The organism is Paenibacillus sp. MDV22-iso6, assembly GCF_058408365.1.
The window spans coordinates 114,569-229,911 of record NZ_JBZVDZ010000005.1 but is presented as its reverse complement, the minus strand read 5'-3'; the positions used below and the strand labels follow the sequence as shown (position 1 = coordinate 229,911).

Genomic DNA, 115,343 nt, shown 5'->3' with positions numbered 1-115,343 from the left:
TGAGAACAAAGGTATGAGAGTACAGGATGCCATGTTGTATGCCATGAAAAACATGGGTACGGTCATCCTGTCTGCAGCCGTCATTCTGAGTGGTACCTTTGCCGCAATGTATCCATCGGGAGTTCTTTCGATGATGCAGATTGCGACGGTTGTACTCAGCGGACTGATCTTGTATTCTCTGTTGTTCCTGCCATTCTTCGTTCCTGTAATGGTGAAAATGTTTGGCCGTGCCAACTGGTGGCCATTCCCGAATAAGGAACAGGCAGATTCCGTTGATTCGGATCGTAACATAGGCATGTAATTAAATGATATATGAACAGCCCCGCTGGATTCCCGGCGGGGCTTTCTGTATGGTTTTGAACAATCCTTTATGAAACGGACAAATAAATGTGTATGCCTACGGACACCATCCCGCGCCTTGTCTCCGTTCCTCTCATACGATATATAGGAATTGTATATGGAGTAGTTTATAACACAGCAGAGAGGGGCGGCGGGATGGTATATCGATATGTGGCTATAGGAGATTCATTAACGGTAGGTACAGGAGCGCTGCTGGGCACCGGCTTTGTTCCTTTATATCGGAGAATGGCAGAAACGAATGTGCGTACGTTTGTATCCATGGATAATTTGGGAGTGAATGGACTTACGTCAGGGGAAATGCTGCAGATGATATCCAACAATCCAAGAGTGCGGCAATCGCTGCGTGAGGCGGATATTATTACGTTGTCGATTGGTGGGAACGATCTGATTCGTACATTCAAAGCGAGCGGCGGGATCCCGAATGCAAGTAAGATGACACAGGTGCTTGGGGATACTCGCAGTAACGTGTCCCAGATTATGAGGCATATCCGGCAGTTGAAAGGAAACAGTGTATATATGGTCCGTACGATTGGGTTGTACAACCCGTATCCGCAAGCGGCTGAAGCTGCATATTGGGTGCGGCAGTATAATTCCTTTCTGAATAGTGCAGGATCGGGGAACTATGCCTGTGCTCAGGTCTATGACCGGTTTGAAGGGCGTGAACGTGAACTGTTATTTTGGGACAGGGTTCATCCAAATGCAAAAGGATATCGCGTGATTGCAGAACAGTTGAATCGTACAGGATACTATCCATTTGCCTAATCAGCTGGCAGTGAAGCTTAGAATGACTATTACCTCGAAGCTGACTAGACCGAAAGAAATACTTCCGTTAAGATGAGGACATATAGAGGTTGTATTACGTGAGATAAAGGAGTTATTTTTGGTGCACATCATCGATTCAGGTTCCCTAAACGATTCAGAACAGCAGCTCATATCCACCGTTTTATCCTCATATGGCTTCACGTCCAACTGGAAAGCTCAGCGTGGAAAGGGAGGCATGAACAACTCTACCTTCATGGTAGAGATGGGCCAAGAATGTTACGTGCTGAGGCAGTATGAAACGCATAATGATCAAATGAAAATTGCTTTTGAACACGAGGTGCTGTCTGCCTTGTCACGTTCAGAGTTTGAGCTTGATGTGCCTGCGCCCGTTAGCCTTCCTGATGAGAAGCATGCAACATTTCTTGCTGTGCAGGATCATTCCTCGGGCCGGAGCAAAATCGTGACGTTGTTCCATTATCGTGAGGGTCATAATCCCGTGTGGAATACACCCGATCAGCTCAGTGGGCAGGGCAGGGCGGGTGGCATGCTGTCTTCCGTTATGGCGCGCCTTCCCATAACCCTGGCTCCCGTTTATCCGCCCTATTATCAGATTCAGGAGGCTTACCCGCTCTGTTCACCGGAGAAACTATTACAACTATGCACCTCACCCCCAGATACGCTGATGGCATGTGCAGATGACTTGCAGAAGCTGAAGGTTGTATTGCCAGACTTATTCAATACGCTGCGAGGCATGGAGCTTTTACCACATCAACTGGTACATGGGGATTTGAATGCATCCAATGTATTGGCAGACTCTCAGGATATCATATGTGCCATTTTGGATTTTGAATTCGTCACATGGGATCTGCGGGTAATGGAGCTTGCTGTGCCCATGTCTGACCTTCTGACGATGGACAAGGAGCAGGCATGGATGTGGGAGGCTTTGGAGGGATTGATTCAGGGATTCAGGCAACAGGTCAGCCTGGAACCAGAGGAGCTGAGCGTGATTCCAGCGCTTATTTTGCTTCGAAGTCTGGATGTCGTGATGCATTTTATCAGTCGATTGTTCGAAGGTACAGATGAGCCTGATGTGGCTGTGCAGCAAATCAGGAAGCTGAGAGAACGGATAGACTGGATGAAAGGTAATGAGGAACGACTGCGTGAGCTGCTGACCTAGCTCTGCAACATGGGATGTATGACAAAAGTGCACTGATTTCTGCCTTGAGGCAATTATCAGTGCACTTTTTATTTGGTGAAATTTTTTATCACGAATGAATGGAATGGATGCGTACATTTCAAATTCACGACGTCGAATCCATTGCTCAATCTGACGTAATCAAACAGCTTTACAGTCCACGCTTGCGGAACCAGCTGCGAACAGCCCAGCGACGTTCCTGGCGCTTCTTATATTTTGGCAGGGAGCGATACACGTTCAGTGATTGCTCGTAGGCTTGTTTTGCATCAGCAGTACGTCCAAGGGAGCGGTACACCGAGCCGAGCAGATAATATGCTTCACTGGATGAAGAATGAATCTCCTGGAATTGCTGAACGTATGCCAGCGCTTTGTCCCGGTGAGTATCCTTGAAAGCACCTGCAAGTGTTAGATAAGGACGTCCATATTTCACTCTTGGATTAATATCCAGTGCCTGCAAAATATGACGTTCGCCTTCTTCCGTTTGGCCCAGATGAAGTTCAGTTGTGCCCAGCGCCTCCCAATATTCGGCTGATTGCTCGTAAGGACGTTCCAGTTCCAGCAGCAAGGCATGAGCTTCGCTATAACGTTTGCGTTCAATCAACAGACGCGCCAAATCCAGCTTGGAAGAGACTTCATTCGGACTCATGGCAAGCTGCTGCCGGAGCCGTGAGATGTTACGCATACGTTTAAGTGGCTTCATGAAGCTTGGCATCACCCCAACATAGCGACGATCCAGGAAATACAGAATGATGAGGAAAATAATAACCGCCAAGAACGGATTGCCTACAATCCGCCACAGCAGGCCAAAGATTAGAAATTTAATCAGCACGACAAAGTCAACTCCAATTATGATGTAATCGCATTTCGAACACTTAAAATATATTTGGATTGGTCCAGCGGGTTAACTCCTCTGCGTTTCCGCGTATGGGTCTGATCCGAAGGACAATCCTGGTACCCGGCAAAAGAAGTCGTGAGCACCCCGCGTCCGCTCGTCTCTGAGCGGAGCTTCACCGGATAATCCATGGAGCTTGCCAGAGGCATACGTCCTTCAACGATGCATCGACCGCCTCCGATGATCGGCGCTTCAAAGGTTGCTCGCATATGTACCAGATCACTGAGCGCTTTACCGCCGTACTCCTCGGGGACCGTTAACCGGAAATTAAGAATGGGTTCCAGCAGGGTCGTGCCTATGCTTGCCAACCCGTCCATAATCCCCATCGGCGTGGCTACCACAAAATCCAGTGGATGGGTATGCCAGACATGATGCTCACCTTCGATTAGCGTAATGCGCAGGTCGGTAACCTCCCACCCCAATAACCCCTGAGATAGCGCTTCGGGAATGCGGCGCTCCACTTCATTCTGATAACGAAGCAGAAGATGATCCGTCCGGACGGTGGATGAGTAGATCAGACCGCTACCACGTGGCAAAGGCTCAATGCTGAATCGAAGAATGGCCCAGCAAGGCTTGGGCATCGTATACGCGATGAATCCTTCCCCTGAAGAACGAGGAGTTTCCTTATAGATGACGGACGGCGGGTCAAATACGACATCCAGTCCGAAACGACTCATCAGCAGGCTGGACAGAATTTCAAGCTGGATGGTTCCCATGACTTTAAGATGCAGTTCCCGTTCTTCAGGCAACCATTGCAAATCGAGCAGGGGATCTTCATCCGTCAGCTCTTGCAGTGCCGCTACAAGGTCAGGATAACGAGCCGTGTCTTTACCATGTACCTGCACGGTCAACAAGGGAACAGCCATCTGGGGTACAGGAGGCACACCTTCGGGGCTGCCAATAATATCACCAACATGGGTTTCGCTTAGTCCGTACAGTGCGGCGATCTGTCCAGCATGAACAGCACCCGTATCCGCCCATTTCCGACCATCCATTCGGCGAATCTGTGTCACTTTCTCTTCCAGCTCCCGAGTGGAGTTATAGATCGTATCCCGATTATGCACACTGCCACCATACATGCGAACATAGGCTGTACGGCCCATCGTTTTATCCCGTTCAATTTTGAATACAACCCCGGATACTGAAGGTTCTTGAGGCTGCGCAGGTGCAGGAAGAAATTCGATGATGGCATCCAGCAGCTCCGTTATGCCGATTCCTTTGCCCGAAGCACCATAACAAATGGGGAACACTTCGCCCTGATGCACCTTTTTGCAAAATGCTTCATCTAACTGGTCAGCTGGCAGCGTTTCACCATTAATGTAGGCTTCCATCAGATCTTCGTCGAGTTCGGCCAGTAATTCAAAAAGGCCGGGGATAGAAGAAGGGGAACCCTGCACTTGCGCTTGGCTCTCATTCCATAAGGAGTCAATGCCCTCGAACACCTCTTCATTCATCCGAAAGGATTGGATTTCGCATACGAAGGGAGAGAGACTGGAGCGGATCTGATCGATAACCGTCTCAGCAGAAGCGCCAACCCGATCCATTTTGTTAATATAAATCAGGGTAGGAATTCCAAGCGAGCGGAGAGCATGCCAGATGGTCTCGCTTTGGGATTGGACCCCTTCCACGGCGGACACAATCAGTACGGCTCCGTCCATAACGCGCAGGGATCGCTCTACCTCAGAGCTGAAATCGATATGACCCGGCGTATCAATCAGATCAATAATCGTATCTTTCCAGATCAAAGAGGTCATAGCCGCCTGTACGGAAATGCCTCGTTCCTTTTCAATATCCAGAGAGTCTGCGGCTGTTGTTCCATCATCTACGCGACCTGGACTACGTACGACACCACTTTGAAATAACATATGTTCTGTCGTTGTTGTTTTCCCTGCATCGACGTGTGCGAAGATGCCGATATTTCTGCGATTTAATTCGTTTAACATGGGATGTAAGGCTCCTCTGGCAGCAGAAACGCATCGTTTCCGACATTGTAATTCAGTATTATAACATATCACACGAATAGTATGGAAGAATATGTTACACACAGACAAATCTCTACATTTCAGGATGTTGTGACAATCACGTTTGATGCTGATTCTTCATGGTTTTACGGTAGGCAGCGGGTGTGGTACCCGTCAGTTTCTTGAATTGTCGATAAAAATGGGGCAGGCTCTCAAAGCCGCAGGCATCGGCAACAACGGTCATTGTCTCATCACTTCGAAGCAGGTGCTCTTTCGCCATAATGACCCGGCGGGCCAACGCATAGTCAGTTAGTGTCATACCAGTATACCTTTTGAACGCACGGCTGAAGTGCGCCGGGGATACGGCTGCCTGCCGTGCCAGTTCCGGCAAGGAAAGGCCACTGCGCAGCTCTTCATCCATATGAGTCAGCGTAGAGGAGAGCCAGCTTGGTCCAGGAACACTTCTGGCAGGACTTGCAGGACCAACTGCCTCCAATCGCTCCAGATAAATAAGTAAGAGTTGCAACCGCAGCAGAGCGGCGTGGGCACTCAGGTGATGTTCTAACTGGAATTCTGCATGAATGTCGTCAATTAATGCAGCAACCTGGGCTTGCTCCTTGGCATCCAGATGTCTCTTGTACACCCTGCGTTTGCGGCAGCGTTCAAATAGAGAGAGCATGGCTGACGCATTGCCTCCCGCTGTGGAAGCCAGTAATCCTGGACTGAAGAATAAGGCCGACGAAGTCACCAGATTCCCGGCATCAGGCAATGCGCGATGTACCGTGCTGCCAGGAATGATGAACAAATCACCCTCCTGCATGTCTTCAAGACCGGTATCAATGAAAATGGTGCCTTGACCCCGATATACATAAATAATTTCATGCCAGTCATGAAGATGATCCGGCAACTCGTTCTGGGGGGACTTGGTATCTGCATACACCAGACGAAAGGGAATCCCCGATTCCGCCTGAATGGTTGTACGAACGGGCGAACGTTCCATTCGATCTCCTTTCAAAACAGTGCTTACAAAAAAAGTGGTTATTTCTGATCATGAAAGAGTATATTTACCGCAATATAAGCAATTAAATTTCCTTTTATTGATGATACAATGAATTTAAAGCGTTTTCAATGGAAGTTAAGCGGCTGTGTGCCGTGCAGCGGGACATCTGATGTTGACAAATAAAACGATGAGGTGAGTGTTCATGTCGGCGAGCACGAAAAGACCAAGGCTAAAGCTGAATCTGCTTGGAAGTGATAGCCAGCGCAAGTGCAAAGAAGTGATGGAACGTCCCGTAAAGGTACTACAGATTGGGGAAGGCAACTTTCTGCGTGGGTTTGCAGATTGGATGCTTCATGAGAGTGCCAGACAAGGCAAATTCCATGGAAGTGTTGCGGTGACCCAGCCTCGGCCTGGGGGAAAGGCAAAGCTGGAACAAATTCGTGATCAGGACGGATTGTATACGATGATTACCCGGGGGCTGTCACAGGGAAAAGCAGTGGAACGGACGGAAATGATCTCGATTTTTTCACAGTGTATTAATCCATACGAAGAATGGCAGGATTTTCTGAAACTAGCGGAATTGCCCTCCCTGGAGTTTGTCATCTCCAATACAACCGAATCGGGATTGAAATATACGCATTCAGAGTACACGCAGGGTGAACCGATACTATCATTTCCGGGTAAGCTGACGGTCTTCTTGCATCAACGTTATCTGCGGTTTGATGGGGACCCATCCCGAGGGTTGATTCACCTGCCGTGTGAGTTGCTTGAGGGCAACGGGGATGTACTGCGCAGTTGTGTGCTGCAGCATAGTGAAGATTTCGGTTATTCTGAAGGCTTCCGTTCATGGATTGAGAACCATAACTTGTTCCTGAACAATCTGGTTGACCGGATTGTCACGGGTGCACCGACTTCGGAAGAAGCCGATTCCCTGACCAATCGCTGGGGATACGAGGATCAACTGGTCAATACGGCAGAGCCATATCATTTCTGGGCCATTCAGGCAGATGAAGCACTGGATAAGAAACTCCCCCTGAAACAGGCGGGACTCAACGTACATTGGGTGAAGGATTTGAAACCTTTTCAGCTGCGCAAGGTTCGTATTTTGAATGGTGCTCATACCCTCATGTCTTCGCTCGGCATTCTGCAAGGCAAGGAACATGTGAGAGAAACGATGGAAGACCCAGAGTTTGGCTCTTGGGTCAGAGAAGCGGTACATCAGGAGATCGTGCCTGCACTGGATATGCCGGATCATCATCTGGATCAGTACGCAGGGGAAGTGTTTGAACGTTTCCTCAATCCGTATATTAATCACAAGCTGCAGGATATTGCATTAAATACAGTAGGAAAGTTCAAGGTCCGTGTGCTGCCTACACTTTTGGCCTATGAGCAAAATCAGGGAACCTGGCCGGCTCGGCTCGTGAAAGGATTTGCGGGATTATTGTGTCTGTATCGTCCAGTGAACACGCCGGACGGTTATATGGCACAACGATTGAACGGTGAGTCTGTCCTGCTTCGGGATGATGCGGATGTACTGGCTGCACTCGCCATACATTGGGATCGTTATGATCCTCTGAAGAGGGATACGCAGCAATTAGACCAGAGTGTCGCTGCTGTATTATCTGATGTATCGATCTGGGGAGAGAATCTGGATGATCGACAGGGGCTTCGCGAAGCACTCGTTCACGAAATTGGTTTGCTGGAAGGTGAGAGTTAATGAACACAACACGTACAGTCAATGACTGGATTGCGATTCAACCGCAGGATGATGTCATTATAGCTCTTCGGGATTATGTAAAAGGGGAAAGTATTATACTGCCAGACAGCACTACTTTTACATTAAGGGAAGATGTGCCCAAAGGTCATAAAATTGCTGTGCATACCCTCGCACCGGGCGAGGATGTGATGAAATATGGTTTTTCCATTGGGATAGCCAAGGAACAGATCGAACAAGGGAGCTGGATTCACAGTCACAATCTGAAAACAGGACTTCACGGTTTACTTGAATACCAGTATCAGCCGGGACCATCTGTCCAGACGGACATGCCTCCGGAACATCTACGTTCATTTGATGGGTATCTGCGTCCTAACGGTGAAGCAGGTATCCGTAATGAAATCTGGATTGTAAATACGGTCGGCTGCATTAATAAAGTATGTGAGGCATTGGCTCGTATGGGCCTGTCGCAGTTCGGCAGCAGGGTGGATGGTGTATATCATTTCCCACACCCATTCGGATGCTCGCAGCTTGGAGATGACCTGAAATATACGCAGCAGGTATTGGCTTCCCTGGTGGAACACCCGAATGCTGGCGGCGTGCTGGTCATTGGTCTGGGTTGCGAAAATAATCAGGTAGACCAGTTCCGCGAATGTATCGCACCGGAATATCAGGGGAAAGTCCGTTTTCTCAAAGCGCAGGAAACAGATGACGAACTTGAGGAAGGACTGCGTCTGATGGAAGAACTCGTGGAGCTCGTCGAACATGAACAGCGTCAGCCGCTACCTTTGAGCAAGCTCAAAATTGGATTGAAGTGCGGCGGTTCGGACGGTCTGTCCGGGATTACGGCGAACCCGCTCGTTGGCTCCGTTGCGGATATGCTGGTTGCTGCCGGAGGTACGGCTATTTTGACCGAAGTTCCCGAGATGTTTGGTGCAGAGACCATTCTGATGAATCGGGCGGCCAATGAGCAGGTGTTTGATAATTTGGTAGACTTGGTGAACGGCTTCAAGCAATACTTTGTGAACCACGGTCAGAATATATATGAAAATCCTTCACCAGGGAATAAAGCAGGCGGGATTACCACGCTGGAAGAAAAGTCTTTGGGATGTACGCAAAAGGGAGGACGTTCTTCCGTAGTTGATGTACTTCGTTACGGCAAACGTGTCACTCAAACCGGCCTGAACATCGTGGAGGCTCCGGGGAATGATCTCGTGTCTGTTACAGCACTGTCAGCTGCGGGTGCGCACATTGTTCTTTTCACGACAGGTCGCGGAACGCCGTTTGGAGGCCCGGTACCTACTGTCAAGATTGCAACCCAATCTGACCTCGCAAATCGGAAAAAGCACTGGATCGATTTTAACGCAGGTCAACTGCTGGAAGGTAAGACGATGGAAGACGTGAAAGTGCAGCTGTTCAGTCAACTAATCGATATTGCTTCAGGACGGGCGCATACGCTCAGCGAGCAGCATGGATTTCGGGAAATTGCGATATTCAAGGATGGAGTTATCCTGTAATTGTACTCGTTCGTTGCTTTATATCTGTTGCATGTATGGCAAAGGTATATACAGCAAATCCCGGTGGCCCTCTTCGGCTTCCGGGATTTGTCGTTTATAAGTATTTCAATCAATGTATCGCAAAAGATTTTTTGATTTTGGTCAGTGCGGCAGCAGAAGTGTGTTTCTCCAATTGCTGTACCAGGAGTTCGCTCGCATCTGCAACGCTGCCCTCAAACGGTTCAATACCTTGACGCTTCATCCAGCAGCCTGAGGTCTCATAAGCAGAGCTGTTCCAAGCGACCTTACCTTCAGCGAGGCCTTCTTTTTCTTTGGTGCCGCAGATGACAATGGCGCTAATGCCTTGAAGGTCCAGCAGCCCCTGGTCAAATGCTTTTTTGTCCTCTTTGGCTCCAAAACCTGCTTGTGAACGCAGCGTCCGTCCATCAATCCCCTCATGCTTCTCGATTATCTCATATAGTTTGAATGCTTCTCGAGAGAGCAAACCCGCGTCATATTGTTCCTCCATGACTCTGGAGTCCGCTAGCAGACGGTGTACCCATGGGAAATATTCGCGTGAGACAAGAATGGCTTTCTTTTTGAGAAATTTGCCATAAGCAGCGATCCCTTCCTCCGCCAGACGTGAACGCCACAACCAGGGATCAAGCGCGTTATCTTTGTGCCAGTTTTCTTGAGGCGTTATGGAGGACAGTGAAGGGTATTCAGGAAATAAAGGGGCGAGTGGGAGCAGTCCCACAGCCTCTATTCGCTGCACAGCTTCTTCGTAAGTTACGATCGATTCATGCTCATTCATCATGATTTTGGCAAGCTCCTTTTTAGCGTGTGCTACAACGATTATTGTTGGAGGTAAGATACATCTGGTATACTTCCTCGGCATGTTTGCGAATCTCGCAGCGAAGGTTCTCGGGTTCAAGTACTTCTGCTTCACTTCCAAGTCGATAAAAGAATCGTACGGCCCAAGCCCACTCACCGGGAGGGCAGAGAAAGGACAGTTCCCATACATCCGGAGCAATCTCGGTCATCCGTTCGCCAATATGCTTGTCCTGTTCTGCCTCGATCATTCCGCTGTAACTCAGACGTGCGGTAACACGTGTCGGAGAAGGTTCGGGAGATTTCGGTTTGCTGCGCTGTCGCTTTGCCTGTTCTGCCAGCTGTTGTGATTCAAGCATCTCAACCGGTGTAATGTCCAGAATGCGGTCTGCCCTGAACAGGCGCTGTTCACCGTGCTCCTCTGAATACGCTTCACAATACCAGAAACCGGCTGAAGCATACACTCGAATGGGGCAGATCGTTAGCCAGCGTTGACGGGAAGCAGAGCGGTACAACATACGCAGCCACCCTTGTTCCGGGATACAAGCCATAAGCGGTTCCAGATGATGAAGGATGTAGTTTCGTTCGGGAACATCATGCTTCAGTTGTTTGAGCATGGGATCCATCCTTGCTTTGACATCATCCGGAATAATGCTTTTGATTTTGTCCATTAATGTCCAGCGTTTCTCTTGAAAAGGGGTATCTGCATAATGGCTTAGGCCTTCGAGAGCAAAGATGAGAGTAGCTGCTTCAACCGGGTCTAATTGCAGTGGGGGCAGTACATACCCCTCCATAAGTCTGAAGCCGCCTCCGGGACCGGAGATAGCAATGATCGGGACATTCATCTCTGAGAGAGATTGGATATCCCGCAGGATGGTACGGCGGGAAACTTCAAACTTTTCTGCAAGTGAATGTGCCGTTTCGTGACCGTGCTGCAATGCCATAACGATGGCGGCAAGCCGATTTGTTCTATTCATGTCAGCCACTCCGTTTCGAGGGTTGCGCCGCCGGAAAGGATGCTGGAGTGTTCCTCCCATTGTAGCAGTGTATAAGTGACATCATGATTGTCACCAATATTTCGCAGCATTATATTATTTATTCTATACAGTGCAGCGCCTACTTTCGGAGGGCCGCTTCCTTTTCCCGGCGGGGCGTCGTTAAATTGTGTGTCTCGTCCAATTCGCTTCGCTTCTCGGTATTTCCTTCTAACCGATAGCCTCACAAATAATGACAAAAAACCGTATCCGGTCTAAACGGATACGGGAAGTAGCAGATTGAAACAAGTTCAATCATATAATACTTTAAATTTTAACAATTGACACGCTTTTAAGCCACAAATAACGATCAGTGCGATCTCCATGTAACATGTTGTATCATCAATTTTCGAATATTATTTCATTTCAAGCAGTTGTACACCGCGTCCTTCAATCTCGATCGTACCTGAAAGGGACCGATCTGTGAGCAAATCATGAGCCTCTGCTTTACCCAAATCATAGGATTGAGCGGTAGCATTGTGATTCATGACAAACAGGTACTGTTGTCCATCCTTGGTACGAGCAGTCACTTCGACACCTTCCGGAGTATCCAGAAGAGAAGCAATATTTTTGGTTGCAGCCAGTTGTCCCAGCAAGCCGTCCAGGAATCGATCTTCCGGGTCGGAAGCTACGTACCAGGCTTCACCTTGACCAAATGTGTTACGGGTTACCACAGGCATGCCTTTGTAGAAGTCGTCTCCATACTCGGCAATGATCTCTGCACCTTCACTGTGCAGCAAGTCACACAACATGCCGCAACCATAGTCTCCTTGAAGATCGCCATAAGCCTCTTTCATGACCATACGGTTTCTTTGCTCAGGCAGCAGTGCATCAATTTCTTCAACCCAGATACCGAGCAGTTTGCGAAGTTCACCCGGATAACCCCCGGTTGTTACGATATCACTCTCATTGACGATACCACTGAAGAAGGTTGTCAGGAATGTACCACCTGCTTCAACGAACTTCTCCAGTTTGGACGCAAAGCCTGGTTTAACCATATAGAGCACCGGAGCGAGCACGATGTCGTATTTGCTGATATCGGTATCCACACTAACGATGTCCACCTGAATGTTGCGGCGGAAGAAGGCAGCGTAGTATTTGTGAATTTGATCTACATAGTTCAGTGCAACCGTAGGTCCGCTGGATTTCTCGATTGCCCACCAGTTATCCCAGTCAAACACAATCGCGACTTTGGCATCCACAGTAGCATCCAGCGTTTTGTCTCCCAGCAACTGTAACTCCTTGCCCAGCTCCGCGACTTCACGGAATACACGGGTATGCTCATGTCCTACATGTTCAATGACTGCACCGTGATATTTCTCGCAGGCGCCCACAGAGCGGCGGAGCTGGAAGAACATGATCGTATCCGCACCATGGGCAACGGACTGGTAGCTCCACAGACGCATGACGCCGGGGCGTTTCAATGAGTTATAAGGCTGCCAGTTCTGCTGGCTTGGTGTCTGCTCCATGAGCATGAACGGCTGTCCGTCCTTCAATCCACGCATCAGATCATGAGCCATAGCTGTGAAACTTACCGGAGTCGCAAGACCCGGATAGCTGTCCCAGGAGACGATATCCATATATTTGGCCCATTTGAAATAGTCCAGCTGTTTGAAGAATCCCATCAGATTGGTCGTAACGACCGAATCCGGGATATGTTTTTTGATCGCATCATATTCCAGACGGTAACAATCGAGCATACTGTCGGAGTTGAAGCGGGAGTAATCAAGTGAGATGCCCTGGAAGGTGGAATTGTTGTTTCCCCAGTGCTCGCTCAGGTTACTTGGCAGTACAATCTCATCCCAATCGTAGAATGTATGCCCCCAGAAATTGGAGTTCCATGCTTTGTTGAGCTGCTCCAGGGTCTGATAACGTTCTTTGAGATACACGCGGAACGCTTTCTCGCAGTTATCACAATAACAGTCGCCGCCATATTCGTTGGAGATATGCCATACAAGCACACCAGGGTGATCCTTATAACGTTCCGCCAGCTTGTCTGCAATTTTCTCGGAGTATTTGCGGTAGGTTGGGCTATTCGGACAGGAGTTATGCCGTCCACCGAATTTGCGTTTACGTCCATCTGCATCCACACGCAGTACATCCGGGTATTTCTTCGCCATCCATGCTGGATGAGCAGCAGTGCTTGTCGCTAGGCAAATGTAAACGCCGCTTTCATAGAGACTGTTAATTAACTGGTCGAGTCCTTCAAAATTATAAGTGACTTCATCAGGCTGAATCAGTGCCCATGAAAATACGTTGATGGTCGCAATATCAATACCTGCCAATTGGAACATGCGCAGATCTTCAAGATGAGTCTCATGATCCCATTGTTCAGGGTTATAGTCGCCGCCGTAGAACATTTTGGGTAACTTGCTGCTAATCAAATGTGTTCACCTCTTGTATAAGAATAAATCTATACTATATGATGGATATGACTTTTAAAATATAAGAAAAGTAATGAGACATATAAGAATACGGAACTGTAATTTTGCTTTTTGTTCAAAGGAGAGAATCCCTATGCTCATCACACCCGATCATCGGCGCTATTTTATGACCCCACGGGATCAGCCGCTTCCGCTCTACATCGAGAGTATAGGATATAACGGCAATCAGGAGAATGTGTACAGACCTGCTGGATATCCTTGTTATCACTGGCTCCAGACGGTAAAGGGAGCTGGAGAGTTCAGATTTGCAGGTTCAACTGTACAGCTAGGGGAGACATCCGGCATTTTGCTGCCGCCGAATGAGCCTCACGAGTATGTGCGCTCGCAAGGAGAATGGGAGACCCTCTACATTACATTTGGAGGCTCCCAGTGCCCGGCCATTACAGAGTCGCTTGGTTTGGGGGAGGCAGCCCTTCACCAGTGGGACTCAGAGAGCCCGCTTGAATATTATGGCAGGGAAGTGCTGGGTTCCATCAGCAGTGACCAGGATTTGTCCGGTTTGGAAGCGTCAGCGGACATGTACCGATTTCTGATTTTGCTCAAAAAACATGGCATGACGGGCAGTCGTTCTTCGATCTCCCATGCCGTGGAACGGCTGGCTCCGTTAATTTCATTTATGAATGAACACTATGCCGATCCCGAAATCGGTCTTGAACAGATGGCCGCCATACCAGGCATTACGCCTAGGCATTTGAATACCCTTTTCAAACAATCCTTTGGCATGACCGCCTACAGTTATTTCATTCTCCTTCGTATTCGCAAATCGAAAGAATGGATGACAGGGGACAGCAAACTGACCGTCAAGGAAACGGCAGCGAAGGTTGGTTTTCGGGATGCGAGTCATTTTGTGGCTACGTTTCGGCGGATTGAGGGCGTAACTCCTGAGCAGTATCGAACGTTATATTAATCATTCTGAGGTTTAAATGTGCTATAAAACACTGTTCAAGTATGAGGATTCCGTGTAACCTGTTACAAATTGAACAAAAAGTGATGCCAGGAAGGTATTGATGCGCAAGGGTGCTTCCCGTTATGATGATATCGATTCCTTAGATTGGAAAATGACTATACGGATCAACGTATCCGTTCAACTTAGAGAGGATGATAGAAGTGATAACAACTATACCATTGTGGGACCATGCAGCACCTTATGCGGCCAAGGGTCATGAGGATGAAATGCCCCATCTGATTCCATTTATTCAGCCGGGTTCCGAGAGCGCTGTCATTATATGTCCGGGTGGGGGTTATGGATTTTTGGCCGATCATGAAGGAGCCCCAATCGCTGAATTGCTGAACCGTGCTGGAATTAGCGCATTTGTGCTGAAGTACCGTGTGGCGCCCCACCAGCATCCGGCACCCATGACAGATGGTCAGCGTGCGATTCGTTATGTACGGGCTCATGCCGAGCAATATGGCATTCATCCTTCCAAAATTGCCGTACTTGGTTTCTCGGCGGGCGGTCATCTTACAGCCACGTTGGGAACCTTGTATGACGAGGGTCAACCAGATCACGAGGACCCTATTGAAAGGGAGAGTTCACGCCCGGATCGGGTTATTCTTTGTTATCCGGTAATAACGATGGACTCCTATGGACATGCCGGTTCTCGTGAAAATCTGCTTGGGTCAGATGTGTCTGCTGAACAGATCAAGGCTTTCAGTGCAGAGCAGCAGGTGAAAGCAGATGCTCCTGAAGCATTCATCTGGCATACGAGTGATGATCAAGCGGTCCCTGTAGAAAACAGTTTGCGTTACGCGCTTGCTCTGGGTGCACACGGCATTCCTTATGACTTGCATGTATTCGAAAAAGGTTCACATGGTCTGGGATTGGCAGAGGATGATCATGCCGTTCGGGCTTGGTCTGATCTGTGCCTGACCTGGCTTAAGAATCAAGGGTGGTAACCCGGCACTTGGCTGATCTATGTCTTTCCTGAATATGAAATGTGAATACGAGTGATCTCACATATTTTAACGCTTATGAGAGCGAAGGAGAAAACGACAATGAAATTGCAAAAGAATGATAAGCTGCTTTTTATCGGAGATTCAATCACAGATTGTGGCCGTGAACATCCTGTTGGTGAAGGGAGTTCTGGACTGGGGCACGGCTATGTGGCGCAAGTGTATGCCTTGCTGCGTTCCATATATCCGGAATTGATGCTGCGGATTCAGAATGTGGGTAATAGTGGGAATACAATCCGGGATTTGAAGCAGCGCTGGGACCGTGATGTGCTTGATCTCAAACCGGATTGGCTAACGATTATGATCGGGATCAATGATGTATGGCGTCAATTTGACAATCCGTTATCCACAGAATCGCAAGTTTTTCTGGAAGAGTATGAATCCACACTACGAGATCTGGTTGCTTCTGTTCGTCCTGGGTTGAAAGGACTTGTTCTGATGTCTCCTTATTATTTGGAAGCCAATCCGGAAGATCCGATGCGGGCTACGATGGATATATACGGTGAGGCTGTTCGTAGAGTAGCCGCTGAAAATGACGCCATTTTCGTGGATACACAGGCTGCATTTACTCCATTCTGGGATCATTTCTATACGTCTGTGCTGACTTACGATCGGGTTCATCCCGATGCAACAGGCCATATGGTGCTTTCCAAAGCGTTCTTGGATGCCATTGGTTTCGAATGGTCAGGCGGCGTCAAATCTTAAAAAGGACGTGATGGCATGAGCGATTTGAACATTGCAGTACATACCCCGGCACTGTTGGGCGAAGGTCCTAGCTGGGATGCTGAACACAATCGATTATTATGGGTGGATATTGAAAGCTACAAGATCCATGTATACGTTCCAGCTACAGGAGAAGATCGGACTTATGATGTTGGCGAGCATGTAGGTGCGGTTGTGCCATACCATGATGATGAGGTTGTCGTTGCTTTGCGCAGTGGCTTCCACAGCTATAACTTGCTCACGGGAGAGTTACAGCCGATTGAAGATCCGGAGAAAGGCAAGGACAACAACCGTTTCAATGACGGGAAGTGTGACGCTCTTGGACGCTTCTGGGCAGGGACGATGAGCATGAACAATGAAAGCAAGGCAGGGGCATTTTATTGCCTGGAGGAAGGACAGCCTGTTCGAACGTTGTTCAGGGATGTATCCACATCCAATGGTTTGGGCTGGAGCCCGGATCAACAGAAGATGTATTACATTGATACGCCGACACGATCCATTGACCGTTTTGATTTTGATCTGGCTGCTGGAGAGATAACGAACCGGACAAGTGTAATTGCTATACCGGAGGAATTTGGCTATCCGGATGGAATGACTGTAGACAGTGAGGGAATGCTGTGGGTTGCCCACTGGGGCGGAGGAAGAGTTACTCGCTGGAATCCGCATACAGCAGAGCTGATGCAACAGATTGAGGTACCTGCAGATCAGGTGACATCCTGCTGTTTCGGAGGGCCGGAGTTGGAGGACTTATATATTACGACTGCCCGAATCGGTATTCGAGAAGAGCGGCTGACGGAGACGCCGAATGCTGGATCTCTATTTGTAATTAAACCGGGTGTGAAAGGGCAGAAAACCTACGCTTTTGGCGGGGGAGCACAGTCGGATACCGAATAAATGAAGGACATAGTGTTACTAGAATTTTGTTCTTCGTCTATAAAATATTTATCAATGGAGAAGGGTGCTGTTTAAACAGCATCCTTTTTTTATGTTTTCAAAAGCGATATGCAGAAAAAAATACAAAAAATAGAATTTGGGCAGAAGGGGTTTTTTAATTGCCATCGAATGTTATTTATTGCAAGGTTAATCCAATGAATGGTAATCAAAATTGATTTATGAAAGCGTTTTATAAAAATAGAGAGGAGGTGGGGCTGATTGCCTGTTCCAATGCATTAAATGTCTGACACTGCACTCATCAACATGATGACACAGCGGGGTTTACCGGATGCGATGAACATATTGAAGAGGAGGCTAAGTAATTATGAAAACGTTTTTGGGAAAGCTGCGGGTGATGAGTTTGACGGTTGCTGTTGCAGCAGTTTCGTTGGGAGTACTCGTTGGAACAACAGATGCGGCACCGAATGATTCATACCAGTGGAAAAATGTCGTGACCGGGGCTGGTGGGGGTTTTGTGCCGGGGATTATTTTCAATGAGTCAGAGAAAGATTTGATCTATGCCCGGACGGATATTGGGGGAGCCTATCGCTGGAATCCTGCGAATGAGAGTTGGATTCCACTCACCGATTTTGTTGGCTGGGATGATTGGAACAAAAACGGTGTCGATGCGCTGGCAACAGACCCGGTTGATCCGAATCGAGTGTATATGGCTGTCGGCACGTACACGAATTCATGGGACAAAAACAACGGCTCCATCCTGCGCTCTACGGACCGCGGTGATACTTGGCAGACCACCACTCTTCCGTTCAAAGTCGGCGGTAACATGCCGGGACGTTCCATGGGGGAACGCCTGACCGTTGATCCGAATAAAAATAGCATTTTGTATTTTGGTGCACGTAGTGGCAACGGACTCTGGAAAAGTACGGATTACGGCGTAACCTGGAACAAAGTAACGAGCTTCCCGAATCCCGGTACGTATGTAGAAGACCCGTCTTATGAATATACCAGTGACATCGTGGGTCTTTCTTGGATCACGTTTGACAAATCAACAGGTTCTGCTGGACAGGCAACACAGACCATCTATGTCGGGGTAGCCGACAAAAATCAAAGCATATACCGCAGTACAAATGGAGGCGCAACGTGGACTGCTGTTGCTGGACAGCCTACAGGGTATTTACCTCATCACGGAGAACTGGATGCCAATGGAAATCTCTATATTTCATACAGCGATGGTGCAGGCCCTTATGATGGGGAAAAGGGAGACCTCTGGAAACTAAATACGACTACAGGGGTATGGACCAACATTAGTCCAGTGCCGAGCAGCAGCTCGGACAATTATTTTGGATACGGCGGACTGGCTGTAGATGCTCAGCATCCTGGTACACTGATGGTGGCGACCCTCAACTCTTGGTGGCCTGACGCGAATCTGTTCCGCAGTACGGACAGTGGAGCTACTTGGACCCGCATTTGGGAATTTGAAGGATATCCAAACCGTAAAATGCGCTATACACAGGATATTTCGGCCGCTCCTTGGTTGACCTTTGGGACGAATCCTGCACCGCCTGAAGTTTCTCCAAAGCTGGGCTGGATGATTGGCGATCTGGAGATTGACCCGTTTGACTCTGACCGCATGATGTATGGAACAGGTGCGACCATCTACGGCACGAAAAATCTGACAGACTGGGATGACGGCAACAAAATCAATATTTCAGTGATGGCCAAAGGGGTCGAGGAGATCGCGGTTCTGGATCTGATCAGCCCGCCAAGCGGTGCACATTTGTTAAGTGGGGTAGGGGATGTCTCGGGATTCCGTCATAACAATCTGGATCAGTCACCAGCTACGATGTTTACCAGCCCCAACTACTCTTCTACGGAAAGTCTGGATTTTGCAGAGTTAAGTCCGAATACCATGGTTCGCGTTGGTAAAGCAGACTATACTGCTGATCCGAATGCAAAATCCATTGGTTTATCCAGCGATGGTGGGACCACGTGGTATAAGGCAAACGCAGAGCCTGCCGGTACAACCGGAGGAGGAACCGTAGCTATCTCGGCAAATGGTAATCGACTTGTATGGAGCACGTCGGACAAGGGTGTGCATTATTCCACTGGCGGCAACTCATGGACAGCGAGTTCAGGTATTCCCGCACAGGCAAAAGTGATCTCCGACCGGGTGAATCCGAACAAATTCTATGGATTTGCTGCCGGTAAAGTCTATGTGAGCACCAATGGTGGTGCCTCCTTCACTGCATCTGCGGCAACTGGGCTTCCGGTAGAAGGTAATGCAGATCTGGATGCTGTTCCAGGAACGGAAGGCGAACTTTGGTTTGCAGGCGGCAGTGAAGAGGAAGGGCCATATGGTCTGTGGCATTCCACCGATTCAGGAGCGACCTTTACCAAGATTGCAAATGTGGAGGAAGCGGACAGCATCGGTTTTGGTAAAGCGGCACCTGGGCAGAACGTGGTCGCGCTGTACACGATTGCTAAGATTGATGGAACACGTGGATTTTTCCGTTCCGATGACGGCGGGGCGAATTGGGTACGGATTAACGATAATCAGCATCAATATGCACGTGTGACCACGATTACAGGTGATCCACGTTTGTATGGAAGAGTGTATCTGGGTACGAATGGACGAGGCATTTTATATGCTGACCGTATTGGTGGGAACAATGGCGGTGGAGAAGGTGGAGGCGAGACTCCGGTGAACAGTTCGGCCATCACACCAGTGAATGCGGAATTTGATAAAAATACAGGCAATCAGGTAGATATTCCTGTAACGTTGACACTGAACGGAAACACTTTTAGTGCAATACGTAATGGCAATACAACGCTGGTTTCAGGTACGGATTACACATTATCGGGCAATCAGGTCGTGTTGAGTAAAACCTATCTGGCTTCTTTGTCCAAGGGAAGCGCGGCGTTAACCTTTCATTTCAATGCAGGCAATGATGCGATCCTAAATCTGACGATCAAAGACACGACGGCTGTACCCGCAGGAGCCATTCGAATTGAGATGTTTAATGGAACGACTTCAGCAACGGGGAACTCCATTAATCCTAAGATCAAATTAACGAATACAGGTACTTCGGCCATTAATCTTTCCGACGTCAAAATTCGTTACTATTATACGATCAATGGCGCTCAAGCCCAAAACTTTTTCTGTGACTGGGCAACAGCTGGAAACGACAATGTTACAGGGGCGTTTAGCGCGCTGTCGACCCCAGTGACCGGAGCAGATTCCGTGCTGGAGATTGGCTTCAAAACTTCTGCGGGTTCATTGGCAGCGGGGCAAAGTACTGAAATTCAGGCACGGTTCTCCAAAACAGACTGGACCAACTACACTCAGACGGATGATTATTCGTTTGCTCCAAGTCAAACAGCCTATACTGACTGGAACAAAGTAACGGGATATATTGCCGGAAGTCTTCAATGGGGTATCGAACCTTAGACCTGAACTTGAAATGAAAGTATGACTTAATTTAAACGTATATCGATAAGAAGTCCTGGCTCGCCGAAAATGATTCATGGCGGGCCGGGGCTTCTTATTTTGTCGAAATATAGTGTACACTAAAGTGAGTTTCCGTTAGCATTTTGCATTATTCGAATCAACTCACTCCCGGGTACAAGATAAAAATCTTGCTGATTGAAAGTCGCTCTATGGATTTATGCAAAATGCCTACCATTGCTTAAACGTTCGTTTTGAGATATAAAAAGAAGTACAAAACTTTTAAATTAATGTAACCGCTAACACGGGGAAGCCATATCCGATATATGATGGTATATCTTGAACAGACATAGAAGAAAGATTAGACAAGGGGGTCAAGGGTCATGAACCGGTTGTGTAAGGTGCTGATTGTTGACGATGAGTTTCTTGTAAGGCAAGGCATTAAGCACCATATGAACTGGGAAGCTGAAGGTTTTCAGATTGTAGGTGAAGCTTCCAACGGGGAAGAAGGGCTTGAACAGGTACATTCATTACAGCCGGATATTGTCATTACGGACATCGTAATGCCTGTGATGGATGGGGAAACATTTGTCAGGACGTTAAAAGCCAGTCATCCGCAGATTGAGGTTATCGTACTTAGCAGCTTCAGTGAATTTGAATATGTACGTTCAACGCTCCAAAATGGAGCAGCAGACTATATATTGAAACCCAAACTGGATACCAATGAATTATTACAAGTACTTCAGCGTACGGCTGGCAAAATTCCCGAATTGCAGTTTGAGCCTTCTCATGATGGGTGGAGGCTCGGACAACTGATGGAGAAAATGCTGTCCGGTTTTACGTTGGATGAGGATAATGAGTTGCTTATGATTAGGGAGACGTTTCCTCACCGATGCTTCCGCTTACTCGTATATAAGCCGCAGGATACACAAGTACGTGTGCACAAGCTGGATAACGAGCAATTGGAGTCCAGGTTACGGGATCTGCTCCCCGACGTGGAGTGCGCAATCGTTCCGGCCGAAGGTACCTCGCCAGTGGTGCTCCTTAATGTTGAGCCTACGAAGGATGAATGGATGGTGCAGCGAATTAAGGAGTTGGCGAGCGAGAATAAGGACGGGCAGGACGGACCTTGCTGGGTGCTGAGCGACAGCTTCTCTTCATTTGAAGAGATGGGGGACGTATATCGAACACGTCTGATCAAGCTAATGGAGTATCGCTTTTATTATGAGGACCGATCTATTCTGGTGTATGGCGAACTTCCGCCTCTTCACCCTGCAGGATATCAGTTCAATGTGAACATGTTTTTGCAGCATGTGAAGCGAAATCGAACAGAAGCCGCAAGAGAATATTTGCAGGAGCATGCCCTTACGTTGGGGCGGGATTATATTGCGGATGTGTTTGAAATTAAGTCCTTTCTGGGCAATCTGATCTTTAACGTAACCATTACCTTGGCTGATATGGATGTGCAGTCCGCTGCACTGGAAGAGAGCAAGTATGCCTATTTCAAACATGTGGATGGCGCCTCTAGTCTAACAGAAGCGATGAATGTGCTGGATCAGTTCATGGCTGAGGTACAGGAGTGCACGACTGGAGAGGGCGCAAGACGAAGTGATCCGAATATGAAAATGCTGCTGGAATATATGCATCAGCACTTTGATCAGCCACTCGGACTTGCCGAAGTAGCCAAGCATTTTCATTTTAATCCATCGTACTTGTCCAGTTATTTCTCTTCACACAAAAAAGAAGGCTTTAACGAATATTTGAATAAGATTCGGATTGAAAAGGCAGAGGAACTGCTCCGCTCAGACGATGTTACCATTTCCGAAATTAGCAGCATGGTAGGGTATTCCGACCACAGTTACTTTTGCAAGGTGTTCAAAAAATTTACTGGACTGTCACCGAGCCGATACCGGCGAAAATTCTGGGCATAACGTCAGAAGGAAGAAATAAATGAAGAAATGGATGAAGAAATGGATGAATGCATTCTCAAGGCTTGGACTTTTCCCAAAACTGTTCCTCGTTATGTTCGTTAGCATCATTCTTGTCTCCGTGCTCATTCTATGGACATCGATTCATATGTCGACCAAGCTGTTTACCGAGACGTTCAGTATTACGAACTCCAAGGTACTTAGCCAGATCAAAACGAACTTTGAATCCTTCAACGATGCGATTGCTGCTGTATCCAATAATGTTAGCCAAAGCGGGGCAATTCGTGGTTATCTGTCTGAGGGGGAGGGTGACTCCCTCACGATGGCAAAATCCTATTATAATATGAGAGAAACGATGGACCGGATTCAATCAATTACGGAGTCCTATGAAGTTGGTATAACGATTAGCGGTATTAATGGGCGTACGTATTCCACCGATCGATCTCATCTTCGTTTATCAGCAGATGAATTGAAAGAGCAGCCGATTACGCTGGAAGCAGCGGCCAGTCCGAACCGGATCATTTTTGACGACTATCAGACGAATGATGAGACTGCCCAGCAGATGATCTCAGCGACCAAGGCATTGACGGATCGTGCTGAAAACCGACTCTATGGTACGTTGTATGTCACCATGAGAGAGAACGCATTTCGTCAGTTCTATAGCAGTTTCACGAGCAGGGGCAATGATGTGGTTATTCTGAATGATACGGGTGAGATTGTATCGTCCAATCGTGAAGAGTGGATCGGCACCACTCAACTCGAATTGCTGACCTATGCCAGAGAAATGAATAACGAAAGTGTAAAAGGTGTAAATGCACGGGTCATGGATCAGGACAGTGTGGTATTGTCCGAGTACTTACCATTTTATCGGTTTTATATTGTAAACGTCGTCGATAAGGATCTCGCGATGGGGCAGCTGATTGACATGAAGACAATTGCTCTGATCTGTGCAGCCATTGTAGCCGGAGCTCTCATACTCGTGTTCCTTATTACGAATCAGATCACGAAGTCGCTGCGCAGACTTGTGAAGCAGATGTCCAATATAACCAAAAGTGATCTGGACAACTATATTCCAGTCAGTGGGAGTTATGAGAGTCGACAGTTAGGTCACGCCTATAACTACATGCTGGACGAACTTCATGACTATGTGGATCAGCTGGTACTTACACAGCGGGAGCAACGAAATGCCGAGCTGGCGGCGCTGCAAAGCCAGATTAATCCTCATTTCCTGTACAATACCCTGGCTTCCGTGAAAGTTCTGGTTCAGCAAGGCAACAAGGATAGGGCTGCCGAAACCATCAATGCGTTAATCTCCTTATTGCAGAATACGATTAGTAACGTGAGTGAGACGATAACGGTGGAGCAAGAGGTCGAAAACCTGAAAAACTATGTATTCATTAATCATGTCCGATACGGAGGGCGCATTAAAGCAGCCTTCTACGTAGCTCCGGATTGTACACATTATCATGTACCCAAACTGGTGATTCAGCCCTTTATCGAGAATGCCTTCTTCCATGGATTCATTTCCAAGGAAACAGGCACTATTCATGTGATGGTCTCCAGAGCCGGAGAGTCATTGATTTGCGAGATTATGGATAACGGGGACGGGATAGAAGGATTCTCCATGGGTGAGTCGCTGCCCAATCCGAAGAATAATCGGCAATTGTTTAGTGGTATTGGTATCCGGAATGTACATGATCGCATAGAGCTATTGTACGGGGCACCTTATGGTGTAACCATAATGAGCAAACCGGGAGAGGGTACAAGGGTTACTGTTACACTTCCGTTGATTACGAGCTAATAATAGCTTTTGAGTGAATACAAGGTCGTTATTTTTATGAAAAGGTGGCTTTATAGAAGGTCTTCCTGGGTTGTCGTTGACAACACGGGAGGGCCTTTTTGGTGCTCAGAGCGTAAGAATTCAGCCAGACTTGTAAAATATTCAGATTAAAAAAGTACAAAATCAAAAGAAATTACAAAAAAACAAATTTAATGCAAGCGGTTTCTGTAAAGGTTTTCATTGTGGCAATAAGATGACAAATCAACACAAAATTATTACTAACGAATGAAGATTTGGGAATGATAAGATGAATTCATCGAGAGCAAACGCTTTCAGAAAACGCAAACAAATTACACACAAAGAGGTCGAAGGGGAGTTGAATCGTTTGAAAAAAATGTGGGTACTGATGCTCGTTACTGTCCTGCTGTTGTCTGCATGTTCTTCCGGTGGTGGAGGGAACAAGGCAAGTGAGGGTGAAAAAACCGCTAATGAAATTACGATCTGGGCTTGGGATAAAGCGTTTAACGTCGCTGCATTAGAAACAGCAAAAGAAGCCTATCAAAAACAAAATCCTGATCTGAAAATCAACATCATTGAATATGCTCAAGCTGATATTATCCAAAAGCTGAATACAGGTTTGAACTCGGGAACAAGCAGCGGCCTTCCGAACATTGTTCTGATTGAAGATTACCGTGCACAAAGTTTCCTGAACGCTTACCCTGATGCATTTAAAGATATGTCCTCTACAATCAAAGCTTCCGATTTCGCAGAGTACAAACTGGGACCAACCGCTTTTGATGGCAAACAGTTTGGTGTTCCGTTTGACTCTGGTGTAACAGGTCTCTACTACAGAACAGATTTGCTGGAGCAAGCAGGCTACAAAGCAGCTGACCTTCAGGACATCACATGGGATGATTACATCAAAATCGGTAAAGATGTGAAAGCCAAAACTGGCAAAGATCTGATCACACTTGATCCTAACGATTTGGGTCTGATCCGTATGATGATTCAATCCGCAGGTTCATGGTATTCCAAAGAAGATGGTAAAACACCTGATCTGGCTGGCAATGCAGCACTGAAAGAAGCATTTGTAACGTACAAAGCAATGATGGATGCAAATATCGTTAAGTTGAACTCCGACTGGAGCCAATTCGTGGCAGCATTCAACAATGGTGATGTTGCTACCATTCCTACAGGAAACTGGATTACACCATCCGTGCGTCAAGAAGCATCGCAATCTGGCAAATGGGCGGTAGCACCACTTCCTAAAATGGCTGGACAATCGAATTCTGTACACGCATCGAACTTGGGTGGCAGCTCTTGGTACGTTATGAATAATGTTGCTGGTGCAGACCAAGCGGCTGACTTCATGGGTAAAACATTCGGTTCTGATAAACAATTGTATCAAGATTTGCTGAACAACATTGGTGCAATCGGCACGTACAAACCGGCGGCAGAAGGCGAAGCATTTGATAAAGCCGACGAGTTCTTCGGTGGACAAAAAGTGTTTGCTGATTTTGCAAAATGGACACAAGAAATCCCTAGCGTAAACTACGGTATCAACACATATGCCATCGAGGACATTTTGGTTGTTGAAATGCAAAACTTCCTGAACGGCAAAGCGATTGATGACGTTCTGGCTGATGCACAGAAACAAGCTGAAGCACAATTAAACTAAGATGATCCACGGTAACTTATAGAACCCAAGGAAGCATCGGAGCCGTTCCACTGTCTGGCACAAGCAATAGCCGACCCGGACATGGTGGAGGCTCCCTGGGTTCTATCCATGTTACACGGAGAGAGAGGAGCCATACTGTGAAAGCCAAAGCCATGAATACAGGAGACAGTCTGCAAAAGAAAAATAATTTGACTGGATGGGCTTTTATATCGCTCGCTGTTATCGGGATCGTTGCATTTTACTTCTATCCGATGCTGCAAGCGCTGCTCTTATCGTTCAAGTCGGGTGTAGGAGCCAATCTTGAATTTACGGGCCTGGATAACTATAAAAGATTATTCATTGATAGAACGTTCCGAACTGCTGTATCCAATACATTTCTGTACTTGATCATTCAAGTGCCTGTCATGATTATTCTCGGTTTGTTTATTTCCGTTTTATTGAATGACAGTACGTTACGCTTCCGTAGCTTCTTCCGTACTGCTATCTTCCTGCCTTGCGTAACCTCATTGGTTGCCTACTCTGTCGTATTCAAATATCTGTTCTCTTCTGACGGTATGGTTAACCAATTCCTGATGAATCTGCACGTGATTGCTGAACCGATTCAATGGATCACTGACCCGTTCTGGGCTAAAATTACGATTATAATCGCCGTTACTTGGCGTTGGACCGGATATAACATGATTTTCTATCTGTCATCTCTTCAGAACATTGATCAGTCGATCTATGAAGCTGCACGGATTGATGGAGCAAATGCTTTCACGCAATTTTTCAAAATTACCGTTCCATTGCTCAAACCGATTATCCTGTTCACCTCCATTACATCGACGATTGGTACATTACAAATTTTCGATGAGATTATGAACATCACCAAAGGTGGTCCGGGTAATGCGACGATGTCCATCTCCCAGTACATTTATAACCTTTCGTTCAAATATTCACCGGACTTCGGATATGCGGCAACCGTTTCGTATTCCATCGTGCTGATGATTATCGTATTGTCCATTATCCAGTTCAAAGTGGCAGGTGAGAGAAATGGCTAAAGCAAAAGCAAAACGTATATTCACATATGTCTTCTTGTCCATCGTTGCATTTGTGTCCATCTTCCCATTCTTCTGGATGCTTGTTAGTTCGACCAATGCTTCTGTAGATGTCACCAAAGGCAGACTGCTTCCTGGATCGGCTTTCCTTGATAACTTCAACAAATTGCTGGATTCAACCAATCTCGTACAGGCTCTTGGAAATTCGGCGATCGTTTCCGTTATTTCCACGATTCTTGCTTTGCTGATTGGTTCCTTGGCCGGTTATGGATTCGAAGTATATCGGACGAAATCACGTGATATCGTATTTAACATTCTGTTGCTGTCGATGATGATTCCGTTCGCAGCGCTGATGGTTCCTTTATACCGGATGTTTGCTACGATCTCTGGTTTTGCACCGTTCATCGGTATCAACACCATGGCCGCAGTTATTCTGCCGACCATCACAACGGCGTTCCTAATCTTCTTCTTCCGTCAGAACACCAAAATGTTCCCGAAAGAGATGCTTGAAGCTGGCCGGATTGATGGTTTGAGCGAAATTGGGATCTTCCTGAAGATCTACATGCCAACGATGAAAACAACATATGCAGCCGCTGCGATCATCACATTCATGAGCAGCTGGAATAACTACCTGTGGCCTCTCGTGGTGCTGCAAACGCCAGACCAACAGACGATTCCGTTGTTAATCTCGAACCTCGGTTCCAGCTATTCACCGGATTATGGTGTCATCATGACCGCCATCGTCATCGCGACATTACCGACAGCCATTGTATTCTTCATTATGCAAAAACACTTTGTCGCAGGTATGGTTGGTTCCGTTAAGTAATGCATCATCATTAAACCGTCTGAATGGACGTCAATGTAGAAGAGAGAGAAGAGGACGCCAGACATGGCGTGCCTCTGTCTTTCTGTTTGTTTATGTTTGTTTCGTAAAAGGAAAATAAGAATCTGTACTGAATAAGTAATAAATATATTTGTTTCAAGAGGGAGAGAGAGCCGAATGAAAGCAACACAAGCAGATATTAACTGGCTGGGCGATGTAAGCGTTTTTGAAGTAAACCGCCTTAACGCTTACTCGGATCATCGCTATTACCGTACTATGGAAGAAGCAAAAGCATCCGGTGCAATGGCTATGCGCTACAACCTTAACGGAACGTGGAAATTTAATTATGCAATCCGTCCGGATTGCCGCCCCGAAGCTTTTTATAAGCAGGAGTTCTCCAATGCTGGTTGGGATGATATTGAAGTACCGGGGCATATTCAGCTCCAAGGCTACGGTCAGATCCAATACGTAAATACTCAATACCCTTGGGATGGCTTAAACGATCTGCGTCCACCTGCATTGCCGCAGGACCAAAACCCGGTAGGCAGTTATATTCGCACATTCCATTTGCCAACAGGCTGGCAGAACAGTCCGGTATATATTTCGTTTCAGGGTGTAGAATCTGCATTCTATGTATGGCTTAACGGACAGTTTGTCGGGTATGGGGAAGACAGCTTTACACCATCCGATTTTGATCTGACACCATTCCTCCAGGACGGAGAGAATAAACTGGCTGTGGAAGTGTATCAACGCAGCACAGGCAGTTGGTTGGAGGATCAGGATTTCTGGCGGTTCTCAGGCATTTTCAGAGATGTGTATCTGTATACTGTGCCGGCTGCGCATATTCGCGATGTGCGGGTTGTAACGGATTTGGACAAGTCTTATACCCATGGTACGTTAAACGTGGATCTGAAACTTGAAGGAAAAGCTGCTGCTGGAGCCAAAGTGAACGCTGAACTAAGGGATGCTGAAGGCAACACGGTGAAAACATTTGGCGGGATTGAAGTTACCAATGGTCTGGTGAGTCTTCGTGAGGAGATTGGCCAAGTAAACCTGTGGAGCGCGGAGATTCCTTACCTGTATCGTCTGTACATTCAAGTATATGATGCAGCGGGCGAACTGGTGGAAGTTCTACCTCAGGCCGTTGGCTTCCGTACATTTGAAATGATCGATAAAGTGATGCACATCAATGGTAAACGTATTGTCTTCAAAGGGGTAAACCGTCACGAATTCAATCCGCGTCGCGGACGCGCTGTAACCAAGGAAGATATGCTGTGGGATGTTCAGACGATCAAACAAAACAATATGAACGCTGTTCGTACATCTCACTATCCAAACCAAAGCCTATGGTATGAACTGTGTGATGAATATGGATTGTATGTGATTGATGAAATGAACCTGGAGACACACGGATCATGGCAAAAACTGGGTGCAGTTGAGCCTTCGTGGGTTATTCCTGGCGACCGTCCAGAGTGGCATGATATCGTTATGGATCGTGCGGTGTCGATGGTAGAGCGGGATAAAAATCATCCGTCCATTCTGATCTGGTCTTGTGGTAACGAGTCTCATGGTGGTGAAGTGATTTATAAAGTTTCGCAATATTTCAAATCGGCTGATCCTACACGTCTTGTTCATTATGAAGGTGTGTTCCACGATCGTCGCTTCAACGACACGAGCGATATGGAATCACGTATGTATGCCAAACCGGCCGACATTGAGGAATTCTTGAACGCGAATCCGGAAAAGCCATATATCAGCTGTGAGTATATGCATGCCATGGGTAACTCCATTGGCGGTATGCATAAGTATACGGAACTCGAAGACAAGTATCCGATGTATCAGGGCGGATTCATTTGGGATTACATTGATCAAGCCATATACAAAAAAGATCGTTACGGCAAAGAGTTCCTTGCTTATGGCGGAGATTTCGGTGATCGTCCTTCGGACTATTCGTTCTGTGGAGACGGCATTGTGTACGCAGACCGCAGAGTGTCTGCCAAGATGCAGGAAGTCAAATTCCTGTACCAGAACATCAAGCTGTTCCCGGATCGGGAAGGCGTGAAAATCGTTAACGATAATTTGTTTGCAGACACATCTGAATTCGAACTGGTATACAGTCTGGATCGGGAAGGTCACGAAGTGCTGCATGGAACGTTTGAGGTAAACGTGGGTCCACAAAGCGAGACCGTTGTGAAACTTCCACTTGATGTGGAATCTCTTGCTGGCGGGGAATACGCAGTGAATACCGCGTTTGTATTAAAAGCAGCAACATTGTGGGCAGAAAAAGGCGAGGAAGTTGCTTTTGGACAGTTTGTATTTGCTCAGGAAAAGTCGGAAATTGTAGAGTCCGATCTGAACCTGACAAATGAAATTCAGGTCGTTGAAGGGGACGTTAATATCGGGGTAAGGGTAGGTCAGACCCATGTCCTGTTCTCCAAGGCTTTCGGAACATTGGTATCCCTGAAGCTGTCAGGTCAAGAGACGATTGCACAGCCTCCAATGCCATTGTTCTGGCGTGCGACCACCGATAATGATAAGGGTACTGCTATGGGCTTCGAGCTTGGGGCTTGGTATGCTGCAAGTCTGCTGCCTAGATGTGTGAACTGGAAAGCGGAACAAAACACGGATCAATATCGGATCGAATTCACGTACAAACTTAATATTTCGGCAGATGTACAAGTGAAAGTGGCTTATACCGTCCGTGCAGATGGTAGTGTGCATGTGCATAATACGTATAAAGGAACGGCAGGTCTGCCAGATCTTCCGATTCATGCGCTTTCCTTCAAAACTTCACCGGAATTTGAAAATGTTGAATGGCTGGCGATGGGACCTGAAGAAAATTATGCGGACCGTGCATTTGGCGCTCGTCTGGGTATCCATGACAGCAAGGTAGCAGATACCGTTGCTCCATATCTTGTACCGCAGGAGTCGGGCAACCGTACGGGTGTACGTTGGGCCAAATTGACCGACAACGCGGGACGTGGCTTCAAAATTGAATCGGCTGGAGTTCCGGTCGAGCTGAATGTATCTCCATATACGGCATTTGAGCTGGAGAATGCACAACATGCATATGAGCTGCCTCCGGTGCATTATACGGTTGTAACGGTAGCCGGCAAACAAATGGGCGTAGGTGGTGACGATAGCTGGGGCGCACCGGTTCATCCGGAGTACCGCATCGCCTCGGACGGCGAACTGCAATTTGAATTTGTCATTCGTGCGCTGTAATAGCGCTATATAAAGATGTAGCTAAAGGACAGAGGTCTCCAAAACTGGGGGCCTCTGTTTGCTGTTATCAGATGATGAGCTGTGAAACCGCTACCGTACCTGTCTCGTACTGTACTGGACATGGATAAAGGAGGGGTTTATTTTGAGCAGAAAAGCAAAGACAGGTGTATGGGTAACGGTACTCGTTATACTAGGCATCATTGTGGGATGCTTCATCTGGTATTTTAATACGGCTTCAGGTGAACGTGCGCTGAAAACGATGCGATCCAACAACTCCGGGGGTCTGGAACGTGTGGTTAACGTATACAGTAATTCGGGAGAATTGATTCATACGTATGAGGGTAAGATTGATTTGCAAGATACGGAGTATGGAAATAAGGTACTTTTTGATCTGGATGGCAAACGCATTGTGATCTATAACGCGACAGTGATTAGTGAAGAGAAGTAAATGAGGGGCGGTGCAAGAGTTCAGGCAGGAGCATTCCTATGACACTCTTTCGCTCATATGGTAAAATTAATGAAATAAAGTGGAGAGGTGATGAGAGGCATGTTCATGGAGATGTTGTTGGCCCTGATTGCCATACTCGGAATGGTCGCATTCTATTGCTTAATCGCTTATTTCCTAATTCGTCTTATTTCCAGAAAAGCATTCAAGCGTACGTTAACCAAGTATGAAACAATTGAAATATTGGTATGGGCAGCAATGGTGTTCTTTGCTATTGTGATGATTAAGAATCAGTCATGGAATATGTTGCTGCCTGTAGTTCTCCTTATGGTTTCAATGATTAACCTGCACCGTTCAAATCGGAAATACAGAGAGATGAGCAAAGAGATGAACAAAGAGGGACTTTAATATGATACTGGATAAGTCGACAGACACCTCAGGGTTAACACAGGTTGCCGCACTTTCGGATGAGTTGCAGCCTGTGTTTGATAAAGTAGAACGTAAATATCAAGCGTGTGGCATTGAGCTGTTCTTTGTTTTCAGATGTCTGCCTGAAGAATATGAAAGAAAATCGACGGTCAGATATGCAAAGAGGGACAATACGATTTACTTTGATATGACGGTCAGTGAGGATCAGTATAAAACGTCTAGCAAAAGCAGACAGCGATATGAGCTGAGTCATTATTTCTATGCTTTTCTGAACGACAAACTAAAGAAATATAAGATCAAACACTTGGATCATACGGAATTTATGAATGACATGGAAGAATGGCTGAAAGATATTGGATGGTTACAATCGCAATTCGAGGCCAGTATGGATGAATATGGGCAATAGGTTGTCTGAAGGCGGTTTTATAATTAGTCAATGGGGTTATGGTACATAATAAAGATAACAAAAAGAAGCTCTCTTTCGAGAGCTTCTTTTTCATGGGAGAGGAGAAACCGGACGAAGAGCTTATGGGGAAACGTAAGTCTTCTCCGCGGTTGTCTACGACACTTGTGATGTCGATAATTACAGGATGGCCGGAAAGTTTCCTTTTTATACATATCCGTCAACAATTGCGTCAACAATTTTCTAGAGAGAAAGCAGACGCACTATTTTTCAAACTGAACCCGATTGTGGTACGATAGCTTTATCAATAAACTTACATAGAGAGAAAAGGTGACTCATCAGTGAGAGTGGTATCTGGGAGTGCGAAAGGCAGACCGCTGAAGGCTGTTCCTGGCACAGGGACGCGGCCGACCACCGACAAGGTGAAGGAAGCGTTGTTTAGTATGATTGGCCCTTATTTTGAGGGCGGTACAGCATTGGATCTGTTTGCAGGCAGTGGAGGTCTCGGTATTGAGGCGCTGAGCCGCGGCATGGACAAGGCTGTTTTTGTTGACTTGGAATCGAAAAGTATTGAAGTGATCCGTGCAAATCTGAAAGCAACCAAGCTGGAAGATCAGGCGGCCATATACCGGAATGATGCCAGTCGTGCATTGAAGGCGCTCGCCAAGCGAAACACACAATTTGATCTCGTATTTCTTGATCCACCCTACCGTATGAAAAATGGGGACGAGTTAATGCTTACGATGCACGAACTGGATCTGCTTGAACCGGAAGCGACCATTGTGCTTGAATATGAATCCAAATATAGTTACCCTGAGCAATTCGGCCCGTTTGAACAAACGCGCAAGGCATTGTATGGGGAGACAGCTGTATCCATCTATTATTATGCACCTGCTGCAACAACAGAAGATGGAGAACCTAGCGCAGCGGAAGGGGAGGCTCCTCATGAGTGAAATGATACATCGTCAGGAACGAATTGCCGTATATCCAGGCAGTTTTGATCCCGTAACTATGGGCCATCTGGACATTATTGCCCGGGCGTCGAAGCAGTTCGATCGCGTCATCGTGGCTGTGTTGAATAATATGAGCAAAAATCCATTATTTACGGTGGAAGAACGCAAGAGTCTTATTACGGAAGTCACGAGTCATCTGCCTAATGTGGAGGTGGACAGCTTCCGTGATCTGACGGCAAATTATGTACGGCAAAAAGATGCTCAGGTCATTGTCCGTGGTATCCGCTCGGTGACGGATTTTGAATATGAGCTTCAGCTGGCTTCGACGAACAGCAAGTTAAATCCGGATGCGGAAACCATTTTTATGATGACCAATCCGAAATATTCTTATCTGAGCTCCAGCATCGTCAAGGAAATTGCCCACTACCACGGAGATGTCACCGATCTGGTCTCACCTGAAGTGGAAGCTGCGCTGCGTCAGAAAATTAGCGAGAAAACCGGCGGTTAAACCAGAAGGTCAGCCCGGATAGGCAGATCATGACGGTGAGCAGCAATGCCAGACCGATACAGGCAGCAGGGAAACCATTCCAGACGGCATCGATGATGTCGGAGGTGTTCATGCCTACCAGGGACTGCTTGGTTAGGAAAGGTGCCAAACCATTGCCCGGATTGTTCTGAAACGTAGCCCAGACTTCGGAACTGTAACGGCTGAATGGCAGCCACAGCAGCAAGCTGATGAAAAATGCAACCAATGCATGAAGCAGGCGGATTCCGGCAAAATACAACATGGACGTTGTGGCAAGTCCCGCAGCTTTCAGCACGGCGGAGACTTGCAGATGAGAGCACAGACCACCCCAGCCGAGAACAGCTGCAAGCAAAGACATTAGCAGAACGGGTGTCAGTGGGCTCTGACTCAGATGATAAGTTCCGAGATGCAGTTCCAGCAGTGAGGGCCAAAAAGCAACTGAAGTACCGGGGGTGATATAGAGAGTGAGCAGCCGAACAAACACGGCAAACACAATCATATATCCTCCGGTCATCATTAAAGTTTGTACAGCTTGGGAGACCGTGTCTCCAAGCAATTTGCCGAACCCGCGTCCGTCACGTTTCTGGGCTTCGCGGGCTGCAAACATCATTTGTGACCATAGGCTCCGTCGTTTATACGAAGAAGGGTTTGCAGTTGGGAATTCTTCCTCTTTTGATTCCTTGGGTAGGAGTCGTACTCCGATCATGGCTGCAATCCATCCACTAACCCAGTGAACGATCAGAAGGAAATATCCAGCAGCAGGCTGATGAAGAAAAGCTGCACCGATGACAAGTATAATCATCAATGGATTGGCAAAATGAGATGCTGATGCGACAATACCCGCCTGTTTGGCGGTAATTTGTTGATCCTGCACTAGGCGGGAGGCGGTATCTGCTCCTGCCGGAAAGCCGCCACACATGCCGACAACAATGGCCAGTCCGGCTTTGCCCGGCAGACGGAACCAGCGCTGCATTAATGGCCCTAATAAGACGCCAAGTGCGTGGGTAAAGCCGAATGCAGTCAGCATTTGGGATAACATCAGAAATGGAAGCATGGCAGGAAAGATGATTTTCCACCAAATGTCTAAACCTTGAATAGAGGCATCGAATGCATCTTTCGGAGATACAACTACTGCAATTACCAGCAATAAAGCGCCTGTACTCATAAGTACCGTTCGTAACGGTCCAGAGCCCGTAACTTCGCTCTGCATTGTCATTGTTTCACCTCATATGGATCGTGCCGCATACACTCGGCCAGGATTAGTTGTGGACGGCCGAATGACGTCCGTGGACGCTTCGGCCTTGACCGGATAAGCTACTGTAAACAGCGGCCTATCCGGCCTGTACCATTGTATGCAAAAGCATGAGAGTGTTAGACTTATAATTATTGAAAGATACGCAAAGAACGGGGGCTCATGCAATGAATCGGATTCGGAAATCTGGCGGATTCAGAGCTTCGATCTTTGTGATCGTGGTGGCTCTGGTCGTCTATGTTGCGGTATATATGCCAACGCCATATATCATTTATATGCCTGGCAGTGCCGACGAAGTAAAACCCATGGTTACCGTGAAAGAGGGGGATAAGGAAGAACGCGGTGTGTTTATGATGACGACAGTGTCGGCAACATACGCCAATGTGTTTTTGCTAGGAACCTCCTTGTTTAATCGAAATGCTCAAGTGGATAAAAAAGAAGATCGGCTGCGTGGCAAAAGCGAAGCGGAATATTCTGCCGAACAGGTCTGGTTCATGAGTGATTCACAATCCTCGGCAATGGAGGCGGCTTATGAGCAGGCAGGAGTGAAATACTCCATTGTTCCTGAGCATATTTTTGTATTTGGGCTGTCCGAAGATCCAAAACCTAAGGGAGATATTGAGCCCGGAGATATTATTTTGGGTGTAAACGGAACGGCAACTCCGGACAATACAGTGCTGTCTGAGCAGTTAAAAAACAAAAAGGTCGGAGAAACGGTTGAGATGCAATTAGAGCGAGGCGGAGAGACCATCAGCCGCGACGTTCAACTGATTGAAGTGAAAGATAGCAAAACCGGTGAAGTTCGCCCGGCACTGGGTGTCATGATCGGAGCGGTTCAGAAAGTGAAAGCAGAAGATCCGGATAAACAGATATCCTTCACGGATACTCAGGTAGGTGGTCCATCTGCCGGACTGATGTTCACCCTGGAGATTTACAATCAGTTGACCCCTGGAGATTTGACGAAAGGTCACCGGATTGCTGGCACTGGAACTATTAACAAAGAAGGTGTGGTTGGCGCAATTGGTGGCGTTGTGCACAAAATTGTTGCGGCAGACCGGAAAGAAGCGGAGTTTTTCTTTGTGCCGAAGGATAATTATAAAGAAGCTGAAACTAAGGCTGAACAAATTGGCACCAAAATGAAACTCATTCCTGTTAGCACAGTGGATGATGCGCTGGCTTATCTGAAAACCTTGTCTGTCAAATCCTAAAACAATTATTGGCAACGAATAATGCTTGAACCAATATGAGAATGATGTGAAATCCCCCTATTGCAACGATGCCGAATCGGTGTGCGATAGGGGGATTTTGTTTGAGTAGTCGATATTAAACAACGCAAAAACTTGTGAGTCGATCCATTGAACTTGGGGCTTCGAAATCGTTTATGTTGAACCAGCTATGGATATGACTGAACGTAGAGTTAAAGTCTCACAGGTGGTTCATAGTAGTCGCTGTACATCATGCGTGTATTGATGTGTTCACAGGCGAGTGCATATGCTGCCTGAGCTTGTACATCCAGTTCCAACTGGTTATGGACAAAGGTTGATGGTTTCAGCAGAACGGGCAGAGAAGCCGTCTTTTTCATCTGTTTCAAAAGGCCCTGTCCTTGTGCATTAAACCCGAGCACTCGAAGATACGCTGGCCCTTCAGCCAGCTTCTCGGGCGAACATTCGGCCTTGGTATGATTCAGCAGGATATGGGTCAGCATGCGCTGTAGCTTTGTGCGTGTGTACCGTTTCGTTTTAAGTGCGTTCAGCAACGCCTCGACTGAAGGCTCCGGGAGCTGAGCAAGTGAACGGCTCAGCCTGTGTTCGAGTCCTTCCGTGACCTCGGCGATCTGCTCCAGCTCGGAGGCACGGCGTGTGGCCGCGATGTGCAGCAGCGGCTGTGCAAAACGCTCCCAGTGCACGGGAGCGCGCCCTTCCTGCCATTCGCGCCGCAGAATGGCAAGGGTTGCCGCCGGCACGTATGGCGCGGCGGCTTCGGGCCCGTCCGCCATCAGCAGGCGGCGGACGGCAGTTGCACTGGCGATCGCCCCCGGTCCGGGCGTCGCCTCATGATACGCGGCACCGGTACGCGCCGCCGTATAGGGCTTGATCGCGCTGCCCAGCCGTTGCAGCGCGATCAGGTAATGCAGCCCAAGCGAATTGTTGGGCTGCCCCAGCAGTGCAGCGGCGTCTTCCGCATCGACGCCGCCAGGCGCCAGTGCCGCCGCCGCACCTGCGTATGCGGCGGGATAGCTGGCGCCTTCCCGCAGGCGGCGCGCGATATCCTCGCGCAGCCCTGCGGGCTCCACAGCCAGCACGCGCGCAATGCGCTGCAGGCTGTCCAGGTCGCCGGACTCGCTGCCAAAGCAGAGCGAGTCCACCACGCCTGTGCGGTGCAGAAGTGACACCGCACCAAAGGCGAACCACTCGGCCGGTTGGACAGCATAGGCAACCGGCAGTTCAAGCACCAGATCGGCGCCAGCATGCAGCGCCATCTCAGTGCGTGCCCTTTTGCCCACGATGGCGGGTTCGCCGCGCTGGAGGAAAGGGCCGCTCATCACAGCCACAACAACGTCTGCTCCACTGAGCCGCCTTGCTTCACTCAGATGGTAGACATGTCCGTTATGTAAAGGGTTATATTCAACAATGACGCCAACGGCTTTCATATGAGAACGCGCTCCTTTCGGTAAATATTCAAATGGGGATCAATCTTTCTCTTCCTAGCCCGATAATATGTGAGCTCATCTTGTTCCATAATAGGACATGGATATACCTTTGTTCAAATCATATCGCAGTGTGTACAACGAAAAAGAAAAGAATCCTTCAGATCGATATAGCCCGAACCCGCCTTCAAAATGCATGACTTGTAGTTTAACTTACAGTAAGCCTATAATGTATCAGAGATCGAATGCGGATTAGGATCGTCAATTTTAAAAAGGGTGTAAAGTTAAAAGTGTTGACAAACGTCTTGAAAAATCGGTATAATGATTTTTGTTTGTTAAGTCAATTTCATAATACTTTTAACGATGAATCGTCAGATTACATACAGTCAGGAATTTGATGTGTTGCAAGAGTCAGGCTTGACCTGTATAACTGTCGTTAGGCGTTTAACTTTAATTATGAGATTGGTTTCGTTTGGAGTGATGGGAAATGTTAATGCCATTTCGCAAAGTGGCTACCAGTGATGGTCCCCTGCAGTTTAATGAACAGTGGGATATCAAGGAACTGGTTTCTAACCGACAAGATATCACAGCCGTTACCCCGCTGACTGCAGATTTATCTGCAGAGTTCAGAGAGGGAGACGTTGTGGATGTTCATGGCAAGCTGACAGTAGGAGTGGACATGTTGTGCTCCCGGTGTCTTAAGCCGATTAATGAACATTTTCATATTGATTTTCATGAGCAATTCAAGAAGGGAAAGCAGCCAGAGGAATTGCACGAAGACGACGATACTTTCTATGTGGATGGAGATAGCGTTGATCTGAAGGGTTATGCTGAGGAAGCTTTTCTGCTGAATCTTCCGTTTATACCGCTGTGTAGCGATACATGCAAAGGGTTATGCCCCAAGTGTGGCCATGAGCTGAACGAAGGTGACTGCGGTTGTGATAACCAAGTTATCGATCCGCGGCTTGCAGGGCTCAAGGATTTTTTTAAATGAGCATGATTGAAAATCGAACATTGTAACAACTACCTGCAAAGGTTTATTTTGATAAGGAGGTGGGAATAATGGCAGTACCTCAACGGAGAACATCCAAGACGCGTCGCGACAAACGTCGCACTCACTTTAAATTGGCAGTACCGGGTATGGTGAAATGTGAACAATGTGGCGAGCTGAAGCTTAGTCACCACGTATGCAAAGTGTGCGGAACGTACAAAGCAAGAGAGATCATCTCTCAATAATAGCTAGACATCAAGTAGCACTTCATTTCGATGAGGTGCTACTTTTTTTAGACTATAGCATCGCAAAAATAACTACCTTTACCTGTATTCTATCTTCGTGAATATAGTTCAATATACGTTTTTGATATTTTAGTAAGGCTCGTTACTGGTTGTGTTCGGGGCTGTGAAGCCAGGCTCCGCAAGGCAGGATTGTTTTTGTTCAGCCAGCCTTTCTTTTTGACACGGGATGAGATATACTATAGTTTAGTACCAGGTTCTAAGATTTGACGTTACATAAACATGAACCATGATTCGTGTGAGAACGACCCTGCTGAACAGGGATGCAACTATAGAAGCAACGTGAAAGAGTATTGAACTGACCGGATTGGGCGGTTCCTTAAACGATACAGCGGGGGGTGTCAGGCATCGAACGTGTACCGAAGAGACAGAGGCAGCAGCAGTTAACCAAAATGATCGAAGACAACCCGTTTGTGACGGATCAGGAACTTACACGCCAATTGAAGGTGAGTATTCAGACGATTCGTCTCGACAGACTGGAGCTTGGGATTCCCGAGCTTCGGGAGCGGATGAAACTGATGGCGGAGCGTTCCTATGATCAGGTGCGCTCGTTGCCCCTGCATGAGATTATCGGTGATATTGTGGACTTGCAACTGGACAAGAGCGGGATTTCCTTGTTTGAGATTAAGGAAGAACACGTATTTTCGAGAACGGGCATTGCTCGAGGACACTATGTTTTTGCACAGGCCAACTCGTTGGCTGTAGCCGTTATTAATGACGAGATTGCTTTGACGGCGTCCGCAGACATTCGTTTTGTTCGTTCGGTTCATTTGGCCGAGAAATGTATTGCGAAGGCCTATGTGAGATCGATTCCGGGTCAAAAGGGCAAAGCCAAAGTAGAAGTGTTCACTTATGTGGGTGAAGAAATGGTGTTTCAAGGCAACTTTGTAATCTACCATTCAGGTGGAGAAGACAGCGTAGAAGGAGGTCATTTGGGATGAAAATCGTCATTGATGCCATGGGAGGCGATAACGCACCTGCGTCAACAGTAGAAGGTGCGATCGCCGCGGCTACGGAATGGGCGGATACACAGATCGTCCTGGTCGGCGATGAAGCCAAGCTGGAACCTCTTCTGAGTCAGTCAGGTGCCAAACCTGCTAATCTGACGATTCGGCATGCTTCCGAAGTGATCGGTTCGGATGATGAACCAGTAAAGGCAGTCCGTCGTAAGAAGGATGCCTCCATGGTGGTTGCAGGTCGTATGCTTAAGGAAGGCGAAGCAGACGCCATGATCTCTGCGGGCAATACCGGAGCGCTGATGACAGCCGGCTTGCTTGTGGTAGGTCGTATGGAAGGTATTGAGCGCCCGGCGCTTGCACCCATGATTCCAACGATCGATGATGTGGGTGTACTTGCACTTGATCTTGGTGCGAATATGGATGCCAAACCGGAACACCTCGCACAGTATGGTCTGATGGGGAGCTTGTATCGGCAAAAAGTGCAGGGAATCGCGTCACCAAGAGTGGGCCTGCTCAATGTGGGAACGGAGCCCGGTAAGGGGAATGAGTTGACCAAACATGCCTATCCTTTGCTGGAGCAACTTCCGATTCGTTTTGTTGGTAACGTAGAGGCCCGTGATGTGCTTACAGGTGCGTGTGATGTGCTTGTATGTGATGGATTTGCCGGAAATATATTGCTGAAATCGCTCGAAGGCACAGCAGGTGCCATTTTCGCTCTGCTTAAGGAACAATTCTCATCATCGCTCAAAAGCAAACTGGCTGCTGCTGTGCTCATGCCTGAGCTGCGCGGTTTGAAACGGAAACTGGATTATACCGAGCATGGTGGTGCACCACTCCTCGGCTTGAGCAGACTTGTGGTGAAAAGTCATGGATCGGCTGATGGCAATGCCATCAAAAATGCTGTGCGCCAAGCACGGATTGCAGTACAGAACCAGCTGGTGGAGAGCATATCTAAGGAAATTAGCGGGAAGTGAGTGAAGACATGAATAATTTGCGCCCGGTAGGGGTTATCGGTACTGGTAAATATGTACCTGAGAAAATTTTGACAAACAGCGATTTGGAGAAAATGGTAGATACGAATGATGAGTGGATCGTCAGTCGTACAGGAATCAAGGAGCGTCACATCGCTGCACCGGATCAGGCGACTTCAGATCTGGCATACGAGGCAGCTATCAAAGCACTTGAGTCTGCTGGCATGACTGGCAGCGATCTTGATCTGATTATTGTGGCAACTATTACACCGGATTCTTCATTCCCTTCTACTGCTTGTATTTTGCAAGATAAGCTTGGTGCCAAGGGCGCTGCGGCATTTGACTTGTCTGCTGCCTGCTCCGGATTTGTATACGGTCTGGCAACAGCAACGAGCTTTATCCAAAGCGGCATGTACAACAATGCACTTGTTATTGGTGCAGATTGCTTGTCTCGCATTACTGACTATACCGACCGTAATACCTGTGTGCTGTTTGGCGATGGCGCCGGTGCGGTTATCGTTGGTGAAGTGCCGGAAGGCCGTGGATTTAAATCATTCGATCTCGGAGCTGAAGGTGCGGGCGGAAGCCTGCTTCAAATGGAGGGCGGAGGTTCCCGTCTGCCTGCATCCGTAGAAACGGTTGAGAACAAAAAACATTATATTTACATGAATGGCCGTGAAGTGTTTAAATTTGCAGTACGGGTGATGGGTACAGCGACGATCGAAGTTCTGCGCAAGGCTGGCCTGGAACGTACGGACGTGGATCTGTTTGTTCCTCACCAAGCCAATATCCGGATTATCCAATCTGCAATGCAGCGACTTGAGCTTCCTGAAGAGAAAGTTGTAGTCAACGTGGATAAATACGCCAACACATCTGCAGCCTCCATTCCGCTTGCTCTGGTAGAAGCTGCTGAAGAAGGCCGCATGAAAGCCGGAGATACTGTGCTCATGGTTGGTTTCGGTGGCGGATTGACGTGGGGCGCATCAGTACTCGTTTGGTAAACTAGACAGCTGGGAGAGATGAATTGGATGGGTAAAATAGCATTTGTATTTCCCGGACAGGGATCGCAGGCTGTGGGCATGGCCAAGGACGCGTATGAGTCTGTGCCTGCGGCAACAGAGATTTTTCGCACAGCCGATGAAACGCTAGGTTTCGCGCTGAGCAATCTTGTTTTTGAGGGACCAGAGACCGAGTTGAAACAGACATCGAATACACAACCGGCTCTGCTGACAGCAAGTATTGCATTGCTTGAGGCTTTTAAAGAAAAAGGAATTCAGCCTGATTATACGGCCGGACACAGTCTGGGTGAATACAGTGCACTGGTCGCGGCGGGCGTTCTTTCGTTCGCGGACGCGGTAAGCATTGTGCGGGCACGCGGTCAATATATGGAACAGGCTGTTCCTGGTGGACAGGGTGCAATGGCTGCGGTATTGGGTGCGGATCGGGAAGCGCTGGGGGTGCTTTGCCGGGACGTATCCGAAAGTGGTCATGTGGTTGAACTTGCCAACATCAACTGTCCGGGACAAATCGTGATTTCCGGTGTGAAGGAAGGGGTATCTGCTGTCGCTGAACGGGTCAAAGAAGCGGGCGGCAAACGTGCCATCACACTTGAAGTAAGCGGTCCGTTCCATTCTTCCTTAATGAAGGATGCAGCAGAGAAGCTGGCTGAGAAACTGAAAACTGTTTCGTTCTCACCTGGGGATGTCCCTGTAGTTGCAAATGTGACTGCAAGACCTGTGGAGGACGGTAAGGTTCAGGATTTATTGACAGCTCAGGTCTATTCTCCGGTTTTATGGGAAGACAGTGTGACATGGCTTATTGAGCAAGGTGTAGATACCTTTATCGAGATTGGTTCTGGCAGTGTGTTAACAGGTTTGATTAAAAAAACAGATAAAACCGTTAAACTGTACAATGTAAACAGTCTTGAGACGCTCGAAGCAACGGCAGCTGCACTAATTTGATTAACCATGATTAGATTTGGGGAAAGGAGGAATGATTATGTCTAAACCATTACAAGGCAAAAATGCGCTCGTTACCGGTGCATCCCGTGGTATTGGGCGCAGTATTGCACTCGCTTTGGCCGAGGCTGGCGCCAACGTGGCCGTGAATTATGCGGGCAGTCAAGCGGCAGCTGAGGAAGTAGCGGAAGCGATTCGTGCCAAAGGTGTCCAGGCAATTACGATTCAAGCGAATGTGGGCCAGATGGACGAAGCCGAACAAATGGTCAAAGCTACCATTGAGGCATGGGGCAACGTTGATATTCTTGTCAACAATGCTGGAATTACCCGTGATAATCTGATCATGCGTATGAAGGAAGAGGAATTTGATCAGGTGATCGAAACCAACCTCAAAGGGGTGTTTAACTGCCTTAAGGCGGTTACACGTCCAATGATGAAGCAACGGTCTGGTAGAATTATCAATATCTCCTCTGTTGTGGGTGTGCTCGGAAATGCTGGACAAGCAAACTATGTTGCTGCCAAGGCAGGGGTCATCGGTTTGACGAAGGCATCTGCTCGTGAGCTTGCCTCCCGCGGCATCACAGTTAACTGCGTTGCACCAGGATTTATTGAGACCGATATGACGAAGGAATTGTCCCAGGAGATCGTGGACAACATGTTGAACGGTATTCCGTTGTCCCGTCTGGGCCAACCGGATGAAATCGCCGGTGTTGTCACGTTCCTGGCTTCAGAAGCTTCATCTTATATGACAGGGCAGACACTGCATGTTGATGGTGGCATGTACATGTAATTCTTCCCGGACTTGAACAATAGTCGGGGAACAGGCGCTGGACGATCCGAAATGCCGGAAAAAGGCCGGGTTCCCCGGCCGGGAGCCGCATATGTCTTCTATGGCATTTTGCCTGCGATTCTCGTATAATACCAAGGAGGAGGTGAACCGGATGTCCGATGTATTGGAGCGTGTAAAACGCATCGTCGTCGACCGCTTGGGCGCAGACGAAGCTGAAGTTACACTTGAAGCATCTTTCAAAGAAGATTTGGGTGCTGATTCTTTGGATGTAGTGGAATTGGTCATGGAATTGGAAGATGAATTCGATTTGGAAATCTCTGATGAAGATGCAGAAAAAATCACGACCGTAGGTGAAGTTGTAAACTACATACAATCTCATACCTAAAGTCAATTCAGTCCCGCACCTGTTTTCGAACAGGCGGGACTTCTCATCATTCATTGGTTTTTCTCATTCCGCAAGCGGCGCTGGTCAAACGGATCTCCGGGTCCTGCTTGGCTAGACGTCTGCTTGCGGATATTCCCACAAAATAATTGCGTAATGCAGTCGATATAGAGGTGAGTCGGTTTGAAACAAAGAGTTGTAATTACCGGAATGGGCGTAATGACATCGCTCGGAAAAGATTTGGAAACGTTCTGGGGCAGTTTAATGGCAGGTAAGTCCGGAATCTCTCAGATTGAGGCGTTTGATGTAAGTGAATATACCACTCAAATTGCAGCCGAGATCAAGGATTTCAACCCGGAAGAATACATGGATCGCAAAGATGCACGTAAAATGGACCGTTTTGTTCAGTTCGCTGTAGCAGCTGGTTTCAAAGCCGTTGAAGACAGTGGTCTGAAAATTGACGAGAACATTGATGCAGAGCGTTTTGGTGTGTCGATCGGATCGGGTATCGGTGGATTGGGTACTTGGGAGGACCAACATAATGCATTGCTGCAAAAAGGTCCTAAACGCGTAAGCCCATTTTTCATTCCGATGATGATCTCCAACATGGCTTCTGGCCAGATGTCGATTTCTCTCGGGGCGAAAGGTCCTAACATCAACGTGGTAACGGCATGTGCTACAGGAACACACTCCATTGGAGATTCCTTCAAGCTGATTGCAAACGGTGATGCGGATGCAATGATTTGTGGCGGTGCGGAAGCAACCATTAGACCAACTGGTCTGGCTGGGTTCTGTGCAATGCGTGCCATGTCTACACGTAATGATGATCCGGCTAAGTCGAGCCGTCCTTTTGATACAGAACGTGACGGGTTTGTTATGGGTGAGGGCGCGGGAGTTCTGATCCTTGAATCCCTTGAACATGCTCAAAAACGTGGTGCTCGTATTTATGGCGAAGTAATTGGTTACGGTCTCACTGGCGATGCACATCACATGACGGAGCCTGATCCGGACGGAGCAGCTCGTTGCATGAAGATGGCTCTTCGTAATGCGGGTATCGAACCAGAAGAAGTGGACTATATCAATGCACATGGTACATCAACACCTGTAGGTGACAGATCCGAAACGCTTGCGATCAAAAAAGCGTTTGGCGATCATGCGTACAAGCTTGCTGTGAGTTCAACCAAATCGATGACAGGTCATATGCTTGGTGCTGCTGGTGGCGTAGAAGCTGTAATCTGCGGATTGTCGCTGACACATCAGACGCTTGCTCCAACAATCAACCTGGAAAATCAGGACCCGGAATGTGATCTGGATTATGTTCCAAACGTTCCACGTCAAACTAAAGTCAACATTGCCATGTCCAATTCATTTGGGTTCGGCGGTCACAATGCCACCATTATTCTCAAAAAATTTGAAGCATAAGGGGCTAGTTCGTTTGAGTGAAGATCTGAAGCAGTTACAACACAAACTTCAAATCAAATTTGACAACAGGCAGCTTTTAAAACAAGCGTTTACCCATGCTTCTTATGTAAACGAACACCGGTTCAGTCAGCATCAGGATAACGAGCGTCTGGAGTTTCTGGGCGATGCGGTACTGGAACTGACTGTGTCGGAATACTTGTATCACTTGTTTCCTAACCGGCCGGAAGGTGAATTAACTAAGCTGCGGGCATCCATTGTCTGCGAGCCTTCCCTCGTCAAATTTGCTGAAGCGTTGGGTTTTGGGCAGTATGTACTTCTTGGTAAAGGTGAGGAACTGACGGGAGGACGAACTAGACCGGCTTTGTTAGCGGATGTGTTTGAATCTTTCATCGGTGCATTATATCTGGATCAGGGATTGGCGCCTGTCCGGACATTTCTGGATCAGCATGTATTTCCGTTGATCGTTCTGGGCAGCAAATTGCAAATGAGCGATTACAAAACGGAATTGCAGGAACTCACTCAGCATCACAATATGGGAGCTCTGGAATACCGTATTGTTGAGGAACGGGGCCCTGCCCATGAACGGGAGTTTGTCTCCGAGGTCCATATGGGTCAAGAACGGCTTGGCAGAGGTACAGGACGTTCCAAAAAGGAAGCCGAACAACAGGCTGCATCCGCAGCACTGGATCGACTGAAGCTTCCGGAAGCCTGAGCTTTACCGTAAGCGCATAGACAAACGAAGAGCAAAGAGCAGCCCGCGGGTCCGCCTGGCGGAATTTATCGGCCGGACTGCTTTTTGCTCTTTTTTTGTAAGGAGGATCAGGATTTTCTTTTCCTGTTCGATAACTAGGCGCTGAATGCAACATTTGAAATTTGCAAGAGGAGGTGACGGGAAACCCTATGTTTTTGAAACGGATTGAACTGGGTGGATTCAAGTCATTCGCCGACAAAACGGAAATGGAATTCGTTCGTGGCATAACCGCTGTTGTGGGCCCGAACGGAAGTGGCAAAAGTAACATTTCAGACGGCATACGCTGGGTTCTTGGGGAACAAAGCGCCAAATCACTGCGTGGTGGCAAGATGGAAGATATCATTTTTGCCGGCAGTGATGCACGGAAGGCTGTTAATTTTGGTGAAGTTTCGTTAACGCTGGATAACGAAGATCATGCGCTTGCTTTGGATTTTGGCGAAGTAACGGTAACGCGTCGTGTACATCGCAGCGGAGACAGTGAATATTTTATCAACAAGCAGTCGTGTCGGTTGAAGGATATTACCGAATTGTTTATGGATACCGGGATCGGAAAGGAAGCTTACTCGATTATTGGACAGGGGCGAATCGAAGAGATTCTGAGTACCCGTTCAGAGGATCGCAGGGGGATCTTTGAAGAGGCATCAGGTATTGTTAAATATAAATCTCGCAAACGGGATGCTACTCGCAAACTGGATGAGACGGAACAGAATTTATTGCGTATTCATGACCTTGTCACCGAGTTGGAAGACCAGATTGGTCCGTTAAAGGAACAATCGGAGAAAGCAATCCATTATAAGGAATTACGTGGACAGCTGAAATCGCAGGAAATCTCTATGTATGTTTATCAGATTGAACAAATTCACGCTTCCTGGAGCAAAGCAAACCAACGACTTGAATCGTTGAAACAGGAAGAAGTCGGATTGGCGGCTATCGTCTCCACTCATGATGCCAAGCTGGAAAGTGACCGAAATGCACTGCGTACGCTGGAGACGGAGACGGAACAGCTGCAATCGGCCTTATTGCAATTCAGTGAAGCAACGGAGAAGAGCGAAGGGCTAGGAGAACTACTCAAGGAGCGTTCGCGTCATCTGCAGACGAACCAGGAACAGCTTAAAGTGACGCTTGCAGCGAGTGAAGAGAGACATCGGGAGCGTGAAGCCGAGTTACTTGCATTACGCGAAAAGTTTGCCAAGCTTGAACTGGAATTGAGTGACGTAAGAAACCGCCTATCCGAAGAAGAGGCCAAACTTATCGGTGTTACTGGCGGCATTAGCCAACAGCAGGAGGAAAGCCTTAAGGGCAACTTGCTGGAACTGATGAATCAGATGGCTCAGACACGAAATGAAATTCGTTACGCGGACCAACAGAAAGAAACGCTGGAACGGCGAATGAATCGCGCGACTGAGGAATCCGGCAAGTGGGAAGGCCAGAAGGAAACGCTGGAAGCCCGCAAAACGGAGATTGAGAAAAAAGTTGTTCGTTTGGGCAAGGAAATCAGTGATCTGCGCGGTGGATATATTACGGAAAGTGAACGTCTCCAATCGTTGCAGAAGCTGCTCGAAGAAAGCCGGGGAACTGTCCGTAAATGGGAGCAGAAGCGTGAAGCCCAGGTCTCCCGTCGCGATACAATGAAAGAGATGCAGGATGATTTTGACGGTTTCATGTTGGGTGTCAAAGAAGTTCTTAAGGCATCACGCAAAGGTACACTGAACGGGGTTCATGGAGCTGTTGCAGAGCTCGTTAAAGTGCCTGAAAAGATCGAACTTGCGGTAGAGACAGCGATGGGCGCTTCCCTGCAGCATGTCGTCATGGAGAATGAATCGGTTTCCAGACAGGCGATCGCTTTTCTGAAACAACGTCAATTGGGCAGAGCTACGTTCCTCCCGCTGGATGTTATTCGTGCACGTACCATTGGTGCGGGTGAACGTTCGATGATCGAAGGCATGGATGGTTTTGTGGGAATTGGTGCGGATCTCGTACAATACGAAGAACGTTATGCTGCGATCATTGGAAGCTTACTCGGAAATGTCATTATTGCGGAGAAGTTGGAGGATGCCAATAAGATCGCGGCTCGCTGCCAATATCGTTTCCGGGTCGTAACCCTGGAAGGCGATGTGGTTAACGCGGGTGGTTCGATGACTGGTGGTAGCCAGCACAAGAAAAATGTAAGTCTGCTCAGTCGCAAACGGCAGCTGGACCAGCTGGACCAGGATATTTTGGATACCGAAAATCAGATCGTAAAACTTCATCGCAGTGTGGATGATGTAAAAACTCAACTGGAGCAGTGCCAGGACAAGCTGGACGAGCTGCGTCAGTCTGGAGACGACACCCGGAATGCAGAACAGCAGGCTTCAATGGAAATGAAGCAGGTTGAGCATGAGCTGCGTCACGTGCTGGAACAGGTTGCTGTAGCCGGGCAGGAGAAGAGTGGCTTTACCGAAGAAATCAAAGAGATGGATACAGCTCGCGATGTCGCCGTGAAGAAGCTGGAGCAGCTTGAGGAAGAAGAGAAGGCAACTCATAGGGCCATTCATGCCGCAGAATTTGCGCGTAAAGCGAATGAATCGGCGAAGGAGGAATTGCAGACCCAACTCACTGATCTGAAAGTCCGAGAGGGGAAACTGGATCAGGAACGATTCTCCAACGAGGAGCAATTGCGTCGTCTGGAGCGCGAAGTGGATTCACTGGTGAAGGATCTTCGTCAAAATCGTACGTTGCTAGCCTCCATGGAAGCCGATCTGAAGAAAACAGAGACTGAGAGTGTTAAACAGATTGAAGATCTTAACCAATACAAGCTGAAAAAAGCGGAATCTGCACAGGAGCTGGACTTCAAGCGTGCTGCCCGAAGCGAGCTGTCGAAGAAGCTTGAGCTTGCCGAGAGTGAAACGAAGGAACAGCGCACACAGCTGAAAGCTGTGGAGGAACAGATGCGACAAACGGAAATTTCCGTGAACAGACTTGATGTTGAGTTGGAAAATATTCTGCGCAAACTGATGGATGAGTATGAGCTCGGTTATGAACTCGCCAAAGAGCGTTATCCAGTACCGGAAGATGTGGAGAGCACACAAGCTGAGGTTCAGAAACTGAAGCGCAGCATTGCAGCTCTTGGCGACGTCAATCTGGGAGCCATCGAGGAATTCCAGCGGGTTAACGAACGGTATGAGTTCCTCAGCACGCAGAAGAATGACCTGGTTGAAGCCAAAACAACGTTGTATCAGGTTATTCGAGAAATGGAAGACGAGATGGCCAAACGATTCAAGGCAACATTTGATGCGATTCGCCGGGAGTTTGGGGCTGTCTTCACCAAGCTGTTTGGCGGAGGTCGCGCGGATCTTGTATTGATGGACCCTGAGCGTTTGCTCGATACGGGCATTGATATCGTCGCACAGCCACCAGGCAAAAAGCTGCAAAACCTGCAGCTATTATCCGGTGGGGAACGAGCGTTGACCGCGATGGCTCTCTTATTCGCTATTCTGCATGTTAAGCCGGTACCGTTCTGCGTACTGGATGAAGTGGAAGCGGCACTGGATGAAGCCAACGTGGTGCGTTTTGCCCAGTATTTGCGTGAGTTCTCGGAACAAACACAATTCATCGTTGTTACACATCGCAAAGGCACAATGGAAGAAGCGGATGTGCTGTATGGTGTCACGATGGAAGAGGGCGGAGTATCCAAGCTCGTTTCGGTTAAACTGGAAGATGAGGAAGCTGTCATTGCCTAATCTTTGAGTTGGTTGTCACGCATGAACTCATCTAATATCATTTAAACTAAGAAATGTACACGATGGAGGGGCTTTATGAGTTTTTTTAAAAAGCTGAGAGACAGCATTGCAAGCAAAACGGAGTCGGTTACCAAACAGTTCAAGGACGGATTGGAAAAGACGCGTAAAGGCCTTGTAGAGAAAGTATCGGATCTCGTTATCCGTCGCAAAAAAATCGACGAGGAATTCTATGAAGAGTTGGAAGAGATTCTGATTGGAGCCGACGTAGGTGTCAATACGGTCATGAAACTGATTGAAGATCTGCGTGATGAGGTCAAAAAACGTAAAATTGAGGATGCGGCTGAACTACAGCCTGTATTGTCCGAAAAACTGACGGGTTTGCTTCGTGGCGAGCAGAATAATGAACTGAAAATGAATCCGGATGGCATTACGGTCATTTTGTTTGTTGGTGTTAATGGTGTTGGTAAAACAACAACGATTGGTAAGCTGGCCCATCGCTTCAAACAGCAGGGTAAAAAGGTCATCATGGCAGCAGGTGATACGTTCCGTGCCGGAGCGATTGAACAACTCGAAGTATGGGGACAACGTGCTGGTGTGGAAGTCATTAAGCAACAATCAGGTTCTGACCCTGCAGCTGTAATGTATGATGCGGTACAGGCTGCGAAGCAGCGGGGTGCTGATGTATTGCTCTGTGATACAGCAGGCCGTCTGCAAAATAAATCCAATCTGATGGACGAACTCAACAAAATCTATCGTGTCATTCAACGTGAAATTCCGGAAGCACCTCATGAAGTATTAATGGTGCTGGATGCAACTACAGGTCAGAATGCACTGAATCAGGCCAAACTCTTTGGAGAGAAGAGCGGGGTAACTGGACTTGTACTGACGAAGCTGGATGGTACCGCCAAAGGTGGTATTGTTGTTGCAATTCGTCAGGAGTTGGATCTGCCTGTGAAGCTGGTCGGACTGGGTGAGAAAATTGATGATCTGCAGCCATTCGACTCGGAGCAATTCGTACATGCGTTGTTTGCCGGATTGATTCAAGAACAGCCAGCTGAAAGTGCTGAAGAAGAGGAAGCTAATTCCTAGAATCATTAATAAATAGGATAGCGTTAACCGTATTGCCAGTGATATACGTGATAAGTGTCACGTGTAATGTCACTGGCAATACGTGTATAATGGGAATAAAGCAGGCAATGCTAAAGGGTTAGAAAGGACGGTTGAAAATGGCCAATACTCATACCTATTCTCGCCGTGAAGAAGTCGCCAATGCGGTGACACATGGAATCGGCGCTGCACTCAGTGTAGCTGCACTGGTGATATTGATTGTATTTGCAAGCATGAAAGGCACGGCTTGGCATGTGGTCAGTTTCACGATCTACGGGATCACCATGCTGCTGCTCTATACGAGCTCTACACTCGTGCATGCATGGAAAGATGGAAAAGTGAAAGACTTATTTGAGATTTTCGACCATTCTTCCATATATTTGTTTATTGCGGGATCGTACACTCCACTTTTGTTTATTGCTGTTCGCGGCACACTTGGATGGGCCCTGTTCGGTATAATCTGGGGAGTCGCATTATTCGGCGTAATCTTTAAGGCGTTTTTTACGAAAAGGTTTCTGTTCATGTCCACGATTTTCTATATTGCGATGGGCTGGCTCATCGTTATTGCCTGGCAACCGCTTATGACTGCCATCCCTACAGGCGGAATTGTGCTGCTGGTTGCTGGAGGTCTGATGTATACACTGGGGACGCTTTTTTATGTTTGGCGTGGATTTCCGTACCACCATGCGATTTGGCATCTCTTTGTGCTCGCAGGCAGTATTCTTCATTTCTTTATGGTACTTCTGTACCTGACACCACTTCGGTAGGCCACGGTAGATAGCGTAAAACGAATCGGCTCCATCTGTGGAGACCCATTCGTTTTTTTTGTTCTATATAAATGACACAGCAGGCTGAATTCTACTGTAGATGAATGGCTAAGATCAACCTTGTAGGCACGAAAAATGAGTGTAAAATGAACGTTTTTATTGTGACAAGTATTTTTGCTTGACAACCTGATTTGTTTTAGGTATTATTAGGAACGTTGCAAGAGTGTAAAGTGTTTTTCCTTGACGAAGGGAGTGCCCCGTTATGAGTCAAGAAAACCGGCTTGAGAAGACAAACCGGATTAACTTGCTGTTTGCTTTCTATGAACGGTTGCTTACCGAGAAACAGCAGACTTTTCTAAAGTATTACTTTCATGATGATTTCTCGCTGGGCGAGATTGCAGCCGAGTTCGAGATCAGCCGCCAGGCGGTATACGAGCATATCAAGCGTGCCGAACAAGTGCTGGAAAATTACGAAAGCAAGCTTGGCTTGCTGGAGAAGCACGAACGGCGTAACCGTAATCTTGAAGATTTGCAAAATGCATTGGAGCGCGCAGGCGTTTCCATTGATAACAACAAACAAATAAACGATATTATTCATCAACTCAGAGAGTAGTTCGTAAGAGTTGAATGAAACGTATCGGTCCTGAAAACAGTATTACAGCTTAAGGAGGTGGGATCATGGCATTTGAAGGATTAACGACCCGATTGCAGAATGTGTTCAGCAAGCTGCGTGGCAAAGGCAAGGTGTCTGATGAAGATGTTGCCGAAGCTATGCGCGAGGTACGTCTGGCATTGCTCGAAGCGGATGTAAACTTCAAAGTGGTCAAGGAATTCATCGCCAAGGTGAAAGAGAAGGCTGTTGGCAAAGAAGTGATGGAGAGCTTCACGCCAGGAATGGTCATTATCGACATCGTAAACAAGGAACTGACGGATTTGATGGGTGGAAGCCAGTCGAAGCTGGCTAAAGCGAACAAACCGCCTACGGTACTGATGATGGTTGGTTTGCAGGGTGCAGGTAAAACGACCACATCCGGTAAACTGGCTAAAATGCTGCAAAAGCAGAATAGTAGACCGTTGCTTGTTGCAGGAGATATTTATCGTCCAGCAGCGATCAAGCAGTTGCAAGTGCTCGGCGAGCAGATCAAAGCGCCAGTATTTACCCTGGGAGATCAGACAAGCCCTGTAGAAATTGCACGTCAGGGTCTGCAGCATGCCAAGGACAACGGCAATGACTATGTCATTATCGATACAGCTGGACGCCTGCATGTCGATGAAGAACTGATGGAAGAGCTTCGTCAGATTCACAGCGTAGTAAATCCCGATGAAGTGTTGCTTGTCGTAGACAGCATGACAGGTCAGGATGCAGTTAATGTGGCAGAACACTTTAACCAGCAGCTTAATCTGACGGGTGTCGTTCTGACAAAGCTTGACGGAGATACTCGTGGTGGTGCCGCGCTTTCCGTTAAAGCAGTCACCGGTTGCCCAATCAAGTTTGCTTCCCTTGGTGAGAAACTTGATGCACTGGAACCTTTCCATCCGGAGCGTATGGCTTCACGTATTCTTGGTATGGGTGATATGCTCTCTCTGATTGAGAAAGCACAGTCCAACATTGATACCGATAAAGCCAAGGAAATGGAACGGAAGATGCGTAATGCAGAATTCACGTTTGAAGATTTCCTGGAGCAAATGGATCAAGTGAAAAAGCTGGGGCCAATCGATCAGATCATGGATATGATTCCTGGTATGGGCAAGATGAAACAAGCCAAGGACCTGAAGGTTGATGATAAACAGATGGGCCGGATCGAAGCGATCGTGTACTCCATGACGACCGAGGAGAAACGTAACCCTGATATGATCAACCATAGCCGCCGGAAGCGGATTGCTACAGGTAGTGGAACATCCCTGGCCGAAGTAAACCGTCTGATCAAGCAGTTTGATGAGATGCGCCGCATGATGAAACAGTTCTCGGATATGATGGGACCTAAAGGCGGCAAGAACAAAGCGATGAAGCAGCTCAAAGGTTTGGGCAAAGGAATGAAGTTTCCTTTCCGTTGATTCTGGGAGCAGCTGAACGATATACAGATTTCATTGAAGGAGGTGAATTTTCAAATGGCAGTTCGTATTCGTCTGAAACGTATGGGTGCTCACAAAGCTCCTTTCTACCGCGTAGTGGTATCGGATTCCCGTTCCCCACGTGACGGTCGTTTTATCGAGGAGATCGGTTACTACAACCCGGTTGAACAACCGGCTGTTGTTAAGATCGATGAAGATAAAGCATTGCAATGGCTTCAAAACGGTGCACAAGCATCTGACACTGTCCGCAACTTGCTGAGCAAAGCGGGCGTGATGAAGAAGTTCCACGAGTCTAAATTGACTAAATAAGGTGCTGATTCGGAGGGTCCTCTATGGAAGAATTAGTAAGCATAATTGCTAAGGCTTTGGTCGATCATCCGGAAGATGTGGCGGTTCGGACGGTTGAGAAAGACCGGCTTGTCGTTTATGAGTTAACCGTTCATCCTGACGATGTTGGGAAAGTGATTGGTAAACAGGGGCGAATCGCAAAGTCTCTTCGTACAGTCGTCACATCAGCAGCAGTTAAGATGGATAAACGGGTAACCGTTGATATCATATCTTAAAGATATACGAAAGGGGGTTAGGATGCATGTCCTAGCCCCTTTTCGTGCATGCTGAAACTTAAATAATAGGATTGAAAAAGCTCGTCAAGTATGATTATCTGCGGAAGTAGTGAAGGGTACGGAATCGATCCCAAGAAGCGTTAGGATAACAGCGATACGAAGAACGATCCGTAACCAGAACGGCTGCGGGAGATCATCACATATACGTACCAATATGAATGGATTGTAGGAGGAAAGTATGGCAGAGTTTATGAATGTAGGTAAAATCGTCAATACGCATGGAATTCGTGGCGAGGTGAGAATCATGCCTTTAACTGATTTTCCGGAAGTGCGTTTTGCGAAAAATGCAGAGTTGTTTTTCTTTACACCAGATAATCATCCAGTTATGGTTAACGTGGAATCTGCACGTTTGCATAAGAATATGTATATTCTTCGTCTGAAAGAGTATGGCAACATTAATGAAGTAGAGAAGTTTAAAGGCGGCATGGCCAAAGTGTTAAAAGAGAATCTGGCAGAGCTGGAGGAAGGTGAATACTACTTCCATCAAATCGTTGGGTGTTCTGTCATCACCGAAGAGGGTGAAACACTTGGAACCATCTCTGAGATTTTGACTCCTGGAGCGAATGATGTATGGGTTGTCAAAACGCCTGCAGGTAAAGAAATTCTGCTTCCGGTTATTGATGATGTTGTTCTTGATGTGGATGTTACAGAGAAGCAAGTCAAGGTTCACCTGATGGAAGGGCTGCTATAACATGAAAGTGGATGTATTAACCCTATTCCCGGAAATGTTTGACGGTGTGTTCGGAACCAGCATTCTGGGCAAAGCCCAAACCAAAGGGCTTGTATCTCTGGGAGCAACAAACTTTCGGAATTTTGCGACCAATAAACATAATACAGTTGACGATGCACCTTATGGCGGAGGTGGAGGTATGGTATTGAAGCCAGATCCCATCTTTGCTGCTGTCGAGGATGTATTAGAACAACGAGGCGAAGCTGCGGCAACGATGAAACCGCCACGTATCATTCTAATGTGCCCGCAAGGTGAGACGTTCACACAGAAAAAAGCAGAAGAACTTGTACAAGAAGATCATCTGATTTTTATTTGCGGACATTACGAAGGCTATGATGAGCGTATCCGTGAGTTTCTCGTGACGGACGAATTGTCGATTGGTGATTACGTGCTGACGGGTGGCGAACTGCCTGCGATGGTGGCGATTGACAGTATTGTACGCCTTATTCCGGGTGTACTGGGTAATGAGACAAGTGCTGTAACGGATTCATTCAGTACCGGATTGCTCGAGTACCCGCACTACACACGTCCTCCGGAATTCAGAGGTATGAAGGTGCCCGATATGTTGCTATCTGGACATCATCTGAATATTGAGGCATGGCGCAGGGAGCAATCCTTGCTTCGCACGCTGGAACGTAGACCGGATATGTTGGAGACGGCAGACCTGACGGACAAAGAACGAGTTTGGTTAAACAAGCTTCGTTCCGATCGTGAAAAGAATGCAGAGTAATTTGATATTATCTCGTTTGAGCTCGTAAAATAATCTCATTCGAAATCTTGAAAGACCAACCTTGTGATATGAAGGTTGGTCTTTTTCTGTATTGAACACTTTTGCCGCTTTGAACATTTTTGCATGTTCCGAAATAGGGTTGTATAAACTGAAAAATTTCTTTATGGTGATCTCAGCTAGAAGCGTATGAAGACGACATGCTGAGGAGGAAGATTATGAATCATCAGCCTTATGAAGTTGGCAGAGTGGATATTAGCGAAGCTGGAGAGCGTTGCAAGATGCTTCTGGGAGATCTAAATGGAGATGGCAGGCTTGAGATGCTGTTGGTGCAGGCAGATGGGGGCATAGACGACCGTTACGTTCCGCATCAGGTATGCTGTTTGTCGGCATATGATCTGGATGGAACATTAATGTGGCAGGTCGGAACACCGGACCCGGATGCAGGTGGTCCAGGATCAGACTATCCCGCTCAGATTGTAGATTGGGATGGGGACGGAAATAATGAAGTGCTGTGTGTAATGAACAAACAATTTCTTATTCTGGACGGAAGAACCGGAGAGATAAAGAAACGTCATGATTTGCCTGGAGAGCAAGCGCATGACTGTCTTATTCTTGCAAACCTGACTGGTGACCAACACACGATGGATATCCTGCTGAAGGATCGGTATAAGACGTTATGGGCATTAGATCACGATTTCAATTTGCTATGGAAGCATGAAGGCAATATAGGTCATTTTCCGTGGGTCTACGATATTGATGGGGATGGCAAGGATGAAGTGATGGCCGGGTATGACATGCTGGATCATGATGGAACATTATTATGGTCCTGTCAGAATCTTAATGATCACGCAGACTGTATATGGTTTGGCGATGTGGACGAGGACGGGGAGGTTGAAATTGTTATCGGTGGCAGTGTCACGGTGATGATGGATCGGTACGGTAATGAAAAATGGCGTTATGAGGATTCGATTGAATCACAGCATATTGCACTGGGGAAATTTTATAGAGAAAGACAAGGATTACAGATTGCTGGCCTGGATCGGATTATTCGTGGAGATGAGAATGGCAAGGATGGAATGTTTATGCTGGATAGCGACGGAAAGGAACTTTGGAAAGAAGATCGTAAAACGCGTGGATGGTTAACCATTATTGAGCCTGTACGTAACTGGGATGACAGCGGGCTTGACTATATTATGGCTTATCGCCGAGGTGGGGGTGTCCTGCCATCTTTGATCAATGGTAATATGCAAACGGTTGCAACGTTCGGAAAAGATGGCTATGCCTTACATGCCGACTTGTGTCAGAGCGGAAGGGAGCAGGTCATCATCTATGATGCACATGAAGCCGTAATCTATTCCAGCTCAATGAGGGATGTAACCACTCCAACCTCTTTGGACATAAAAAGAGCCCAGCTTCAGCCGAAAAGGCTGTATAGCTCGACTCTTTATCCAGGCGGGGAAGTTTCAATCTAGCTTAATGACTGATCTCTACGACAGGAAGGATTTCCTGTTGGTCTGATTCAGGATGGAGCAATGCAGCCAAATCGGTTCCTGTCGTAACCGTTAATCGTGGGAGCTTCATAGGATTATCCCCAGGTCGAACAAAGCCTGAACGTACGGAAAAGGCCATACGATACCCATTTTGCTGCAGTTGATAGATCATCTGCGTGCTGGTATAACCGAAAGGGTAGGCAAGATACGGCGTATCAATACCAGTTTCTTTCATTAGCTTGACGTCATTATTCAGCAGTTTTGTGTCGAGTCCGACGGGCACGTTGTCGCCGCAACGCATATATCCCTTGTGATGCAGATTATAGGTATGGCTGTTGAACTCAAAGACGTCTTTAGCGGCCTGCATCTCCTGTTTGGAGATAAACGTTTTTTTGGCTGGATCAAAAGCCGAAGGCTGATCCTGAATTTTGCTGCCGATTACAAACAGGGAAGCATGGAAATTATATTTTTTGAGCACAGGGTAGGCTAAAGTATAATTGTTCTGATACCCATCATCAAAGGTGATGACAATAGATTTTTGGGGCAGGGAGATCTGTCCGTTCACGTATTGTTCAAGCTGCTCCAGTGTAATTGTGTTGTAGCCTTCTTCATGCAAATATTTCATGTTTTCTTCGAAGTCTTCCAGATTAATGATCGATTTGTTGTTTGTTTCATGATTATTAATTTTGGGCTGTATGTAATGATACATCAGTACAGGTACTTCAGTAGCTGAACCTTGTGCGATGTGAAAGGTAGCCAGATCAAGTGCAGGTTTGCTGGAATAATCGGAGTGAGACATTAGAAATGCCTTACGTTTGACCATATCCCAGGACGTGCATGCTTTGTGAGACATTGCATTGGTAGGATGAGTTACCGCATACGCATACATTGTAATGGTACAAGTGAGTAATGCGAGTGCAGCAAGAACAATTTTTTTGAAGTATTTCATAATTCGTTTGGTTCTCCTTTTGCCATTTCATTTCTGCATGGAATTACATTTAGATGCATCAGCACGTAATCCAACAAGCTATATCATAGACGATCTTTCTTGACAGAAAGTTACAGTATTTTTTCCGTCTAATGCTTGACTTATTCAAGAATACTAATTATGACAATCCAAGGGGCTGAAGCTTTTATGTGCATAAAGGAATTGTGTAGAAAAGCGCATGGACAGGTTATTTTAATGGAATTGTAATGTGACTATAATAAAATTCAGGACGTATTTAAGATGAACGTATAGTGGATAACGTCTAATTGGAGTAAAGGGAATTAATAAGGATTAAAGGGCATTGAAGAACCAAAGAGTTCTGTCAGCAATTTGTTTATTTTTCCTTGTGTTTTGTTATGGTGCGTGATACAATAAGTCTGTTATGTGGAATACGGCGGTCCTCTATGGATAATGAAGGAGACAAGGTGTTCTCTGGAAGAAGTATGAACGCCTGTACGGAAGGAGGGAGTCATAGATGAATATCGTTCAAGCGATTACACAAGAACAACTTCGTAAGGATATTCCGAGTTTTCGTCCTGGTGACACTTTGAAAGTGCACGTTAAGGTAATCGAGGGAACTCGTGAGCGTATCCAATTGTTCGAAGGTGTTGTGATTAAACGCCGTGGTGGTGGAATCAGTGAGACTTTTACAGTTCGTAAAATTTCTTACGGTGTAGGTGTGGAAAGAGCTTTCCCGCTTCATTCCCCTAAAATCGATAGAATCGAAGTGGCTCGCCGTGGTAAAGTGCGTCGTGCGAAGCTTTATTATCTTCGTGAACTACGCGGTAAAGCAGCGAGAATTAAAGAAATTCGTTAATATAACGGATACCGGGGAGGGCTTGGAGACAAGCCCTTTTCGTTTTTGTCCGGGAAAAGTTGAACCGGAGGTGCACTTCCGAGTAAAATGGTATGGCGGCACACGCGCGAATAGTCCGGGAGGCTTGTGAAATCAGTTATTGAGGGACATTTGAATTGTGGATTAAATGTACTGGTAATGCTTGCGTGTAAGATTACATAACTGACGATGTGTAAAAACTGCTATAACATGTACTGTGAAGAGAGGAAGATCATTAATGGAACAGGAAGTTCAACAGGACCAGGGCAATACTGCCGAAGAGAAAGGCAGTCGATCCAAAAAAGCCAAAAATGAAATTTTCGAATGGCTCAAAGCCATCGTGATCGCACTAGTACTTGTCATTTTGATTCGGTGGTTACTGTTCAAACCGTTTGTTGTGGACGGGCCTTCCATGCAGCCGAATTTTCATACAGGTGAACGTGTGATCGTCAATGAAATTTTATATGATATCAGAGAACCACAGCGCGGAGAAGTAATCGTATTCCACGTTCCAACCGAAGGCCGTGATTTCATTAAACGTGTCATTGCTGTCGCTGGTGATACCGTTGAGGTTCAGGACGATACAGTTCTCGTCAATGGTAAAAAAGTCGATGAGACTTACATTCAGGGAGCAATTGATGCTGCTGAAGCGAACGGTGGAACCTATAACGTGAAGGACTTCCCTAATGAGCAATTCCCGGATGGGAAAGTACCTGAAGGTCATGTTTTTGTAATGGGGGACAACCGTCCGAACAGTACAGATAGCCGTATGATCGGTTATGTGTCACTGACGGATATTGTAGGTCGTGCAGATGTGATTTTCTGGCCGATCGGCGATATCAAATGGATTAACCATTAATATGAATGCAGGATATATAAGCAAAATATAAAGTGTACACCAAAACGTAGAGGGCAGAACTAATCTGGGGATAATAGAAATCTAAGATTGTTTTGCCAGCGAAATGATGCGGTGTGCATGTCGTAGAAAAAGCTTGTATATCAACAAATAATGAGGTGAAGACAAGGTGACGATTCAATGGTTTCCAGGTCATATGACCCGAGCCAGACGCCAGATTCAGGATAAGTTAAAGCTGATTGACGTGGTCATCGAACTGCTGGATGCCCGTCTGCCTGTCTCCAGCCGCAACCCGATGATTGACGAGATTTTACAGGGCAAACCCCGGATGATTTTGTTGAATAAGTCCGATTTGGCGGATGCGAAAGTGACGCAAGAATGGATTGAATATTTCAAAAAAGAGGGAATCACTGCTTTCCCTGTAGATGCTTCAACAGGTACCAACGTGAAAGACATCCCAACGCAAGCGAAGCTTCTCCTTAAAGAAAAAATTGATCGTCAAATAGCTAAAGGGATTAACCCGAGAGCGGTTCGTGGACTGATTGTTGGTATTCCAAACGTGGGTAAATCCACGCTAATTAACCGACTAGCTGGACGGAACATTGCGGCAACGGGAGATCGTCCTGGTGTGACGAAGGGACAACAGTGGATCAAAGTTGGTAAAGAAATGGAACTGCTGGATACCCCGGGTATTCTTTGGCCGAAATTTGAAGATCAAAACGTGGGTTATCGTCTTGCAGTAACAGGTGCAATTAAGGAAGAGATTCTGAATGCAGAAGACATCGCCTTTTTTGGCATCAGTTATCTAATGCGTTATTACTGGGATTCTCTTGAAGAACGCTATGGACTTCAGGAGTTCTCCAAGGATGCGGATGATTCGGACAGCGTTGTTGCGATTATGGAACAGGTTGGTCGTATACGTGGTTGTGTGGTAAGTGGTGGGCGTATCGATTTGGAAAAGGCATCGCGAGCATTTCTGCGTGAATTGCGTGCGGGCAAAATGGGACGTTTCTCTATGGAAGCTCCTTATTAAATAAGAGACAACTGCCGAAAGAAGCGGCCGTTACCGGATTACCGGGAGCGGTCGCTTTTTGCCATACTGGAATTTAAAATAAAGGAACTTTGATTGATCTGGAAGGTGATTCTAGAAAATTGCACTTTATGGGATTGTATTGAACGTATATCTGGCTCTCTTAAAACATGCTATGATGAGGGATGAAGATTTAGCCTGCTCAATGCTGAATATCTTCAATTTAAGCCATCAGATACCGATAAAATAATAACTCACCATCGTATTATCATATGCTTTACAGAAGCTTATTTCTTTTAATAGGATCTGATACAACAAAAATCGGGAATCTACGTCTATATAATAAAATGATATAAAAGTGATGTGTTGAAGCAAGAGTGGGCAGAGGAGATGATACCGTAATGAATGAAATGAATGAGTTAATTGAATTGACGCAACTGGATGCCCTGGTTGAACCGAAAAAGAATAAAAAAGAAATGGTGGAGCCCAAAGATCTGCTGATCTATGAGCGTGAATATTGGGAAAGTGGATTTGAACGTATTGCCGGAATTGATGAAGTGGGACGCGGTTGTTTATTTGGAGATGTAGTAGCGGCAGCCGTTATTTTACCTCGTGATCTGATTTTGGAAGGGGTTAATGATTCCAAGAAATTAACGGAGAAAAAGCGCGATGCATTATATGACATTATAATGGAAAAGGCGTTGTCAGTGGGAATCGGTTATGCAGATGCGGAAACGATTGATCAATTGAATATTAAACAGGCTGCAAGGCTTGCCATGAAACGTGCGGTAGAAGCACTTGAGGGCGTGCCTGACTACCTGTTGGTAGATGCCGAAAAGGTAGATGTGAATATACCGCAGTTGTCCATTATAAAAGGCGATGCAAACAGTCAATCCATTGCGGCAGCATCCATTATTGCGAAGGTTACCCGGGATAGGTTTTGCAAGGAGGATTGGGATACGTTATATCCGGAATATGGTTTATCGATACATAAGGGATATGCAACGAAATTTCATCGTGAACAAATTATGGCTCGTGGTGCTACACCCATGCATCGTCGCAGTTTTCTCGGCAACTTGCTCGGAGAACAGCACACTTTATTTTAATTAAACCATTCACGGAGGGGGGGTAAGGGTATGAATATAAGTTCCGTGATTCGTGGGCTGCTGGGAGATAGTAAACCGGGAAATGCCAAGCCACTGGAGTTAAAGGAAGGTCAGGTTGTAAGGGGTTCTGTGGTTAGTGTATCCGATGATGGAGCAGATGCGGTTCTTCAGATTCAGGGTGTACAGGTGCGTGCAAAATTAGAAACTCCGCTTCGGCCAGGTGAAACAACACTGCTTCAGGTCCAGCCTCCAGGTGAAAATGGCGTAACGATAATGAAACCGCTGACGGGTACATTGGCAGAACTGCCACAGGCATCTTTGAACAATTTGCTTCAGGAGGTAGGTTTGCCGGATACCAAGGGGAATCGGGAACTGCTGTTAGCTATGCAGCGAAGCGGATTACCTTTGACCAAGGATAATGTAGCCATGGTTCAAAATATGATGACAACCAAACCTGCACAGGTGCCTGTTGAAGAATGGGTGCAGGCAACAGGTATTGCTTTTCAGCGTGGTCTTCCGGTTACAGCGGAAACGGTAAAGGGTCTACATCAAGCTGTTTTTGGCCCGCCACTACATCAGTTGTTGAAGGGCTTGGCTGAACAGCTGGAGTCCATGCTGACACAAACCGCGGGTAAAACGCTGCCGACTGGTGAACAGGCAGCTACGGTTAAGAATAACATTATGGCTGGAGCGCCTGTACCGTTAAACGGAGAGCTGGCGGGAGAAACGGTAGCTGCGTCAGGCAGTAACCGTCAGGTAGGAGGGGCAACCGGATTGTCCGCGCAACTTGTGCCTGGTGCAGTCGCTGGTGATGCTCAAATGGCAGATGGATCTGTGGATACTGCTGGTGGCGCGGTTAAAGGCAATGGACAGACTGGTGCAGGAAATGCAGAGAATGCTGGGCTTAAAGCAGGGGCCAGCCATGTTGGAACTGCTGGCATGGTGGGTACAGGTATTCCGGCAGGAACTGGAATACCTGGTGAGAGCCCGCGTGCAGCTGACGCGGGCGTTGCTGGGAGCCGCCCGGGCGCGACGGGGGCGGCTGTGGAGGTTGCTGCTGGCCGAGTGATAGCGGGCCAGTCTGAGGGTGGCGCGGCCGGGCGAACCGACGGCCGCGCTGAAACGCCTGCTGCTGCGGGGCCTACCGCTTCCGCAGCAGGGCAGGCGGCGCCAGCAGCTCCATCGGCAGCGCAGCTGGCACCCAAGCTGCTGGCGCTTCTGGACGCGCTGCGCAGCGCGTCCACAGCCGCACCGGCACAGCCAGGTGCGGCGACACAGGCCGCCCCTGCATCGCAGGGCGGCTCGGTGGCTGCGGCTGCCGGAGGCGTGCCGCAGCCTTTGCCAGCCGGCGCAGATGCGCTGCCGGCTAGCGGTAGTGCCGCAGCGCCTGCGGGAGCTGCGGCGGCGCCCGTCACCCACGAGGGGGACCCGTGGGTGGGGCGCGTGTTGAAGCTGCTCGGTGCGGAGCACGAGCAGCAGGCAGTGCACGGCGCGGCTGCGCAGGCGCGCGTGGGGGAAGTGGCGAGCCCGGGAACCGCGGACACGCTCAAGGGCTTGCTGCTGCAGCTTGCCAGCAGCGAGGGTGCACCTGCGGCGCTCAAAGATACCGCAGTACAGGCTGTGCAATTTCTAACAGGTCAGCAGTTATTGCTAACAACAGATCGCAGTGCTACCTTTGCCCAGATGCACTGGTTTATCCCCATTACCGGACCTGACGGAGAAGAGACGGCTTCCGTTCAGATTCAATCACGCCGTGGGCAACGCGGTGAATTGGATGCATCCAACTGCCGCCTTTGGTTTGATCTGGACATGAAAAGTCTTGGTCCAACGCTGGTGGATGTGCATGTTGTTAATAATATCGTCAGTCTGCGTGTACTTAATGACGGCGAAGGAATGGGACCGCTCTTGGAAAGTGGGCGCGAAGAGATCCATCGGGCGCTGGACAAGCTGGGTTATCAGTTGCTGACTTTCAAGGCGGAACCCTGGCCTGTTGGCCAGGAACCGGGTGCTGAACGGAAAATGACTGCCTCGGACTACAGTCCTGAACGATACAAAGGGGTGGACATGCGGGTATGAAAGAGGATTCGCAACCGGACCTGATATCCAAAAAGGCCGTTGCTTTAAAATATGTACCTGGTGAGAGCGAAGCGCCAGTGGTCGTAGCCAAAGGCCGTGGCAAAGTAGCAGAGGCCATTCTGGATAAAGCCAAGGAAAATGGTGTGCCGGTTCAGGAGGATGCCGCACTTGTTGAAGTGCTTTCCAAACTGGATTTGGATGAACAGATCCCGTCGGAACTGTATCAACTGGTGGCCGAAGTGTTGACCTACATTTATCGTGCTGACCGTCTGGCTTCTGGACGAGAGGAAGAGGAATCATGGTAGAGCACAGATCAGAACAGGGTCCAGCTTCAAAACTGACACGTCAGCAAAAAGGGCGATTGGGTGAAGAAGCTGCTTGCGACTGGCTTCGTGAGCATGATTATCGCATTTTGAAGCGCAATTGGCGCTGCCGAAGCGGAGAGATTGATATCGTTGCTTCTCATGAAGGCATGATTATTTTTATTGAAGTCCGCAGTAGAAGTGGAACTGGACTGTATGGAACACCCCAGGAGTCCGTAGATATTCGTAAAATGCAGCAGGTACGTGCAACTGCATCTGTATATTTGCAAATGACGGGAGAGACAAATCATCAAATCCGTTTCGATGTGATCGCTGTCATACTGGATAAAACAGGCGAAACCGTCTCGGTTGAACATATTATTAATGCATTTTGAGTTGCTACTATATGCACGATTATTTTGATGTGTTAACCCACAAGAAAGACACTTGAAAAAGTGATTCTCTTGTGGGTTGTTTTTATTTTGAGCAGGAAACGGTTAAAAGAAATTAAGAACATAACTACTGTATATATCACAATTTTGATACAATTCGTATCAATGTATAAGTAATCAGACCTATCCCCATTGTTATTATTCCAATTTCCGGTCGTTAATGGACTACATCTACTTAATAATTTGCTACATAAGATTTCAAACGATGTATTTTTAATTCAGTCTACTCTACTGAGTTATCTGTTATAAAGCACTCGGTTCGATGTGTTTTCTAAGTTGTTGCTAAACGACTAAAAAGATTGGAGTACTTAAAATAAATAGATACAAAATGTATCATTTATAATAAAATGAGAAAAGAAAATATAAAAAAGAGGTGTGAACTATGAAAGAAATTAAATCTGCTGCCGGAAAGAAAGAGAAACAGGTGTGGGAGACCCCACGAATGGAAGTGCTAGATATTAGTGAAACCATGAACGGTGGCGAGGGGATTTGGCAATATGTATGGGGCGGAGAATTTTGGAAGCTCGAAATGCTAGTCAGTTAGATAGATATAAGAATTTCATATTGTCAATCATATTTGCTACTATATTTGGATGAGGTGAACGATTGTCATGAGTAGTCAATGGAAATGGATGGTTCGTTTAAGTGTGTTTTTATTATTTTCTGGGGTGCTTGGTCTGCTGCATTCTGAAACGACATATGCAGCTTCCAAAGACGCTTCTGTTAGGGAAATGGGGAATCGTCCCGCTCAAACTGCGTATATTATTGGGAAAATTACTGATAACGATGGTTTTCCAGTAAAAGATGTGAACGTACATATTACGCAGGAAACGGGTGGGGCACAAAAACAAATAGTGAAAACCGATTCTAGGGGAGATTTTCGGTTTGAAACAGCGATAAGTGAAAGCACATATTTTTCCATTAAAGCGCTAGCCAAGGGATACTTGGATTCAGGAAAGAATTTTAGTTATATTATCTTGAATCCGGGGGGGACAGAAGTAGTGAATTTAGTAATCTTCGAGCCAGCCACCATTGTAGGCAAAGTTACTGATCAATCAGGAAAACCTGTTGTAGGTGCTGTCATTAAAGCAACAACAGTCAGCCAATCTGTAAAGACAGACAGGGAGGGCAACTATGCGATTTCAGGAATAGATAATTATGCCTACAATGAAATTACGATACAGGTTGATGCAAAAGGCTATGTGTTTTACACAAGATATTTGTCTGTAGGTACTGGGAGTACAATGACATTGAACATAGTACTGCAAGATGCGGCGGACGTTAGTGGATTGGTGCAAGATGAACAGGGGAGGCCGGTTGCAGGGGCAACCGTATCTCTTGATAATTTCAAGACGAAAACAGACAAACAAGGCAAGTATTCCATAAATCGACTGCGTCCGGAATCAAGCACAATCTCTGTTGAGGCGGATGGTTATATCAAGCAAACGATTAGGGTAACTTTGGTCAAAGGACCTAACAATACTTTTGATTTTATTCTCAAGAGTAATGTGGACAAAACCCCGCCTGTAACCAAATATGCTTTAGTTCCTTTAACAGAGGTATCCAACGGAAAACAATATATTAATGGATTTAATTTTAAGTTAAAGGCAACGGACGAAGTTGACGGATCTGGCTTGAAAATGACCCAGTACAGAATCAACGGTGGGGAATGGATCACGTTTACCGGACCAATAAAAATCTATGCTCCTGATGTCAAAACAGTGGAGTATTTCAGTACAGATGTCGCCGGCAACCAGGAAAAAATAAACAAAATGGATTTTGTGAATGGGAAATTTGAAGGAGCAGGATCATACTCGTTCTGAAGGAACAGGATCATACCCGTATTGATTAAAAGTTATCTATAATGAAGAAAGGCGACGTTGACTCTAAGAATCCCTCCGCGGGGCAAGAGTCGAAGTCGCCTTTTGCATCCGAAATAACCAGAACGAAATAATGTTATCCGGATTCCTTTGAATCCAATGAACCGATCAGTGTATAATCAAGAGGGTAATCCAGTTTTGCTGCACCGTTTGATTTTTCATAAATGAGTCGATTCACATCGCAGGCTCGAACTGCGGTCACGGATAATTTTTTATAACCTGGGAGGCATGGTCATGAGTAAATCTACCCAAACGGGTAACCTTGTAAGAGAAGCTATTCAAAATCGTCGTACCGTCAAAAAGTTTAAAAAAGAAGCTGTTCCCACTCAGCAGATTATTGATTTATTGGACACAGCCGTATGGGCACCCAATCATAAATTGCGTGAGCCGTGGCGGTTTTTATTGTTTAGCGGAAATGGACTGAATAAGCTTGCAGACGCTATTGATGCAGAGATGGGAGAAGATAACAAGTTTTCTGCCAATATCAAACAGGTCCCTGCCGTCATGCTTGTCGTTATGGAAGAAGATCCGCGCCAGAATATCTGGGATGAAGATTTTGCAGCAGTGAGTGCATTGGTACAGAACTTCCTACTCGCGGCATGGAGTGAAGACATTGGTACGTTCTGGGTAACCAAGCCTTTCCTCTATGGACCCAAATTCCGTAAGACACTTGGGATTCAGGCTGGGGAAAAAATTATCGGCATGGTTTACATGGGGTATCCAGAGGTTATTCCTTCTGCCAAAGAACGTACACCAGCAAAAGACAAGCTGACTATATTTGAATAATTGATATCTTGTTCGCTATTTATTCAAAAGAAGATGCTTTATGAAAAACCCCTGCACGTATGCCTCTCATACAGAGGAAATATATGCAGGGGTATTTGACTTGTTAATTTATATAAACTTAAGTTTGAAATCTATAGATGTCTGGCTTGAACGTATCATGATGCAAGATAATGAGGGCAATATATTTTTCCTTAAAGCTTCATTTATTACCTGAATGACCCTCGCTCAAAATAAATTCAAATCCAGTTGACGATACTGTATCGCCTCAGCCACATGAGCTGTCAAAATGACGCCTTCATGGTCCAAGTCTGCGATCGTCTGGGCCATCTTAATAATTCGATCATGTGCACGCATGCTCAGGTTCAGTGCTTGCAGTGTTTGCTGGAGCAGTTGGTCTGCTTCTTCAGGCAGACGGATCGTTCGGCGCAGAAGAGTTCCTGATAACTGACTATTCCAGCGAACTGAACTATTAGCATATCTTGCGGCCTGAATATGATGAGCATGAATGACTTTGGCCTGCATTTCCGCAGATGAAGGAGAAGCGCCAGCCTTGCGCCACTCGCTCGGGGGAGGAACTTCGACCTGAAGGTCGATGCGATCTAGCAGCGGTCCCGAGATTTTGGCACGGTAGGCGGCAACACGGGCAGGACTGCATATACATCTTTGATCCTCCGATTGGGCAGAGAGATAACCGCAAGGACAAGGATTCATAGAACAGGCGAGCATAAATTGTGCTGGAAATGTGAAAGCAGCTCTCGCCCGACTAATGGTGACTTTACGATCCTCCAATGGTTGTCTTAACACTTCTAGGACTTGCCGCTGAAACTCAGGCAGCTCATCCAGAAACAATATACCCCGGTGGGCAAGACTTACTTCACCCGGTTTGGGGATGCCGCCGCCTCCAATTAGACCTGAAGTGGAGATCGTATGATGTGGAGAGCGAAAGGGTCTGTCTGCGATGAGACCATTCGAGGTATCTTTAAGCTTGCCTGCGGCACTTAGCACTTTAGTTACTTCCAGCGCTTCGTCTTCGGACAATGGTGGGAGAATCGTAGGCAGCCGTTTAATTAACATCGTTTTCCCTGTTCCTGGTGGTCCGACGAGCAAAATATTGTGCATGCCTGCTGCGGCAATCATGAGTGCACGCTTTACATGATGCTGTCCCAGTACATCACTATAATCATCGTCCAACGATGGAGATCGCATTGGACGCTCATGGCGCTCAATATTACCGACATTGGGATTCAGAGCAGACAGATGGGCGTAATCTTTTAAAACAACAGGTCCGGTATTCTGCAGCAGTCCTTCCTTGTTCTTTGAATTTGTTTCCTGTTCAGGTACGATATCTTGCAAGTGACGAATACCATATATCTGGATACCCCGAATTAGCGAGGCCTCTTCCAGATTATCGGCGGGCAGAAGAACGGAGGTAAAGCCTAGCCGTTTTGCCAAATCTACCATGGACAAAATGCCAGGCACAGATCTCACTGAACCGTCCAATGCCAACTCACCCACCACCAATGTCCGTTCCTGTGCAGGAAGTACTAGCTGACCACTTGTCGTAAGTAAACCAATAGCAATGGCAAGATCAAAAGAAGATCCTTCCTTGCGCAGATCAGCGGGGGCCAGATTAATCGTAATACGCTGCAACGGATACTGGTAACCACAGTTTTTTATAGCGGCACGAACACGTTCAACCGCTTCACGAATAGCCGAATCCGGCAATCCGATAATAGACGTCTGGGGTAGCCCATTCGACAAATCTGTTTCCACTTCAATTAAAACGCCGTCAATTCCATATAAACAGGCACTATGCAGTTTTCCGTACATAATAAAAGAAACACCTCACTTCGTCCTTGGCGCGCATAATACAGGCCAGTCTACGAATTAAGGTGCTTCCTCAGCTTCTAACAAGCATTTTATATAAAAGAAATCAGGGCGTCAACCCGTCATTGTCATAGCTGCTGTATATCTATCCCTGACTCCTAAATTTTTTGCAGTTACCGCATGAAGTTTCTAGCAGAAGTATAGAATGTTCAGTTCTGAATCAATGTCGTACTGTTAGGAAAAAAGGATGTAGACGCTGGTTTAGTTGTTTCAACATATCAAGAGTTTTTTGTTACGTTGTCATATGATTTCGATCGTATATGCCCCAAATTATATTTTATACAATTAAATTTAACACTATTAAATTGAAAAGTAAAATCATTTGTGCTCAATTATTCTGTTTTTTTTCTAATTTATGATAAGATAGATGAAGGGCTCCTTATAATTCGCCGAATTATAGCGGATATAACAGTTGTAAGCCTCTATTATTAAGGTATATAGAATGCACAATAGGTAGGTGAGACAGTTATATGCAGAATGAAAGTTTGAAGCTGGATAACCAATTATGCTTTGCCATATACGCTTGTTCACGTGAAATTACGAAGATGTACCAGCCCTACCTTGAGGTGCTTGGTGTAACTTATTCTCAATACTTGGTCTTGATGGTATTGTGGGAACGTGAAGAATGTACGGTTAAGGAAATCGGAGAGGCACTTTACCTCGATTCAGGGACTTTGACGCCTCTTCTGAAACGTTTGCAGTCAGCAGGACTTATTCATCGTGAACGTTCAGCTCAGGACGAACGGAAAGTATTGATTACCCTTACAGACGCTGGGCGGGAACTTCGCCATAAAGCCTTGTCTATACCTGAAGCGATTCAGGAAGACGCATGTCTGAACAGTTCAGAGTTTGAATCTCTACTGGGACAGTTCAAAGGCCTTCTGGAGAAAGTCCATCAGACCAATACCAAAGTAGCCAGAAAATAAAATGCATCATTATTAATACTATTAAAAAAACCTTGGCTTATTAGCTGAGGTTTTTTCCATTAATATCCAAGCATTCACAATATGGGATCATACCCATATCAAAATACTGTCTATTAACCATTACTTTTTTAAGGAAAGCGTTTTAAAAACATGTTACAATGAATTGGGTTTAAGTGAAAATAGTCAACATTTGTCTTTTGTTAGTCTACCAACCCGCCTTGTTGCAGTCATGTTGATAGGAGGATTCGAGAATGAATATCCATGAATATCAAGGAAAAGAAGTACTGAAACAGTATGGAGTCACCGTTCCAAACGGAAAGGTTGCTTATACAGTCGATGAAGCGGTTGCGGCCGCAGAGGCACTGGGCAGTCCAGTGACTGTAGTCAAAGCGCAAATTCATGCAGGTGGCCGGGGGAAAGCCGGCGGTGTGAAAGTAGCGAAAAGTATCGACGAAGTTCGTGCTTACGCATCCGAAATTTTGGGAAAAGTATTGGTAACACACCAGACTGGACCTGAAGGTAAAGAAGTGAAGCGTCTTCTGATTGAAGAAGGATGCGATATCCGCAAAGAGTATTATGTGGGTGTTGTTGTGGACCGTGCCACAGGCCGCGTCGTAATGATGGCTTCCGAAGAAGGCGGTACAGAGATCGAAGAAGTAGCTGAAGCTACACCTGAGAAAATTTTCAAAGAAATTATTGACCCTGCAATTGGATTGCAAGTGTTCCAAGCACGTAAACTGGCGTACAGCATTCGTATTCCGAATGAGTTGGTGAACAAAGCAGTTAAGTTTATGCTTGCATTGTACAAAGCATTTGTCGAAAAAGATTGCTCCATTGCCGAGATCAATCCACTCGTTGTTACAGGAGATGGAAACGTTATCGCGCTGGATGCAAAATTGAATTTTGATTCCAACGCCTTGTTCCGTCACAAAGACATTTTGGAATTGCGTGATCTGGATGAAGAAGACGAAAAAGAAATCGAAGCTTCCAAATACGACCTGAGCTACATAGCACTTGATGGCAACATCGGCTGTATGGTCAATGGTGCGGGACTTGCGATGGCGACGATGGATATCATCAAATACTATGGCGGCGACCCGGCTAACTTCCTCGATGTTGGGGGCGGTGCTACAACAGAGAAAGTGACCGAAGCTTTCAAAATCATTTTGTCTGACGCCAAAGTGGCGGGTATCTTCGTTAACATTTTTGGCGGAATTATGCGTTGTGATGTCATTGCCAATGGTGTTGTTGAAGCCGCGAAGCAGCTTGGCCTGACTAAACCGCTGGTTGTTCGTCTTGAAGGAACTAACGTGGAGCTTGGTAAACGTATTTTGGGTGAATCCGGCCTGAATATCGTCCCTGCTGATTCCATGGCCGATGGTGCACAGAAAATTGTTGCCCTCGTAAAATAAGTTCATTCCTGGGCAAATTGCTGCCTTAGTTCCGGAGCTGTCCGGCACTTGAAAAATAACCGTAAGGATGTGAAGCAACGTGAGTATTTTGATTGATAAAAATACAAAAGTCATTACGCAAGGCATTACGGGTTCAACGGGAATGTTCCACACGAAGGGCGCATTGGACTACGGAACCCAGATGGTAGGTGGCGTTACACCGGGTAAAGGCGGAACCAATGTTGATATCACGCTGGAAGATGGCAAAGTAGTCAGTCTGCCGGTGTTTAATACAGTACAGGAAGCGAAGGAAGCTACTGGCGCAACAGCGAGCGTCATCTACGTTCCTCCGGCATTTGCAGCGGATTCCATCATGGAAGCTGTTGACGCAGAGCTGGATCTCGTGATCTGTATTACAGAAGGTATTCCGGTACTTGATATGGTCAAGGTTGACCGCTTCATGGAAGGAAAAGATACCGTTCTGATCGGACCAAACTGTCCGGGCGTTATTACACCAGGTGAATGCAAAATCGGCATCATGCCAGGTTATATTCATATGCCTGGTCACGTTGGCGTGGTTTCCCGTAGTGGAACACTCACCTATGAAGCCGTTCATCAATTGTCTGCGCGTGGAATTGGACAATCTTCTGCTGTGGGAATCGGTGGTGACCCGGTTAAAGGATCCGAGTTCATTGATATCCTGAAACGGTTCAATGAAGATCCGCAGACACGTGCTGTTATCATGATTGGTGAAATCGGTGGTACGGCTGAAGAAGATGCTGCAGAGTGGGTACGCGATAACATGACCAAACCGGTAGTTGGCTTCATCGGTGGTGTTACGGCGCCTCCAGGCAAACGTATGGGTCATGCGGGTGCTATTATCTCTGGCGGTAAAGGTACAGCCAAAGAAAAAATTGCAAAACTGGAATCTTGCGGAATCAAAGTTGCTCCGACGCCAGCTGAAATGGGCTCGACTCTTGTGAGCGTACTTGAAGAACGCGGAATTCTGGATTTGTGCACGACACATTAATTCTTTTTCGTTATAATAGAAGAAACGGTGCAGGGAAATTATTTTTCTGGTGAGCCGACTATTGATAATACGGAAAAGGTAAGCAACCTTTTGTCCTGAACAGGGCGAAGGGTTGCTTTTTTGCGTTTTTTTACGGGGTGTAAAAGGGAGCTGTTGTCTGCCTGTAAGAGTAAACGCTTGCAATCCGTTGTCACTTAACACACAATATGAGGGAAGATTTTCTTCCCGCTATGGGAGGTTTCTGATTATGGAAGAGAGATGGATTTTGGTTGGACTGCATGAAACGGATGGTATTGGTAAGAAAACAATCTCGAAACTGCTATCAGGACAACATCAATTGACGGATTTTCTAGATTATAAAGAAGGAGATTGGATTGCCGCGGGTTTACGCAAGGATCAGGCTGTGCGTCTAACCAAGCAATTCAATATCGACTGGATTGAGCAGAGACAAGAGGGTGTATATAAACAGGGAATTGAGATCGTTACCTATCTGGATCAAGACTACCCCATATTAATGAAGGAAACCGTTCAGCCACCCTGGGTAATGTACGGTCGAGGAGATATGAATCTGTTGCACGCTCAATCCATTGCAATGGTAGGAACACGTATGCCTACTGTATACGGACGTAAAATTGGTGAAAAGCTGGCAGAGCAACTATGCAAGGCAGGGCTGACCATTGTAAGCGGGCTTGCCAGAGGAATAGATAGTGTGTGCCACGATGCAACTCTTCGTGCAAACGGCAAAACCATTGCGGTATTTGGGACAGGAATTGATAACATCTATCCACCGGAAAATACAAGTCTTGCCGAACGAATTGCCGAAACAGGGCTGCTTTTATCAGAATATCCTCCGGGTACACGTGCGCGTCAGGGATTATTCCCGGAACGTAATCGGATCATTGCAGGGTTAACACTCGGTACGCTAGTCGTTGAGGCTGATATCCGAAGTGGATCACTCATTACAGCAGATGCTGCACTCGAAGCGGGAAGAGACGTGTTTGCAGTCCCAGGTCCCATTACATCTCCCAAAAGCCGAGGCTCGCACAATCTGATTCGTCAGGGGGCAAAATTGGTGACCTGTGCCACAGATTTATTGGAAGAGTTTCGATTGGACTTGCCAAAAGCGGAGCAACTTCCTTACAATAGAGGACGTTCGGCGGAAAGCAGTGAAACTTCCAATCAAGGAATATTCCCTGTCGTAAAACTATCTTCAGATGAACAACGTGTTATTTATCTGCTAGAGCAGGAAGAGCAATCACTGGATCAACTTGTGGAACAGCTCAACTGGGATTTTGGACATTTGCATTCAGTTCTGTTATCTTTAATCATAAAAAAGCAGATTAGCCAATTACCTGGAACCAAATACGCGAGGGTATGACGATGCTGCGATCAAGGCAGCATGTGAAAATAGATTATTAGCGGAAGTTAGTCCTGCTGCTAATGAAGTATGAATTATAAAAACAAGCAGCAGTTTCATGACTGAGAGGAGGATGAACCTATGGCGGATGCACTCGTAATCGTGGAGTCGCCCTCAAAGGCGAAGACGATCGGCAAATATTTAGGCAGCAAGTTCATCGTAAAAGCTTCGATGGGGCATGTACGCGATTTGCCAAAGAGTCAGATCGGCGTTGAGGTAGAGAATGATTTTAATCCGAAATATATTACGATCCGCGGTAAAGGTTCAATTTTGAAAGAACTGAAGGATGCACGAAAGAAAGTGAAAAAAGTGTATCTCGCAGCTGACCCGGATCGCGAAGGTGAGGCTATTGCTTGGCATTTGGCCCATGCACTTGAACTGGATGAAACTGCGGATTGCCGAGTAGTATTTAATGAAATTACGAAACAGGCTGTCAAAGATGCGTTCAAAACGCCGCGTAAGATCAATATGGATCTGGTTAATGCGCAGCAGGCCAGACGTATTCTGGATCGGCTTGTAGGATATAAAATTAGTCCGTTATTATGGAAGAAAGTCAAAAAAGGATTGTCCGCTGGCCGCGTTCAGTCTGTGGCCGTCAAAATCATTTTGGATCGTGAAAATGAAATTAATGATTTTGAACCGGAAGAGTACTGGAGCATTACTGCCAAACTGACAGCGGACGGAAATCCGTTTGAAGCCAAGTTCCATCAGTTAAACGGTACCAAAACCGAACTTGGTAGTGAGGCAGAAGTACAGGCCATTTTAAAACAGATCGAGGGCGCTTCTTTTACAGTCAAAGAAGTTAAAGAGAAGGAACGCAGCCGTAACCCTTCTGCTCCGTTTACAACGAGTTCCTTGCAGCAGGAAGCCGCACGTAAATTGAATTTTAGAGCTTCCAAAACGATGTCTGTCGCCCAACAGCTGTATGAAGGCGTAGACCTCGGAAAAGAAGGCACAGTCGGTCTCATTACGTATATGCGTACGGACTCTACCCGAATTGCAGCATCGGCTCAGGAAGAAGCCAAGGAATACATTATTGGCAAGTATGGTGAGCCATTTGCACCAGAGACGCCTAGAAACTATTCCAAAAAAGCAGCCAATGCTCAAGACGCGCATGAAGCGATTCGTCCAACGTCGATTTTGCGTGATCCGGATTCCATTAAATCGTTTATGAGTCGTGATCAATTCCGGTTGTACAAATTGGTTTGGGAACGTTTTATAGCGAGCCAGATGTCATCTGCCGTTCTGGATACACTCTCCGTGGACATTGCTGCAGGAGATACGATTTTCCGGGCAGCGGGTTCGAAGGTTCGTTTCCAGGGATTCATGAAGGTGTATGTAGAAGGTAACGATGACGGTACAACGGAAGAAGATCGTCTGCTGCCTCCGCTGAAAAATGGAGATGTGCTGGAGAATCGGGAGATCGAGCCGAAACAGCACTTTACACAGCCGCCACCACGTTATACGGAAGCAAGGTTGGTTAAAACACTTGAGGAGCTGGGCATAGGGCGTCCGAGTACATATGCGCCAACGCTGGAGACCATTCAGAAGCGCGGATATGTTGCTATTGAAGAGAAGAAATTCATGCCAACGGAACTGGGCGAACTGGTCATCGAACAGATGGAGGAGTTCTTCCCGGAGATCCTGAATGTGGAGTTTACCGCCAACATGGAAGGTGATCTTGACCATGTGGAAGAAGGGTCGGAGGATTGGGTCAAAGTACTCGCAGAATTCTACGAATCTTTTGAGAAACGGCTTGAGTTTGCAGAAGAAGAAATGAAAGAAATCGAGATTGAAGATGAAGTATCGGATGAAATATGTGAGAAGTGCGGCAAACCGCTCGTTTATAAGCTGGGTCGTTTCGGCAAGTTTCTCGCATGTTCCGGGTTTCCGGATTGCCGGAATACCAAACCGATCATCAAGGATATAGGTGTGACTTGTCCGAAGTGTAAGGAAGGGCATGTTGTTGAGCGCCGCAGTAAAAAGGGACGGATTTTCTATGGTTGCGACAAGTATCCTGAATGTGATTTTGTATCATGGGATAGACCGTCAGCGAAACCATGTCCAAGTTGTGGATCACTAATGATTGAGAAACGGAACAAACAGGGAACACGATTACAGTGTACTTCATGTGATCATCAAGAGCCGGTAGAGGAACCGGAAGAAGATTGAGCGGATTAGCATAATGGGGGTAAATGATTTTGACGAATGAACAACAAGTAACCGTTATCGGTGCCGGGTTGGCAGGAACAGAAGCAGCTTGGCAGATCGCAAGTCGCGGTGTGCGCGTAAAACTATACGAGATGAGACCGGTTGTGAAAACACCGGCTCACCATACAGATAAATTTGCAGAACTGGTATGCAGCAACTCGCTTCGTGCGAATGGGTTGACTAACGCAGTTGGTGTATTGAAGGAAGAAATGAGAATGCTTAATTCTCTGGTATTGGGTGCAGCAGACCGTCATGCTGTTCCAGCAGGTGGAGCACTTGCTGTGGACCGGGACGGATTCTCAGGCGAGATCACATCTACACTTCATCAGCATCCACTCATCGAAGTAGTTAATGAAGAGCTGACTTCTTTGCCGGAAGACGGAATCGTTGTTGTTGCAACGGGGCCTTTGACTTCACCAGCATTGTCAGAGCAAATCAAGGCTCTTATGGGTGGAGAATACTTCTACTTCTATGATGCGGCTGCGCCAATTATCGAAAAAGATTCCATTGATATGAATAAAGTTTATCTGGCTTCACGTTATGACAAAGGCGAAGCAGCGTACTTGAACTGTCCGATGACAGAAGAGGAATTCGATGTATTCTATGAAGCGTTAATCACAGCGGAAGTTGCTCAACTGAAAGAGTTTGAGAAAGAAATTTACTTCGAAGGCTGTATGCCAATTGAAGTCATGATGAAACGTGGTAAACAAACGGCTTTGTTTGGTCCGATGAAACCTGTAGGACTCGTCAATCCGCATACTGGAGAACTGCCTCATGCTGTTGTTCAGCTTAGACAGGACAATGCAGCAGGAACGCTGTACAATCTGGTCGGATTCCAGACGCATCTGAAGTGGGGAGAACAAAAGCGTGTCTTTTCTTTGATCCCTGGACTTGAAAATGCGGAATTCGTCCGTTATGGCGTTATGCATCGTAATACATTTATCAATTCTCCCAAACTGCTTCGTCCAACGTATCAGTTCAAAGAGCGTCCGAACCTGTTCTTTGCAGGTCAAATGACGGGAGTAGAAGGTTATGTAGAATCTGCGGCATCCGGTTTGATCGCGGGTATGAATGCAGCCAAAGCAGCGCTTGGACAGGAACTGGTGGTATTGCCGGTGGAGACCACGCTGGGCAGTATGGCACAATATATTACAACAGCTGATTTCAAACACTTCCAGCCAATGAACGCAAACTTCGGATTGCTGCCGAAGCTGGAAACTAAAATACGCAACAAAAAGGAAAAAAATGAAGCACTTGCGCAGCGTGCACTGGACGGCATTGCCCGTTTTGCAGCAGCAGAAGGTCTAACCGTTCCGGAACGCGTGTAAATTAATCGTGGGAGGAGGCTGATATCATGGATATGTCATTTCATGCTACAACGATCTGTGCAGTTCGTCATAATGGCAAAGCAGCCATTGCCGGTGATGGTCAGGTGACCATGGGGCAAAGTGTTGTGATGAAAAATACAGCCAAAAAGGTTAGACGTTTGTATCGTGGACAGGTTGTCGCCGGTTTTGCCGGTTCCGTGGCGGATGCCATTACCTTGTTTGAGAAATTCGAAGGCAAGCTGGAGGAACATCATGGTAATCTGCAGCGTGCAGCGGTAGAACTTGCCAAGGATTGGCGCCAGGATCGGATTTTGCGCAAACTGGAAGCACTCCTTATTGTTATGGATAAGACAGGTATGCTGCTGATTTCTGGTGGTGGCGAAATAATCGAGCCGGATGATGATGTTATCGCTATTGGCTCGGGAGGAAACTTCGCGTTATCTGCTGCACGTGCGTTAAAACGTCATGCAGTGGATCTGGAAGCAAAAGACATTGCTCGTGAATCACTCCAGATTGCTTCAGAGTTATGCGTATATACCAACAATAATATAATTGTTGAAGAGTTGTAAGAAAAGCAATCTCCCGTGATGGGGCATGATGATTAAATCGGCTCCAGTTACTTCGTGGAGATTCTTTGTCCTTGTAGGTAAAATTTATAACGTTCTATCTCATAAACAAGGTTCACATACTGGTAGGAGGGAAGCTATATGGATACTCAAGCGTTAACGCCAAGACAAATCGTTGCAGAGCTTGATAAGTACATTGTAGGTCAAAAACAGGCTAAAAAATCGGTAGCGGTCGCCCTTCGCAATCGTTATCGCCGTAGCCTTTTGCCCGAAAATACCCAAGATGATATTGTACCTAAAAATATTCTGATGATTGGACCTACTGGTGTTGGTAAAACTGAGATTGCACGCCGACTGGCTAAGTTGGTAGGAGCTCCATTCGTAAAAGTGGAAGCTACGAAGTTCACGGAAGTGGGCTATGTTGGCCGTGATGTGGAATCTATGATTCGTGATTTAATTGAAACATCGCTGCGGATGGTCAAGCTGGAACGTACAGAAAAGGTCAAGGACAAAGCGGAAGAGGCTGCCAATGAGCGGATCGTACATATTTTGGCCCCTTCACAATCCAAATCCAAAAATCAGCGGAATCCGTTCGAAATGATTTTTGGGAATAATGGCAACAACACGCCAGAAACCGATGAGCAGGAACCGGATACGGGAGTAGCTGAACGGCGACGTAAAATCAAATTTGATTTGTTATCTGGCAAGCTGGAAGATGACGTTATCGAGATTGATGTGGAAGATACCACGCCAAACATGATGGACATGTTCGCTGGTCAAGGAAATGATCAGATGGGGATGAACATGCAGGAGATGTTTGGTAGTTTATTGCCACGTCGTACCAAAAAACGTAAACTGGCGATTAAGGAAGCTCGCAAAGTATTGATTCAGGAAGAAGCGGGCAAGTTGATTGATATGGATGATGTTACTCAGGAGTCCATCCGCCGGGCGGAACAGACAGGTATCATATTCATTGACGAAATTGATAAAGTGGCCAGTCAAGGGCGCGGTAGCGGTCCCGATGTATCCCGTGAAGGTGTACAGCGTGACATTCTGCCAATCGTGGAAGGATCTACGGTAATGACGAAGTATGGCCCTGTCAAAACGGATTACATCCTGTTTATGGCAGCCGGTGCATTTCACGTAGCCAAACCCTCGGATCTCATTCCAGAGCTCCAGGGGCGTTTCCCTATCCGTGTAGAACTGAACAGCCTGACGCTTGATGAATTTGTATCAATCCTTACGGAACCTAAAAATGCGTTAACCAAGCAGTATGTGGATTTGCTGCGTACAGAGAATATTGAGATTGAATTCTCGGATGATGCCATTCGTGAGATTGCCAAGCTGGCTGAGAACGTGAATCAGAATACGGAAAATATCGGTGCACGGCGTTTGCATACTATTCTGGAGAAACTTCTTGAGGATCTGTCTTTTGAAGCGCCAGAACTTACGCTGGAGCGTATGGTAATCACTCCGGAATATGTACGTGAGAAATTGAATGACATTGCACTTGATCGTGATTTAAGTCAATATATCTTGTAACACAGGTGTAGAGCTCTGTTCATGGTGTGATTGTAGGTTGGATGACGGTATACAATGGATGAATAAAGATCAAACAACTACACGGAAATAGGATATTTGGTCCTGGTTCTGACTGTAGAAGACTTTATTCGATCCAGATGTATGCCGTTTATTTTTGTTTTATCCTAATATAATGCCGTATCGCAACCGATAAAAAAGATGGAGTTGTATAAGATGAAAGATAATCTAGGACTTGTGCCGCAGAGATAATGTAATTAAACCCTAAAGACGTGCTTACAACACATATTTGATAATTCTATAAATTCCAATAAAAGGATTTTGTTTTTCCAAGTCTGGTTATCGGTTTAATCAGAAGCTTGAGAAATATTTGCATAAATGCGCAAAAAGTGAATGAGATGGTATTGCGGATGTGACAAAATATTCTTGTGAAATTTAAATAAGCTTGCTCTGTTTAAATGTTAAAAAAGTGTTTTAGATATTAAGCTGAAACAAATAATTCGAAACGGATATTTTGTCAATTAGCAATTTCATAGAATAGAAAAGTTTCTAAGGGAAATTATAAAAAAGCTTATTATATCGGTAAATTTTTCTAATAGGAAATCGTTTGAAGCTTTACGATGGATTCCTTGTTTGTATTATTATGATGTACTGAATCGTATAGAAGCATAGTATAAATTTTAAGAATGTTTAAGAGCTCATATCGAGCACTTAAGCTTATTTTTGTTTTGGGCCCCAACATTTACGAAAAAATTCATAATTTGCAGAAAATACACAAAAAGCTCTGTCTTTCAGAAAAGATAGGGCTTTTTTCTTATTGTAATATATCCCAATCTCGAAGAAACTTATGTTATACGACAACATCAGAGTTAATTCTACTTAAGTCCTAGAAAACCGTGTAAAAGCGAATGTTTTTTGTCGAAAAAACATAAGCATCCTGACGGAAAAAGATTGAATCTATTTCCATAATTTCTAAAGAGAGGAGGGCGATTATGAATCTTTTGAATGATATTAGTTTTCAAAGGTTACAAGGTGCACTCGATGCCTCCAACATTAGACAACGAACAATTGCTGACAATATTGCGAATGCGGACACCCCGTATTTCAAGCGTTCGGACGTTGCTTTTGAAGAAATGCTGCAGGAACAAATGAATGGAGACATGCCTGTTCTTAAAGGAAAAGTAACGGATTCAAGGCATTTTGTCATAGGTCCTTCCTCTTCCATACCTACACCAGTAGTTAATATGGACCAGTCAACATCCATGAATAACAACCAGAACAACGTCGATGTAGACAAAGAAATGAGTCTTCTGGCGGAGAACCAGCTGCGTTACAACGCTTATATTCAGCAAGTGAATGAACAGATCAAAATGATGCGTGTTGGAGTCGAAGGGAGATAACTTAGGTGAACATCAGTAACAGTTTCAGTATTAGTGCATCGGCTCTAACGGCTCAGCGTTTGCGGATGGACGTTATATCTTCCAACATTGCCAACGCGGAGACGACGCGCGCGAGTGTAACCAACGGCGAGGCAGTTCCTTACAAGCGCAAGATGGTTGTGCTTGAACCTAACAAAACTTCTTTCAACAGCTTGCTTCAAAATCAGATGAAAAGCGGTGGGTCTGGAGAGGGAGTTAGAGTGTCGGAGATTCGTGAAGATCAGTCCCCTCTGAAACCGGTCTACGACCCTACACATCCGGATGCCAACGCTGAGGGGTATGTGTATATGCCTAATGTGGATATCGCGAAAGAAATGGTGGACATGATTTCGGCTTCACGCTCATATGAAGCAAACGTCACAGCTTTGAACTCAACCAAAGCAATGATATCCAAAGCATTGGAGATTGGAAGAGCCTAGTTAACGGCTTAAAGGTGGAAATATCCATAAAACCAAAGAACAGAAATGAAAGGGAGGGACATTAATGATTCAGAACAACATGTTTAGCACACAGGGGATTCAACCGCTTCAGATGCAAAGTACGGCACAAAGTAAACCATCTACACCAGCCGAAACCATTCAGAGCTTCGGTACATACCTACAGGATGCGCTAGGGTCTGTAGCTGCACAGGAGACCCAAGCACATGAAATGTCAAACCAATTCCTGGTTGGAAAAGTGAACGTTGATCAGGTGATGATCGCTTCTGAACAGGCCCTGTTGAGTCTTCAACTTACGACTCAAGTCCGAAACAAAGTAGTCGAAGCATATCAGGAGATTATGCGTACGCAATTGTAAATTGACTTAAATGCGCTTCGACAACAGCGCTGATTACTACAACAAGCAGCTGCGATGCTGCTCCTGACCGTTAAACTTTAGAACCTATAGAGATTGCGGAGGGACAGACCAAGCAAAGTTTCGGATGGGGTGACAGAGTGAATGAGAGAATTGCCCAATACAGGGATAAGGCATCCCAGTATTGGAATAGTTTTAGCAAAAAGCAAAAAGTATTATTTATTTCCACATTCCTGTTTTTAATTTTGGCTGCAGTTGTACTAACCATGCAATTGTCAAAGACGGAATATGAAGTTGCTTTCACGGATTTGAATGCAAGTGACTCTGCAGGCGTCATTAGTTATCTTGATTCCTCCAGTATTCCATACAAATTAAGTGCAGACGGTAAGACCATATCTGTACCGAGCACGGATGTTGCTATTGCAAAAGTAAATATCGGATCACAAGGAATTATTCAGAATGGTTCATTAGGATATAAGTCTTTTGAGGAGTCATCATCTCCAATTGGGATGACGGATAAAGAGTTCGATGTGAAGTATAACAACGCATTGAACGGAGAAGTGGAGCAGTTGCTTCAACGGATGCAAGGCATACAGGATGCTAAAGTACTGGTCAATATGCCAAAAGATAATATCTTTGCTGGCCTAGAAGAGCAGGATAAAGCATCAGCATCAGTGGCCCTGCAGTTTAAACCGGGTTATCACCCCAATCAGGCTGCGGTAGATGGATATTTTAATTTGGTCAAAACAGCCATTCCCAATCTACCTATTGAAAACATAACGATTACGAACACGGATGAAGCGGAACTGATTCCTACGGCCCGAGGTGGTAGCGGGGGATTATCTTCTGAAGTCCAAGAAAACATGGCGTTACAGAAGAAATTCGAAAATGATGTTCGCAATAATGTGAAACAATTTCTTTCGCAGATTGTGGGTGACGAGAACGTCAATGTTCTGGTTGCTTCCAAGCTTAATTTTGACAAGGAAACGCGGAAAGAAAACCTGGTCACACCGGTCGATGTAGATAATATGAAAGGCATCGAGATTAGTGTGCAAGAGATTCAAAAGAGTTACACTGGGGCAAGCAATCCGACAGGCGGTGTTGCTGGCACAGGTCAAGAGGAAGTTCCGGGTTATCCATCATCGGATGCATCAGGCAACTCAACCTCGGAGGAAACATCCAGCACCAAAAACTACGATGTCAACCGAATTGTTAAAGATATCGTTTCTAGTCCATACACTGTAAAAGATTTAACCATTAACGTTGCGGTTGAACCACCGGCAGGACAAACAGAATTACAAGCTCCGGTTCAGGATGCAATTGAAAATATTTTGGTTAACATTGTTCGTGCATCATTGGCGGACTCAGGCACTGTAATAAGTGACGCAGACTTGGCCAAAAAAGTTTCGGTAATGTCTCAAGGTTTCCAGACTGCTGCGGCAACAAATACAGGCTTCAAGCTTTCCACCGGAATGATGTGGGGCATAGGAGCACTGGTGGCAGCATTGATTGCAACGGTTGTTATTTTGTTAGTGCGCCGTCGTCGCAAACAAAACGAAATAGAAGAAGAGGACATTCCTCTTCCAGTAGCAACAGAGTTTCCGTCCATTACGTTGGACAGTGTAACGAACGAAAGTCAAGTGCGCAAACAATTGGAGAGTTTGGCCAAGAAAAAGCCAGACGAATTCGTCAATCTGCTGCGTACGTGGCTGGCTGACGAATAGAGGTGAACGCATTGGCGAAGGCAAGCAGTCAAGGTCTGACTGGAAGACAAAAAGCAGCAATTTTGTTGATTACATTAGGTCCGGAAGTATCCGCTCAAATCTTCAAACATTTGCGGGACGAGGAAATCGAACAACTGACGTTGGAAATTGCCAATGTTCGCAAAGTGGATGCTTCTGAAAAAGATATGATTATGTCTGAGTTTCACCAGATCTGTTTGGCACAGGAATATATCTCTCAGGGCGGTATTACGTACGCGAGAGAAATTCTGGAGAAAGCACTCGGGTCGCAAAAAGCACTTGAAGTTATTAACCGTTTGACAGCTACGCTGCAGGTTAGACCCTTTGACTTTGCGCGTAAGGCGGATCCGAATCAAATATTGAACTTCATTCAGAACGAAAGCCCGCAAACGATTGCTCTGGTATTATCGTATCTGCAATTTGAGCAGGCAGCAGCAATCTTGTCCTCGTTACCACAAGAGAAGCAGGCCGATGTAGCACGCAGAGTTGCTGTTATGGACAGTACGTCTCCAGAAGTCATTTCTCAAGTGGAACGGGTGCTCGAGCAGAAATTATCTTCTACTGTTACGCAGGATTATACAAATGCGGGTGGTATCGAATCCATCGTTCAGATCTTGAACGGCGTCGACCGTGGTACGGAGCGTACTATTCTCGACTCGTTGGAAATTCAAGATCCGGAACTTGCAGAAGAAATCAAAAAACGCATGTTTGTATTCGAAGATATCGTCAATGTGGACGATCGTTCGATCCAGCGTATTATCCGGGATATCGACAACGCAGATTTGCAGTTGGCACTCAAAGTGGCGAGCGAAGAAGTACGGGATGCTATATTCCGAAATATGTCGAAACGGATGTCCGAGACATTCAAGGAAGAAATGGAATTCATGGGACCCGTTCGGTTGCGTGATGTTGAGGAAGCTCAGACCCGTATCGTAGGAACGATCCGTAGATTGGAAGAAGCTGGTGAGATCATTATCGCTCGCGGTGGAGGAGATGATATCATTGTCTAATTTGATTAAATCTTTCCAGTATGTACCGGTTGATGACCGCAAACGACTCGAAAATCATCATCATTATGGTGGACCGGAGTCTGATGCGGAGTTAGATGGTGAACGAGCTGAAGGTTCTGAAGCTGAGATGCTTCAGGCACGCGTGGACGAAGAAACACAACGTCTTACCGCGGAGATGCTGGAGGATGCCAAGGAGTTTGCAGAAAAGCAGGTACGTGATGCTTCGGAGGAAGCGGAGCGATTGCTTCAAGAAGCCCGTGAACAGATAGATAGCTGGTGGCAGGAGCAGCGTCAGCAGGATGAACATCTGACTGAAGCTCTTCGTTCACAAGGTTTCCAGCAGGGTTTTGAAGAAGGCAAAGTACAGGCTGAACTGGATCTCCAGGTGAAGATCGAAGAGATGATGAAGGAAGCACGCGGGGTGCTTGAAGAAGCTTACGTTGCCAAAGATCAGATTATTCAGGAAGCAGAGCCTTTCCTTGTGGATCTCGCCTGTGGTATCGCTGAGAAGGTGATTGACAAACAACTTTCGGTTGAACCAGAACACACGCTTGAACTAATTCGTCAGAGTTTGTCTCGCAAACGTGAACAGGGGATGATCACCTTATGTGTGGCACCTGATCAATTTGCTTTTGTGCAGGCTGCACGTGAAGAGTTGGCTATGGCAATTGACTCTCAGGCAGAATTGCAGATTTTGCCTGATGCTACGGTAAAAGATAAGGGATGTGTTATACGGTCGTCGTTTGGAAGCGTAGATGCCAGAATTGATACCCAGCTCGCTGAAATTAAAAAAGAACTGATCCGCATAGCACTTGAGGATGAGGGGCGAAAAAATCAACATGAAGATTCTTAGCTCACAGCGATACATGGAACATCTTAAGCAATTTGATCCCGTTCGCATTAACGGTAAGGTCACTCAGGTCATTGGTCTTATGGTTGAGTCGGAAGGTCCGGATGCCAGCATTGGTGATGTATGTTACATCTACCCTGGAAAATCTGCCAAGCCACTTCAGGCAGAGGTTGTCGGGTTTCGGGATAACAAAGTTTTGCTCATGCCACTTGGTGAACTTCAATCCATTGGTCCTGGGTGTGATGTGGTCGGAACGGGTAAACCACTTGGGGTACAGGTTGGATCAGAATTGCTTGGTAAAGTGTTAGATGGATTGGGACAACCTTTGGACGGTTCCTTGTTACCCTCCAGAATGCCGATGTACTCCACATCCAATAGGCCAGTGAATCCGATGGACCGACCACGGGTACTCGAAACGATGAGTGTAGGTGTGAGAGCCATTGACGGTCTGTTGACGGTTGGCAAAGGACAAAGGGTCGGTATTTTTGCCGGATCAGGTGTTGGTAAAAGTACGCTTATGGGTATGATCGCCCGCAATACAGCAGCAGACGTCAATGTAATTGCTTTGGTAGGCGAGCGGGGCCGTGAGGTTCGTGACTTTATTGAACGGGATCTGGGTCCGGAAGGACTGGAACGATCTGTCGTTATTGTCGCTACCTCTGATCAACCTGCTCTGATTCGAATCAAGGGCGCGGTCATCGCAACTACGATTGCGGAGTATTTCAGAGACAGAGGCATGAATGTCATGTTGATGATGGACTCCGTTACACGTTATGCCATGGCACAGAGGGAAGTGGGACTTGCCGTGGGAGAACCTCCTGCAATGAGAGGATACACTCCTTCTGTTTTTGCGAGTTTACCCAAGTTGCTTGAGCGAGCGGGGACTGGACCCACAGGTTCGATTACTGCTTTTTACACCGTCCTTGTCGACGGGGATGATATGAACGAACCGATTGCAGATGCGGTAAGAGGTATTTTGGATGGTCATATTGTACTGAATCGGTCCATCGCAAACAAAGGTCATTTCCCTGCCATTGATGTGCTTGCGAGCATTAGTCGGGTTATGAAGGATATTGCTCCTGAAGAGCAGCTGGAAGCCGTTAATAATATGAAGAGACTGATGGCTGTGTACAAGGAATCAGAGGATTTAATTAACATTGGGGCTTATCAAAGAGGTTCAAATGCTGCCATTGATGAATCGATAGACCAGATTGATAGCATCTGGAATTTTACAAGGCAGAAAGTCGATGAAAAAGTAACGCTGAGTGAAGTGCAGGAACGTTTGATTCTTGAATTTGCAAGGAGATGAATGGGTAAACGATGAAATTTCGATATCATTTCCAGAAGGTTGTTGACCTGAAAAGCAATGAAAAAACGCAAGCGGAGTGGATGTTATCCACAGCGATCGGGAAACTTCAGACTGAGGAAGAGCATCTTTTACAACTATTGAATGATAAAAAGGAATTGATTGATGTCATTCAATCTGCTACGGAAAGTACGGCTTCCGTATCCAGCTTGCAGGAGATGCAGCGGTATGTCCATCACCTTGACGAGTGCATTTCACGCAAAAGTAGTGATGTCAGACATGCTGAGGTCAATGTGCAACGGAATCAAACGTTTCTGAATGGCAAAATGATGGACGAAAAAGTATGGCTTGGGGCGAGAGACAAGGCCAAAATCAAATTTCAGCAGGAGATGCTCCTCCGGGAACAGAACGATCTGGACGAGATGGCTACTGTACGCTTCGCTGCCAAAGCCGGACGCGCGAATTGATGTGGCCGGACGCGAAGTTGTCTCGTGAAGGAGGAAAGAACAATGGCTGTTAAAGACACAGATATGGAAAAAGAGTCGAGCGGCGGTTGGGAAAAGTTTCTGATGATTTCAATCCCAATTGTGTTCACTGTGGTTTTGTTGGGTGTTTTGCTCACTCTATTTAATGTAGATATTCGCAACAACCTGCTTGGAGTAGCTAACAAAATTCCTATCGTAAAGGACTGGGTGCCTGATCCTGTGCTAGATCCGGAGAAAAAGAAACTGGAGAAGAGCGAGCAGCAGGTCGAGAGTGCAGAAGCGACAATAGATAAGCTGAAGGCACAAGTAAGCGAGAAAGAAACAGAGCTTAAAGCAGCGAAGGATGCCACGACCACAGAGGCGAAAAAAGCAAGTGATTTGCAAAAGAAATTGGATGATGCGGAAAAAGCGGTTGAAACCGCTGTGCGGAATCCAGAGACCGAGTCTGATTATCAGAAACAAATTAAAGATTTGGCTAAGATGTATGCGGACATGAGTCCCAGTAAGGCCGCGCCGATTTTGCAAAATATGACGAACGAAGAGATGGTGCTGCTTCTGAGTGCGATGCAATCGGCTGCACGAACTAAGGTGCTGGAAAAGATGGACCCAAAAACAGCGGCTGATGTCACGATGATGATGAAGGATGCAAAACCATCCGGTGATCTGGCCCTGGACGCACTGCAATCCCGCTTGAAGAAAGAGACTGCAACTACATCTACGGCATCTACGACTAACTCCAAAAATTTGGATAAAAATCAGCTTAGTCAAACGTTTGCTTCCATGTCGGCCTCTAGCGGAGCCAAGCTGTTACTCGAAACTTATAAGCTGAGTCCGGACAAAACCTTGACCATTTTGAATTCTGTAGATGATGCTACACGGTCTCAATTGCTTGAAAATATGTCGACTGAAAATTCAGTTGAAACTGCAAAAATATTAAATAAATTAATGGGTAACAAGTAAGATTAGTAGCGTCTGTTTTATTAAGGAGAGGAGGTGAAAATAAATGTCGATTGTATATCAAATGACATCCACATCATCCGCCAAGACAATAGGAGCAGCTCAGACAGCTGGAACTGGTTCCAAAGGTGCAACTGCTGGTAGCGGTGATTTTCTACAAACTCTTGCCCAATCATTGAATGGTGGTGCAACGGGGGAGAACAGCTCGGCTGCAGCAGGGAGCTTAACAGCTAATCCGCTTATGTTTACCTTTGCAGCTAGTGAAGATGGAGAACAAACATCTATCACCGATATCTTGAGTTCGTTATTCGCAGATTTGGATTCACTAGATGAAGCTTTGGAAAATGATCCGTCACTACTAGGGGATTTACAAAGTCTGATTCAGCAGATGTATGCTCAATTAGATGCTAATCCTGGTACTCAAGCCGAAGGTTCTGATGAGCCTACAAGTGAAGCGGGTAATGCAGCATCAGCAATTGATCTGGCGGAACATCCAGCAGCAGTGCGCTTTGTATTACAGGATGTGCTTACACAGTTAATTGCGGGTATGAATGAGCCTGATAGTACTGTTGTCAAGAACGCTCCAGAATTCAAGCACCTGCTTCAATCTCTTCAAAGTCAGTTGCAAGATGCTGGCGTTGACACCAGTCTTAACAAAGGGTGGAATGAACTTAAATCCATTCTGGATACATTAGCGGTGACTAAGGACCAGGCTGTGCAAGTGGCTCCAACGCATCCCGTTCAAACATCCAAGCAAGACTCAGTGGTACCACAAGTTCTTGTTGCGGCCGCTTCAAATACTGGACCTAAAGTTTCAGTTGAAACGGATTCAGCACCTACAGCGAATGAAGTAGGAGAAGTGGACCATTCAAGTATCATTACGGCAGGAGAGTTGTCCTTACGTTCATCAGGTACATCAGCGGGTAAACCGGCTGAACCTGTCATGCAAGCATCCCAGTTTGCAAAAGAGATGACACAATTTGTTGTGAACAAGCTGGATATCGTGCAGCAAAAGGGTTTTTCAGAGGCAACTATCTCACTACGTCCGGAGCATCTAGGTAAGCTGGATGTACAAATTACTTTGCAAAACGGACAATTGGTTGCACGGTTTATGACTGAGCATACGATGGCGAAAGACATGCTGGAACAGCAAATGATGCAACTGCGTAGCTCGCTTCAAGCTCAAGGCATTCAAGTGGAACGACTTGAAGTTACTCAGAACAGCTCACTTGGTTCACAAATGTACCAGGATGGGGGACGCCAGCCAGGAAGCAATTCTCAGCAGCAACGTCGCTCACGCGAACGTGAAGAACAATCGGATGATGCTGTAACTACAGCAACTCTCCATGAAGAATTGCGCAACTGGCGTAGTGAACATGAGGAAGCCAACGACCTGCGGAGAGACACGTTTACAGCAGAAGCTTAAATAGAAATGAGGTGAAAATATGGCTAATGAAGCGATTTCTACCAATAATACCTGGCCTAACTATTCGGCAGCGAATAAAGCTACAACAAGCGCTGCAACAAAAGAGCTGGGCAAGGATCAGTTTCTTAAAATATTGATCACTCAGCTACAAAATCAGGATCCGATGCAGCCAATGGAAGATAAGGAATTTATCGCTCAGATGGCTCAGTTCAGTTCGGTAGAACAACTGGTGAATATCTCGTCTCAGCTCAAGACTTTGAATCAGTCTCTTGGGACAGTGTCTGGCATGATTGGCCGCGAGATCAGTTGGCTTTCTTCTAATAAAGAGGATAACGGAACACTCCGTCAAGGTATTGTGGATTCTATTATCGTACGAGATGGTGTTCAGTACGCAAAAGTGGGCAAAGACGAAATTAAGCTGGATGAAATTATTCAGGTAACCAATCCAACACAGGCTGAGGAAAATGAAAATCCTGTTCAGAACGCTGAAGATTCAGCTGAAACGAACGAAACCAATGAACAAGAACCATCAGCACAGCCTGAAGATAACGGAAACACGTTATGAGTGATCGGATAACAGTAGGCCAACTGTATACAGGTCCAATTACACCGAATTTGCATAATCGCTCCAAAGCAGGAGAAACGTCTAATGTACCTGAACGCCCTTTTGCACAGGTATTGGAAGACAACCTCCTGAAATTGAGTAATCATGCTGCCAAAAGGTTGGAACAGCGGGGTATTGAACTCAAGACTGAGCAGATGCAGCAGATTGGAACTGCCCTGGATAAGGCTGCTGCCAAAGGAGCCAAGGAATCCTTGATTTTGATGAAAGATATGGCTTTTATCGTTAATGTCAAAAATCGTACTGTCGTTACAGCCATGGATAGTGAAAGCATGAAGGATAATGTATTCACCCAGATTGACAGTGCTGTAATCATTTCTTGACCGGCTGGCCCTTCTCGGGAGCCGGAATGCCGCTGACCGACTGACGCGGTAACCAAATTAAGGCTGGGAGGATTTTTAAAAATGTTGAAATCAATGTACTCAGGCGTTTCCGGGATGCGGGGTTTTCAAACGAAACTTGATGTTATCGGTAATAATATTGCGAACGTGAACACGGTTGGTTTTAAAGGTAGCCGTGTTATGTTCAAAGATATTATGAGCCAAACAACGGCGGGGGTAACAGCGCCTGGAGATGATAACGGTGGTGTAAATGCAAAGCAGATTGGTTTGGGTGTATCGGTAGGATCGATTGATACGCTGCATCTTGCGGGCAGCCCAATGACAACTAATAATCCAACCGACCTGCGTCTCAATGGTGATGGTTTCTTCCTGGTGACCCTAGGCGGAGAACAAGAAGTTCCTTTTTTGACCCGTGCAGGAGATTTCCATGTGGATGCTAACCGTAACCTCGTGACATCCGATGGTCTGTTCGTTGTTGATAGTGGTGGAGAACCTATCACATTGGATGAAGCGGTAGTTTCTTTCACTATTGGTCAAGATGGAATTATCAACCAGACGATGGATGATGGAACAACTGAAGCTGGAGCACAACTGGGCATAGGGAAAGTAACAAATCCAGAAGGTCTAGAAAAAATCGGTGGTAACTTGTATCGTATTACTGCAAATGCCAATGCTGACGGGGAATTCGAAATTGTCACTGCCAATAGTACTGAATTTGGTACAGGCTCCGTTATTGCAGGACAACTTGAAATGTCCAACGTGGATCTAACAGGTGAATTCACAGAGATGATCGTGGCTCAACGTGGATTCCAGGCGAACTCACGTATTATTACAACGTCCGATGAAGTACTTCAGGAAGTTGTTAACCTGAAACGTTAATAACTGATTAGCAATTTTTAATGCGTGGGGGAGCTTGCTCCTCCACTCTGATCGAGGGGGCTTAGCATGATTTCGGTTACGCGGTTAAATGGTTCTCCCATGTGGTTAAATGCGCTGATGGTTGAAATTGTCGAAGAGACACCAGACACGTATATTACTCTGGTAACCGGAAAGAGACTTATTGTGCTTGAGAAGGCCGATGAGGTTATTTCCAAAATTAAAGATTACAACCGTGAAATCGGGGTTCAGGCAGCCACTATTAAAGTGCAGCAAACGGAGGAGTCCTGATGAAAAAGATGTTGCCATGGCTTGCAACAAGCTTGCTAGCTATAACACTCATTGTGGTGGTTGTGTTTGTATTTATGCAAGGACAGAACGGGAATAAGAATGATACACATACGGCAGCCGCTGCTGCAGAGAAGAAGATGACTGCGGATGAGATTGTTGCAGTTTCCTCAGAGCTTGGAGAAATTAAAACCAATTTGGCTGATATAGACCATATTGTAGTTGTAAGTTTTTCTTTCAAATTGTCCGACAAAAAGGCTAAAGAAGATTTTGAGAAAATCAAGGAAATCACGGTGAAGCCTATCATCATCCAGACTTTTGCGGATACCAAGTCGGATGAGCTGGCTACAGCAAAAGGTCGCATTCAATTTAATAAAAAATTGACCGAACTTATTAATGAAGCTTTGCCGGAAGGTAAGCTGACCAGTACTAGTTTTTCTTCTTTTTTGACAGCACCAATATAATGAACAGGACACGCTGTAAATCTGTAAGGGGGTGAGAACATGGTGGATGTATTATCACAAAATGAGATTGACGCCCTATTAGCTGCCCTTTCTTCTGGTGAGATGGATGCCGAGGAATTGAAAAAGGAAGAAACTCAAAAGAAAATTAGATCGTACGATTTTAAGCGGGCGGTTCGTTTTTCCAAAGATCATATTCGAAGCTTGACCCGTATTCACGAAAATTTTGCACGCTTTCTCACCACTTATTTTTCAGCCCAACTGCGGACGTTCGTTCAGATCAATGTCGTTCAGGTTGAACAGTTGCCTTATGACGAGTTTATCCGTTCTATTCCGAAGATGACGATTTTAAACATATTTGAGGCGGAGCCATTACAGGGACGGATGGTGATGGAGGTTCATCCCAACGTGGGTTATGCAATGCTGGATCGTCTGCTTGGCGGAACAGGAAATGCACCGACAAAGATCGCATCGATGACGGAAATTGAGACGACGATTATGGAGCGGATTTTCAGCCGTGCATTTGAGAGTTTGCAAGAAGCATGGAAGACGGTGTTGGATATTTCTCCAAGGATGGAAGCACTGGAGACCAATCCGCAATTTATGCAGATTGTATCTCCTAATGAGACCATTGCTTTGATCTCACTGAGTACCAAAATCGGTGACACCACAGGCATGATCAATTTGTGTATCCCGCATGTCGTTCTTGAACCTATTATGTCTCGGTTGTCGACTCATCAGTGGTTTGTTTCGGAGAAAAAGACGAGAGCTCCGGAAGAATATGATGCTCTCAAAGAGCGTGTGAACAAAGCCAAATTGCCCGTCGTTGCGGAGTTGGGAGAATCCAGGATTTCGATTGCTGAATTTTTGGGTCTGTCTGTTGGCGATGTCATTACGTTGAACAAACCAGTTGATGAGGGATTGTCCATTAAAGTTGGAGACAGGCTGAAGTACATGGGTAGCCCGGGAACGATCAAGGATCGTGTGGCTGTGCAAATAGACAAGATTGTCACCGAAGGAGTTGAAGAATTTGACGAGTAAGGATTATTTATCCCAAGAAGAAATCGATGCTTTGCTCAGACAATCGGAATCGATGAACAGTTCGGAACCGGCTGAGAAAACAGTTGATGATTTTTTGACCGAGCTGGAACAGGATGCCTTGGGGGAAATTGGTAACATTACTTTTGGTAGTGCGGCGACAGCTTTGTCCACGCTATTGGGCCTAAAAGTAGATATTACAACACCTAAGGTGTCCATCATCAGTCGGACACAGTTTGATGAAGCCTTTCCTAAACCTCACGTTGCAGTACATGTGAATTATGTGGATGGATTTGAAGGGATCAACTCGCTAGTCATCAAAAAACGGGATGCTCAAGTCATAGCTGATCTGATGCTTGGCGGCGAAGGAAATCCGGTTGATGAAGAACTAAATGAAATCCATATCAGTGCAGTACAGGAAGCGATGAATCAGATGATGGGTTCGTCTGCTACTTCCATGTCCACAATCTTTAACCGTTTCGTGAATATTTCTCCTCCGGGAATTGATATTCTCAATATGGAAAGTGGTGAGGGAGTCAGCAATCTTCCAGAAGATGAGACGTTGATCCAGGTATCATTCCGTCTGTTGATTGGTGACCTGATTGATTCCAATCTTATGCAGCTGCTTCCAGTGCATTTTGCCAAAGAAATGGTAGAGATGTTGATTGGAGGGGCTCAAGAGTCTACTGCTAGTGCACCAGTTGCGTCTACTCCAGAGCCAGTACCGGCAGCAGTACCGGTTGCCCCTGAGCAACCTCCGGTTCAGCAACAGGTACCGCCACAGGCACAACAGCCGCCTGTTCAAGATTATAATGGCTATGGACAGGCTCCAATGGGGATGCCGCAAGGAATGCCGCCACAGCAGCCGTATGGCATGCCTCCGCAGCAACCTTATGGTGTACCGCAGCATTACGGCGGTGTGCCGAATAGGAATGTAAACGTACAACCGGTTCAATTCGCCAATTTGCAAAATGGGGCGTTCGGCCAGGTAGACGAAAACAATTTGAATTTATTGATGGACATTCCCCTTAAAGTCACCGTAGAATTAGGAAGGACCCAGAAGCAAATTAAGGATATTTTAGAACTGTCACAAGGTTCAATTGTCGAGCTGGACAAGCTGGCCGGTGAACCTGTCGATATTTTGGTGAATAACAAGTTGATTGCCAAAGGTGAGGTTGTCGTAATTGACGAAAACTTTGGTGTTCGTGTTATAGATATCGTAAGCCAATGGGACCGAATTCAGAAATTACAATAAGCACAATTTAGGGAGGACTTGAATCAAGATGGCAAACCGAATTTTAGTCGTGGACGACGCTGCATTTATGAGAATGATGATCCGGGACATTTTGTCCAAAAACGGATACGAGGTCGTTGGCGAAGCACAGGATGGATCACAAGCAATTGAGAAGTTTAAGGAGCTTCGTCCTGATCTGATCACAATGGATATTACCATGCCTGAGATGGATGGTATTGCAGCTTTGAAAGAAATTAAAAAAATTGATGCTAACGCAAAAGTGATTATGTGCTCTGCGATGGGTCAACAAGCGATGGTTATTGATGCAATCCAAGCTGGAGCTAAAGATTTCATCGTGAAACCGTTCCAATCTGACCGCGTTATCGAAGCAATCAGCAAAACGCTGGGCGTTTAAGAGACATGATGATGGCTCAGGATAAGATTCCAGATGATGTGGGCACGGGAGTCAATTATTATTTTCAGCTTGTATGGGTGATTGTTGTCCTGGCCGTCATTCTGGTTCTTATAGTCTATCTGATTCGTTTTCTGAACAAACGGAATCAGCGATGGTTCCGGAACGGCACAATTCGTATTTTGGGTGGGGTCGGACTGGGACCAAACAAGTCGCTGCAAATTATAGAAATTGGCGGTAGTGTTTATCTACTCGGCGTGGGTGATGACATACAGCTGGTGGATAAGGTTTCGGATCTTGAAGAGGCACAGCGAATCATTGATTCATTTGAACGGGATGCTTCAGCTCAACAGGGAAGCCTTTCGCCTCTCATTGCAAAGCTGGCAGCCCGCTTGCGCAAAGATGAACCGCCACGGGAAATGGAACTCGAGGATACAACCTCTTTTCACGAACTGTTTGAATCTAAACTTCGGCAGATGCCTAACCGTAAAGAGAAGATGGAGAAGGTCCTGGAAGAAGACAATACTACAGATCGGTCGAGGGATTCATGAAGAAAAAGATTTGGTTGGCGTGTTTTTTCATAGGACTCATCAGTCTGGCCTCGGTCACTGTTGCCTTTGCCGAACCGATTCCGAATATTGATATTCAAATTGGTAACGGGGATGGGGGTACACCAAGTACGAGTTCACTGTCCATTATCCTGTTGATCACAGTACTTAGTATCGCACCAGCCTTGCTGGTACTGATGACCAGTTTTACACGGATTGTTATCGTTCTCGGTTTTGTGCGGACATCCTTGGGTACGCAGCAAATGCCACCCAATCAGGTGCTGGTCGGTTTAGCACTTTTTCTGACACTTTTCATCATGTCACCGACGTTGTCGTCCATCAATCAGGTAGCGCTTCAGCCCTATCTCAAGGGAGACATCACACAAACCGAAGCGTTGGAAAAAGCTGCGGATCCCATGAAGAAGTTTATGTTCTCTCACACTAGGGAGAAAGACCTATTGCTGTTTATGAAGTACAATCAAACCGAAAAGCCAAGCACATACCAGGATATTCCGATTACTGTGATGGTACCGGCATATGCAATCAGTGAGTTGAAGACAGCATTCCAGATGGGATTCATGATCTTTATTCCATTCTTGGTTATAGACATTGTAGTTGCGAGTACACTCATGGCTATGGGGATGATGATGCTTCCACCTGTCATGATCTCATTACCTTTCAAAATACTGTTATTTGTACTTGTCGATGGCTGGTATCTGGTCGTGAAGTCACTGTTGCTGAGTTTTAACACTTGAGCCGGCATATTAAAGGAGGACGGTCATGACTTCGGAGTTTATTATCGGTCTGGCCGGGAAAGCGGTCTATACTTCACTGCTGGCCAGCGCACCCATGCTTATTCTAGCTCTGGTTGTAGGACTCATTATCAGTGTGTTTCAGGCAACCACTCAAATTCAGGAGCAAACCCTGGCCTTTGTGCCTAAAATCATTGCTGTACTTCTGGCAGTACTTTTGTTTGGTCCTTGGATATTGAATATACTGGTCGATTTCACGTATAACATTCTCGATAATTTATACAGATACATAGGGTAGGCTGTTGCAGATGGAGACATTGTTGCAAAGTTTTCCTGTCGCTCTGCTTATGTTTTGTCGAATAGCATCATTTTTTGTAACTGCGCCGGTCTTCTCGGCTCGGAATGTGCCGAATTCTCTTAAAATTGGTTTATCGGCATTCGTAACCTTTACGGTGTATATGGTATACGGCATAGACCAGGTTGTACCTACAGATCTGAGTTATATCCTGCTGGTTATCCGAGAGATATTGATTGGCTTGCTCTTAGGCTTTGTTGCTTATCTGTTAATGACGGCTATACAGACCGCTGGAACTTTTATTGATCTTCAGATTGGTTTTGGTATGGCCAACGTATATGATCCAATGACAGGTGCTTCTGCACCACTTACAGGTAACTTCAAATATGCTTTTGCGGTATTGCTCTTTCTGACAATGAACGGACATCATTATCTGCTCGATGCCATTGTATATAGTTATCGCTGGATTCCGTTGTCGAATGTATTCTTTCTACGATTGGCAGATGGAAGTATTGCTGAATTTTTGGTGCGTACCTTAGGTCAATCATTTATGTTGGCTTTTCAGATGTCTGCGCCGATTGTAGTTGCTCTGTTTTTGACAGATGTAGGATTGGGATTCTTGGCGAAGACGGCTCCTCAATTTAACGTATTTGCCGTCGGAATGCCACTGAAAGTACTCGTAGGGCTTGCTATTTTGCTTTTGCTGGTTCCCAGTTTTGCCTTTGTGTTTAGTCAATTGTTCGAAGTAATGTTCAGATCCATGGAAAACTTGCTTGGGACCATTGGACAGAGGCCGGGCTGAGTGAAACGGAGGACAAGATTCGAATGAAATATCAACTCGACCTCCAGATGTTTGCTGGGGAAAAAACAGAGAAGGCTACCCCGAAAAAAAGACAGGATACGCGAAAAAAAGGACAGGTTGTCAAAAGTATGGAACTGTCCGGCGCATCCATTCTCCTATTCACGTTTTTGATCATGATGATGTTCAGTAACTTTTATAAAGAACGAATAGTTCGACTGTTTACGGACATCTTCATAAATCGACTCAGTATGGAGATCACCGGGGAGAATGTTGTCGCTCTGATGATGCGATATGGTATCGAGATAATGCTGTTGCTTGCTCCTGCTTTGCTAGGTGCGGTACTTGTTGCGTTAATCGTTAATTACATGCAGGTTGGTTTTCTTCTTGTAGGGGAAGGTTTGAAGCCAAAACTTGAGAAGTTGGATCCGATCAAAGGGTTCAAAAATATTTTTTCTCTCCGTTCTTTGGTGGAATTCGCTAAATCGATTCTAAAAATGTCAATTATCGGTTTTCTCGTTTACAGTACAATCACAAGTTACCAATCAGATATTGCTTCACTATCACATTTTTCACTGGATGCTATTCTTCATTTTGCTGCTTCGATTACCTTAAACTTGGGAATTAAAATTGCCGTAGCGCTCCTGGTACTTGCAGTATTCGATTACATGTATCAGAAGTATGATTATGAGAAAAACATTCGGATGTCCAAGCAAGACATCAAGGACGAATACAAAAAAATGGAAGGTGACCCACTGATCAAGGGGAAAATCAGGGAGCGTCAGCGTCGTATGGCTGTGCAGCGTATGATGCAGGAAGTTCCCAAAGCGGACGTGATTATCACCAACCCGACTCACTTTGCCGTTGCGCTTAAGTATGAAGGCTCGGAGATGGAAGCACCGCAGATTATAGCCAAAGGTCAGGATTACGTTGCCTTGCGTATTAAGGAAATTGCCAAAGAGCACGGTGTCATTACAATGGAAAACAAGCCGCTGGCACGGGCATTGTTCCAGAGAGCCGAGATTGGTGACGCCATACCGGCTGATTTGTTTCAAGCGGTAGCCGAAGTGCTGGCTTATGTATATAAATTAAAGGGCAGAACGAAATAACAAGGGATCGGAGGCCGTACATTCATTGAAAACAAAAGATATAGCTGTCCTTGCGGGTATCATCGGCATCGTGTTGATGATGATTCTCCCGATCCCAACCTGGTTGTTGGATATGTTGCTTGTCATCAATATCTCAATTGCACTGATGATATTGCTTGTTGCAATGAACAGCAAAGAGGCACTGCAATTTTCCATCTTTCCTGCATTGTTGCTGATCACGACGTTGTTTCGATTAGCACTCAATATATCGACAACGAAACTGATTCTGGGAGAAGGAGACGCAGGTTCGGTAGTCGCTACCTTTGGTAGCTGGATAGCTGGTGGACAGATCGCAATTGGATTCATTGTGTTTCTGATTCTCGTCGTGGTTCAATTTATCGTTATTACGAAGGGATCAGAGCGTGTAGCTGAAGTCGCAGCACGATTCACCCTCGATGCGATGCCTGGTAAACAGATGAGTATTGACGCAGATTTGAATGCTGGTCTGATCAACGAGCAGCAAGCACGTGAACGTCGTTCCAAAATTGAACGCGAAGCTGACTTCTACGGCGCCATGGATGGAGCGAGTAAATTTGTAAAAGGAGACGCTATTGCGAGCATCATTATTCTCCTGATTAATCTCATTGGTGGATTTATCATCGGAATGACGGTTCATGGTCTCGATTTTGCAGAATCACTGTCTACCTACTCTGTGTTAACGATCGGGGATGGACTGGTAAGCCAGATTCCTGCACTCCTGATATCTACAGCAGCAGGTCTTATTGTAACTAGAGCATCATCGGAAGGGAATTTGGCCGATGACATTACGGGACAATTGTTTACATACCCGACGCTCCTTTATATTGTAGCTTTTGTAATAGCAATGCTCGGTTTTTTCACACCGATTCATATTATTACAACGTTGCCGCTTGCAGGTTTGCTGGCTTTTGCTGGATGGAGGATGCAGAATAATCTGAATCAGAAGCAAGAGGCAGAGGAGCAAATGGAAGAGGAGCAGCAGATTGAAGAAGTTAGAAGTCCGGAGAGTGTAATCAACCTTCTTCAGGTTGACCCTATTGAGTTTGAATTTGGTTACGGTTTGATTCCTCTGGCAGACAACCAGCAGGGCGGAGACTTATTGGATCGGATCATTATGATTCGTAGGCAATGTGCTCTTGAACTGGGGTTAGTCGTTCCGGTTATCCGGATTCGGGATAATATCCAATTAAGACCGAATGAATATGTTATCAAAATTAAGGGTAATGTTGTTGGCGGCGGAGAACTGTTGTTGAATCATTATCTGGCCATGAGTCCGGGTTATGAAGAAGAATCTGTTACAGGGATTGAAACGACAGAGCCAGCTTTTGGCCTTCCAGCCTTATGGATAGATGAAGTAACCAAAGACAGAGCTGAACTTGCAGGATATACAGTTGTAGATCCTCCTTCAGTAGTAGCCACACATCTGACTGAATTGATTAAGAAGCATGCGCATGAGTTACTTGGCAGACAAGAAACGAAAGCACTTGTGGATAATCTCAGAGAGAATTATGCTGCGCTGGTGGATGAACTCATCCCATCCGTCCTGTCCATCGGAGATGTACAGAAAGTACTCGCCAAGTTGTTGCGTGAGAAAGTTTCCATTCGTGATATGGTTACAATCTTCGAGACACTGGCGGACTACGGAACGTATACCAAAGACCCAGATGTGCTGACGGAATACGTGAGACAATCCCTATCTCGTCAGATTACCCAGCAATTCTCCCAAAAAGGGGAGACGCTCAGAGTAATAACTGTTGGACCTGGTCTAGAGAAGAAAATTGCTGAGAGTGTACAGCAATCGGATCAAGGCAGTTACCTTGCATTAGATCCAGCTTCAACACAAAGTGTATATCAAAAGTTGACTGAACAAGTTAATCGATTGATCCAGTCGGGCCAGCAGCCTGTTGTATTAACTTCTCCAACCATTCGTATGTATCTGCGTCAGGTGATTGAACGCACCATGCAGGATATACCAGTTCTTTCCTATAGTGAGTTGGAGCCGAATGTTGAAATCCAAAGTGTCGGGGTGGTGAACTTATGAGAGTAAAACAATACGTCGTTGAGACCATGCCCGAAGCTATGCTTCAAATTCGCAAAGACCTGGGAAGTGATGCCGTCATTCTGTCCACCAAGGAAATCAAGGTAGGCGGTGTGCTGGGGATGTTCCGTAAGAAAAGGATCGAAGTTGTAGCAGCAGTGGATAAGGAAGAAAAAAAACAGGCAACAAAGCAAGTGCAAAACCAATTTACACCGGTACCTCGCGCATTTGTACCTGAGGCATATCGACAAACGGCTCGTTCGTTTGTCGTTGCTTCTGACGAAGCGGCTGCCAGTATCGCTGAAAAAAATGTGCAAGAGAAAACTACGGATGCCACAGCTGTGTCTGAATCGAGTAAACTCGGTTCAGACATGAGCAACGGCAGATCTTCTTTGAGTATCGAGCATAAACCGCGACCGCAAGGGGCGGATTTTTCGGGTTTAACATCTGCCAGTGGGCAGCAGGAGCAGGCGAACGATCCGCAGCAGGGCCAACTGATGTCTGAATTGCAGGAGCTCAAACTGATGATGACCAAGTTGTCTAAGCAAGGAGCAACGGCAGATCCGTTACCAGAGGAGTTCCACGCTCTTCGAGAAAGGTTGATGGAGCAAGACATTTGGCCAGAAGTATGGGAATCTTGGTTTGATGTTGTTCAGACGAAGCTCTCTGAAAAAGAATTAGATGAAGCAGAAGCCGTTCAAGCAGTGCAACTGGAAATATCACATTTTTTGGAGAAACGTATCGACGTGGGTATTTTGCCAACTACACGCATTGTATATGTAGCTGGGCCAACTGGAGTTGGTAAAACAACGACCATTGCCAAACTGGCTGCTGAACAGATGTTCAACTATCAGCGAAAGGTAGGGTTCATCACTTCGGATACTTATCGTATCTCAGCGGTAGAACAACTTAGAACGTACGCATCCATTTTAAATGTCCCGCTAGAGGTCGTACAGTCCCCAGGTGATACACAACGTGCAATCTCCCGTCTTGAGGAATGTGATCTAATCTTCATGGATACAGCCGGAAGAAACTACAGAAATGAGTTGCTTGTTTCAGAACTGCAAAGCCTACTCGCGCCTGTGGAAAATAGTGAAACTTTTTTGGTTTTGAGCATGACTTCCAAAAGTGCCGATATGGTTCAAATAACGGAGCATTTCAGCAAATATGGGCTGGATAAGGTCATTTTTACGAAGATGGATGAGACCGGAAGCTGTGGCCCGATGTTTAACCTGCTGCATCGTTTTCCACTTAAACTTGCTTATGTGGCTAACGGACAAAATGTGCCGGATGATCTACTCAAGCCTGATGCGGATTCGCTGACCAAACAATTGTTAGGAGAGCTTGTACGATGAAGGACCAGGCAGCCTCACTCAGAAGTATGGTCTCCATGCCTAACGGAGTGGAGGGAAGAGGACGTGACTCACGCTCCTCCAAAATCATAACCGTTGCCAGTGGAAAGGGAGGGGTTGGTAAATCCAACTTTACACTTAACTTTGCACTGAGCTTACAGGCAATGGGGCAAAAGGTATTGGTGTTTGATGCAGATATAGGGATGGCTAATATCGATGTCCTAATGGGAACCTCTTCTCCTTATAATCTGTACCATCTGTTATACCGACAGAAATCCATACAGGAAATCATACAGCTTGGTGCAAGCGGGTTGCCTTATATCGCCGGAGGTTCGGGGATGAAAGAATTGTTCTCATTGTCAGATCGAGATCTGGAGTTTTTTGCTGGACAAGTTGAAGAGATTGCACAGGAGATGGACTATGTCATTTTTGATACAGGAGCAGGACTTTCCAGAGAAAATATGAAATTCATCGGTGCAGCCGATGAATGTCTGATCATCACCACACCTGAACCGACTTCAATAACCGATGCTTATGCTTTAGTTAAAGTTATGCATGGCCAGGAAAATGCCACACCCTTTCGGATGATCGTTAACCGGGCTGAAGACCAGCAAGAGGCGGAACGGGTGGCGGATAAAATAGCTGGAGTGGCAAAGAGATTTTTACAGATCGATATCCCGCTGCTTGGATATATTTCCGAAGATGCTCAGGTTGTAAAGGCAGTTAAAAGGCAAGTGCCATACAGTCTGGCATATCCGAATGCAAAAGCTTCCAGGGATATAGAGAAACTCGCACATCACTATTTGGCTGCACCTGCTGCTCCGGGATCCGAAACCTTGACAGGAATCAGAGGATTTATGAAAAAGTGGCTGAAGCGGACAACATGATTTCTGAATAAAGGAAACAGGGGTGGAAACAACATGGCGGTGTATCAAGTATTGGTTGTCGATGATTCCGCTTTTATGCGTAAAATTGTTTCAGATTTAATTGAAGCAGATTCGGAGTTTAAGGTTACGGCAACAGCATCAAATGGTAAGGAAGCTATTCAAAAAGCAATAGATTTGAAGCCCGATGTCATCACAATGGACGTTGAGATGCCTGAAATGAATGGATTGGACGCATTAAAATCGATCATGAAGCAATCTTTCGTCCCGGTGATTATGCTCTCGGGTATCAATGAACAAGGCATGAAAGAGACCATCATGGCGCTCGAGGCCGGTGCGTTTGACTTCATTCGTAAGCCATCGATTGTGCATGATCAGGATATTGCCCAAGTAGGTAAAGCATTGGTTGAGCGGATGCGAGCAGCTATGGATGAAATCAAGCGAAAAGCCGATCGTGAAGCATCGATGAAGAAACGGGATGAAGCACAGAGCAAACTGCTGCAACAGTCCCAGCGAGTTCACGTTGATCCACCTCCTTTACAAGACCGAAAAGGTTCTTTGAAGAAAAAAATAGAACCTGCCCAGTCAGGAGCACGATTTGGCAGTGGACAAACTGATTCCTTACGAGCAAAACCGAAGCAACCTACTGTTCCACTGACGAAGCAGAATACGGGACATCTGGACAAAAAGTTGGAGCCTTTGCGAGATTCAAATCGAGCTTCGAATGCCAGTACTGACAGAATAGCTAAGGCAAACAAGCCAACGCAATCTCCCAAGGAAAACCGTTTGTCTTCTCGATTGGCAGAACAGGAGACAGCTGCAGCTTCAGCTGAACCATCCAAAGATATTGCCAAGGTAATTCCGTCTCATAAGGGAGCAGGAGTACCGGAAGGATCATTTAACAAACTTGTGGCTATTGGTTGTTCAACTGGGGGACCGAGAGCCCTCAAAACTTTGCTGGAACAACTGCCAGGTGATTTACCTGCTCCAGTCATTATTGTTCAGCATATGCCGCCCAACTTTACCCGATCCCTTGCCCAGCGATTGAATACGTTCAGTGAACTGCATGTGGTTGAAGCTGAGGAAGGCATGGTTCTACGAAAAGGAACGGCCTATATTGCTCCTGGCGGCTTTCATGTCAAAGTCAACAAAACTGCAGATGGAAGGTTCACCATAAAGCTGACAGAGGAAGAACCAGTCAATGGACACAGGCCTTCAGTCGATACAATGTTTGAGTCGCTGCTGCCGTACACGTCATTGCAAAGACATCTGGTTTTACTGACAGGGATGGGCAGTGATGGCGCTCGTATGATGAAAAAATTGTATGAAGCGGGTGTCACTTCAACCTTTGCAGAGAATGAAGAAACTTGTGTTGTGTATGGTATGCCGCGTTCTGCTGTAGAGCTGCAATGCGTGCGTCATCTTCTGCCATTGCAGGAGATTGCGCCTAAACTTGTTCAAGCTGTGAAATAAACGGAGTTAACTCATGGAGGAGGTGCCTCACAATGGACATGAATCAATATTTATCTATGTTTATTGATGAGTCTAATGATCATCTGCAGTCCCTTAACGAAAATATGCTTCAACTCGAAGGCAGTCCGGAGGATCTGGGAATTGTTCAGGTCATATTCCGCTCTGCTCATACGTTGAAGGGTATGGCTGCTACAATGGGTTTTGAGGATTTGGCATCATTGACGCACAAAATGGAAAATGTGCTGGATCTGGTGCGCAACGAAAAGTTGAAAATGCAGGATTTCATTTTTGATACCCTGTTCAAGAGTTTGGATGCTTTGGAAACAATGGTTCAGGATATTACCGAAGGCGGAGAGGGTAAAGCGGATGTTTCCTCCATCGTAGCTTCTCTCCAAGCCATTGAGAGTGGTGAATGGACGGGAGGTACTGCTCCCGTAGCCGCAGTAAACCAATCACCAAGTACAGCAACACCAAGTGCGGTTGAACTGGACGAATTCCAGTACTCCGTATTGGATCAGTCCATAGCCGAAGGCCACCGTGTGCTCTATGTTGAAGTTCTTGTCAGCGAGCAGAGCCAGCTGAAGGGCGTACGTGCTTATATGGTCTTTGATCTATTAGAACGCTCGGGTGAGGTTGTTAAATCGTTCCCAACAGTTCAGGATATTGAGCAAGAGAAGTTTGAGCGCAGTTTCTCGTTGTATTACATAACGACCAAAGAGGCGCAGGAACTTGAAAAAGGCATTATGAGCATCTCAGAAATTGAGAGTGCCAAAGTCATTCAGCTGGATCAAGAGACTCTTCAGCAGATGACCAATCAGGCAGCGGCAACAGCTGAAGTGGAAGCTGCACCTGTTCCTGCTCCAGTAGAAGCATCATCGGAACCGAGTTCTTCATCAAAAGAAGAACCAAAGAAACCAGTAGCCACCAAAACAGTTGCACCAAAACAAGCTGCTACACCTTCACGTACCATCCGTGTGGATATAGAACGTCTGGATGTACTGATGAACTTGTTCAGCGAGTTACTGATCGATCGTTCACGACTGGAGCAGTTGGCCAGCGAGACGGGTAATAATGATTTATCGGATACGGTAGCTCATCTGAGCAGAGTCAGTACAGATTTGCAAAATATTGTACTGAAATTGCGGATGGTTCCTGTGGATACGGTATTCAACCGTTTCCCGCGTATGATTCGTGACCTGGCTAAAACACTCGACAAAAAGATTGATCTGGTCATTACGGGTGCCGAAACGGAACTTGATCGGACGGTAATTGATGAGATCGGCGATCCGCTGGTGCATTTGCTGCGTAATGCAGTTGACCATGGTGTTGAATCGATCGCAGAGCGTGTGGCAGCTGGTAAACCTGAATTGGGAACAGTTAATCTTCGGGCTTTCCACAGCGGAAATCATGTATTTATTGAAATCGAAGATGATGGTAAAGGCATTTACCGCGATAACCTTTTGAGAACAGCGGTCAAACGTGGGGTTGTTACCGAAGAACAAGGTGCCAAGATGAGCGATGATGAAGTGAACCAGTTATTGTTTGCACCAGGCTTCAGTACCGCTGATAAAATCTCGGATATCTCCGGCCGTGGAGTAGGATTGGATGTTGTGAAATCCAAAATCACTTCTCTTGGTGGTAATGTAACCATTCATTCGACACCGGGTAAAGGCACCAACTTCTCTGTTCAGTTACCATTGACCCTGTCCATTATCGCTGCGATGCTTGTTCGACTTGGATCCGAGAAATACGCCGTTCCTTTGTCTTCCATTGTAGAGACAGCCATTGTACAACGCGAACAGGTTCGTAATATTCATGGCAATAAAATGATTACGTTCCGTGAGTCTCTAATTCCGTACCTGTCATTGAGCGAAGTTTTCGGAGTGCCTGATTTCAATGATGCGAACGAACAAGAAACTGAGATCGTGGTCATTCGCAAAGGTGAACGTCTTGCAGCTGTAGCCGTTGAAGAATTTATTGGGCAGAGTGAGATTGTTCTTAAATCGATGGGTACTTATCTTCCTTCCATTGAAGGGATCTCTGGTGCAACGATTCTGGGAGATGGTCAAGTAGCTCTGATTCTTGACCCTAATGCATTTATTAAATAAGCACACAAGATAAGTCTTACATTTAATAGGGAGGTTTTTTCCATGGAAGAAGAGTTGAAAGTCATTGTCTTTAAATTAGGTTCCGAAGAGTACGGTATTGAAGTAGACAAGGTTCAGACGATTGAGCGTATGATGCCTATTACCCGTGTACCTAAGACCTTCTCTTTTGTAAAAGGAGTTATTAACTTACGTGGTGTTGTTATTCCCGTCATTGATCTACGTGGTCGATTCTCTTTGCCAGAAACAGAATACACCGATCAAACTCGTATTGTCATTGTAGGTGTGGACGATATGCAAGTTGGCTTTATCGTTGACTCTGCCAATGATGTTATTGACATCAAGCGTGACGCTATTGATAGTCCACCTGAAGTAGTTGGTGGAGTTAAAGCAAGATACCTGCGCGGTGTAGCCAAGCTGGAGGATGCGCGCTTGTTGATTATGCTTAACCTGAACGAAGTATTAAATAAAAGCGAGGTTGTACAGCTGGAAAGTATTGAGGGCTAACACCGTGGAACTGTTCAACCGATTTGAGGGATTCCAAATGGATGTGCTCAAAGAGGTCGGTAACATTGGAGCAGGCAACGCCGCAACGGCGTTGTCTCAGCTTCTCAATAGACCGATTGACATGGGTGTGCCTACAGTACAGATGCTTCCTTTTGAAGAAGTTGCTGAAAAAGTGGGCGGAGATGAACGTATAGTTGTTACTGTATTTCTTCGTGTTGAAGGCGAAGCACCAGGCAATCTGTTCTTTATGATGGCACCTGAGGCTGCCAAAATGCTGTTGAACCGGCTTGCTGGTTTTGATTTGAAGGAAGGTCTTGCATTCACGGAAATGGAACAGTCGGCTCTATCCGAAATCGGGAATATATTGGCCGGTTCATACCTTTCTTCTTTGGCAGATTTCACGAAACTATCTATGTATCCGACCGTTCCCGGACTTGCTATTGATATGGCAGGTGCCATTTTGAGTTATGGTCTGTTGCAGTTTGGTGAAATGGGCGACGATGCATTATTGATTGACACATCTTTCTTTGAAGGTGAAGATCAGGTAGAGGGTCAATTTTTCCTGATTCCGGATCCGCCTTCATTTGCTAAGATATTTGAATCTCTAGGGGTGCCACTGGATCATGATTGAAGACAAAAGCGTCGTTAAAGTCGGTATGGCGGATTTGAACATTGCTCATCTACCCGGCGTAATCCGTACGACTGGCTTGGGCTCTTGTGTGGGATTAACGATGTATGATCCGCATTTGAAGCTTGCCGGAATGGCGCATGTCATGCTCCCCACTTCAGAGATAGCTCGTGAAGGAACGTTGAACAAAGCCAAATATGCGGATACGGCATTGCCGGAATTGTTACAAAGAATGATACAACTCGGTGCATCTCGTTCACGTATTGTGTCCAAAATGGCTGGAGGGTCTCAGATGTTTGCCTTCGCGGGGGCAGGAGATACAATGCGTATCGGACCGAGGAATGCGGATTCTTGTCGGGAATGGTTAGAAAAGCTTGGGATTCCACTTCTTGCCGAAGATACCGGTGGGAATTACGGACGAACGATTGAAATGGACTGTGAAACTGGACTTTTGACTATTCGAAGTGTCCAAATGGGTGTAAAGGAACTATAAGACATGATAGGAAACTACCGTATTAATCTTGGAGCAGGCATAGTCGGATTTATTCTGACTTTTTTTGTAGCATACAGCAGCAATGTGTTGATGACCAGTTTAATTCGCGGGTTAATCGGCTTTGTAGCCTGGTTTGTCCTTGCTTATGGTTTACGCTGGGGACTGGGATTGCTGCTGAACCCTTCATCAGAGGGGAATGGGTATGGTTATGATTCACCGGGCGCTCAAGAACTAAGAGGTTCACAGGTGGACATTAAACTCGAAGACGATGGACAAGAGCTGAACGAATTGCTCAAACATGGACAGAACGCCTCCTCTGGGGAGAACCTTCCACCATCTGAGACGAAAGCTCCAACGGGATTTGCCCCTTTGGATCCGCCTAAACTTGTCCGGACCAAAGATCCGGAGGAGTTGGCGCAGGCCGTTCGTCACCTGACAGACAAATAAGGAGGGTGAAAGCAATTGAACGAGCGTAAAGCTTCACATTTGAACCATGCTGACTTGTGGGAAAAGTGGAAAGAACAAGGCGATCTTGAAGCCAAGAAAAGTTTGATCGAAAAATATCTTCATATTGTAAACTATGTATCCGGGCGTTTGGCTGTCGGTCTGCCCAAAAATGTCCCGAAAGATGATCTGGAGAGCAATGGAGTTATGGGATTGATTGATGCGTTGGAGAAATTTGACTATGAACGTGGTCTTCAATTTGAGACGTACGCATCCTGGCGGGTGCGCGGTGCGATCCTTGATGGTTTGCGTCAGGGAGATTGGGTTCCTCGTTCCGTGCGGGAGAAAGCAAAGCGGATTGAAGATGCTTACCAGCAGCTAGAGCAGACGTACTTGCGTTCTGTTAGTGACGAAGAAATGAGCCAGTATCTCGACGTGTCTACGAAAGACTTTCAACATATGCTTCAAGAAGTGGCAGTTATGTCGCTTTGCTCTCTGGAAGACCCAATCCGGGAAGAAGAGTCCGAGACTCGACTTTCATTAATGGTCGATGAAAAAGCAAAAAACCCGGATTATAAAGTAAATGAATTCTACTTAAAAGAAGCTCTAGTGCAAGGGCTTGAAAAATTGACGGTCAAAGAGAGAACGGTTGTTTCACTTTTATATTATGAAGATCTCTCTCTTAGTGAAATTGCTGAGGTTATGTCTCTTTCTCCGTCACGTATCTCGCAGCTGCACTCAAAGGCCATCTTACGGTTACGTGGAACGCTGGATAAACAAAAAGACTTGCTTATGCGTAAAGATTAATATAGTAATATATGAATAGAGAGCTTTAACATTGGATATTGGGGAGTGGAAAGTCTAAAGGGGGAAGAAATGCATTGACACAGCAGACTGTTTTGGAACAGTGTTTGAGCATTGTTTTATCAGATGATAAAAGTACGGCCTACCTTGAATTTTCCAAACAGGAAGAAGGTTTTACCTGTACACCGGATGAACTCGAAAAATTTATAGCGAGTCAGGGTATTAAGTATGGTGTGCTGCGCGAAGCGTTGCTTGTTTTTGTGAGTCATCCTGAGACTTATGTGAAGGATCGATACAAGATTGCCGAAGGAATTAAACCAGTACCGGGAACGAATGGCTTTATTAAAGTGCTAGTGGGCATGGACGATTCCAATGAACGGCGACCTTTGGAAGCAGAGAACGGAACAGTCGATTACAAAGAAGTGACTCGCTTAAACAATGTTCGAACAGGTCAAATCATTGCCGAACGAATTCCTCCTGTTGACGGCACGGTGGGAAGGGCTGTAACAGGTGAAGAAATACCATTTCGTCCAGGGAAAGAAGCACGCTTCAAAGTGGGGAAAAATGTTGTCGTTAACCCTGATGGATCTGCGATGTATGCCGCTCTGGATGGATTGGTTACCAAAACAGACGGCAACAAATTGAATGTGTTTCCGGTATACGAGGTCAATGGCGATGTGGATTATAACACCGGTAACATCGATTTTGTGGGTACAGTTGTCATTCGCGGCAATGTGCTTACCGGATTTAAAGTAAAAGCGGCAGGGGATATACGTGTCGTCGGAGGTGTCGAGGGAGCGGAGCTGGAAGCAGGTGGCTCTGTCGAAATTACCGGCGGTATTATTGGTTATAACAAAGGGCTTATACAAGCAGGACATAATGTGAAATGTACCTTTATTCAAGAAGGCAACGTCGATGCGGCTGAAAATGTCCTGGTATCCCAAAGTATTATGCATTCCACGATTCGTGCAGGTCATGCGGTAATCTGTGAAGGCACCAAAGGACTTATCGTTGGCGGGTCGATCCAGGCTGGAGAAAACGTCTCAGCACGCGTCGTCGGCAACAGTATGTCTACTGTGACTTCCATTGAAGTAGGGGTATTGCCTAAGCTCCGTAATGAGTTGAGTGACTTGCGTAAGGAAGTCAGAGAGCAGATGGATGCTTTGGATAAAACGAAAAAAGCTTTGACATTATTGGATCAGTTAGCTGCTGCAGGCCAACTGAGCCCGGATAGAATGTCCATGCGAATCAAACTGAGTGCTACACAAAAATCTGCCCTTCGTCTTAGCGAGGAAACCAAAACACGTATCTTTGAAATTGAGAAGGTTCTTGAAGATACAAGCAGGGCTCGCGTTGATATTCATAAGATGATTTATGGAGGCTCTAGAATAGTTATCGGCAGATACACCAAATTTATTAAAGATCCGGTAAGTCGAATATCTTTTTATTATCATGATGGGGATATAACAATGGTTCCATTCGTTTAAGTACAGCATTCAAGCACATGAAGAAATCCATTCGATACCGAGAGGTGAGCGTATGAGTTTCAAAGCGGTTGAGTTGCAGATTGCCGTACCTAGAACAAGTGAGGCGGGGCGTTATCAGAATGAAGCCCAGCAGAGACCGGTCATTGACCAGACCCTGCTAGCGGAACAAACGGCCAAAGAAGCAAATGAAGCAAGGCAACGAAGCGAGGCACTGGATGAAACAGCGCACACAGATGTACGCGATGGTCAATCTAGAAACAAAGAGCAGCAGAGCGGCTCCAACGAACCTGAAGCTACTTCAGCGCTGGAAACTGTCAAACCTGCCGAGCATCCATACAAAGGAAAACATATTGACCTGTCGTTGTAATGGATGACATGTGACTCACATGTAGTCTTGAGCACCGATGGCTGCATTAAAAGGAGAGAACCCAATTTGTCACCATGGATCATTATTGTCATATTAGGAGCCTGCGCAATTGCATATGCGCTTATCATGCCCAAGAAAAACAAAGTGCAGGAGCCTGGGCATCACCTGGTGCAAGAGATGGAATCTACGCTTGAACATTATATGGCTGAGATAGAAAACGACAATGATGCTCTCATTCAGCGTGTTGCTGAAATGAAGGGTGAGGCGACGGCGGCAGATCAGCGTATGCAATCACAGCTTCAGGAATTACAGCGGAGGCTGGATCAACTGGAAGAAAGTAAAACGACAGAAGCAGACGCATCCTCCAATATAATTCCGGTACATAGCACAAGCGGATTGCAAGCTCAAGCGCTTGTAGACAGTGTGCGAGCAGATTCGGCCCAACAGGTGTCAGAAGCAGAAGAGCAGACCTCTGAACAAGAATCTACGCCTCTACGTGAATCCATTAAGGACCGATATGCAGAGTTGTTTAATTTATATGCCGAAGGAAAGTCAGTGGATGCTATTGCCAAGCAGACGGGCATACAACGTGGAGAAGTACAGCTGATTTTGCAGCTGGCAGAACGGGAGGAGAGCTAACAGATGGACAAGCGCTCCTTATGGATTGGACTTGGAAGTGGCATGATTGTTGGTGCGGTATTGCTGCAGCTGGCAACGGTTGGACAAAACGCATTGTCTGAGAGTAGTCTCGACCCCGAGCTGGCTACAGCCAACCTGACGAAGGAACAGCTGGAATCGGCCGCCAAGAGCATGGATATGAAGCTTATAGCTTCTGATGATGAGCTGTATACAGAGGCTGAGTGGGTAAATAAGAAGAAACAGGAAAGCAGTGAACTACAGGGAAAAACGGCAACGGCACCTGAAGCCACAGATTCTGCTGTGAAACCGGAGCAACCCGACAATCCAAAGCAACCTGTCAACAATGAAAGCGACAAACAGAACGAAGTCACTCAGCCAGAGACGATCGAGCCGTCAACTCCTAACAGTCCCGAAGTTGCGGCTACCGTATCTTTCAAAGTACGTTCAGGAAACAGTCTGGCCATTGTGGCGGGGAATTTGGAGAAAGCCGGTATTGTAGATAGTGCACAAGCTTTTATTAAGGCTGGCAGAGCAGAGCGAATTAATACCAAAATACAAGTCGGGACCTATGACTTGGAAAAAGGCGAAAGTTTCAAATCTATTATTGCCAAGATTACAAAAGAACCGTCAAACTGAGTGCGCTCAGGCAGGGCGGTTTTTTTGTATAAATAATGACAAGTTTTGTGTCGCCATGAAGGAACGGAAATTTGCTTTGAAAGACTGTTGCATCAGGCAATCAGTTATGCTATATTAGATAACGGTGTTAAAACACACGCATGTGCTAATTTTGTTGAGGGTGCTTTCCTGATGGAGAGTCTTGGCGAAAAATGATGCCGGCGGAGGACACAATAAAAACCATATTAGGAGGTGTGTGAAGATGGCAGTAATCTCCATGAAGCAGCTTCTCGAAGCTGGGGTACACTTCGGTCACCAAACTCGTCGTTGGAACCCAAAAATGGATCGTTATATCTTCACTGAAAGAAACGGAATTTACATCATCGATTTGCAAAAAACGGTGAAAAAAGTCGAAGAGGCTTACAATTTCGTTAAAGGAATCGCAGGAGAGAATGGTAAAATTCTTTTCGTGGGTACTAAGAAACAAGCTCAAGATTCCGTTAAAGAAGAAGCTGAACGTGCTGGTCAATTCTACATTAACCAACGCTGGCTCGGCGGTACCCTGACTAACTTCCAAACTATTCAAAAACGTATTGATCGTTTGAAACAGTTGGAAGCTTGGGAAGAAGACGGTACATTCGCTGTATTGCCTAAAAAAGAAGTAATCTTGCTTCGCAAAGAAAAAGATCGTCTGGAGAAATTCTTGGGCGGTATTAAAAATATGAAAGGCCTGCCAAGCGCCCTGTTCATCATCGATCCACGCAAAGAGCGTATCGCTGTTGCGGAAGCTCGCAAATTGGGTATCCCAATTGTAGGTATCGTTGATACTAACTGCGATCCGGACGAGATCGATTATGTTATCCCAGGTAATGACGACGCGATCCGCGCTGTTAAATTGCTGACAGGTAAAATGGCTGACGCAGTAATCGAAGCTAACCAAGGCGAAGAAACTTCCGCTTAATAGATTCGAACATATGTTATAAACTAAATGAAAAGGGTGGTTGGCAGGTGGATAACCTCTCACTGCCCTTTTTTTAGAGTGTACGTACAATACTTAATGTTGGAGGGAATTTATAATGGCAGTTAATGCGAGTGCAGTAAAAGAACTTCGCGAAAGAACGGGCGCTGGTATGCTCGATTGTAAAAAAGCACTGGAAGAAGCAAACGGTGATGTAACAAAAGCAGCTGAATTGTTGCGTGAGAAAGGTCTTTCTGCAGCAGCAAGCAAAGCAGGCCGTGCAGCAACTGAAGGCGTTGTAGAATCTTACATCCACGCTGGTGGACGCATTGGTGTCTTGGTTGAAGTTAACTGTGAAACTGACTTCGTTGGTAAAACGGATCAATTTAAGGATTTCGTTAAAGATGTAGCTATGCAAATCGCTGCAGCTAATCCTAAATTCGTTAAACGCGAAGAAGTTCCTACAGATGAGCTGGAAAAAGAAAAAGAAATCCTGAAAGCTCAAGCTCTTAATGAAGGCAAACCAGAGAAAATCATTGAAAAAATGGTTGAAGGCCGTATCGGTAAATACTACGAAGAGTACTGCCTGATGGAACAAACTTTCGTTAAAGATCCAGACAAAACGATCTCCCAATTGCTGAACGAAAAAATCAGCCAAATTGGTGAAAATATCTCCATCCGTCGTTTCGTTCGTTACGAACTGGGTGAAGGTCTTGAGAAAAAAGTAGACAACTTCGTAGAAGAAGTAATGTCCCAAGTAAACAAATAAGACGGTTTTACTAAACCGGCAAGCAGGATTGATTTTCGAAGATATAAGAATGATGAAACTTCGAAGCGTAAACTCCCTTATATCTCAGGAAAACAGTGCCTTACCGGTTAAACGTTTTTCCTAAAAGAGCGGAACACAACTGTGTTCCTTTCTTTTTAAGCAGGAGGCCATGCGCGAGGAGTTTTGTTGGTTGAACATCGAGGGTGTTCAATTCAAAGTGGAGGGTGAATAATTGGAACAGCCAGTATTTAAACGTGTTGTCTTAAAGGTCAGCGGAGAGTCTCTTTCCGGTCAAAATGGCTACGGTATTGATGCAGAGACGATCTCGTCGATTGCCCAGCAAGTAAAAGAAGTAGTTGAACTAGGTGTACAGGTTGCTATCGTATGCGGCGGCGGAAACATCTGGCGCGGAATTGCCGGTAGCGAAAACGGCATCGATAGAGCAACTGCCGATTATATGGGGATGCTGGCGACGGTTATGAACTCGCTCGCCCTGCAAGATGCACTGGAACAGATTGAAGTGCCTACACGCGTACAGACATCGATTGCCATGCAACAAATTGCAGAGCCTTATATTCGTCGTAGAGCTATTCGTCATCTGGAGAAAGGCCGGGTTGTTATTTTTGCAGCAGGTACAGGTAACCCGTTCTTTTCCACGGATACAACAGCAGCACTGCGCGCAGCGGAGATTGAAGCAGAAGTTATCTTGATGGCCAAAAATAAAGTCGATGGTGTATACTCAGCAGATCCGTTTAAGGACAGTACAGCTGTGAAATTTG

111 protein-coding genes (2 of these 111 running past the window's edge) are annotated in these 115,343 nt (G+C 46.2%); 101 read left to right on the top strand and 10 right to left on the bottom strand.

Annotated features, from left to right (window positions below):
• The 3 genes from AC4PM4_RS16080 to AC4PM4_RS16070 all read left to right on the top strand — a co-directional run.
• On the top strand, window positions 1-301 hold the final stretch of the coding sequence (locus AC4PM4_RS16080; RefSeq protein ID WP_491614033.1) for an MMPL family transporter. It extends 2,867 nt beyond the left edge of the window; the window shows 301 of its 3,168 coding nt (coding positions 2,868-3,168); its start codon lies beyond the left edge, outside the window; the stop codon is at window positions 299-301.
• A gap of 194 nt (window positions 302-495) precedes the next feature.
• Window positions 496-1,122 carry a GDSL-type esterase/lipase family protein gene (locus AC4PM4_RS16075; protein WP_063564694.1) on the top strand — a complete coding sequence of 209 codons (627 nt, stop codon included), beginning with the start codon at window positions 496-498 and terminating at the stop codon, window positions 1,120-1,122.
• Window positions 1,123-1,243: 121 nt separating this feature from the next.
• Window positions 1,244-2,299 (top strand): phosphotransferase, encoded by a 1,056-nt coding sequence (locus AC4PM4_RS16070; protein WP_491614032.1) that lies wholly within the window; start codon window positions 1,244-1,246, stop codon window positions 2,297-2,299.
• A gap of 169 nt (window positions 2,300-2,468) precedes the next feature.
• On the opposite strand, the gene AC4PM4_RS16065 is transcribed toward AC4PM4_RS16070, so the two are convergent.
• The 3 genes from AC4PM4_RS16065 to AC4PM4_RS16055 form a co-directional block, all read right to left on the bottom strand.
• Window positions 2,469-3,146 (bottom strand): tetratricopeptide repeat protein, encoded by a 678-nt coding sequence (locus AC4PM4_RS16065; protein ID WP_063564693.1) that lies wholly within the window; start codon window positions 3,144-3,146, stop codon window positions 2,469-2,471.
• A gap of 17 nt (window positions 3,147-3,163) precedes the next feature.
• A complete protein-coding gene (locus AC4PM4_RS16060; protein ID WP_491614031.1) occupies window positions 3,164-5,152 on the bottom strand; it encodes a GTP-binding protein in 1,989 nt (662 codons plus the stop codon).
• 136 nt (window positions 5,153-5,288) lie between these two features.
• On the bottom strand, window positions 5,289-6,170 hold the full coding sequence (locus tag AC4PM4_RS16055) for an AraC family transcriptional regulator (RefSeq protein WP_072732362.1): 882 nt from the start codon (window positions 6,168-6,170) through the stop codon (window positions 5,289-5,291).
• A gap of 202 nt (window positions 6,171-6,372) precedes the next feature.
• On the opposite strand from AC4PM4_RS16055, the gene AC4PM4_RS16050 reads away from it, so the two are divergent.
• Entirely contained in the window at window positions 6,373-7,887 is a 1,515-nt protein-coding gene (locus AC4PM4_RS16050) for a tagaturonate reductase (protein ID WP_063564690.1), read from the top strand.
• The gene (locus AC4PM4_RS16045) at window positions 7,887-9,401 is read left to right on the top strand and encodes a UxaA family hydrolase (RefSeq protein WP_072732364.1); all 1,515 of its coding nucleotides are present in this window, start codon (window positions 7,887-7,889) and stop codon (window positions 9,399-9,401) included. Before AC4PM4_RS16050 ends, AC4PM4_RS16045 begins: the two co-directional genes overlap by 1 nt.
• 109 nt (window positions 9,402-9,510) lie before the next feature.
• On the opposite strand, the gene AC4PM4_RS16040 is transcribed toward AC4PM4_RS16045, so the two are convergent.
• From AC4PM4_RS16040 to AC4PM4_RS16030, 3 genes are all read right to left on the bottom strand, one after another.
• Window positions 9,511-10,197 carry an AlkZ-related protein gene (locus AC4PM4_RS16040; RefSeq protein ID WP_063564688.1) on the bottom strand — a complete coding sequence of 229 codons (687 nt, stop codon included), beginning with the start codon at window positions 10,195-10,197 and terminating at the stop codon, window positions 9,511-9,513.
• 19 nt (window positions 10,198-10,216) lie between these two features.
• Complete coding sequence (locus AC4PM4_RS16035; protein WP_072732366.1) at window positions 10,217-11,188, bottom strand: helix-turn-helix transcriptional regulator; 972 nt, start codon at window positions 11,186-11,188, stop codon at window positions 10,217-10,219.
• A gap of 413 nt (window positions 11,189-11,601) precedes the next feature.
• A complete protein-coding gene (locus AC4PM4_RS16030) occupies window positions 11,602-13,629 on the bottom strand; it encodes a beta-galactosidase (protein ID WP_072732367.1) in 2,028 nt (675 codons plus the stop codon).
• Between the two features lie 133 nt (window positions 13,630-13,762).
• Here AC4PM4_RS16030 and AC4PM4_RS16025 point away from each other — a divergent pair, with 133 nt between their 5' ends.
• From AC4PM4_RS16025 to coaD, 17 genes are all read left to right on the top strand, one after another.
• Window positions 13,763-14,596, top strand: a complete 834-nt coding sequence (locus AC4PM4_RS16025; protein ID WP_063564685.1) for an AraC family transcriptional regulator — start codon at window positions 13,763-13,765, stop codon at window positions 14,594-14,596.
• A 200-nt stretch (window positions 14,597-14,796) separates the two neighbouring features.
• Entirely contained in the window at window positions 14,797-15,585 is a 789-nt protein-coding gene (locus AC4PM4_RS16020) for an alpha/beta hydrolase (RefSeq protein ID WP_491614030.1), read from the top strand.
• Between the two features lie 99 nt (window positions 15,586-15,684).
• Window positions 15,685-16,347, top strand: coding sequence for an SGNH/GDSL hydrolase family protein (locus AC4PM4_RS16015; protein ID WP_063564684.1), 663 nt, complete (start codon window positions 15,685-15,687; stop codon window positions 16,345-16,347).
• Window positions 16,348-16,362: 15 nt separating this feature from the next.
• Complete coding sequence (locus tag AC4PM4_RS16010) at window positions 16,363-17,259, top strand: SMP-30/gluconolactonase/LRE family protein (RefSeq protein ID WP_063564683.1); 897 nt, start codon at window positions 16,363-16,365, stop codon at window positions 17,257-17,259.
• Between the two features lie 364 nt (window positions 17,260-17,623).
• Window positions 17,624-20,707 carry a cellulose binding domain-containing protein gene (locus AC4PM4_RS16005; RefSeq protein ID WP_491614029.1) on the top strand — a complete coding sequence of 1,028 codons (3,084 nt, stop codon included), beginning with the start codon at window positions 17,624-17,626 and terminating at the stop codon, window positions 20,705-20,707.
• Between the two features lie 380 nt (window positions 20,708-21,087).
• Window positions 21,088-22,635 (top strand): response regulator transcription factor, encoded by a 1,548-nt coding sequence (locus tag AC4PM4_RS16000; RefSeq protein WP_063564681.1) that lies wholly within the window; start codon window positions 21,088-21,090, stop codon window positions 22,633-22,635.
• A gap of 31 nt (window positions 22,636-22,666) precedes the next feature.
• Complete coding sequence (locus AC4PM4_RS15995; RefSeq protein ID WP_063564680.1) at window positions 22,667-24,433, top strand: cache domain-containing sensor histidine kinase; 1,767 nt, start codon at window positions 22,667-22,669, stop codon at window positions 24,431-24,433.
• 373 nt (window positions 24,434-24,806) lie between these two features.
• Window positions 24,807-26,090 (top strand): ABC transporter substrate-binding protein, encoded by a 1,284-nt coding sequence (locus AC4PM4_RS15990; RefSeq protein WP_371121407.1) that lies wholly within the window; start codon window positions 24,807-24,809, stop codon window positions 26,088-26,090.
• A 152-nt stretch (window positions 26,091-26,242) separates the two neighbouring features.
• Window positions 26,243-27,130, top strand: a complete 888-nt coding sequence (locus AC4PM4_RS15985; RefSeq protein ID WP_491614087.1) for a carbohydrate ABC transporter permease — start codon at window positions 26,243-26,245, stop codon at window positions 27,128-27,130.
• Window positions 27,123-27,953, top strand: coding sequence for a carbohydrate ABC transporter permease (locus tag AC4PM4_RS15980; protein ID WP_063564679.1), 831 nt, complete (start codon window positions 27,123-27,125; stop codon window positions 27,951-27,953). The genes AC4PM4_RS15985 and AC4PM4_RS15980 overlap by 8 nt, the downstream gene beginning before the upstream one ends.
• Before the next feature lie 174 nt (window positions 27,954-28,127).
• A complete protein-coding gene (gene lacZ, locus AC4PM4_RS15975) occupies window positions 28,128-31,175 on the top strand; it encodes a beta-galactosidase, LacZ type (RefSeq protein ID WP_491614028.1) in 3,048 nt (1,015 codons plus the stop codon).
• Between the two features lie 142 nt (window positions 31,176-31,317).
• Window positions 31,318-31,623: a hypothetical protein gene (locus AC4PM4_RS15970; RefSeq protein ID WP_063564677.1), complete on the top strand. Its 306-nt coding sequence runs from the start codon at window positions 31,318-31,320 to the stop codon at window positions 31,621-31,623.
• Window positions 31,624-31,728: 105 nt separating this feature from the next.
• Window positions 31,729-32,028 carry a hypothetical protein gene (locus tag AC4PM4_RS15965; RefSeq protein WP_139209279.1) on the top strand — a complete coding sequence of 100 codons (300 nt, stop codon included), beginning with the start codon at window positions 31,729-31,731 and terminating at the stop codon, window positions 32,026-32,028.
• A 1-nt stretch (window position 32,029) separates the two neighbouring features.
• Window positions 32,030-32,455, top strand: coding sequence for an Imm44 family immunity protein (locus AC4PM4_RS15960; protein ID WP_491614027.1), 426 nt, complete (start codon window positions 32,030-32,032; stop codon window positions 32,453-32,455).
• A 38-nt stretch (window positions 32,456-32,493) separates the two neighbouring features.
• Window positions 32,494-32,751 (top strand): hypothetical protein, encoded by a 258-nt coding sequence (locus AC4PM4_RS15955; RefSeq protein ID WP_090805348.1) that lies wholly within the window; start codon window positions 32,494-32,496, stop codon window positions 32,749-32,751.
• Window positions 32,752-32,793: 42 nt separating this feature from the next.
• Window positions 32,794-33,405, top strand: coding sequence for a 16S rRNA (guanine(966)-N(2))-methyltransferase RsmD (gene rsmD, locus AC4PM4_RS15950; RefSeq protein ID WP_063564674.1), 612 nt, complete (start codon window positions 32,794-32,796; stop codon window positions 33,403-33,405).
• 1 nt (window position 33,406) lies between these two features.
• Complete coding sequence (coaD, locus tag AC4PM4_RS15945) at window positions 33,407-33,913, top strand: pantetheine-phosphate adenylyltransferase (RefSeq protein ID WP_090807427.1); 507 nt, start codon at window positions 33,407-33,409, stop codon at window positions 33,911-33,913.
• Here coaD and AC4PM4_RS15940 read toward each other — a convergent pair.
• Complete coding sequence (locus AC4PM4_RS15940; protein ID WP_090949089.1) at window positions 33,891-35,147, bottom strand: nucleoside recognition domain-containing protein; 1,257 nt, start codon at window positions 35,145-35,147, stop codon at window positions 33,891-33,893. The genes coaD and AC4PM4_RS15940 overlap by 23 nt on opposite strands.
• Window positions 35,148-35,350: 203 nt before the next feature.
• On the opposite strand from AC4PM4_RS15940, the gene AC4PM4_RS15935 reads away from it, so the two are divergent.
• Window positions 35,351-36,391, top strand: coding sequence for a SepM family pheromone-processing serine protease (locus AC4PM4_RS15935; protein ID WP_064639097.1), 1,041 nt, complete (start codon window positions 35,351-35,353; stop codon window positions 36,389-36,391).
• 209 nt (window positions 36,392-36,600) lie between these two features.
• Here the strand turns inward: AC4PM4_RS15935 and AC4PM4_RS15930 are convergent, their stop codons facing one another.
• Complete coding sequence (locus AC4PM4_RS15930; protein ID WP_491614026.1) at window positions 36,601-37,833, bottom strand: nucleotidyltransferase; 1,233 nt, start codon at window positions 37,831-37,833, stop codon at window positions 36,601-36,603.
• Between the two features lie 484 nt (window positions 37,834-38,317).
• Here AC4PM4_RS15930 and AC4PM4_RS15925 point away from each other — a divergent pair, with 484 nt between their 5' ends.
• From AC4PM4_RS15925 to AC4PM4_RS15830, 20 genes are all read left to right on the top strand, one after another.
• A complete protein-coding gene (locus AC4PM4_RS15925; RefSeq protein ID WP_063564671.1) occupies window positions 38,318-38,824 on the top strand; it encodes a YceD family protein in 507 nt (168 codons plus the stop codon).
• 68 nt (window positions 38,825-38,892) lie between these two features.
• A complete protein-coding gene (rpmF, locus tag AC4PM4_RS15920; protein WP_017689233.1) occupies window positions 38,893-39,066 on the top strand; it encodes a 50S ribosomal protein L32 in 174 nt (57 codons plus the stop codon).
• A gap of 449 nt (window positions 39,067-39,515) precedes the next feature.
• Window positions 39,516-40,064, top strand: coding sequence for a transcription factor FapR (fapR, locus tag AC4PM4_RS15915; protein ID WP_063564670.1), 549 nt, complete (start codon window positions 39,516-39,518; stop codon window positions 40,062-40,064).
• Window positions 40,061-41,056 (top strand): phosphate acyltransferase PlsX, encoded by a 996-nt coding sequence (gene plsX, locus AC4PM4_RS15910; RefSeq protein WP_063564669.1) that lies wholly within the window; start codon window positions 40,061-40,063, stop codon window positions 41,054-41,056. Before fapR ends, plsX begins: the two co-directional genes overlap by 4 nt.
• 8 nt (window positions 41,057-41,064) lie before the next feature.
• Window positions 41,065-42,054: a beta-ketoacyl-ACP synthase III gene (locus AC4PM4_RS15905; protein WP_063564927.1), complete on the top strand. Its 990-nt coding sequence runs from the start codon at window positions 41,065-41,067 to the stop codon at window positions 42,052-42,054.
• 27 nt (window positions 42,055-42,081) lie between these two features.
• Window positions 42,082-43,014, top strand: coding sequence for an ACP S-malonyltransferase (fabD, locus tag AC4PM4_RS15900; protein ID WP_063564668.1), 933 nt, complete (start codon window positions 42,082-42,084; stop codon window positions 43,012-43,014).
• A 37-nt stretch (window positions 43,015-43,051) separates the two neighbouring features.
• Window positions 43,052-43,801 (top strand): 3-oxoacyl-[acyl-carrier-protein] reductase, encoded by a 750-nt coding sequence (gene fabG, locus AC4PM4_RS15895; protein ID WP_063564667.1) that lies wholly within the window; start codon window positions 43,052-43,054, stop codon window positions 43,799-43,801.
• Window positions 43,802-43,952: 151 nt separating this feature from the next.
• The gene (gene acpP / locus AC4PM4_RS15890; protein WP_024630176.1) at window positions 43,953-44,186 is read left to right on the top strand and encodes an acyl carrier protein; all 234 of its coding nucleotides are present in this window, start codon (window positions 43,953-43,955) and stop codon (window positions 44,184-44,186) included.
• Between the two features lie 180 nt (window positions 44,187-44,366).
• Entirely contained in the window at window positions 44,367-45,605 is a 1,239-nt protein-coding gene (fabF, locus tag AC4PM4_RS15885; protein ID WP_024630177.1) for a beta-ketoacyl-ACP synthase II, read from the top strand.
• A gap of 13 nt (window positions 45,606-45,618) precedes the next feature.
• Window positions 45,619-46,317, top strand: coding sequence for a ribonuclease III (rnc, locus tag AC4PM4_RS15880; protein ID WP_024630178.1), 699 nt, complete (start codon window positions 45,619-45,621; stop codon window positions 46,315-46,317).
• A 188-nt stretch (window positions 46,318-46,505) separates the two neighbouring features.
• Complete coding sequence (gene smc, locus AC4PM4_RS15875) at window positions 46,506-50,075, top strand: chromosome segregation protein SMC (protein WP_491614025.1); 3,570 nt, start codon at window positions 46,506-46,508, stop codon at window positions 50,073-50,075.
• A 75-nt stretch (window positions 50,076-50,150) separates the two neighbouring features.
• Entirely contained in the window at window positions 50,151-51,164 is a 1,014-nt protein-coding gene (gene ftsY, locus AC4PM4_RS15870) for a signal recognition particle-docking protein FtsY (RefSeq protein ID WP_063564665.1), read from the top strand.
• A 137-nt stretch (window positions 51,165-51,301) separates the two neighbouring features.
• Entirely contained in the window at window positions 51,302-51,949 is a 648-nt protein-coding gene (gene trhA, locus AC4PM4_RS15865) for a PAQR family membrane homeostasis protein TrhA (RefSeq protein ID WP_269055880.1), read from the top strand.
• Window positions 51,950-52,211: 262 nt separating this feature from the next.
• Complete coding sequence (locus AC4PM4_RS15860; protein ID WP_072732388.1) at window positions 52,212-52,562, top strand: putative DNA-binding protein; 351 nt, start codon at window positions 52,212-52,214, stop codon at window positions 52,560-52,562.
• Between the two features lie 65 nt (window positions 52,563-52,627).
• Complete coding sequence (gene ffh, locus AC4PM4_RS15855; RefSeq protein ID WP_063564662.1) at window positions 52,628-54,004, top strand: signal recognition particle protein; 1,377 nt, start codon at window positions 52,628-52,630, stop codon at window positions 54,002-54,004.
• A gap of 54 nt (window positions 54,005-54,058) precedes the next feature.
• The gene (rpsP, locus tag AC4PM4_RS15850; RefSeq protein WP_024630184.1) at window positions 54,059-54,331 is read left to right on the top strand and encodes a 30S ribosomal protein S16; all 273 of its coding nucleotides are present in this window, start codon (window positions 54,059-54,061) and stop codon (window positions 54,329-54,331) included.
• Between the two features lie 23 nt (window positions 54,332-54,354).
• Window positions 54,355-54,585, top strand: coding sequence for a KH domain-containing protein (locus tag AC4PM4_RS15845; RefSeq protein WP_024630185.1), 231 nt, complete (start codon window positions 54,355-54,357; stop codon window positions 54,583-54,585).
• Between the two features lie 238 nt (window positions 54,586-54,823).
• Window positions 54,824-55,336 (top strand): ribosome maturation factor RimM, encoded by a 513-nt coding sequence (gene rimM / locus AC4PM4_RS15840; protein WP_063564660.1) that lies wholly within the window; start codon window positions 54,824-54,826, stop codon window positions 55,334-55,336.
• A gap of 1 nt (window position 55,337) precedes the next feature.
• Window positions 55,338-56,105 carry a tRNA (guanosine(37)-N1)-methyltransferase TrmD gene (gene trmD / locus AC4PM4_RS15835; RefSeq protein ID WP_072732389.1) on the top strand — a complete coding sequence of 256 codons (768 nt, stop codon included), beginning with the start codon at window positions 55,338-55,340 and terminating at the stop codon, window positions 56,103-56,105.
• 215 nt (window positions 56,106-56,320) lie between these two features.
• Entirely contained in the window at window positions 56,321-57,577 is a 1,257-nt protein-coding gene (locus tag AC4PM4_RS15830; protein ID WP_488732019.1) for a hypothetical protein, read from the top strand.
• Window position 57,578: 1 nt separating this feature from the next.
• Here AC4PM4_RS15830 and AC4PM4_RS15825 read toward each other — a convergent pair whose 3' ends face one another.
• Entirely contained in the window at window positions 57,579-58,544 is a 966-nt protein-coding gene (locus AC4PM4_RS15825; protein ID WP_400343960.1) for a polysaccharide deacetylase family protein, read from the bottom strand.
• 514 nt (window positions 58,545-59,058) lie between these two features.
• On the opposite strand from AC4PM4_RS15825, the gene rplS reads away from it, so the two are divergent.
• The 10 genes from rplS (at window position 59,059) to AC4PM4_RS15775 (ending at window position 67,906) form a co-directional block, all read left to right on the top strand.
• On the top strand, window positions 59,059-59,400 hold the full coding sequence (gene rplS, locus AC4PM4_RS15820; RefSeq protein ID WP_024630190.1) for a 50S ribosomal protein L19: 342 nt from the start codon (window positions 59,059-59,061) through the stop codon (window positions 59,398-59,400).
• A gap of 256 nt (window positions 59,401-59,656) precedes the next feature.
• Window positions 59,657-60,277 carry a signal peptidase I gene (gene lepB, locus AC4PM4_RS15815; protein ID WP_063564656.1) on the top strand — a complete coding sequence of 207 codons (621 nt, stop codon included), beginning with the start codon at window positions 59,657-59,659 and terminating at the stop codon, window positions 60,275-60,277.
• A 166-nt stretch (window positions 60,278-60,443) separates the two neighbouring features.
• Window positions 60,444-61,307, top strand: a complete 864-nt coding sequence (ylqF, locus tag AC4PM4_RS15810) for a ribosome biogenesis GTPase YlqF (protein ID WP_063564655.1) — start codon at window positions 60,444-60,446, stop codon at window positions 61,305-61,307.
• A 398-nt stretch (window positions 61,308-61,705) separates the two neighbouring features.
• Window positions 61,706-62,410 (top strand): ribonuclease HII, encoded by a 705-nt coding sequence (rnhB, locus tag AC4PM4_RS15805; protein ID WP_491614023.1) that lies wholly within the window; start codon window positions 61,706-61,708, stop codon window positions 62,408-62,410.
• 30 nt (window positions 62,411-62,440) lie between these two features.
• On the top strand, window positions 62,441-64,486 hold the full coding sequence (locus tag AC4PM4_RS15800; protein ID WP_491614022.1) for a TP0910 N-terminal domain-containing protein: 2,046 nt from the start codon (window positions 62,441-62,443) through the stop codon (window positions 64,484-64,486).
• Window positions 64,483-64,791 (top strand): EscU/YscU/HrcU family type III secretion system export apparatus switch protein, encoded by a 309-nt coding sequence (locus AC4PM4_RS15795; RefSeq protein ID WP_090895922.1) that lies wholly within the window; start codon window positions 64,483-64,485, stop codon window positions 64,789-64,791. The genes AC4PM4_RS15800 and AC4PM4_RS15795 overlap by 4 nt, the downstream gene beginning before the upstream one ends.
• Window positions 64,785-65,183 carry a YraN family protein gene (locus AC4PM4_RS15790; RefSeq protein ID WP_063566424.1) on the top strand — a complete coding sequence of 133 codons (399 nt, stop codon included), beginning with the start codon at window positions 64,785-64,787 and terminating at the stop codon, window positions 65,181-65,183. Before AC4PM4_RS15795 ends, AC4PM4_RS15790 begins: the two co-directional genes overlap by 7 nt.
• Window positions 65,184-65,622: 439 nt before the next feature.
• On the top strand, window positions 65,623-65,784 hold the full coding sequence (locus tag AC4PM4_RS15785) for a paeninodin family lasso peptide (RefSeq protein WP_139295598.1): 162 nt from the start codon (window positions 65,623-65,625) through the stop codon (window positions 65,782-65,784).
• Window positions 65,785-65,851: 67 nt separating this feature from the next.
• On the top strand, window positions 65,852-67,063 hold the full coding sequence (locus AC4PM4_RS15780) for a carboxypeptidase-like regulatory domain-containing protein (RefSeq protein WP_269055345.1): 1,212 nt from the start codon (window positions 65,852-65,854) through the stop codon (window positions 67,061-67,063).
• 291 nt (window positions 67,064-67,354) lie between these two features.
• Window positions 67,355-67,906: a nitroreductase family protein gene (locus AC4PM4_RS15775; protein ID WP_269055344.1), complete on the top strand. Its 552-nt coding sequence runs from the start codon at window positions 67,355-67,357 to the stop codon at window positions 67,904-67,906.
• Window positions 67,907-68,131: 225 nt separating this feature from the next.
• Here AC4PM4_RS15775 and AC4PM4_RS15770 read toward each other — a convergent pair whose 3' ends face one another.
• The gene (locus tag AC4PM4_RS15770) at window positions 68,132-69,736 is read right to left on the bottom strand and encodes a YifB family Mg chelatase-like AAA ATPase (RefSeq protein ID WP_491614021.1); all 1,605 of its coding nucleotides are present in this window, start codon (window positions 69,734-69,736) and stop codon (window positions 68,132-68,134) included.
• A gap of 527 nt (window positions 69,737-70,263) precedes the next feature.
• On the opposite strand from AC4PM4_RS15770, the gene AC4PM4_RS15765 reads away from it, so the two are divergent.
• The 48 genes from AC4PM4_RS15765 to pyrH all read left to right on the top strand — a co-directional run.
• Window positions 70,264-70,719: a MarR family winged helix-turn-helix transcriptional regulator gene (locus tag AC4PM4_RS15765; RefSeq protein ID WP_063566420.1), complete on the top strand. Its 456-nt coding sequence runs from the start codon at window positions 70,264-70,266 to the stop codon at window positions 70,717-70,719.
• Between the two features lie 251 nt (window positions 70,720-70,970).
• Window positions 70,971-72,131, top strand: coding sequence for an ADP-forming succinate--CoA ligase subunit beta (gene sucC, locus AC4PM4_RS15760; protein ID WP_053783785.1), 1,161 nt, complete (start codon window positions 70,971-70,973; stop codon window positions 72,129-72,131).
• Between the two features lie 79 nt (window positions 72,132-72,210).
• Window positions 72,211-73,140: a succinate--CoA ligase subunit alpha gene (gene sucD / locus AC4PM4_RS15755; RefSeq protein WP_063566419.1), complete on the top strand. Its 930-nt coding sequence runs from the start codon at window positions 72,211-72,213 to the stop codon at window positions 73,138-73,140.
• A gap of 247 nt (window positions 73,141-73,387) precedes the next feature.
• A complete protein-coding gene (gene dprA, locus AC4PM4_RS15750) occupies window positions 73,388-74,518 on the top strand; it encodes a DNA-processing protein DprA (protein ID WP_063566418.1) in 1,131 nt (376 codons plus the stop codon).
• A gap of 120 nt (window positions 74,519-74,638) precedes the next feature.
• Window positions 74,639-76,729: a type I DNA topoisomerase gene (topA, locus tag AC4PM4_RS15745; protein WP_064639074.1), complete on the top strand. Its 2,091-nt coding sequence runs from the start codon at window positions 74,639-74,641 to the stop codon at window positions 76,727-76,729.
• Window positions 76,730-76,752: 23 nt separating this feature from the next.
• Complete coding sequence (trmFO, locus tag AC4PM4_RS15740; protein ID WP_491614020.1) at window positions 76,753-78,096, top strand: FADH(2)-oxidizing methylenetetrahydrofolate--tRNA-(uracil(54)-C(5))-methyltransferase TrmFO; 1,344 nt, start codon at window positions 76,753-76,755, stop codon at window positions 78,094-78,096.
• Window positions 78,097-78,122: 26 nt separating this feature from the next.
• Window positions 78,123-78,665, top strand: a complete 543-nt coding sequence (gene hslV, locus AC4PM4_RS15735) for an ATP-dependent protease subunit HslV (protein ID WP_024630205.1) — start codon at window positions 78,123-78,125, stop codon at window positions 78,663-78,665.
• Window positions 78,666-78,803: 138 nt separating this feature from the next.
• Window positions 78,804-80,204 (top strand): ATP-dependent protease ATPase subunit HslU, encoded by a 1,401-nt coding sequence (gene hslU, locus AC4PM4_RS15730; RefSeq protein WP_063566415.1) that lies wholly within the window; start codon window positions 78,804-78,806, stop codon window positions 80,202-80,204.
• Between the two features lie 989 nt (window positions 80,205-81,193).
• Window positions 81,194-81,601 (top strand): flagellar basal body rod protein FlgB, encoded by a 408-nt coding sequence (flgB, locus tag AC4PM4_RS15725; protein WP_053783790.1) that lies wholly within the window; start codon window positions 81,194-81,196, stop codon window positions 81,599-81,601.
• A gap of 5 nt (window positions 81,602-81,606) precedes the next feature.
• Complete coding sequence (gene flgC, locus AC4PM4_RS15720) at window positions 81,607-82,059, top strand: flagellar basal body rod protein FlgC (RefSeq protein WP_072732395.1); 453 nt, start codon at window positions 81,607-81,609, stop codon at window positions 82,057-82,059.
• Between the two features lie 64 nt (window positions 82,060-82,123).
• Window positions 82,124-82,435 carry a flagellar hook-basal body complex protein FliE gene (fliE, locus tag AC4PM4_RS15715; RefSeq protein WP_024630209.1) on the top strand — a complete coding sequence of 104 codons (312 nt, stop codon included), beginning with the start codon at window positions 82,124-82,126 and terminating at the stop codon, window positions 82,433-82,435.
• 137 nt (window positions 82,436-82,572) lie between these two features.
• A complete protein-coding gene (fliF, locus tag AC4PM4_RS15710; protein ID WP_064639070.1) occupies window positions 82,573-84,156 on the top strand; it encodes a flagellar basal-body MS-ring/collar protein FliF in 1,584 nt (527 codons plus the stop codon).
• A gap of 11 nt (window positions 84,157-84,167) precedes the next feature.
• A complete protein-coding gene (fliG, locus tag AC4PM4_RS15705; protein ID WP_063566412.1) occupies window positions 84,168-85,184 on the top strand; it encodes a flagellar motor switch protein FliG in 1,017 nt (338 codons plus the stop codon).
• Window positions 85,177-86,037: a FliH/SctL family protein gene (locus AC4PM4_RS15700; protein ID WP_064639069.1), complete on the top strand. Its 861-nt coding sequence runs from the start codon at window positions 85,177-85,179 to the stop codon at window positions 86,035-86,037. The genes fliG and AC4PM4_RS15700 overlap by 8 nt, the downstream gene beginning before the upstream one ends.
• Window positions 86,024-87,343, top strand: a complete 1,320-nt coding sequence (gene fliI, locus AC4PM4_RS15695; RefSeq protein WP_072732397.1) for a flagellar protein export ATPase FliI — start codon at window positions 86,024-86,026, stop codon at window positions 87,341-87,343. The genes AC4PM4_RS15700 and fliI overlap by 14 nt, the downstream gene beginning before the upstream one ends.
• A gap of 11 nt (window positions 87,344-87,354) precedes the next feature.
• Window positions 87,355-87,807, top strand: coding sequence for a flagellar export protein FliJ (fliJ, locus tag AC4PM4_RS15690; protein ID WP_072732398.1), 453 nt, complete (start codon window positions 87,355-87,357; stop codon window positions 87,805-87,807).
• Between the two features lie 42 nt (window positions 87,808-87,849).
• Window positions 87,850-88,785, top strand: a complete 936-nt coding sequence (locus AC4PM4_RS15685; protein WP_072732399.1) for a MotE family protein — start codon at window positions 87,850-87,852, stop codon at window positions 88,783-88,785.
• A gap of 43 nt (window positions 88,786-88,828) precedes the next feature.
• Entirely contained in the window at window positions 88,829-90,208 is a 1,380-nt protein-coding gene (locus tag AC4PM4_RS15680) for a flagellar hook-length control protein FliK (protein ID WP_491614019.1), read from the top strand.
• A 19-nt stretch (window positions 90,209-90,227) separates the two neighbouring features.
• A complete protein-coding gene (locus AC4PM4_RS15675) occupies window positions 90,228-90,773 on the top strand; it encodes a flagellar hook capping FlgD N-terminal domain-containing protein (RefSeq protein ID WP_063566406.1) in 546 nt (181 codons plus the stop codon).
• Window positions 90,770-91,153 carry a TIGR02530 family flagellar biosynthesis protein gene (locus AC4PM4_RS15670; protein ID WP_063566405.1) on the top strand — a complete coding sequence of 128 codons (384 nt, stop codon included), beginning with the start codon at window positions 90,770-90,772 and terminating at the stop codon, window positions 91,151-91,153. The genes AC4PM4_RS15675 and AC4PM4_RS15670 overlap by 4 nt, the downstream gene beginning before the upstream one ends.
• 81 nt (window positions 91,154-91,234) lie before the next feature.
• Window positions 91,235-92,050, top strand: a complete 816-nt coding sequence (gene flgG, locus AC4PM4_RS15665; protein ID WP_072732401.1) for a flagellar basal body rod protein FlgG — start codon at window positions 91,235-91,237, stop codon at window positions 92,048-92,050.
• A gap of 66 nt (window positions 92,051-92,116) precedes the next feature.
• Window positions 92,117-92,338, top strand: coding sequence for a flagellar FlbD family protein (locus tag AC4PM4_RS15660; RefSeq protein ID WP_024630220.1), 222 nt, complete (start codon window positions 92,117-92,119; stop codon window positions 92,336-92,338).
• On the top strand, window positions 92,338-92,799 hold the full coding sequence (locus tag AC4PM4_RS15655; protein ID WP_072732402.1) for a flagellar basal body-associated FliL family protein: 462 nt from the start codon (window positions 92,338-92,340) through the stop codon (window positions 92,797-92,799). Before AC4PM4_RS15660 ends, AC4PM4_RS15655 begins: the two co-directional genes overlap by 1 nt.
• A 39-nt stretch (window positions 92,800-92,838) precedes the next feature.
• Entirely contained in the window at window positions 92,839-93,837 is a 999-nt protein-coding gene (gene fliM, locus AC4PM4_RS15650) for a flagellar motor switch protein FliM (protein ID WP_024630222.1), read from the top strand.
• On the top strand, window positions 93,827-95,089 hold the full coding sequence (fliY, locus tag AC4PM4_RS15645; RefSeq protein WP_063566402.1) for a flagellar motor switch phosphatase FliY: 1,263 nt from the start codon (window positions 93,827-93,829) through the stop codon (window positions 95,087-95,089). The genes fliM and fliY overlap by 11 nt, the downstream gene beginning before the upstream one ends.
• 28 nt (window positions 95,090-95,117) lie before the next feature.
• Window positions 95,118-95,483: a response regulator gene (locus tag AC4PM4_RS15640; RefSeq protein ID WP_017689175.1), complete on the top strand. Its 366-nt coding sequence runs from the start codon at window positions 95,118-95,120 to the stop codon at window positions 95,481-95,483.
• An 8-nt stretch (window positions 95,484-95,491) separates the two neighbouring features.
• Window positions 95,492-96,031, top strand: coding sequence for a flagellar biosynthetic protein FliO (locus AC4PM4_RS15635; protein ID WP_371121409.1), 540 nt, complete (start codon window positions 95,492-95,494; stop codon window positions 96,029-96,031).
• Window positions 96,028-96,783: a flagellar type III secretion system pore protein FliP gene (fliP, locus tag AC4PM4_RS15630; RefSeq protein WP_063566400.1), complete on the top strand. Its 756-nt coding sequence runs from the start codon at window positions 96,028-96,030 to the stop codon at window positions 96,781-96,783. Before AC4PM4_RS15635 ends, fliP begins: the two co-directional genes overlap by 4 nt.
• 25 nt (window positions 96,784-96,808) lie before the next feature.
• Complete coding sequence (fliQ, locus tag AC4PM4_RS15625; RefSeq protein WP_024630226.1) at window positions 96,809-97,078, top strand: flagellar biosynthesis protein FliQ; 270 nt, start codon at window positions 96,809-96,811, stop codon at window positions 97,076-97,078.
• A 10-nt stretch (window positions 97,079-97,088) separates the two neighbouring features.
• Entirely contained in the window at window positions 97,089-97,877 is a 789-nt protein-coding gene (gene fliR / locus AC4PM4_RS15620; protein WP_063566399.1) for a flagellar biosynthetic protein FliR, read from the top strand.
• A 23-nt stretch (window positions 97,878-97,900) separates the two neighbouring features.
• Window positions 97,901-98,983 carry a flagellar biosynthesis protein FlhB gene (gene flhB / locus AC4PM4_RS15615; RefSeq protein WP_063566398.1) on the top strand — a complete coding sequence of 361 codons (1,083 nt, stop codon included), beginning with the start codon at window positions 97,901-97,903 and terminating at the stop codon, window positions 98,981-98,983.
• 25 nt (window positions 98,984-99,008) lie between these two features.
• Complete coding sequence (gene flhA / locus AC4PM4_RS15610) at window positions 99,009-101,042, top strand: flagellar biosynthesis protein FlhA (protein WP_063566397.1); 2,034 nt, start codon at window positions 99,009-99,011, stop codon at window positions 101,040-101,042.
• A complete protein-coding gene (gene flhF / locus AC4PM4_RS15605; protein WP_072732406.1) occupies window positions 101,039-102,394 on the top strand; it encodes a flagellar biosynthesis GTPase FlhF in 1,356 nt (451 codons plus the stop codon). The genes flhA and flhF overlap by 4 nt, the downstream gene beginning before the upstream one ends.
• On the top strand, window positions 102,391-103,278 hold the full coding sequence (locus AC4PM4_RS15600) for a MinD/ParA family protein (RefSeq protein ID WP_269055956.1): 888 nt from the start codon (window positions 102,391-102,393) through the stop codon (window positions 103,276-103,278). Before flhF ends, AC4PM4_RS15600 begins: the two co-directional genes overlap by 4 nt.
• 33 nt (window positions 103,279-103,311) lie before the next feature.
• On the top strand, window positions 103,312-104,748 hold the full coding sequence (locus AC4PM4_RS15595) for a protein-glutamate methylesterase/protein-glutamine glutaminase (protein WP_491614018.1): 1,437 nt from the start codon (window positions 103,312-103,314) through the stop codon (window positions 104,746-104,748).
• 32 nt (window positions 104,749-104,780) lie between these two features.
• The gene (locus AC4PM4_RS15590) at window positions 104,781-106,856 is read left to right on the top strand and encodes a chemotaxis protein CheW (protein WP_491614017.1); all 2,076 of its coding nucleotides are present in this window, start codon (window positions 104,781-104,783) and stop codon (window positions 106,854-106,856) included.
• Window positions 106,857-106,898: 42 nt separating this feature from the next.
• On the top strand, window positions 106,899-107,360 hold the full coding sequence (locus AC4PM4_RS15585) for a chemotaxis protein CheW (protein WP_063566392.1): 462 nt from the start codon (window positions 106,899-106,901) through the stop codon (window positions 107,358-107,360).
• Between the two features lie 37 nt (window positions 107,361-107,397).
• Entirely contained in the window at window positions 107,398-107,991 is a 594-nt protein-coding gene (locus AC4PM4_RS15580; protein WP_090807429.1) for a chemotaxis protein CheC, read from the top strand.
• Complete coding sequence (locus tag AC4PM4_RS15575) at window positions 107,984-108,481, top strand: chemotaxis protein CheD (protein ID WP_063566391.1); 498 nt, start codon at window positions 107,984-107,986, stop codon at window positions 108,479-108,481. Before AC4PM4_RS15580 ends, AC4PM4_RS15575 begins: the two co-directional genes overlap by 8 nt.
• 3 nt (window positions 108,482-108,484) lie before the next feature.
• Window positions 108,485-108,928: a hypothetical protein gene (locus tag AC4PM4_RS15570; protein ID WP_079694678.1), complete on the top strand. Its 444-nt coding sequence runs from the start codon at window positions 108,485-108,487 to the stop codon at window positions 108,926-108,928.
• Between the two features lie 15 nt (window positions 108,929-108,943).
• Window positions 108,944-109,732: a FliA/WhiG family RNA polymerase sigma factor gene (locus AC4PM4_RS15565; protein WP_072732409.1), complete on the top strand. Its 789-nt coding sequence runs from the start codon at window positions 108,944-108,946 to the stop codon at window positions 109,730-109,732.
• Window positions 109,733-109,806: 74 nt separating this feature from the next.
• On the top strand, window positions 109,807-111,216 hold the full coding sequence (locus AC4PM4_RS15560) for a flagellar assembly protein A (RefSeq protein WP_079694677.1): 1,410 nt from the start codon (window positions 109,807-109,809) through the stop codon (window positions 111,214-111,216).
• 52 nt (window positions 111,217-111,268) lie between these two features.
• Window positions 111,269-111,583 (top strand): hypothetical protein, encoded by a 315-nt coding sequence (locus AC4PM4_RS15555; protein WP_063566388.1) that lies wholly within the window; start codon window positions 111,269-111,271, stop codon window positions 111,581-111,583.
• Window positions 111,584-111,649: 66 nt separating this feature from the next.
• Window positions 111,650-112,222: a DUF6115 domain-containing protein gene (locus tag AC4PM4_RS15550; protein WP_063566387.1), complete on the top strand. Its 573-nt coding sequence runs from the start codon at window positions 111,650-111,652 to the stop codon at window positions 112,220-112,222.
• A gap of 3 nt (window positions 112,223-112,225) precedes the next feature.
• A complete protein-coding gene (locus AC4PM4_RS15545) occupies window positions 112,226-112,858 on the top strand; it encodes an endolytic transglycosylase MltG (protein WP_072732411.1) in 633 nt (210 codons plus the stop codon).
• Window positions 112,859-113,099: 241 nt separating this feature from the next.
• Complete coding sequence (gene rpsB, locus AC4PM4_RS15540) at window positions 113,100-113,798, top strand: 30S ribosomal protein S2 (RefSeq protein WP_017689155.1); 699 nt, start codon at window positions 113,100-113,102, stop codon at window positions 113,796-113,798.
• Between the two features lie 115 nt (window positions 113,799-113,913).
• Window positions 113,914-114,564: a translation elongation factor Ts gene (gene tsf, locus AC4PM4_RS15535; RefSeq protein WP_017689154.1), complete on the top strand. Its 651-nt coding sequence runs from the start codon at window positions 113,914-113,916 to the stop codon at window positions 114,562-114,564.
• 232 nt (window positions 114,565-114,796) lie between these two features.
• Window positions 114,797-115,343, top strand: partial view of a UMP kinase gene (gene pyrH / locus AC4PM4_RS15530; RefSeq protein WP_024630245.1) — the 5' portion only. Its footprint extends 182 nt past the window's final position; only the first 547 of its 729 coding nucleotides appear in the window; the start codon lies at window positions 114,797-114,799; its stop codon lies off the right edge, out of view.

Bases quoted from the DNA above. Each gene is read 5' to 3' on its own strand.
- AC4PM4_RS15965 (WP_139209279.1), top strand. From the start codon at position 31,729: ATGGAGATGTTGTTGGCCCTGATTGCCATACTCGGAATGGTCGCATTC.
- fabG (WP_063564667.1), top strand. From the start codon at position 43,052: ATGTCTAAACCATTACAAGGCAAAAATGCGCTCGTTACCGGTGCATCC.
- AC4PM4_RS16025 (WP_063564685.1), top strand. From the start codon at position 13,763: ATGCTCATCACACCCGATCATCGGCGCTATTTTATGACCCCACGGGAT.
- AC4PM4_RS15680 (WP_491614019.1), top strand. From the start codon at position 88,829: ATGTCGATTGTATATCAAATGACATCCACATCATCCGCCAAGACAATA.
- fliM (WP_024630222.1), top strand. From the start codon at position 92,839: ATGGTGGATGTATTATCACAAAATGAGATTGACGCCCTATTAGCTGCC.
- flgG (WP_072732401.1), top strand. From the start codon at position 91,235: ATGTTGAAATCAATGTACTCAGGCGTTTCCGGGATGCGGGGTTTTCAA.
- trmFO (WP_491614020.1), top strand. From the start codon at position 76,753: ATGATTTTGACGAATGAACAACAAGTAACCGTTATCGGTGCCGGGTTG.
- rpsP (WP_024630184.1), top strand. From the start codon at position 54,059: ATGGCAGTTCGTATTCGTCTGAAACGTATGGGTGCTCACAAAGCTCCT.
- dprA (WP_063566418.1), top strand. From the start codon at position 73,388: ATGGAAGAGAGATGGATTTTGGTTGGACTGCATGAAACGGATGGTATT.
- AC4PM4_RS16010 (WP_063564683.1), top strand. From the start codon at position 16,363: ATGAGCGATTTGAACATTGCAGTACATACCCCGGCACTGTTGGGCGAA.
- rimM (WP_063564660.1), top strand. From the start codon at position 54,824: ATGGCAGAGTTTATGAATGTAGGTAAAATCGTCAATACGCATGGAATT.
- AC4PM4_RS15660 (WP_024630220.1), top strand. From the start codon at position 92,117: ATGATTTCGGTTACGCGGTTAAATGGTTCTCCCATGTGGTTAAATGCG.
- AC4PM4_RS15600 (WP_269055956.1), top strand. From the start codon at position 102,391: ATGAAGGACCAGGCAGCCTCACTCAGAAGTATGGTCTCCATGCCTAAC.
- fliQ (WP_024630226.1), top strand. From the start codon at position 96,809: ATGACTTCGGAGTTTATTATCGGTCTGGCCGGGAAAGCGGTCTATACT.
- AC4PM4_RS16050 (WP_063564690.1), top strand. From the start codon at position 6,373: ATGTCGGCGAGCACGAAAAGACCAAGGCTAAAGCTGAATCTGCTTGGA.
- AC4PM4_RS15830 (WP_488732019.1), top strand. From the start codon at position 56,321: ATGAATCATCAGCCTTATGAAGTTGGCAGAGTGGATATTAGCGAAGCT.
- AC4PM4_RS15670 (WP_063566405.1), top strand. From the start codon at position 90,770: ATGAGTGATCGGATAACAGTAGGCCAACTGTATACAGGTCCAATTACA.
- AC4PM4_RS15685 (WP_072732399.1), top strand. From the start codon at position 87,850: ATGGCTGTTAAAGACACAGATATGGAAAAAGAGTCGAGCGGCGGTTGG.
- AC4PM4_RS15775 (WP_269055344.1), top strand. From the start codon at position 67,355: ATGAGTAAATCTACCCAAACGGGTAACCTTGTAAGAGAAGCTATTCAA.
- plsX (WP_063564669.1), top strand. From the start codon at position 40,061: ATGAAAATCGTCATTGATGCCATGGGAGGCGATAACGCACCTGCGTCA.
- AC4PM4_RS15940 (WP_090949089.1), bottom strand. From the start codon at position 35,147: ATGACAATGCAGAGCGAAGTTACGGGCTCTGGACCGTTACGAACGGTA.
- AC4PM4_RS15655 (WP_072732402.1), top strand. From the start codon at position 92,338: ATGAAAAAGATGTTGCCATGGCTTGCAACAAGCTTGCTAGCTATAACA.
- fliE (WP_024630209.1), top strand. From the start codon at position 82,124: ATGATTCAGAACAACATGTTTAGCACACAGGGGATTCAACCGCTTCAG.
- AC4PM4_RS15990 (WP_371121407.1), top strand. From the start codon at position 24,807: ATGTGGGTACTGATGCTCGTTACTGTCCTGCTGTTGTCTGCATGTTCT.
- AC4PM4_RS15570 (WP_079694678.1), top strand. From the start codon at position 108,485: ATGATAGGAAACTACCGTATTAATCTTGGAGCAGGCATAGTCGGATTT.
- AC4PM4_RS15545 (WP_072732411.1), top strand. From the start codon at position 112,226: ATGGACAAGCGCTCCTTATGGATTGGACTTGGAAGTGGCATGATTGTT.
- AC4PM4_RS15985 (WP_491614087.1), top strand. From the start codon at position 26,243: ATGAATACAGGAGACAGTCTGCAAAAGAAAAATAATTTGACTGGATGG.
- rplS (WP_024630190.1), top strand. From the start codon at position 59,059: ATGAATATCGTTCAAGCGATTACACAAGAACAACTTCGTAAGGATATT.
- fliR (WP_063566399.1), top strand. From the start codon at position 97,089: ATGGAGACATTGTTGCAAAGTTTTCCTGTCGCTCTGCTTATGTTTTGT.
- AC4PM4_RS16075 (WP_063564694.1), top strand. From the start codon at position 496: ATGGTATATCGATATGTGGCTATAGGAGATTCATTAACGGTAGGTACA.
- AC4PM4_RS15640 (WP_017689175.1), top strand. From the start codon at position 95,118: ATGGCAAACCGAATTTTAGTCGTGGACGACGCTGCATTTATGAGAATG.
- flgB (WP_053783790.1), top strand. From the start codon at position 81,194: ATGAATCTTTTGAATGATATTAGTTTTCAAAGGTTACAAGGTGCACTC.
- rpmF (WP_017689233.1), top strand. From the start codon at position 38,893: ATGGCAGTACCTCAACGGAGAACATCCAAGACGCGTCGCGACAAACGT.
- AC4PM4_RS15790 (WP_063566424.1), top strand. From the start codon at position 64,785: ATGGTAGAGCACAGATCAGAACAGGGTCCAGCTTCAAAACTGACACGT.
- AC4PM4_RS15825 (WP_400343960.1), bottom strand. From the start codon at position 58,544: ATGAAATACTTCAAAAAAATTGTTCTTGCTGCACTCGCATTACTCACT.
- AC4PM4_RS15800 (WP_491614022.1), top strand. From the start codon at position 62,441: ATGAATATAAGTTCCGTGATTCGTGGGCTGCTGGGAGATAGTAAACCG.
- AC4PM4_RS16035 (WP_072732366.1), bottom strand. From the start codon at position 11,188: ATGAATAGAACAAATCGGCTTGCCGCCATCGTTATGGCATTGCAGCAC.
- fapR (WP_063564670.1), top strand. From the start codon at position 39,516: ATGATCGAAGACAACCCGTTTGTGACGGATCAGGAACTTACACGCCAA.
- flhB (WP_063566398.1), top strand. From the start codon at position 97,901: ATGAAATATCAACTCGACCTCCAGATGTTTGCTGGGGAAAAAACAGAG.
- hslV (WP_024630205.1), top strand. From the start codon at position 78,123: ATGGATATGTCATTTCATGCTACAACGATCTGTGCAGTTCGTCATAAT.
- AC4PM4_RS15635 (WP_371121409.1), top strand. From the start codon at position 95,492: ATGATGGCTCAGGATAAGATTCCAGATGATGTGGGCACGGGAGTCAAT.
- AC4PM4_RS15675 (WP_063566406.1), top strand. From the start codon at position 90,228: ATGGCTAATGAAGCGATTTCTACCAATAATACCTGGCCTAACTATTCG.
- AC4PM4_RS15580 (WP_090807429.1), top strand. From the start codon at position 107,398: ATGGATGTGCTCAAAGAGGTCGGTAACATTGGAGCAGGCAACGCCGCA.
- sucC (WP_053783785.1), top strand. From the start codon at position 70,971: ATGAATATCCATGAATATCAAGGAAAAGAAGTACTGAAACAGTATGGA.
- AC4PM4_RS15780 (WP_269055345.1), top strand. From the start codon at position 65,852: ATGAGTAGTCAATGGAAATGGATGGTTCGTTTAAGTGTGTTTTTATTA.
- AC4PM4_RS15960 (WP_491614027.1), top strand. From the start codon at position 32,030: ATGATACTGGATAAGTCGACAGACACCTCAGGGTTAACACAGGTTGCC.
- AC4PM4_RS16005 (WP_491614029.1), top strand. From the start codon at position 17,624: ATGAAAACGTTTTTGGGAAAGCTGCGGGTGATGAGTTTGACGGTTGCT.
- AC4PM4_RS15930 (WP_491614026.1), bottom strand. From the start codon at position 37,833: ATGAAAGCCGTTGGCGTCATTGTTGAATATAACCCTTTACATAACGGA.
- ftsY (WP_063564665.1), top strand. From the start codon at position 50,151: ATGAGTTTTTTTAAAAAGCTGAGAGACAGCATTGCAAGCAAAACGGAG.
- AC4PM4_RS15905 (WP_063564927.1), top strand. From the start codon at position 41,065: ATGAATAATTTGCGCCCGGTAGGGGTTATCGGTACTGGTAAATATGTA.
- trhA (WP_269055880.1), top strand. From the start codon at position 51,302: ATGGCCAATACTCATACCTATTCTCGCCGTGAAGAAGTCGCCAATGCG.
- lacZ (WP_491614028.1), top strand. From the start codon at position 28,128: ATGAAAGCAACACAAGCAGATATTAACTGGCTGGGCGATGTAAGCGTT.
- AC4PM4_RS16055 (WP_072732362.1), bottom strand. From the start codon at position 6,170: ATGGAACGTTCGCCCGTTCGTACAACCATTCAGGCGGAATCGGGGATT.
- acpP (WP_024630176.1), top strand. From the start codon at position 43,953: ATGTCCGATGTATTGGAGCGTGTAAAACGCATCGTCGTCGACCGCTTG.
- ffh (WP_063564662.1), top strand. From the start codon at position 52,628: ATGGCATTTGAAGGATTAACGACCCGATTGCAGAATGTGTTCAGCAAG.
- hslU (WP_063566415.1), top strand. From the start codon at position 78,804: ATGGATACTCAAGCGTTAACGCCAAGACAAATCGTTGCAGAGCTTGAT.
- AC4PM4_RS15765 (WP_063566420.1), top strand. From the start codon at position 70,264: ATGCAGAATGAAAGTTTGAAGCTGGATAACCAATTATGCTTTGCCATA.
- flhF (WP_072732406.1), top strand. From the start codon at position 101,039: ATGAGAGTAAAACAATACGTCGTTGAGACCATGCCCGAAGCTATGCTT.
- rnhB (WP_491614023.1), top strand. From the start codon at position 61,706: ATGAATGAAATGAATGAGTTAATTGAATTGACGCAACTGGATGCCCTG.
- AC4PM4_RS15785 (WP_139295598.1), top strand. From the start codon at position 65,623: ATGAAAGAAATTAAATCTGCTGCCGGAAAGAAAGAGAAACAGGTGTGG.
- fliP (WP_063566400.1), top strand. From the start codon at position 96,028: ATGAAGAAAAAGATTTGGTTGGCGTGTTTTTTCATAGGACTCATCAGT.
- AC4PM4_RS16045 (WP_072732364.1), top strand. From the start codon at position 7,887: ATGAACACAACACGTACAGTCAATGACTGGATTGCGATTCAACCGCAG.
- AC4PM4_RS15595 (WP_491614018.1), top strand. From the start codon at position 103,312: ATGGCGGTGTATCAAGTATTGGTTGTCGATGATTCCGCTTTTATGCGT.
- smc (WP_491614025.1), top strand. From the start codon at position 46,506: ATGTTTTTGAAACGGATTGAACTGGGTGGATTCAAGTCATTCGCCGAC.
- AC4PM4_RS15575 (WP_063566391.1), top strand. From the start codon at position 107,984: ATGATTGAAGACAAAAGCGTCGTTAAAGTCGGTATGGCGGATTTGAAC.
- lepB (WP_063564656.1), top strand. From the start codon at position 59,657: ATGGAACAGGAAGTTCAACAGGACCAGGGCAATACTGCCGAAGAGAAA.
- AC4PM4_RS15770 (WP_491614021.1), bottom strand. From the start codon at position 69,736: ATGTACGGAAAACTGCATAGTGCCTGTTTATATGGAATTGACGGCGTT.
- AC4PM4_RS15585 (WP_063566392.1), top strand. From the start codon at position 106,899: ATGGAAGAAGAGTTGAAAGTCATTGTCTTTAAATTAGGTTCCGAAGAG.
- AC4PM4_RS15955 (WP_090805348.1), top strand. From the start codon at position 32,494: ATGGTACATAATAAAGATAACAAAAAGAAGCTCTCTTTCGAGAGCTTC.
- AC4PM4_RS15845 (WP_024630185.1), top strand. From the start codon at position 54,355: ATGGAAGAATTAGTAAGCATAATTGCTAAGGCTTTGGTCGATCATCCG.
- fabD (WP_063564668.1), top strand. From the start codon at position 42,082: ATGGGTAAAATAGCATTTGTATTTCCCGGACAGGGATCGCAGGCTGTG.
- fliJ (WP_072732398.1), top strand. From the start codon at position 87,355: ATGAAATTTCGATATCATTTCCAGAAGGTTGTTGACCTGAAAAGCAAT.
- topA (WP_064639074.1), top strand. From the start codon at position 74,639: ATGGCGGATGCACTCGTAATCGTGGAGTCGCCCTCAAAGGCGAAGACG.
- trmD (WP_072732389.1), top strand. From the start codon at position 55,338: ATGAAAGTGGATGTATTAACCCTATTCCCGGAAATGTTTGACGGTGTG.
- AC4PM4_RS15995 (WP_063564680.1), top strand. From the start codon at position 22,667: ATGAAGAAATGGATGAATGCATTCTCAAGGCTTGGACTTTTCCCAAAA.
- rpsB (WP_017689155.1), top strand. From the start codon at position 113,100: ATGGCAGTAATCTCCATGAAGCAGCTTCTCGAAGCTGGGGTACACTTC.
- coaD (WP_090807427.1), top strand. From the start codon at position 33,407: ATGATACATCGTCAGGAACGAATTGCCGTATATCCAGGCAGTTTTGAT.
- AC4PM4_RS16015 (WP_063564684.1), top strand. From the start codon at position 15,685: ATGAAATTGCAAAAGAATGATAAGCTGCTTTTTATCGGAGATTCAATC.
- AC4PM4_RS15980 (WP_063564679.1), top strand. From the start codon at position 27,123: ATGGCTAAAGCAAAAGCAAAACGTATATTCACATATGTCTTCTTGTCC.
- fliI (WP_072732397.1), top strand. From the start codon at position 86,024: ATGAAGATTCTTAGCTCACAGCGATACATGGAACATCTTAAGCAATTT.
- AC4PM4_RS16000 (WP_063564681.1), top strand. From the start codon at position 21,088: ATGAACCGGTTGTGTAAGGTGCTGATTGTTGACGATGAGTTTCTTGTA.
- tsf (WP_017689154.1), top strand. From the start codon at position 113,914: ATGGCAGTTAATGCGAGTGCAGTAAAAGAACTTCGCGAAAGAACGGGC.
- AC4PM4_RS15795 (WP_090895922.1), top strand. From the start codon at position 64,483: ATGAAAGAGGATTCGCAACCGGACCTGATATCCAAAAAGGCCGTTGCT.
- AC4PM4_RS15925 (WP_063564671.1), top strand. From the start codon at position 38,318: ATGTTAATGCCATTTCGCAAAGTGGCTACCAGTGATGGTCCCCTGCAG.
- AC4PM4_RS15590 (WP_491614017.1), top strand. From the start codon at position 104,781: ATGGACATGAATCAATATTTATCTATGTTTATTGATGAGTCTAATGAT.
- AC4PM4_RS15555 (WP_063566388.1), top strand. From the start codon at position 111,269: ATGAGTTTCAAAGCGGTTGAGTTGCAGATTGCCGTACCTAGAACAAGT.
- AC4PM4_RS16040 (WP_063564688.1), bottom strand. From the start codon at position 10,197: ATGATGAATGAGCATGAATCGATCGTAACTTACGAAGAAGCTGTGCAG.
- AC4PM4_RS15860 (WP_072732388.1), top strand. From the start codon at position 52,212: ATGAGTCAAGAAAACCGGCTTGAGAAGACAAACCGGATTAACTTGCTG.
- AC4PM4_RS16060 (WP_491614031.1), bottom strand. From the start codon at position 5,152: ATGTTAAACGAATTAAATCGCAGAAATATCGGCATCTTCGCACACGTC.
- AC4PM4_RS15935 (WP_064639097.1), top strand. From the start codon at position 35,351: ATGAATCGGATTCGGAAATCTGGCGGATTCAGAGCTTCGATCTTTGTG.